The 115,343-nt window shown below is 41.8% G+C and carries 107 protein-coding genes, 3 tRNA genes and 1 pseudogene (2 of these 111 only partly in view); 49 read left to right on the top strand and 62 right to left on the bottom strand.

What is annotated here, in order from left to right; all coding sequences use genetic code 11:
- The 17 genes from K6V21_RS14955 to K6V21_RS15035 form a co-directional block, all read right to left on the bottom strand.
- Positions 1-1,924 carry the 5' portion of a hypothetical protein gene (locus tag K6V21_RS14955; protein WP_224319102.1) on the bottom strand. 209 nt of this gene lie to the left of the window's left edge, so the window shows 1,924 of its 2,133 coding nt (coding positions 1-1,924); its start codon is at positions 1,922-1,924; the stop codon falls past the left edge of the window.
- 119 nt (positions 1,925-2,043) lie between these two features.
- The gene (locus tag K6V21_RS14960) at positions 2,044-2,475 is read right to left on the bottom strand and encodes a DUF3872 domain-containing protein (protein ID WP_224319103.1); all 432 of its coding nucleotides are present in this window, start codon (positions 2,473-2,475) and stop codon (positions 2,044-2,046) included.
- Positions 2,476-2,496: 21 nt separating this feature from the next.
- Complete coding sequence (locus K6V21_RS14965) at positions 2,497-3,075, bottom strand: conjugal transfer protein TraO (protein ID WP_224319104.1); 579 nt, start codon at positions 3,073-3,075, stop codon at positions 2,497-2,499.
- Between the two features lie 2 nt (positions 3,076-3,077).
- Positions 3,078-3,986 (bottom strand): conjugative transposon protein TraN, encoded by a 909-nt coding sequence (gene traN / locus K6V21_RS14970; RefSeq protein ID WP_007216050.1) that lies wholly within the window; start codon positions 3,984-3,986, stop codon positions 3,078-3,080.
- A 40-nt stretch (positions 3,987-4,026) separates the two neighbouring features.
- Positions 4,027-5,412, bottom strand: a complete 1,386-nt coding sequence (traM, locus tag K6V21_RS14975; RefSeq protein ID WP_196039607.1) for a conjugative transposon protein TraM — start codon at positions 5,410-5,412, stop codon at positions 4,027-4,029.
- Entirely contained in the window at positions 5,387-5,692 is a 306-nt protein-coding gene (locus tag K6V21_RS14980; protein WP_122329394.1) for a TraL conjugative transposon family protein, read from the bottom strand. Before K6V21_RS14980 ends, traM begins: the two co-directional genes overlap by 26 nt.
- A gap of 3 nt (positions 5,693-5,695) precedes the next feature.
- A complete protein-coding gene (gene traK / locus K6V21_RS14985) occupies positions 5,696-6,319 on the bottom strand; it encodes a conjugative transposon protein TraK (RefSeq protein ID WP_015532621.1) in 624 nt (207 codons plus the stop codon).
- A gap of 12 nt (positions 6,320-6,331) precedes the next feature.
- The gene (gene traJ, locus K6V21_RS14990; protein ID WP_118419286.1) at positions 6,332-7,357 is read right to left on the bottom strand and encodes a conjugative transposon protein TraJ; all 1,026 of its coding nucleotides are present in this window, start codon (positions 7,355-7,357) and stop codon (positions 6,332-6,334) included.
- 20 nt (positions 7,358-7,377) lie between these two features.
- Entirely contained in the window at positions 7,378-8,007 is a 630-nt protein-coding gene (locus K6V21_RS14995; RefSeq protein WP_224319105.1) for a DUF4141 domain-containing protein, read from the bottom strand.
- 4 nt (positions 8,008-8,011) lie between these two features.
- Positions 8,012-8,368, bottom strand: a complete 357-nt coding sequence (locus K6V21_RS15000) for a DUF3876 domain-containing protein (protein ID WP_224319106.1) — start codon at positions 8,366-8,368, stop codon at positions 8,012-8,014.
- A 28-nt stretch (positions 8,369-8,396) separates the two neighbouring features.
- The gene (locus tag K6V21_RS15005; protein WP_196039604.1) at positions 8,397-10,901 is read right to left on the bottom strand and encodes a TraG family conjugative transposon ATPase; all 2,505 of its coding nucleotides are present in this window, start codon (positions 10,899-10,901) and stop codon (positions 8,397-8,399) included.
- Complete coding sequence (locus K6V21_RS15010; RefSeq protein WP_196039603.1) at positions 10,898-11,230, bottom strand: DUF4133 domain-containing protein; 333 nt, start codon at positions 11,228-11,230, stop codon at positions 10,898-10,900. Before K6V21_RS15010 ends, K6V21_RS15005 begins: the two co-directional genes overlap by 4 nt.
- An 11-nt stretch (positions 11,231-11,241) precedes the next feature.
- On the bottom strand, positions 11,242-11,538 hold the full coding sequence (locus tag K6V21_RS15015) for a DUF4134 domain-containing protein (RefSeq protein WP_011107106.1): 297 nt from the start codon (positions 11,536-11,538) through the stop codon (positions 11,242-11,244).
- Positions 11,539-11,701: 163 nt separating this feature from the next.
- Positions 11,702-12,415 (bottom strand): hypothetical protein, encoded by a 714-nt coding sequence (locus K6V21_RS15020; RefSeq protein ID WP_196039602.1) that lies wholly within the window; start codon positions 12,413-12,415, stop codon positions 11,702-11,704.
- Position 12,416: 1 nt separating this feature from the next.
- Complete coding sequence (locus K6V21_RS15025; protein ID WP_224319107.1) at positions 12,417-12,854, bottom strand: DUF3408 domain-containing protein; 438 nt, start codon at positions 12,852-12,854, stop codon at positions 12,417-12,419.
- A gap of 4 nt (positions 12,855-12,858) precedes the next feature.
- Positions 12,859-13,620 carry a ParA family protein gene (locus K6V21_RS15030; RefSeq protein ID WP_007216062.1) on the bottom strand — a complete coding sequence of 254 codons (762 nt, stop codon included), beginning with the start codon at positions 13,618-13,620 and terminating at the stop codon, positions 12,859-12,861.
- On the bottom strand, positions 13,617-13,994 hold the full coding sequence (locus K6V21_RS15035) for a hypothetical protein (RefSeq protein ID WP_224319108.1): 378 nt from the start codon (positions 13,992-13,994) through the stop codon (positions 13,617-13,619). The genes K6V21_RS15030 and K6V21_RS15035 overlap by 4 nt, the downstream gene beginning before the upstream one ends.
- 69 nt (positions 13,995-14,063) lie before the next feature.
- On the opposite strand from K6V21_RS15035, the gene K6V21_RS15040 reads away from it, so the two are divergent.
- Genes K6V21_RS15040 through mobC form a run of 4 tightly spaced genes read left to right on the top strand, consistent with a single transcriptional unit; the run spans position 14,064 to position 18,044 of the window.
- Positions 14,064-14,333: a hypothetical protein gene (locus K6V21_RS15040; protein ID WP_115484113.1), complete on the top strand. Its 270-nt coding sequence runs from the start codon at positions 14,064-14,066 to the stop codon at positions 14,331-14,333.
- A gap of 20 nt (positions 14,334-14,353) precedes the next feature.
- A complete protein-coding gene (gene mobA / locus K6V21_RS15045; protein WP_224319109.1) occupies positions 14,354-14,791 on the top strand; it encodes a conjugal transfer protein MobA in 438 nt (145 codons plus the stop codon).
- The gene (gene mobB, locus K6V21_RS15050) at positions 14,776-16,014 is read left to right on the top strand and encodes a conjugal transfer protein MobB (RefSeq protein ID WP_224319110.1); all 1,239 of its coding nucleotides are present in this window, start codon (positions 14,776-14,778) and stop codon (positions 16,012-16,014) included. The genes mobA and mobB overlap by 16 nt, the downstream gene beginning before the upstream one ends.
- 20 nt (positions 16,015-16,034) lie before the next feature.
- Positions 16,035-18,044 carry a conjugal transfer protein MobC gene (gene mobC / locus K6V21_RS15055; protein ID WP_224319111.1) on the top strand — a complete coding sequence of 670 codons (2,010 nt, stop codon included), beginning with the start codon at positions 16,035-16,037 and terminating at the stop codon, positions 18,042-18,044.
- 46 nt (positions 18,045-18,090) lie between these two features.
- Here mobC and K6V21_RS15060 read toward each other — a convergent pair whose 3' ends face one another.
- Together K6V21_RS15060 and K6V21_RS15065 are read right to left on the bottom strand one after the other, a co-directional pair.
- On the bottom strand, positions 18,091-18,921 hold the full coding sequence (locus tag K6V21_RS15060) for a hypothetical protein (protein WP_224319112.1): 831 nt from the start codon (positions 18,919-18,921) through the stop codon (positions 18,091-18,093).
- Positions 18,922-18,957: 36 nt separating this feature from the next.
- Positions 18,958-20,520 carry a hypothetical protein gene (locus K6V21_RS15065; protein WP_224319113.1) on the bottom strand — a complete coding sequence of 521 codons (1,563 nt, stop codon included), beginning with the start codon at positions 20,518-20,520 and terminating at the stop codon, positions 18,958-18,960.
- Between the two features lie 853 nt (positions 20,521-21,373).
- On the opposite strand from K6V21_RS15065, the gene K6V21_RS15070 reads away from it, so the two are divergent.
- From K6V21_RS15070 to topB, 3 genes are read left to right on the top strand one after another with little or no spacing between them, the layout of a single operon-like run.
- Positions 21,374-22,909 carry a DUF3945 domain-containing protein gene (locus tag K6V21_RS15070; protein ID WP_224319114.1) on the top strand — a complete coding sequence of 512 codons (1,536 nt, stop codon included), beginning with the start codon at positions 21,374-21,376 and terminating at the stop codon, positions 22,907-22,909.
- Positions 22,906-23,094: a hypothetical protein gene (locus K6V21_RS15075; protein WP_224319115.1), complete on the top strand. Its 189-nt coding sequence runs from the start codon at positions 22,906-22,908 to the stop codon at positions 23,092-23,094. Before K6V21_RS15070 ends, K6V21_RS15075 begins: the two co-directional genes overlap by 4 nt.
- Complete coding sequence (gene topB / locus K6V21_RS15080; protein WP_224319116.1) at positions 23,091-25,172, top strand: type IA DNA topoisomerase; 2,082 nt, start codon at positions 23,091-23,093, stop codon at positions 25,170-25,172. Before K6V21_RS15075 ends, topB begins: the two co-directional genes overlap by 4 nt.
- 105 nt (positions 25,173-25,277) lie before the next feature.
- Here topB and K6V21_RS15085 read toward each other — a convergent pair whose 3' ends face one another.
- The 6 genes from K6V21_RS15085 to K6V21_RS15110 form a co-directional block, all read right to left on the bottom strand.
- On the bottom strand, positions 25,278-25,799 hold the full coding sequence (locus K6V21_RS15085) for a dihydrofolate reductase family protein (RefSeq protein ID WP_224319117.1): 522 nt from the start codon (positions 25,797-25,799) through the stop codon (positions 25,278-25,280).
- 372 nt (positions 25,800-26,171) lie between these two features.
- On the bottom strand, positions 26,172-26,450 hold the full coding sequence (locus K6V21_RS15090) for a helix-turn-helix domain-containing protein (RefSeq protein WP_175636857.1): 279 nt from the start codon (positions 26,448-26,450) through the stop codon (positions 26,172-26,174).
- Positions 26,451-26,462: 12 nt separating this feature from the next.
- Positions 26,463-28,505 carry a bifunctional DNA primase/helicase gene (locus K6V21_RS15095; RefSeq protein ID WP_224319118.1) on the bottom strand — a complete coding sequence of 681 codons (2,043 nt, stop codon included), beginning with the start codon at positions 28,503-28,505 and terminating at the stop codon, positions 26,463-26,465.
- Positions 28,468-28,827, bottom strand: coding sequence for a helix-turn-helix domain-containing protein (locus tag K6V21_RS15100; RefSeq protein WP_224319119.1), 360 nt, complete (start codon positions 28,825-28,827; stop codon positions 28,468-28,470). The genes K6V21_RS15095 and K6V21_RS15100 overlap by 38 nt, the downstream gene beginning before the upstream one ends.
- A 211-nt stretch (positions 28,828-29,038) precedes the next feature.
- The gene (locus tag K6V21_RS15105; protein ID WP_117693092.1) at positions 29,039-29,887 is read right to left on the bottom strand and encodes an RteC domain-containing protein; all 849 of its coding nucleotides are present in this window, start codon (positions 29,885-29,887) and stop codon (positions 29,039-29,041) included.
- 425 nt (positions 29,888-30,312) lie between these two features.
- Positions 30,313-31,269, bottom strand: coding sequence for a bifunctional helix-turn-helix transcriptional regulator/GNAT family N-acetyltransferase (locus tag K6V21_RS15110; protein ID WP_117693090.1), 957 nt, complete (start codon positions 31,267-31,269; stop codon positions 30,313-30,315).
- 434 nt (positions 31,270-31,703) lie between these two features.
- On the opposite strand from K6V21_RS15110, the gene K6V21_RS15115 reads away from it, so the two are divergent.
- Positions 31,704-31,791 (top strand) — tRNA-Ser (locus K6V21_RS15115).
- Between the two features lie 21 nt (positions 31,792-31,812).
- On the opposite strand, the gene K6V21_RS15120 is transcribed toward K6V21_RS15115, so the two are convergent.
- The gene (locus K6V21_RS15120; protein ID WP_224319120.1) at positions 31,813-32,829 is read right to left on the bottom strand and encodes a LacI family DNA-binding transcriptional regulator; all 1,017 of its coding nucleotides are present in this window, start codon (positions 32,827-32,829) and stop codon (positions 31,813-31,815) included.
- Between the two features lie 181 nt (positions 32,830-33,010).
- Here K6V21_RS15120 and K6V21_RS15125 point away from each other — a divergent pair, with 181 nt between their 5' ends.
- From K6V21_RS15125 to K6V21_RS15140, 4 genes are read left to right on the top strand one after another with little or no spacing between them, the layout of a single operon-like run.
- A complete protein-coding gene (locus K6V21_RS15125; protein WP_224319121.1) occupies positions 33,011-33,943 on the top strand; it encodes an aldo/keto reductase in 933 nt (310 codons plus the stop codon).
- A gap of 17 nt (positions 33,944-33,960) precedes the next feature.
- The gene (locus K6V21_RS15130) at positions 33,961-34,884 is read left to right on the top strand and encodes an amidohydrolase family protein (RefSeq protein ID WP_224319122.1); all 924 of its coding nucleotides are present in this window, start codon (positions 33,961-33,963) and stop codon (positions 34,882-34,884) included.
- Positions 34,885-34,900: 16 nt separating this feature from the next.
- The gene (gene fucP / locus K6V21_RS15135; RefSeq protein ID WP_044272316.1) at positions 34,901-36,160 is read left to right on the top strand and encodes an L-fucose:H+ symporter permease; all 1,260 of its coding nucleotides are present in this window, start codon (positions 34,901-34,903) and stop codon (positions 36,158-36,160) included.
- Between the two features lie 23 nt (positions 36,161-36,183).
- On the top strand, positions 36,184-37,200 hold the full coding sequence (locus K6V21_RS15140; protein WP_224319123.1) for a zinc-binding alcohol dehydrogenase family protein: 1,017 nt from the start codon (positions 36,184-36,186) through the stop codon (positions 37,198-37,200).
- Positions 37,201-37,324: 124 nt separating this feature from the next.
- Here the strand turns inward: K6V21_RS15140 and K6V21_RS15145 are convergent, their stop codons facing one another.
- A complete protein-coding gene (locus tag K6V21_RS15145) occupies positions 37,325-38,023 on the bottom strand; it encodes a NigD-like protein (RefSeq protein ID WP_217713808.1) in 699 nt (232 codons plus the stop codon).
- Positions 38,024-38,200: 177 nt separating this feature from the next.
- Between K6V21_RS15145 and K6V21_RS15150 the strand changes: the two genes are divergently transcribed.
- Both K6V21_RS15150 and K6V21_RS15155 read left to right on the top strand, forming a co-directional pair.
- Complete coding sequence (locus tag K6V21_RS15150; protein ID WP_007213274.1) at positions 38,201-38,749, top strand: RNA polymerase sigma factor; 549 nt, start codon at positions 38,201-38,203, stop codon at positions 38,747-38,749.
- A 15-nt stretch (positions 38,750-38,764) separates the two neighbouring features.
- Positions 38,765-40,072 (top strand): porin family protein, encoded by a 1,308-nt coding sequence (locus K6V21_RS15155; RefSeq protein WP_224319124.1) that lies wholly within the window; start codon positions 38,765-38,767, stop codon positions 40,070-40,072.
- A gap of 106 nt (positions 40,073-40,178) precedes the next feature.
- Here the strand turns inward: K6V21_RS15155 and pflA are convergent, their stop codons facing one another.
- Entirely contained in the window at positions 40,179-40,904 is a 726-nt protein-coding gene (pflA, locus tag K6V21_RS15160) for a pyruvate formate-lyase-activating protein (RefSeq protein ID WP_224319125.1), read from the bottom strand.
- A 1-nt stretch (position 40,905) separates the two neighbouring features.
- Positions 40,906-43,134 carry a formate C-acetyltransferase gene (gene pflB / locus K6V21_RS15165; protein ID WP_224319126.1) on the bottom strand — a complete coding sequence of 743 codons (2,229 nt, stop codon included), beginning with the start codon at positions 43,132-43,134 and terminating at the stop codon, positions 40,906-40,908.
- A 418-nt stretch (positions 43,135-43,552) separates the two neighbouring features.
- Between pflB and K6V21_RS15170 the strand changes: the two genes are divergently transcribed.
- From K6V21_RS15170 to K6V21_RS15210, 9 genes are all read left to right on the top strand, one after another.
- Complete coding sequence (locus K6V21_RS15170; RefSeq protein WP_224319127.1) at positions 43,553-43,990, top strand: DUF6078 family protein; 438 nt, start codon at positions 43,553-43,555, stop codon at positions 43,988-43,990.
- 465 nt (positions 43,991-44,455) lie between these two features.
- Positions 44,456-45,004, top strand: coding sequence for a Hint domain-containing protein (locus K6V21_RS15175; RefSeq protein WP_224319128.1), 549 nt, complete (start codon positions 44,456-44,458; stop codon positions 45,002-45,004).
- A gap of 195 nt (positions 45,005-45,199) precedes the next feature.
- Positions 45,200-45,284, top strand: a tRNA-Ser gene (locus K6V21_RS15180).
- 334 nt (positions 45,285-45,618) lie between these two features.
- Positions 45,619-46,809, top strand: coding sequence for a site-specific integrase (locus tag K6V21_RS15185; RefSeq protein ID WP_224319129.1), 1,191 nt, complete (start codon positions 45,619-45,621; stop codon positions 46,807-46,809).
- A gap of 172 nt (positions 46,810-46,981) precedes the next feature.
- On the top strand, positions 46,982-47,299 hold the full coding sequence (locus K6V21_RS15190) for a group II intron maturase-specific domain-containing protein (protein ID WP_224322052.1): 318 nt from the start codon (positions 46,982-46,984) through the stop codon (positions 47,297-47,299).
- Between the two features lie 245 nt (positions 47,300-47,544).
- Positions 47,545-47,748, top strand: a complete 204-nt coding sequence (locus K6V21_RS15195; protein WP_217713819.1) for a helix-turn-helix transcriptional regulator — start codon at positions 47,545-47,547, stop codon at positions 47,746-47,748.
- A 3-nt stretch (positions 47,749-47,751) separates the two neighbouring features.
- Positions 47,752-49,143 (top strand): toll/interleukin-1 receptor domain-containing protein, encoded by a 1,392-nt coding sequence (locus K6V21_RS15200; protein ID WP_217713818.1) that lies wholly within the window; start codon positions 47,752-47,754, stop codon positions 49,141-49,143.
- Positions 49,136-50,647, top strand: a complete 1,512-nt coding sequence (locus K6V21_RS15205; RefSeq protein ID WP_217713817.1) for an argonaute/piwi family protein — start codon at positions 49,136-49,138, stop codon at positions 50,645-50,647. The genes K6V21_RS15200 and K6V21_RS15205 overlap by 8 nt, the downstream gene beginning before the upstream one ends.
- 13 nt (positions 50,648-50,660) lie before the next feature.
- Positions 50,661-50,855, top strand: a complete 195-nt coding sequence (locus K6V21_RS15210; RefSeq protein ID WP_224319130.1) for a hypothetical protein — start codon at positions 50,661-50,663, stop codon at positions 50,853-50,855.
- Positions 50,856-51,080: 225 nt separating this feature from the next.
- On the opposite strand, the gene K6V21_RS15215 is transcribed toward K6V21_RS15210, so the two are convergent.
- The 7 genes from K6V21_RS15215 to K6V21_RS15245 all read right to left on the bottom strand — a co-directional run bounded on the left by K6V21_RS15215 (position 51,081) and on the right by K6V21_RS15245 (position 61,732).
- Positions 51,081-52,340: a DUF1735 and LamG domain-containing protein gene (locus K6V21_RS15215; RefSeq protein WP_224319131.1), complete on the bottom strand. Its 1,260-nt coding sequence runs from the start codon at positions 52,338-52,340 to the stop codon at positions 51,081-51,083.
- A gap of 55 nt (positions 52,341-52,395) precedes the next feature.
- Complete coding sequence (locus tag K6V21_RS15220; RefSeq protein ID WP_224319132.1) at positions 52,396-53,967, bottom strand: BT_3987 domain-containing protein; 1,572 nt, start codon at positions 53,965-53,967, stop codon at positions 52,396-52,398.
- Positions 53,968-54,030: 63 nt separating this feature from the next.
- Positions 54,031-54,984 carry a glycoside hydrolase family 18 gene (locus K6V21_RS15225; RefSeq protein WP_224319133.1) on the bottom strand — a complete coding sequence of 318 codons (954 nt, stop codon included), beginning with the start codon at positions 54,982-54,984 and terminating at the stop codon, positions 54,031-54,033.
- A 34-nt stretch (positions 54,985-55,018) separates the two neighbouring features.
- Positions 55,019-56,614, bottom strand: coding sequence for a RagB/SusD family nutrient uptake outer membrane protein (locus tag K6V21_RS15230; protein WP_224319134.1), 1,596 nt, complete (start codon positions 56,612-56,614; stop codon positions 55,019-55,021).
- A 22-nt stretch (positions 56,615-56,636) separates the two neighbouring features.
- Positions 56,637-59,978, bottom strand: coding sequence for a TonB-dependent receptor (locus K6V21_RS15235; RefSeq protein WP_224319135.1), 3,342 nt, complete (start codon positions 59,976-59,978; stop codon positions 56,637-56,639).
- 159 nt (positions 59,979-60,137) lie between these two features.
- The gene (locus K6V21_RS15240) at positions 60,138-61,130 is read right to left on the bottom strand and encodes a FecR family protein (protein ID WP_224319136.1); all 993 of its coding nucleotides are present in this window, start codon (positions 61,128-61,130) and stop codon (positions 60,138-60,140) included.
- A gap of 59 nt (positions 61,131-61,189) precedes the next feature.
- Complete coding sequence (locus tag K6V21_RS15245; RefSeq protein ID WP_224319137.1) at positions 61,190-61,732, bottom strand: RNA polymerase sigma-70 factor; 543 nt, start codon at positions 61,730-61,732, stop codon at positions 61,190-61,192.
- A gap of 321 nt (positions 61,733-62,053) precedes the next feature.
- On the opposite strand from K6V21_RS15245, the gene K6V21_RS15250 reads away from it, so the two are divergent.
- Complete coding sequence (locus K6V21_RS15250) at positions 62,054-62,782, top strand: hypothetical protein (RefSeq protein WP_224319138.1); 729 nt, start codon at positions 62,054-62,056, stop codon at positions 62,780-62,782.
- A 115-nt stretch (positions 62,783-62,897) separates the two neighbouring features.
- The gene (locus K6V21_RS15255; RefSeq protein ID WP_224319139.1) at positions 62,898-63,950 is read left to right on the top strand and encodes a class I fructose-bisphosphate aldolase; all 1,053 of its coding nucleotides are present in this window, start codon (positions 62,898-62,900) and stop codon (positions 63,948-63,950) included.
- Between the two features lie 88 nt (positions 63,951-64,038).
- Here K6V21_RS15255 and K6V21_RS15260 read toward each other — a convergent pair whose 3' ends face one another.
- Together K6V21_RS15260 and K6V21_RS15265 are read right to left on the bottom strand one after the other, a co-directional pair.
- Entirely contained in the window at positions 64,039-65,292 is a 1,254-nt protein-coding gene (locus K6V21_RS15260; protein WP_224319140.1) for a contractile injection system tape measure protein, read from the bottom strand.
- A 387-nt stretch (positions 65,293-65,679) separates the two neighbouring features.
- Positions 65,680-66,381 carry a helix-turn-helix domain-containing protein gene (locus K6V21_RS15265; protein ID WP_224319141.1) on the bottom strand — a complete coding sequence of 234 codons (702 nt, stop codon included), beginning with the start codon at positions 66,379-66,381 and terminating at the stop codon, positions 65,680-65,682.
- A 692-nt stretch (positions 66,382-67,073) separates the two neighbouring features.
- Between K6V21_RS15265 and K6V21_RS15270 the strand changes: the two genes are divergently transcribed.
- The 8 genes from K6V21_RS15270 (at position 67,074) to K6V21_RS15305 (ending at position 78,234) form a co-directional block, all read left to right on the top strand.
- Complete coding sequence (locus tag K6V21_RS15270; RefSeq protein WP_224319142.1) at positions 67,074-69,650, top strand: TonB-dependent receptor plug domain-containing protein; 2,577 nt, start codon at positions 67,074-67,076, stop codon at positions 69,648-69,650.
- A 38-nt stretch (positions 69,651-69,688) separates the two neighbouring features.
- Positions 69,689-70,864, top strand: coding sequence for a DUF4876 domain-containing protein (locus K6V21_RS15275; RefSeq protein WP_224319143.1), 1,176 nt, complete (start codon positions 69,689-69,691; stop codon positions 70,862-70,864).
- A gap of 10 nt (positions 70,865-70,874) precedes the next feature.
- Entirely contained in the window at positions 70,875-72,413 is a 1,539-nt protein-coding gene (locus tag K6V21_RS15280) for a DUF6850 family outer membrane beta-barrel protein (protein ID WP_224319144.1), read from the top strand.
- A 46-nt stretch (positions 72,414-72,459) separates the two neighbouring features.
- Entirely contained in the window at positions 72,460-72,687 is a 228-nt protein-coding gene (locus tag K6V21_RS15285; RefSeq protein ID WP_224319145.1) for an ATP-binding protein, read from the top strand.
- 9 nt (positions 72,688-72,696) lie between these two features.
- Positions 72,697-74,583, top strand: a complete 1,887-nt coding sequence (locus K6V21_RS15290) for a helix-turn-helix domain-containing protein (RefSeq protein ID WP_224319146.1) — start codon at positions 72,697-72,699, stop codon at positions 74,581-74,583.
- A gap of 104 nt (positions 74,584-74,687) precedes the next feature.
- On the top strand, positions 74,688-75,344 hold the full coding sequence (locus tag K6V21_RS15295; protein WP_224319147.1) for a flavin reductase: 657 nt from the start codon (positions 74,688-74,690) through the stop codon (positions 75,342-75,344).
- A gap of 172 nt (positions 75,345-75,516) precedes the next feature.
- Positions 75,517-76,521, top strand: a complete 1,005-nt coding sequence (locus tag K6V21_RS15300) for a beta-ketoacyl-ACP synthase III (RefSeq protein ID WP_007213298.1) — start codon at positions 75,517-75,519, stop codon at positions 76,519-76,521.
- A gap of 210 nt (positions 76,522-76,731) precedes the next feature.
- On the top strand, positions 76,732-78,234 hold the full coding sequence (locus K6V21_RS15305) for a glutamine synthetase family protein (protein ID WP_118402180.1): 1,503 nt from the start codon (positions 76,732-76,734) through the stop codon (positions 78,232-78,234).
- Positions 78,235-78,365: 131 nt separating this feature from the next.
- On the opposite strand, the gene K6V21_RS15310 is transcribed toward K6V21_RS15305, so the two are convergent.
- Positions 78,366-79,979, bottom strand: a complete 1,614-nt coding sequence (locus K6V21_RS15310; RefSeq protein WP_224319148.1) for a serine hydrolase — start codon at positions 79,977-79,979, stop codon at positions 78,366-78,368.
- Positions 79,980-80,302: 323 nt separating this feature from the next.
- Here K6V21_RS15310 and K6V21_RS15315 point away from each other — a divergent pair, with 323 nt between their 5' ends.
- On the top strand, positions 80,303-81,805 hold the full coding sequence (locus K6V21_RS15315) for a MutS-related protein (protein WP_224319149.1): 1,503 nt from the start codon (positions 80,303-80,305) through the stop codon (positions 81,803-81,805).
- Positions 81,806-81,873: 68 nt separating this feature from the next.
- Here the strand turns inward: K6V21_RS15315 and K6V21_RS15320 are convergent, their stop codons facing one another.
- From K6V21_RS15320 to K6V21_RS15345, 6 genes are all read right to left on the bottom strand, one after another.
- Positions 81,874-82,170: a hypothetical protein gene (locus K6V21_RS15320; protein WP_007213302.1), complete on the bottom strand. Its 297-nt coding sequence runs from the start codon at positions 82,168-82,170 to the stop codon at positions 81,874-81,876.
- A 388-nt stretch (positions 82,171-82,558) separates the two neighbouring features.
- Positions 82,559-83,146 carry a toll/interleukin-1 receptor domain-containing protein gene (locus K6V21_RS15325; RefSeq protein ID WP_224319150.1) on the bottom strand — a complete coding sequence of 196 codons (588 nt, stop codon included), beginning with the start codon at positions 83,144-83,146 and terminating at the stop codon, positions 82,559-82,561.
- Positions 83,147-83,158: 12 nt separating this feature from the next.
- The gene (locus K6V21_RS15330; protein WP_224319151.1) at positions 83,159-83,602 is read right to left on the bottom strand and encodes a hypothetical protein; all 444 of its coding nucleotides are present in this window, start codon (positions 83,600-83,602) and stop codon (positions 83,159-83,161) included.
- An 8-nt stretch (positions 83,603-83,610) separates the two neighbouring features.
- Complete coding sequence (locus K6V21_RS15335) at positions 83,611-84,435, bottom strand: hypothetical protein (protein WP_224319152.1); 825 nt, start codon at positions 84,433-84,435, stop codon at positions 83,611-83,613.
- An 83-nt stretch (positions 84,436-84,518) separates the two neighbouring features.
- Positions 84,519-85,001: a DUF4468 domain-containing protein gene (locus tag K6V21_RS15340; protein ID WP_224319153.1), complete on the bottom strand. Its 483-nt coding sequence runs from the start codon at positions 84,999-85,001 to the stop codon at positions 84,519-84,521.
- Positions 85,002-85,131: 130 nt separating this feature from the next.
- On the bottom strand, positions 85,132-85,497 hold the full coding sequence (locus K6V21_RS15345) for a hypothetical protein (protein ID WP_224319154.1): 366 nt from the start codon (positions 85,495-85,497) through the stop codon (positions 85,132-85,134).
- A 442-nt stretch (positions 85,498-85,939) separates the two neighbouring features.
- Between K6V21_RS15345 and K6V21_RS15350 the strand changes: the two genes are divergently transcribed.
- Both K6V21_RS15350 and K6V21_RS15355 read left to right on the top strand, forming a co-directional pair.
- Entirely contained in the window at positions 85,940-86,953 is a 1,014-nt protein-coding gene (locus K6V21_RS15350) for a tyrosine-type recombinase/integrase (RefSeq protein WP_007665289.1), read from the top strand.
- Between the two features lie 351 nt (positions 86,954-87,304).
- Positions 87,305-87,538, top strand: coding sequence for a hypothetical protein (locus tag K6V21_RS15355; RefSeq protein ID WP_224319155.1), 234 nt, complete (start codon positions 87,305-87,307; stop codon positions 87,536-87,538).
- An 86-nt stretch (positions 87,539-87,624) separates the two neighbouring features.
- Here the strand turns inward: K6V21_RS15355 and K6V21_RS26830 are convergent.
- The 5 genes and pseudogenes from K6V21_RS26830 to K6V21_RS15375 all read right to left on the bottom strand — a co-directional run.
- Positions 87,625-87,744 (bottom strand): annotated as a pseudogene (locus K6V21_RS26830) (ATPase); the annotation flags it as partial.
- 87 nt (positions 87,745-87,831) lie between these two features.
- Positions 87,832-88,707: an arginase family protein gene (locus tag K6V21_RS15360; RefSeq protein WP_224319156.1), complete on the bottom strand. Its 876-nt coding sequence runs from the start codon at positions 88,705-88,707 to the stop codon at positions 87,832-87,834.
- Between the two features lie 26 nt (positions 88,708-88,733).
- Entirely contained in the window at positions 88,734-89,360 is a 627-nt protein-coding gene (locus K6V21_RS15365) for an NUDIX hydrolase N-terminal domain-containing protein (RefSeq protein ID WP_217716418.1), read from the bottom strand.
- Positions 89,357-90,262, bottom strand: a complete 906-nt coding sequence (gene bla, locus K6V21_RS15370; RefSeq protein WP_408912609.1) for a class A beta-lactamase, subclass A2 — start codon at positions 90,260-90,262, stop codon at positions 89,357-89,359. Before bla ends, K6V21_RS15365 begins: the two co-directional genes overlap by 4 nt.
- A gap of 44 nt (positions 90,263-90,306) precedes the next feature.
- Positions 90,307-91,062, bottom strand: coding sequence for a response regulator transcription factor (locus K6V21_RS15375; RefSeq protein ID WP_217716422.1), 756 nt, complete (start codon positions 91,060-91,062; stop codon positions 90,307-90,309).
- A gap of 114 nt (positions 91,063-91,176) precedes the next feature.
- Between K6V21_RS15375 and K6V21_RS15380 the strand changes: the two genes are divergently transcribed.
- Entirely contained in the window at positions 91,177-91,767 is a 591-nt protein-coding gene (locus tag K6V21_RS15380) for a sugar O-acetyltransferase (protein ID WP_224319157.1), read from the top strand.
- Between the two features lie 24 nt (positions 91,768-91,791).
- A complete protein-coding gene (locus K6V21_RS15385; RefSeq protein WP_224319158.1) occupies positions 91,792-92,442 on the top strand; it encodes a DUF1349 domain-containing protein in 651 nt (216 codons plus the stop codon).
- A 124-nt stretch (positions 92,443-92,566) separates the two neighbouring features.
- On the opposite strand, the gene K6V21_RS15390 is transcribed toward K6V21_RS15385, so the two are convergent.
- Positions 92,567-93,217: an NAD(P)-dependent oxidoreductase gene (locus K6V21_RS15390; RefSeq protein ID WP_224319159.1), complete on the bottom strand. Its 651-nt coding sequence runs from the start codon at positions 93,215-93,217 to the stop codon at positions 92,567-92,569.
- A gap of 230 nt (positions 93,218-93,447) precedes the next feature.
- Between K6V21_RS15390 and K6V21_RS15395 the strand changes: the two genes are divergently transcribed.
- The 7 genes from K6V21_RS15395 to K6V21_RS15425 all read left to right on the top strand — a co-directional run bounded on the left by K6V21_RS15395 (position 93,448) and on the right by K6V21_RS15425 (position 101,802).
- A complete protein-coding gene (locus tag K6V21_RS15395; protein ID WP_117987916.1) occupies positions 93,448-93,966 on the top strand; it encodes a methylated-DNA--[protein]-cysteine S-methyltransferase in 519 nt (172 codons plus the stop codon).
- A gap of 41 nt (positions 93,967-94,007) precedes the next feature.
- On the top strand, positions 94,008-94,850 hold the full coding sequence (locus tag K6V21_RS15400) for a methylated-DNA--[protein]-cysteine S-methyltransferase (protein ID WP_224319160.1): 843 nt from the start codon (positions 94,008-94,010) through the stop codon (positions 94,848-94,850).
- Positions 94,851-95,046: 196 nt separating this feature from the next.
- Positions 95,047-95,790, top strand: a complete 744-nt coding sequence (locus K6V21_RS15405) for an acyltransferase (protein WP_224322054.1) — start codon at positions 95,047-95,049, stop codon at positions 95,788-95,790.
- 127 nt (positions 95,791-95,917) lie between these two features.
- Positions 95,918-97,867, top strand: a complete 1,950-nt coding sequence (locus tag K6V21_RS15410; protein ID WP_224319161.1) for a heavy metal translocating P-type ATPase — start codon at positions 95,918-95,920, stop codon at positions 97,865-97,867.
- Between the two features lie 5 nt (positions 97,868-97,872).
- Positions 97,873-98,310 carry a Fur family transcriptional regulator gene (locus tag K6V21_RS15415; RefSeq protein ID WP_007665262.1) on the top strand — a complete coding sequence of 146 codons (438 nt, stop codon included), beginning with the start codon at positions 97,873-97,875 and terminating at the stop codon, positions 98,308-98,310.
- A 4-nt stretch (positions 98,311-98,314) separates the two neighbouring features.
- On the top strand, positions 98,315-100,051 hold the full coding sequence (locus tag K6V21_RS15420) for a helix-turn-helix domain-containing protein (protein WP_224319162.1): 1,737 nt from the start codon (positions 98,315-98,317) through the stop codon (positions 100,049-100,051).
- A gap of 140 nt (positions 100,052-100,191) precedes the next feature.
- Positions 100,192-101,802 (top strand): PAS domain-containing sensor histidine kinase, encoded by a 1,611-nt coding sequence (locus K6V21_RS15425; RefSeq protein ID WP_224319163.1) that lies wholly within the window; start codon positions 100,192-100,194, stop codon positions 101,800-101,802.
- Here K6V21_RS15425 and K6V21_RS15430 read toward each other — a convergent pair.
- On the bottom strand, positions 101,779-102,336 hold the full coding sequence (locus tag K6V21_RS15430; protein WP_224319164.1) for a pentapeptide repeat-containing protein: 558 nt from the start codon (positions 102,334-102,336) through the stop codon (positions 101,779-101,781). The two genes, K6V21_RS15425 and K6V21_RS15430, sit on opposite strands and share 24 nt — an antisense overlap.
- 44 nt (positions 102,337-102,380) lie before the next feature.
- Positions 102,381-102,797: an HU family DNA-binding protein gene (locus K6V21_RS15435; RefSeq protein WP_007665250.1), complete on the bottom strand. Its 417-nt coding sequence runs from the start codon at positions 102,795-102,797 to the stop codon at positions 102,381-102,383.
- Between the two features lie 377 nt (positions 102,798-103,174).
- On the opposite strand from K6V21_RS15435, the gene K6V21_RS15440 reads away from it, so the two are divergent.
- Entirely contained in the window at positions 103,175-104,101 is a 927-nt protein-coding gene (locus K6V21_RS15440) for an Rpn family recombination-promoting nuclease/putative transposase (RefSeq protein WP_217713230.1), read from the top strand.
- A gap of 34 nt (positions 104,102-104,135) precedes the next feature.
- Here K6V21_RS15440 and K6V21_RS15445 read toward each other — a convergent pair whose 3' ends face one another.
- Entirely contained in the window at positions 104,136-105,773 is a 1,638-nt protein-coding gene (locus tag K6V21_RS15445) for a B12-binding domain-containing radical SAM protein (RefSeq protein ID WP_224319165.1), read from the bottom strand.
- A gap of 88 nt (positions 105,774-105,861) precedes the next feature.
- On the opposite strand from K6V21_RS15445, the gene K6V21_RS15450 reads away from it, so the two are divergent.
- Entirely contained in the window at positions 105,862-106,005 is a 144-nt protein-coding gene (locus K6V21_RS15450) for a hypothetical protein (RefSeq protein WP_224319166.1), read from the top strand.
- Between the two features lie 2 nt (positions 106,006-106,007).
- A complete protein-coding gene (locus tag K6V21_RS15455; protein WP_118295257.1) occupies positions 106,008-106,430 on the top strand; it encodes a type II toxin-antitoxin system VapC family toxin in 423 nt (140 codons plus the stop codon).
- Positions 106,431-106,515: 85 nt separating this feature from the next.
- Here K6V21_RS15455 and K6V21_RS15460 read toward each other — a convergent pair whose 3' ends face one another.
- The gene (locus K6V21_RS15460; RefSeq protein ID WP_224319167.1) at positions 106,516-106,815 is read right to left on the bottom strand and encodes a hypothetical protein; all 300 of its coding nucleotides are present in this window, start codon (positions 106,813-106,815) and stop codon (positions 106,516-106,518) included.
- A gap of 310 nt (positions 106,816-107,125) precedes the next feature.
- On the opposite strand from K6V21_RS15460, the gene K6V21_RS15465 reads away from it, so the two are divergent.
- The gene (locus tag K6V21_RS15465; RefSeq protein WP_224319168.1) at positions 107,126-107,317 is read left to right on the top strand and encodes a maltose acetyltransferase domain-containing protein; all 192 of its coding nucleotides are present in this window, start codon (positions 107,126-107,128) and stop codon (positions 107,315-107,317) included.
- On the opposite strand, the gene K6V21_RS15470 is transcribed toward K6V21_RS15465, so the two are convergent.
- From K6V21_RS15470 to K6V21_RS15500, 7 genes are all read right to left on the bottom strand, one after another.
- On the bottom strand, positions 107,307-109,226 hold the full coding sequence (locus K6V21_RS15470; RefSeq protein WP_224319169.1) for a PAS domain-containing hybrid sensor histidine kinase/response regulator: 1,920 nt from the start codon (positions 109,224-109,226) through the stop codon (positions 107,307-107,309). The two genes, K6V21_RS15465 and K6V21_RS15470, sit on opposite strands and share 11 nt — an antisense overlap.
- 185 nt (positions 109,227-109,411) lie before the next feature.
- Positions 109,412-109,485 (bottom strand) — tRNA-His (locus K6V21_RS15475).
- Positions 109,486-109,576: 91 nt separating this feature from the next.
- Entirely contained in the window at positions 109,577-110,713 is a 1,137-nt protein-coding gene (locus K6V21_RS15480; RefSeq protein WP_224319170.1) for a CapA family protein, read from the bottom strand.
- 93 nt (positions 110,714-110,806) lie between these two features.
- Positions 110,807-111,688, bottom strand: a complete 882-nt coding sequence (gene folD, locus K6V21_RS15485) for a bifunctional methylenetetrahydrofolate dehydrogenase/methenyltetrahydrofolate cyclohydrolase FolD (protein ID WP_224319171.1) — start codon at positions 111,686-111,688, stop codon at positions 110,807-110,809.
- 154 nt (positions 111,689-111,842) lie between these two features.
- Positions 111,843-113,162 (bottom strand): signal recognition particle protein, encoded by a 1,320-nt coding sequence (ffh, locus tag K6V21_RS15490; RefSeq protein WP_217713236.1) that lies wholly within the window; start codon positions 113,160-113,162, stop codon positions 111,843-111,845.
- Between the two features lie 95 nt (positions 113,163-113,257).
- Positions 113,258-115,222, bottom strand: a complete 1,965-nt coding sequence (locus tag K6V21_RS15495; protein WP_224319172.1) for a histidine kinase dimerization/phospho-acceptor domain-containing protein — start codon at positions 115,220-115,222, stop codon at positions 113,258-113,260.
- On the bottom strand, positions 115,219-115,343 hold the final stretch of the coding sequence (locus K6V21_RS15500; RefSeq protein ID WP_217713386.1) for a sensor histidine kinase. The gene runs 1,687 nt beyond the window's last position; only the last 125 of its 1,812 coding nucleotides appear in the window; its start codon lies beyond the right edge, outside the window; the stop codon is at positions 115,219-115,221. The genes K6V21_RS15495 and K6V21_RS15500 overlap by 4 nt, the downstream gene beginning before the upstream one ends.

Here is a 115,343-nt window from a genome sequence, read left to right on the forward strand (position 1 = left end):
TTTCAGATACATATGTTCCAAAGCTAATTGTGCTTTTCGTATTACAATAAGAAATAACAAGTAAAATAATACATAAGATAAATCCCATAAAGAAAATGCATTCTAAAAGTAGTATTAAATAAAATTTTATTAGACAAATAGATTTGTCCTTTTCTATTTCCATTTGTGATATTTTTTGAGAAATAAAATCTATTTCCTCGCTAATTTTATTGATTCTTTTTTGTTTCTCTAATTCTACTTGAAGACCTTGAATTGTTTTTTCATCTTCAGCTGACTTCATATTAGATACATTTACTGTTTTACTTGCTTCTTTGACAGCTTCTTCAAGTTTTGTTAACTTTTCCGATAGCTCAATATTTTTCTGCTGCTTACTTAATTCCTCGTCAACTGCTATTTTAATCAAAGCTTGAATATGATTTTTATTTACTTCTTCCTTGTTATCTATATCCTCTTGCTCGTTTTTAATTACATAGTTAACTTCATGAATAGCTTTTGTAGACCTTTTTATAAGAGCGGTATATACCGCTTGATAGTTATCTTGCGAATAAGTTTCATCTGACTCTTTGTAGTATTTAGAAACAAGCCTAAGTTTTCTGCGTATATCAGTATTATTAAGTGCAAAACATCTTGACATTACTTCGGTAAGTCCACTTTTTTTAATCAGAGAGCTGTGAGAATTATGTATCCATAAGTCAATAACTATTTTTGCAGGATGTAATAATAGCGGTAATGTGTCTTGTTTACTAAAATATGATATTAAATCCGAATTTAGCGAAACAAAATAAGCATTTATTTTTTCAATAGAGACGATGTCTTTTCTTTTCTTTGAGATGAAATCTCTTAGATATACATCATGTATATCTCTAATGCCATTGTTATAATTCTTTTTCCTGAATTTTTCTAATTCTTTAACACTACGTTTGTTTTTATATTCTACTTCAATTTTATCTAATTCATTTTCTGATACTGGAAATAGAACTATCCCTTTATCGGAAATGAGTTTGTTTAAGTTATTTCTTATCTGAAGAATTTTTGATGGGCTTAAATTACGTCTATGATACGCATCTTCAATAGCTGTGTTAGGACGAGGACCTTGCTCTTTTTCAACGGAGCTTAGAATGTAATTTATTTCTCGTATTGTAAGAGCGTGTATTTTGGGAGTATTACCTGAATTTATTATAATTTCTAATAGCTCTTGGGCATATTTAACATTATCAATATTATCAAGATCTAAGGCTGCTAACACTAATGAAGAATCTAAGAAGTATTCAACACAATCACTTGATTTTATGTTAATATCAGCTTTATTTCTTTTAAGAAATCCAGCAATAATAGAACCCCAAAAAATATCATTAGCAATGTTATATAACTCTATATTACTTTCTTTTAACCAAAATAGGAAACGGGTGAGATTCACATATCCCTCGTTTATAAGCGTTTTTTCATCTACACCATCAATATGTGTAAGTATTTCCTCTGTATGGTCGGAATAGAAATCAATAAAAGATTTTTCATATGATAAACCTTCTGCATCAAGATATTGCTTATATAGAATATCTAATTTATCAAATTTGGAGGATATTTCTTGGGATTTATTGTCTATTGATAAAGTAATTGAAATGTCCCATGCTTTCTTAATTTTAAATTGCTTCCCATTTTCATATACAGAAAGTGATATACCATTATCTTGTAACCCAATAGCCTTTATTGATTGTTTTAAGATAACGCAAGGAATGGTAATTCCAAAATCAGCATCGATTAAACTTTGAAGTTCTTCTAAATCGTAATATTTTTCTATGTCGGTTTGCGTATAGTATTGATTTACAATTTCATATTTGATTATAGGGAAATATACATCATTGTACAAATCAGCCCCTTTCGTATCATAAAGGGCAGTTATTAAAGCGTAATTAGTCTTATTCATATATTTTAAACTTCAAAATATGTATTAATCGACAAAATTAATTAAAAAGAAGCATCGGAAAGAATTTTCTCCGCTGCTTCTTAACATATTCAATAAAAACGTTTTTTTTATTTCACTTCCTAATTATTATCATTGTTGAACGAAAATGAAAGCTGTTGCAACTGCCCGAAGCTATCCTGAAAATACACATCTACCGTCTGTTGGTCGGTCGATGCGGAAGTATAGTAAAGCCGGAATGTTTCACCCGGAAGCGGGTATAGGTCATTTGGTAGTAAAACCGTCCCATCGGACATTTTCAGCGTTCCCGCCCCGTCCGGTTGGAAATAGCGGATGAAATATTTTGTTTCCTCATACCGTCCGTCCCGGTGAAGCTGGCAGCGTATTTCTGCCGTTTCACCTACCTTTAATTTCTTCGGAACAGGCATCGTTTCGATACTGAACGGGTAAGACTGCTGTATATCCACGTTGTCACTACACGCACCCACTAATAACAAGGCGGCCACCATGTAGCAGCCTGTTAGCATCTTATAAATTACATTTCTCATATACATTATATATAATAGGTTAGTTTATCACATTATTATCTTTAGACCGATACCGAACTGTGTATGGAACTTTCCGACTGAAGAACCGAACAGGCATCTTTCCCTTGCGTTAATCAGGAACACCACCCGGTCGGTAATGTAACTTTCCAGTTCCAGCGTCAGCGCACTACCATAGACAAAACCGTCCTTATCGGTCAGGGTCGAGCCATCGGGCAGCAATTTATCGCCCCAGTTACTTGTTTCATACCCGGCAAGGGCAGACAAGCCCAGCGAAAGGAAAAAGGTTTTCTTTCTGTCTGAAAGGAAATTCAGATAGTAACCGCCCTCGCCTGTAAACTGGCTCACGGGTATCTGTAAATCCTTATAGGGATAATGCTTTTCGAGGTATTCCCCGCCGATAACCCATCTGTTCCCGTTTTTGGTATAGGTACTCATGGCAGCCCCGAAGTAATAAGCGAAATCGCTTTTACTGTTCCAGTGAACACCGTCCGCCATGCCGCCCGTAACCTGCAAGCCTTTCATTCCCGGCAGACATCTTTGTGCGTGTGCCTGGTTGAAAGTCAGGCACAGCACAAAAAGGGATATAATACAACATATCCTTTTCATGTTCATTTGATTTTAAGTTCGTTAATCACTTTGGCAGCCACTATATCCGAATTTTCCACCCGGATAGTTTGGTGTCTGCCCCCGTTCTTTTCCACCAGTTCGATGACTAATATCTTATCGTCAGGGATAGTGAACTGCGGAACGGTGTACACGGTGCGGACGGTACTTTTGCCGCCGATAACCAGTATCTCGTTATAGCTCCGCACCGGGTCAATCACCGTTTCCTGAATAGCCGTTCTTTTGGCTACTTTCTTATCCACAATCTTGAAACGGATAAAGTCGGTATCAAACGGTACGTTTGAACTGTTCTTTGTTTGTGTGTGGAAGTAGAACAGCCCGTTATGCGAATAAATGCCCTTTACCAAGAACTGCACCCCGAACCGTTTGCATCCCAAATGCTTTATTTCCCGGTCATTGTTTTTGTAGATGGACTGCATAATCAGCTTTACCAAAAGCGGGCTTTCGTTACCCAGTTCACGGAAATAGATATTCATCCGGGTATGGCTGAAATCCGTTGTGTCCTCATTCTCCAAGAAGTCTTTCATTTCGATGTTCAGCATTTCCGGTTCATGTGCGTATTTTGCATTGAAACTGTAAAAGCTACCATCCTCACAGATAACGGAAAAATTGGTTTCACCGGGAAAGCCCTCTGTTGTAGCCTTGACCCTGACAACATTTTCCGCCCCGTCCGCTTTTCCGGCAATAATGTAGTTACTGCCTAAGTCCACGTACTTAACGGCAGACGGGAAAATAAGGTGTACTGTTTTTGCAAACGTCACCTGTACGCCGTAAGGTGTCACCATTTGGCGGTAAGGGAGCTTCTTTGTAATGCCCTGATACAAATCGTTACTTTGTGCTTTCATTGAAACCACGCCCAAGAGTAGGGCGAACATGATAATTAACTTTTTCATTTTGGATTGAAATTTTTATGGTTGATAATTGATAAATAGATTATTGCTGTTTGGCGTAAAGCATCACCTGATAGTTCGCTTTCAGGTGTACTTTTACCGTTCTGAATTTCTTAGCGAGGTATTGTGAACCGCCCTGCATCAAGCCCCTTGTAATATCCATTGCGACCTGCTGCCCGGCACTTTGCGCAAAGGAAATGCTCGTTCCCAGTCCCGCACCGATATTCGCCATCGCTTCCTTTGCCGCTTCCTGTTCCAGTGACGAGGGAACGGAAAGCCCCTTTTGCCCGTCACTGTCGTAAACGGCAAGTTCCACCGGAATGATATTACCCGCATATTCGAGCGAGGACACCAGTATGTCGAGCCGTTCCCCCTGTACTTTGGCACTTCCTGAAACAAGGCTGTTTTTCGGGACAATCACGTTCCCCGCCTGTAACGGTTCTAACAGCCGGAGCTTGACGGTCTGCCCGTCCATAAGTGTTTGGTCGTTATGTACACACGCCCGGATAGTGTTCTTTCCCATCGAATAACCACTGCCGACCGCCGTATTAAATCCGTAATTGCGTGGCTTGCCGTATTCGGCGATAAATTCGGCGTTGCTTATAGGTTGCTGCAATCCTGAAACCGTCCTGTCCGATACCGATTTTACAGGTGTGGCATTTCCTTTGCCCTGAACAGGTGCGGACGGTGCGACCTGTGCAATCTGTCCCGGTTGCAGTGGTATGCTTTGCCCGTTCTGTCCGTTCATGTATTTTGCCGCCAGTTCGTAGGATTTTTCCATAAGAGCCACCTGTTCATCCATGCTGCCCGCACCGTTTTCTTTCGCATCGAGCCGGGCAGTGAGTTCTTCCACCTGACGTTTCAGTTCCTCTTTTTCCTTGTCCTCTTTCGGCGTTTCGTAGAAACTGCCTAACTGACGGTTCATGTCCCGGTAAGCCGCCGCCGAAGACTGGATAGAGGAACGGCTATTGTTCGGCGCACCCGCCCCGAAGTCTATTACATTGGTTTTCGGTTTTTCTGCCGGAGCATCATCTATCAGGGTCAAATCTTCCCCGTTCCCGTTTTCCTCTCCCAGCGAAAAGGCAAAATCCTGTAAGGAGCGCATCTTGTCCGCCTGTTTGTTCTCCATTTGCTCCTGTTCGTAGGCTGTCTTTTTATCGCTGATTATCCCGTCCCCTTTGGGTTGCGGAATATCGGCGTTAAATCCGCCCACGTTTTCCACCTTTGCTTCGTCCTTATCGGACGGTGCGAAAATCAGGTACATAGACCCCAAGAAAACCAGTCCCATAAGCGGGTAAATCAGCATCTTCTTTCGCTGCTGTATCTGCTGCGGGGTCAGTTCTTTTTTTTCCTTTACCTGTTTTTCAGGTTCTTTCTTCCTGTCCGTTTCCGGTGCGGGAACTTCATTTTTCACTTCTTTTTCTTCCATTGTCTGACTGATTAAAAATGTTCGTACTGTCTTTACTTTGTAACTGCAACTGCCTGATGTGCTCTATCCGTATGGTTTCGCCATCCTCTTTTCCTATCCGGTAAATGGATGATACCGTGAAGTAGATGGATAGCCCGCCGAAGAACAGGAGCATAAGCAGGATTACCGCCAGCCTTATTTCCGGTGTCATTCGCCCGCACAGGTGGCGGAGTTTTTCATCCGCCCAGTCCTGCACATGGGTAATCGCCTGATTCACCGGAGAGAGAATTTTCCGTATCATGGCTTACCGCTTTATGGTGTTCAAGTCCTTGTTTTCCGTTATCTCGAAACTTTCCATCATAAAGCCGTGCGGGTTATTATCACTTCTTACGGCGTTCAATAACCGGCAACGGGTAACAAGGCTTCTTTCCGTCACGCTGCTTTCACGGATAATCATTTGCCGGGCATAGGTAGCCACCGCATACGGGTACACATCGAAATTGCATGAAACGCTGTCTATCTGTATGGTTTGGCTGATATTGCCCGAAATGATACGGTTGTAATATCCTTTTTCCGAGAGGTCACGGTAATAATTAAATGCGCTCTTGTCGGCGAGGAACAGCGACCGTTTGATATTGCTTTCGATAGCGTTCTTATCCGGTGAGAGCGTGAAAAACAGTTCGTGAAAACGCTTCACGTGTTCCCTTGCTTCAACCGGACGGTTTTGTGTCAAGTCTTGTGATAACGCAAGCATCAACGATTTGCCACCGTCCAGCACATAAATCTTCTGCCGTTGCGCTTCGGCAAACGTATAGGAGTTCCAAACGGCATAACCCGTTATCAGGGTACACATAACGACAAACACGATACCGAAAAGCCGTATCTGTTTGAAACTGGTTTCAATGTTCTTTAAACTTTTAAATTCCATCTTGATTTTTATTTATTGGTTACTTTTGATTAGTTTACCACCGACCCTGCCGCCAGCGTTCCCGGTTGCTGCACCTGCTACCGCACCGACACCGCTACCTGTTTTGTTAGCCGCACTGTTTATATTCCGGCTCATGTTGCCCATTCCGCCCGCCTGAATAATCCAGTTCGATACGGTGGGAATTGTGAAGTAACCGATGATACCGATTATCATAAAAATTATGTACACTGAATTGCTGCTATCGGGTACGAAATTGGGGTCTGATAGCTCCTGAATATCCTTTTGGAGCATAAGTACCTGTATTCGGGCAAGTATGGAACTGAACAGGTCTGAAACGGGCAGCCACAGGTAAACGGAAATATACCTTGTTATCCATTGGGTCAGTGTCGCCTGAAAGCCATCATATACACTGATGGCAAAGGCTATCGGACCCAGTATGGCAAGGACAATCAAGAAAAAGGTTCGGATAGTGTCTATCACAAGGGCTGCCGATTGAAAGAGCAGTTCCAAAAGTTCCCTGAACCAATCCCGGACGGATTGCTTAATATTGTGGGCTGCCCTATCCATGTACATACCACCCATTGTGGCAATATCTTTGGCAGACCATCCCAATTCGTCAATCTGTTTATCAAATGCTTCATCCGAAACAAGGTAAGCCGTTTCCGGATTGCGCACCATCGCTTCATATTCCAGTTTGTCCTTTTGTTCCCGGTAGGCGTTCATATCGAAAGTTTGCGTTTCGAGCATATTGTTACACCCCTTGACTACTGGCGACATAACGCTGTTAATCGTACCCAGTACAAAAGTGGGAAAGAACATAATACAGAAACCAATCACAAAAGGACGGAGCAAAGGGTAAACGTCTATCGGTTCGGCACTGGCGAGCGACTGCCATACTTTGGCAGCCACATAGAACAAAGCCCCCAGTCCCGCTATTCCTTTGGCTACCCCCGCCATGTTCCCGCATAAAGGCATCATGTCCGTGTACAGACTTCGTAAAATCTGATGCAGGTTATCAAATTCGATTGCTAATAACATACTTATCTGTTTTTTAGAAGTTACCAGTAACGTTCATCCGCCGAACCATACAAAGCCATTACCCGGTCGGTGTCCTTTTTCTTTTTCGCCCGCAGGTAGGAAACAGAAATATTCTTACGGGTGTAGTAACTCACCAAATCCCGGTAGTTCTTGATGGAGTTATACGTCCGGTCGATAACGTCCATCCGTTCTTTATCGGACATGGAAAGCCCGTTGATGTTCACCACGCTTTTCATTTCTTCCAGCACATCGGAACTTTCCTGCAACAGTTGGGTATATCCGTAGGCAATCGCCGAAAGCTCGTCCGGCGTATAGTTTTCATCCGAAAGCATCTTCTGAAAACTGTTCACATAGATGTCGGAAATCTCACCGATAAGCAGGATAGACTTCTGTACTTTCCGGGCATCTTTGACAAGGTTATGCACTGATTTTAAGGCATCGTAGTACTCCTTGCCTTGATTGTACAGCTTTACTGTTTCCTGAAAATTCTTTATCATTGTTTGGGCTGTGGAGGACGTTTGAACGATATTCTTTGACGCATTGATAATCCCTTGCGCCAAGTTGCCGGGGTCACTCACCACCCATTGTGCGTTTAACTTTCCGGCAAAAAGGCTGCATATTACAAGCAGCATTATAATCTTTGTTCTCATACGCTTACTTCTTTATTGGTTGTTTACTCCGTTTGTATTCTCCACCGGGTGAAAGCAGAATCCGGTCGTTCTCTTTGTCATAGGTCAGCAGGACGGAAAGCCCCGTTTCGATGAACAGGTTTCCGTCCTGTTCTGAAATCTGATAGGTTTCCGTTTGGATAGTCCCCCGGTAGGTCATTTTGCGGGTCGTTACCCTATAATGCCCGTTTTTTTCAAAGAGAGAGAACGCAGGACGGTTTTTCACGCTTTCCCAGTCACCACGCATCGCCCTAAGACGGTCGGTGTTCGTTTCCTTACAGGAAGAAAGCCCCAGTAACAAAGTGCATAACAGCACCGGAAACAGGAATTTTAAATGTTTCATACTGATTGATTTTTAAATTGTTAGTTGATTATTTTTCGGGATTGCGCTTGCTTTCGGCAAGCCGTTTGATAGCCAGTTCGAGATTACCGCCCAACTTTTCGGACAAGGCGAATAGTTCCATCTTTTCCGTTTCTTCGGTGGTGTATGTAAAATATTCGTCCAAACTCACTTCGGTAGCATATACGGCTGATTGTGTACCGCCTAAGCCTATCCAAACTTCCTTGTATTTCCGGTTCGGATGATTGGCAAGGTTGATGGAAAGCACCTGTGAACGTTCCTTATCGGTCAGTCCCAAAAGGTTCTGTATGCTATCGAATTTATTAAGGTATTTCCTTTGGTCGAGCAGTATCTTACAATCCGAATTGTTTATAATGCTCTCTTTTACAATGGGAGAAGATATAATATCTTCGACCTCTTGGGTAACTACAATCGCTTCGCCGAAATACTTTCTAACGGTTTTGTATAAATATTTTATGTAGTCCGCCATGTTCGCCGATGCAATCGCTTTCCATGCTTCTTCTATCAATATTAATTTCCTGATACCCTTTAATTTACGCATCTTGTTAATGAAAACTTCCATAATGATAATGGTTGTAATCGGAAATAAAATTTTGTGGTCTTTGATATTATCCAACTCAAAGACAATGAAGCGTTTATGCAGCAAATCAAGTTCCTTGTCGGAGTTCAGCAGGTAGTCGTATTCGCCCCCTTTATAGTAAGGTTCTAATACATTCAGGAAATTGTCTATATCGAAATCCTTTTCCCGGACGTTCTTTTCTTGCAGGTGCACCCGGTAATCGGTTTTCACATACTCGTAGAACGTATTGAAGCAGGGAGTAACTGAACTGTCCTTAGTAATCAGTTCGATATAGGAACTTACAGCGTTCGACAAAGCCACTTCTTCCGCCCGTGTGGGTGCTTCATCATCCCTTTTCCACAGGGTCAGGATAAGCGTTTTGATACTTTCCTTTTTCTCGATGTCAAATATCCCATCTTCAACATAGAAAGGATTAAACGCTATCGGGTTTTCAGTGGTATAGGTAAAATATATCCCATCTTCCCCGTGCGTTTTCCGGTTTATCATTTCACACAGCCCCAAATAACTGTTTCCGGTATCAACCAACAGGACGTGCGCATTTTGTTCGTAATACTGGCGCACCATGTGGTTGGTAAAAAATGACTTGCCGCTACCACTCGGCCCAAGTATGAACTTGTTGCGATTGGTAATGATACCTTTTTTCATGGGCAGGTCTGATATGTCGATGTGCAACGGCTTTCCCGTGACCCTATCCACCATCTTGATGCCAAAGGGAGAAAGCGAACTTTTGTAGTTCGTTTCTTCGGTGAACAGGCAAAGAGCCTGTTCAATAAAGGTGTAGAAACTTTCTTCCGCCGGGAAGTCCGCCTGATTACCGGGTATGCCCGCCCAAAACAGGGTCGGCGTGTCGGTGGTGTTGTGGCGTGGCTTGCACTCCATAAGTGCGAGCTGTGCCCCCACATCATTTTTAATGTGCTTCAATTCGTCCCGGTCGTCACTCCAAGCCATGATATTACAATGGCATCGCACGGAGATAAGCCCCTGTGAATGTGCTTCGTTCAAATATTCCTCTATCCAAGACTTGTTAATCTGATTGGCACGACTGTATTTGGAAAGGGAGTGCATATTGCGAGCCATCTTTTCAAACTGTTTCAGGTTCTCCGTATGGTCGTCAATGAAGATGTACTGGTTATATATATGGTTACAGGAGAGCAGCACGCCCACCGGAGAAGCAAAAGATAACCTGCAATCGCTCCGGTCGGTGGATAGCTTTTCATAGCGGGTGTCAGTCCCTACTTTTCCCGGCATATCTTCCGCATCCGAAAGGGTATGCAAACAAAGAATATCATCGCCAATCTTCATTTCGTCAGCACCCAGCGAAATATCTTTCAGTGTGGTGGTATCGGTCTGTGAGAGTGAAAAGTATTTTTCCACGATACCCGCCGTTTCCTTTGTTCCGGTGATTTCGTCCGAGTTCAGGCGGGTAAGGGTAATGAAACCGCTATCGTTCATAATGCTTTCAAACTGCCCCACCGCTTCGAGGAACTTTGTAACGGTTTCCCTGTCCTTTATCTCTTTGGGGACAAGGAAGCCCCGGCAAAGGGTGGAGAAATTACTCTGCATCCGGCTACGTTCCTTTGTCGTTTTCGTCAGAAACAAATAGCAGGTATGGTTTAAGAACGGTCTTTCATTAAAATGCCGTTCAAAGGAACGGGAAAGGAAACTCAAATCATCCTTTTGGATGTCAGGCGCATAGTTCTCTTTGATGAACCAGTCCTGTTTATGTACGATGCTGTAATCGGGCAGCACCTTGACTGCTTTGTTCCAAGCGGAATGTATCGCTTCGTATTCAGCAGCCGTGACGGTGAACAGTTCGGGCAGTTCCACCCTGAACGCCACTGTTATATCGGCATCTTTGGAAACGATGCAGCCGTTTTCCACCGTGAACAGTGGAAACTTGTTTTCCAGCGTGGTAGCTTTTAATATATTTCTCATTTCGATGCTTGTTTCTGATTTTTAGTGAATAATCGGGATATGGCTTTTCGGTTGATGATATGGAAAGGGTGGCTTTTGCGTGCGGACAATTTCATTAACCCGTGTGTCCCGTACTTTTCGTTTAACCGGAATGTGAGCCATACAAGCAGCGTTGCCGAAGTAACGCCGAAGATGATGCACACCCACTGGTTAATGCCTACCATGTACATGATGATGAAAAGCACGAACAGGGCTAACAGTCCGCCCGCAAAAATGAAAAGATATTGACTTCTCAACCCCCGAAACTCAACTGGCTTGCCTATTCCCCTGTTAATCGGATAGTCTGCCATAGTCCATTTATTTAGAGGAAGAATGAACGTAGGATGGTGGCAGCGACTATCAGGAAGATACAAGCACCGAACCACGAAGCCGCCGTTTTGCTCGTATCGGGGTCACCCGAAGAAAATTTGCCATATACTTTCACGCCACCAATCAAGCCTACCACCGCACCGATGGCGTAAATTAATTTTGTCGCCGGGTCAAAATAGGATGTTACCATGTTGGTAGCTTCTGTAATACCCGCCATGCCGTTACCTTGTGCAAACGTAGCGGATGCAGCCAATAGAGCGACTGCTGAAAAGAGAACTTTCTTTTTCATTATAAATACATTGATTTTTTAATTGCCGGACGGGTGGATAGTCCGCCCGGCGGAGTGATTAATAATTGATTTTTGTGGTTGCGGGGAGTGTTCCCCATGTTCGGAAAGGTCTGTCTTAACCGTAATCTCTTTGTTTCATCATCTTATTATTTAAAGTTTACCATTAAAGAAAATCGTTCATGTCAAAGTCTGCCATTTCATTACTTCCGGCAGCCGGGACGGTGGCGGGCATGGGTATCTCATGCTTTTGTAAAAGTTCCGCCACCCGTGACCTGCCCCCGTTAATCTGCTCCACCAGCGAATGAAACAGGTTTGTTTCCGTCCGGCAGATGGTTTGAACCGCTTGCCGTTCTTCCGTTTCGGACGCTTGTTTTATCTGAATGACCTGTACCATTTGCGCCAGCTCACCCAGCGTGATACCCTGTGCCATTTCCGGTTCACCGTTACCCATGTAGCAGGCGATTTCTTCCGCTTCGATTTCATCCGCCGAAACGTCCGTTTCTTCCGTATTTTCCGTTTCAAATTCCATTTCAAATTCGGTTTCAATCGCTTGTAGGGTATCGGTATTTTCATCTTCCACCTGTTTGTTATCAGGCGTTTCTTCCACCGCTTCATCGCTTTGCGGGGCAAATATAGAAGCATTATCCACCCCTTTTGAAAGGTGTCCTAAGATGTCCCCGTTTGTCCTCATTTGTCCCACCCGGTAACGGCTTGCACCTACAAGACAATCACCGTTTCCGGCTTTCACGGTCGGTTTGCTTTTGGGCTGCTCCGGCTGCTTTTTCCCACCCGTGAACCATGTTCCCAAGCTATCCCTGTATCGCCATAAGAGAACGGCGTAATACAGGAGTGTTCCGATAATAAACCATTTCAACATATCAGAACGGCTTTTCAAATTTGCTTTCGTACAGTTCGTTTATCTCGTCCTGAAACTGCTCGAAATGCCGAAGCAGGATATTTTCTACATAGCTGCTCACGGTTGCCTTGCGTCCGCCAATAACAGTTACTATTTTCATTAGCTTTTCGTGGGTGGTACGGCTGACATATAACGGTTGGCGGTCGGTCAAGTCCACCCGCATGAAATAGGTTTCCCGGTAATCGCCCGGAGTGTTCTTTTTCCGGCGGGCAGGTTCTTTCACCGCCTTTTCTTCCTTAGGTTCTGCCTTGATTTCTTCCTTATTCACTGTTTCCGGCTTATCCGGTGTTTCCACCGCCACCGATGGCATTTCCTGTTTTTTCACGGGCAAGCCCTGTGAAATAATCTCTTTCATAAAATCCTCGTCTATTTGCGGTTTCCCGCCGCTTTGCTTTGCCATATCGTTACAGTTTTATAAGGTATGCGATTTCGGTTATCAGTTCTTCCATGTTGCTGCCCTTTACCAGCCGTTTGTCCGCCGGGAACAGCGTAGAACGGAACACGGTTTTACGCTGTGCGTCCAGTTCCTTTTTAAACCTTTTGGTGTCCGGGATAAATACTTTCATAAGGGGTAATTCCAGTTCCCCGATGGTCTGTTCATACAGGGTGTACAGGTCTGTTTTTTCCCGCCCATCTACCATGTTCCAAAACAGGTGCAGCCCTTTCAGTCGGCACGCTTCATTCCTTACCAGCAGTTTGTCGATAGCCACCGCAAAGGAAAGGCTGCTTTCCAATACCACCCGGTCGGCGGCTATGGGAGTGAAAATGTAGTCCACCCCTGAAAGCGAATTGATAACGCCCTCACTGTTCACCGTTCCGGGCAGGTCGAAAAAGACCACATCATAATCCGACCCGGCAGACGCAAGAAATTCATCCGCCGTTTTTATCGCTTCGTCCGGCGAACTGCATAAGACCGGGTACGCTTTCTTTCCCAGCGTCTTGAACTGGTGAAAGGCAAGCTGTTTGTAATAATCGTCACCGTTTACTTGTTCGGCATCCCGTTTGCGCATGGCACTGATACTGTGCTGCGGGTAATCGCAATCCACGACCGCCACGTTATACCCTTTGAGATAATACAGATAACTTGCCACCAAAACGGTGAACGTTGTTTTGCCGACCCCGCCCTTTTGGGTGGAGAAAGCTACATACAAGGTTTCTTTCTTCATTGTAATAATTCTTTTTTGTGATACATCTTTATTTCATTCCATCCGTAGAGATTGACGGATGGTTTTCTTTCGTTCCATGTTGAAAGCACGAAAGAGAGCATGACTTCTTTTTCACTTTCCTTGTTTCTTGCTATCTTTCTGCAAAGACAGCCTGTTCGCTTTCTTGCTTCTTTGTTTTCATTCATTCCACAAAGACAGCTTGTTTTCTTTGCAGACAGTTTGCTTTCCCGATTGAAAGCCTGTTTCCTTTCAATCATTCCATCCGGTTTGCTTTCTTGCTTTCTTGAAAGATTGTAATCTTGAAATCTTGTTTTCAAGTTTTCAAAACCGCTTTCTTTCCGTCTGCTTTCCGTTACATATATCCATCTATCCATATTGCTTTCTTTCTTAAATCCGGGACAAATAAACGTAGAAAAGCAACCCCTTTTGAAAGGTGTCCTCAAATGTCCCCGTTTGTCCTCATTTGTCCTATAACCCGCTATTTCACAGCATTTTTAATACCCGTTACTTTGCAACCGAAAGGTATCGGTCAGGCTAACCAAGCCCCCGCCACCGGGAGCGTTCCAATATCCGCTAACCCCAATCCGTCCGTAGGCGGATTTTTATTTGCACTGGCAAATAGCAAGGTGTGTTCTAAGCAGCTTGAAATTCTTTCAGCAGCTTTGAACGCCTTGCCCGGACGAAGCCGGGATAGGGTCACTCCGAAGTCGTAACCCTTTAAAAAAAATGTAGCATGAAACAGAAAAATGAAAATGCGCCCCATCCGGGTGGCGCAGGACGAAAGCCCAAAGCAGACCCGGCAGTGTTCCGGTACTCTATCAGCTTCAATGCGATAGACCACGCCCGCTTTTTGGCATTGTTCGACCAGTCCGGTATGCGCACGAAAGCGCATTTTATCACCGCCCGTATCTTCGGAGAACCGTTCAAAGTGATTAAAATAGACAAGGCGGCGGTAGAATATTATACCCGGCTGACCGCTTTATATTCCCAGTACAGGGGTATCGCCGTGAATTATAATCAGGTGGTAAAGGCTCTCAATACCAATTTCTCAGAGAAGAAAGCTCTCGCTTTTCTCTATAAACTGGAAAAGGCAACGATAGAACTTGCCGACTTGAACCGCCAAATTATTGAACTGACCCGTGAATTTGAAACAAGATGGTTGCAAAGATAAGCGTAGGCAGTTCCCTGTTCGGTGCGCTATCCTACAACCAAAACAAGGTGGATGAAGAGCAGGGAAAGGTACTTTTAAGCAACCGTATGTTTGAAAGCGAGGACGGAAATTTCAGCATCCGGCGATGTATGGAATGTTTCGATATGCACCTGCCCGCAGACCTGAAAACGGAAAAGCCGATTATCCATATCTCCCTGAACCCGCACCCGGACGATGTACTTTCTGATAGCCAGTTGGCGGATATTGCCAAAGAGTATATGGATAAGTTGGGGTACGGCAACCAGCCGTATATGGTTTACAAGCACGAAGATATTGCAAGGCATCATATACATATCGTTTCCATCCGGGTAGATGATACAGGCAAAAAGATAAATGACAAGTTCGAGCATATCCGTAGCAAACAAATCACCCGTGAACTGGAACAGAAGTACGGTCTGCATCCGGCAGAGAAGAAACAGGCAGCCGACCGCCCCGAACTTAAAAAGGTGGACTACCGGGCAGGGGACGTAAAGCACCAGTTATCCAATACGGTGAAAGCCCTTGCCAGCAGTTACCGTTTCCAGAGTTTCACGGAATACAAAGCGTTGCTATCTATATATAATGTACAGGCGGAAGAAGTGAAAGGGGAAGTGAACGGAAAACCCTATAACGGCATTGTCTATTCGGCGACCAATGACAAGGGAGAAAAGCAGGGAAATCCGTTCAAATCTTCCTCTTTGGGAAAGTCGGTAGGTTACGAAGTCATCCAAAGACACATCAAGAAATCGGCAAAAGACATTCAGGACAAGAACCTGAAAGAGCGTACCCGCCGGACGGTTGGGGCAGTAATGAAATCCGCCCGTAGCCGGGAACAGCTTATTACGGAATTGAAAGCGAAAGGCATAGATGTTCTTTTCCGGCAGAACGATACAGGCAGGATATACGGTGTAACATTCATCGACCACGAAAACCGTACCGTCCTAAACGGTTCACGGTTGGGCAAGGACTTTTCCGCCAATGTGTTCAATGACCTGTTTTCCGGCTCCCGTACTTTGACGGGAAACAGTAAACAGGAAACGCAGGAGCAAAAACCGGAATATAACCTGACCGGACACCTTGAAAATACAGGAAAAACCATTGCGGGACTGTTCAGCCTGTTATCCGGTGGGGACGATACGCCACCCGACAACAGCCAAGTTCCACCACCCAAGAAGAAAAAGAAGAAGAAACAAAGACGTATTTAATAACTATAAAAATTTCAATTATGCAGAATGAAGATGATTTAAGAGGACTTGCAAAAGTCATGGACTTTATGCGGGCAATCAGTATTTTATTTGTAGTGATAAACATCTATTGGTTTTGTTATCAGTCGTTTATGGAATGGGGTGTCAATATCGGGGTAGTCGATAAAATCCTGCTGAACTTCCAGCGTACCGCCGGGCTGTTCTCCAATATCCTATATACCAAACTTTTTTCAGTGGTATTCCTTGCACTTTCCTGTTTGGGAACAAAGGGAGTGAAAGAGGAAAAAATCACATGGAACAAGATTTATGTTTTCCTGACAATCGGTTTTATCCTGTTCTTCCTGAACTGGTGGTTATTGGTTTTACCGTTGCCACTGGCGGCAAACACGGCATTGTATATCTTTACCATGACAGCCGGGTATCTTTCGTTATTGGCAGCCGGAGTATGGATTTCCCGCCTGTTGAAAAATAGCCTGATGGATGATGTGTTTAATTTGGAAAATGAAAGTTTCGCACAGGAAACACGCCTGATAGAAAACGAATATTCCGTAAATCTTCGTTCTCGTTTCTACTATAAAAAGAAGTGGAACGATGGATGGATAAACGTTGTAGCAATTTTTCGTGCGTGCATCGTTGTTGGAAATCCGGGCAGTGGGAAGTCTTTTTGTGTCGTAAACCAATTTATCAAACAGCAAATAGAAAAGGGCTTCGCAATGTATCTGTATGACTATAAATTTCCCGACCTTTCGGAGATAGCCTACAATCATTTGCTTAACCATTCGGACGGGTACAAGGTGAAGCCCAAATTTTACATAATCAATTTTGATGACCCACGTAAGAGCCACCGATGTAACCCGATAAATCCGGCATTTATGACGGACATATCAGACGCATACGAAGCCAGTTATACAATCATGTTAAATTTGAACCGCAGTTGGATAACCAAACAGGGGGATTTCTTTGTAGAAAGTCCTATTATCTTACTGGCTTCTATCATTTGGTTTTTGAAAATCTATCAGGGTGGGAAGTATTGTACATTCCCGCACGCCATTGAATTTCTGAACAAGAAATATGCCGACACGTTTACAATTTTAACCAGTTATCCCGAACTGGAAAACTACCTTTCACCGTTCATGGACGCATGGGAATCCAATGCGCAAGACCAGCTTCAAGGGCAGCTTGCAAGTGCTAAAATCCCACTTTCAAGAATGATTTCACCTGCCCTGTATTGGGTAATGACAGGGGATGATTTTTCACTGGATATAAACAATCCGGAAGAACCTAAAATTTTGGTGGTAGGCAATAATCCCGACCGCCAAAATATCTATTCCTGTGCTTTGGGTTTGTATAATTCCCGTATCGTAAAGCTGATAAACAAGAAGCACCAGCTAAAATGTTCTGTAATCATTGATGAATTACCGACCATCTATTTTCGGGGACTGGATAACCTGATAGCAACGGCACGAAGCAACAAGGTAGCGGTCTGTTTGGGCTTTCAGGATTTCAGCCAGTTACGCCGGGACTATGGGGACAAGGAAAGCAAAGTTATCGAAAATACGGTGGGTAATATTTTTTCCGGTCAGGTGGTTTCTGAAACGGCAAAAACGCTTTCAGACCGTTTCGGAAAGGTACTACAAAAACGGCAAAGTATGACTATCAATAGGAATGATAAATCAACCTCAATCAGTACGCAAATGGATAGTTTGATACCACCCAGTAAAATATCCAACTTGACGCAGGGTATGTTCGTGGGTGCGGTCAGTGACAACTTCGATGAACGCATCGAGCAGAAGATTTTTCATTGTGAAATTGTGGTGGATAACGAGCAAGTGAAGCGGGAAACAGCCAATTACAAGAAGCTACCCAAAATCATAGATTTTAGGGACGAGGACGGGAACGACCGGATGCAGGAAGAAATACAGGCAAATTACAACCGGGTCAAGCAGGAAGTTCAGCAGATTGTCACGGACGAAATGGAACGGATAAAGAATGACCCTGACTTGCAGCATCTTATCAAGGTAGAAGAATAAATAACAATAAGTAGGGAGGGATGAATAGATGCTATTTCATCCCTTTTTAAAAAGGTAAACCATTCAAATCCAATTTTTCTGCAATATAATCAACCAGTTTATTGGACAAATCTAATAATTCATTAATCTCACTTTCGGTAATCTCAACAATTTCTCCATCTAATGTTTTCCCATTTCTATGAACAATATTATTTCGCATACCAGTGAGATGTTTTTTTAAATCTTCAAATGCAGGGAAACTTATATTGAAAGCTGAATTGTAATAAACAGATACTTTCTCTAAATTATGATAGTTCAATTTCATTAAAGCTGATTTTACCATTTTATGTTTCTCACTATTGTTTTTTTCAGCTATATCAGGTTCTTTATATCGAGGATGATTAATTATAATATTATCAACATATTCACTGTTTGATTTTGTTAAATTAATAATTGTTTCATATAAAAACAGTTCTAAGGAAGATACAATACTACTATAAATCTGTTTTCTAAATATTTTATCTAATTCTTCAACTCCTAATCTTATTTTATTTAATCTATCAATATTGATTATACTTTGTTGATATTCTTCATGCGAATTTCTATAAGGAGCTGATATGTAAGTATAGTCGTCATAGTCTTGATTGTCTAACTCCCATGAATCAATCCATACTTGATTTCTATCATTAATTCCATTGATTTTTTTTAAAATGTCTTGAGGAGAATCTTTTTTAAAAGATATAATATAGCTATATAAAGTGTCATCATATCCTGTATATTCCTCAATAACAGGTTTTAATGTATCTAATTCATCCGTAGTTATTCCCAAGATACTTGCTAAACGACTGTTGTATTTTTCTTCCAACATATCAAAATAGTATTCTTTCATTATTCCCATATATACTTTTCTGTCAAAATTAAATAAATATAAATATTAGCACGGACACTTGTCGTTTTTTGCTATTATATCTCCAATTGGAGATATAAGCTCTTCTGAGAATTTATCAAAAAAATAAGAATCTAAATGAAAATTTTTCTTATAGTCATCAAGTATATTGCTTTTTTCCATTTTGAAGAAATTGGAAATACCTTCCTTTGCCATTATTTGATAATCAATCTCAAAAGTATCTATTGAAATGATTTTGTATTTGTTTTTTTGAATAATGGAAATATCAATATCTTTCTTTTTTAGATATGCTTCTGCAATCCGAGTTAAGCAATCATTTATGCTTGGGCATCCAGCATACCATTCTTCAAATGTTACCATTATAGGGAAAAAATTTATATTCTCATTATACGGAAGGTTTGTTATTTTATTGCATCTATAATCATTATAAACTTTATATATTTTACCAATTTCTATTCCTAATATGATAATGTCCTTTGTTAAAGTGTCAGGAATTAACTTTATATAATTTTCATCGTTAATTAAATTGTTATCTATAACACAATCTATACTTGTCATATCAAAGCTCCATTGCTTTCTCGATTTAGCCATCAATCGTTTAGCCTTACATTCTATGAAAAGAATATTTTCTGAATCTGAAACAATCCAATCAGATGTTTTGTTATTATCTTTTCCGTATGGAATTTCGGGAGATATGAAATAAGAAGAAGGACTATAATGTTTTATAACTTCTCCTGTGTATTTTTCAAAACTTTTTCCAAAAGGTCCAGAAACATTATTTTGCGGAATGTTTGCAATGTAATATATACCTGAATTTAATTGATTTAATAAATATCTTGGTGATATACAATAGATATTATTGTTATATTCAAAAAGAGGATAGATTATATGTGGAGAATCATTATAGTTAAAAAGTTCTTCGTCTGTATATTTTGTACTTAATTTTGCCATATCCTTGTGTTCCGATAATGTTTTGCAAAATATAGATATAGTTTTTTGAATATTTTCGGCATTAAATGGAGTGCCTTGATAATTCTTTGGAAAAGAGATTAAATGATTAAGGCTAAATGCGAACTGTTGAGTAAATTTTGAATATAGCCAAAAAGCACAAATAACAAAATCTTTATATTTCATATTGATTTTATTCTCAATGACTTCACGAAGCTTTTCATCTTTAAATATCCAATAGTAACGATATGTTTCATATACGATATTCGTTGAGTTTTGTAATTTTGTTTGATTAAAACAGAATGAATGTAACCATGTCCATATATCAGTATCTATCGCATCTTTATTTATTTTTTCTTCTAATTTTGTAAGTTCTACAACTATTCTTAATCTATCTTTAAAATTGCCAAGATAGTATTTACCTTTATTAAAAGTGCAGTATTTTAGAGAGTTAGCGATTAGAAAGTCACATATATTAGGCATAAGAATAACATTATTACTATTCTCTATGTGAGGAAGTCTATAATATCCTATTCCTTTTTCAAGTGCAAGTAAATATTGACGAATAACAAACAGATTATCAATAATATTGTAATCTGTCAACTTGTTTAATATAGGTTTAATTCTTGAAAAATAATCCATTTCACAAAGTGCTTATATAATTAAACAATTTCAAAATATCCTCTTTTCCAGCAATAATTGTGACTAAAGAACTAATAAAACCAGCTAATGCAATAATTCCAGAAATAATATTCCAAAAATTACTATTTATAATACTCCTAACTCGTGACGATGATATGATACCAAACCAATTAAAAAGAAATGGTATGATATTAATTATACTTTTTACTCCTTCTCGAAACCATATAATTGGATTTTTAATTTGCTTTTTTATACAATTTATTCTCTCATTTTGATAACCTATATATCTTAATAAACATTCATCTGTTGAATATATGTCAAACTCCTCAATATCATGATTTCTAAACTTTGGTATTGTATTTAAAATAACTTCTAATTGCGGATATAGTATTGAGCAAATGCAGGTTTATAATCCATCTTTCCAAATCCACTAATTATATTCTGAATATGTTGAGAATTCATAATAAGCCAGTTATATAAGTCAAGAGAGGTTGATTGGTTATTATTACTATTGAATTGATTACAAAATTCTATGAACTTATCTCTATATTCAATTACACTGTTATTATCTTTGATGTATTTGTTAAGACTACATTTTATAGTATTCCAACCCATCAATAATAAAATAATCAATATTATTACGGTTATTATCATATCTACTTTAATTGATGATTATACAAAACGATATTCGCTTTCAAAGATAATAATTTATTGGCAATTATTGATATGCTTGGACAAATAAGGACAAACGAGGACTAATGAAGCCACCTATTCCCAAATCCTTAAATATACTCTATTTCATCCTTACTTTTACTTCCGAAATTTTTATTTACTCACTAAAATTCAAAACATTATGGATGTAAACACAGCCAACCAGTCCACCACTGACGAACAGATGATGGATATTCTTCTTGTACTGGATAAGGAGAAAAAGACAATCAGCGCAGTAAAAGGTGTGGATGAAAACGGGGAACTCCAAACCGTACCGCCGGAGAACAACAGCGAACTTTTGAAATTCGACCGTCACGGTGATTTCTTTTCCAACTTCTTTTCCAACATGATGAACCAGTTGAAGAACCCTACCCGTTTTAACTTCTTCAAAATCCCTAAGATTGAACTTCCCAAAATCGAGCCGATAATCAGGGATAATTTTAATCATCCGACACCTGAAAACGAAGCGGGCATAGAGCGTTATCGGGTGACACCTGAAACCGTGAAGCAGGAAGCGAAGAAAGAACAGCAGGAAACCCAAACCCAACAACCACAGCAGCCAGCTAAAGAAACGGGAGCAACGGCGCAAGCACCGCAGCAACCCGACAAAAGCAAGTATGTGATTGACCCGGATAAAGTGGACTGGGAAGCCTTGAAGAATTTTGGTCTATCCAAAGAACAGCTTGAAAAGGCAAAGGCTTTAGAACCCATGTTAAGGGGGTACAAGTCGCCCGGAGCGTTCACCATTGCAGGTAACTACAATTCAGCCATTATGAAACTGGACGCACGTTTATCTTTCCGGCACGACAAGGACGGGAATGTAGTTTTGGCTATACACGGCATCCGACAAAAGCCGGAACTTGAACGCCCGTTCTTCGGACATGAATTTTCCAAAGAGGATAAAGCCAATCTTCTTGAAACGGGAAACATGGGACGGATAGTAAACCTGAAAAACTATATCACAGGAGAAATGATACCCTCTTTCGTCAGCGTGGATAAGGTAACAAACGAATTGGTTTCCATGCGTGCAAGCAGCGTCCAAATACCGGATGAAATAAAGGGTGTCAAACTGAACAAGGAACAGCAGCAAGCCTTACGGGAAGGAAAAGGGGTATTCCTTGAAAACATGATTTCCAACCGTAAAAATCCCTTTTCCGCAACCGTTCAGGTCAATGCCGATAAGAAAAGTCTGGAATTTATCTATCCCAATGCCAAACAGTCACAGGAGCAAGGGCAGAAACAGACGCAGCAGAACAGCCTTGTCACCAGTGACGGTGTAACCATTCCCAAAAGCATTTCAGGAATAGAGCTATCCCGCCAGCAACAGCAGGATTTAGTCAATGACAAGACCATCTTTGTTGCCGGGCTGAAAGACAAGCGGGGGGTCGAATACGATGCTTATATTCAGGTGAACCATGATAAGAAGAAGTTAGGCTTTTACAGTGACAATCCCAGCTTTGACCGTTCCGCCGTAAAAGAGATTACTCCGGCAAGCAAGAACCGCACACAGGTAGCGGTCAATTCGGAAGGCAAGACCAACGAAGCCACCAAAAAAGTGAAAGAACCCTTGAAAAAGGGTCAGGACAAGCCCACTGAAAAACAAAAGACCAAGCAGGATAAAAAGGAGAAGCAGGAGCAGACGGACAAACCCAAACAGAGCAGGGGACGCAAAAGATGATAGCGGTGTTAATCCTTATCCCGGTTGTCGGTTTTGCCCTGTTTTTCTTCGCCTGTTACAAAACAGACTGGGAAGCCATAGACGAGCAGAACCGACAATATTATATAGATGGCTACCACATCTATTATGACCGGAAAATCCTAAGACAAAAAGAAGTGGAACAATTAAAATCAAAATTAGAATGATTGCAGTAATCGGAGAAAAACCAAGTGTGGCAAGGGACATTGCCCGTATTTTAGGAGCGAGTGAAAAACAGGATGGCTACCTTTCAGGTAACGGGTATCTCGTTACCTGGGCGTTCGGCCATCTTGTAGGTTTGGCAATGCCGGAAGCATACGGCATACAGAGTTTCCGCCGGGAAAGTCTGCCTATTATCCCGGATAGTTTTCAACTTACACCCCGACAAGTGAAAGCGGAAAAAGGGTACAAGGCAGACCCCGGCGCATTGAAACAACTAAAGGTAATCAAAGAAGTATTCGACCAGTCGGATAAGATAATTGTCGCTACCGATGCAGGGAGAGAGGGAGAACTCATATTTAGATATATTTACAATTACATTGGATGCAACAAGCCCTTTGTCCGTTTATGGATAAGCAGCCTTACCGACAAGTCAATCCGTGAGGGACTGCAAAACCTGAAAGCCGGCAGCCTGTATGATAACTTATTCCTTTCGGCACAGGCACGCAGTGAAGCGGATTATTTAATTGGCATAAATGGTACACAGGCTTTAAGTGTGGCAGCCGGACAAGGCATTTTTTCTTTGGGACGGGTACAGTCGCCTACGTTGGCAATGATATGTACCCGCTTTTTGGAGAACAAGAACTTTGTCCCGCAAAAGTATTGGCAACTGAAATTACAGGCAGCAAAGGAAAATGTAACTTTTGCGGCACTATCCGCAGACAAATACGATGTACAGCAGCCCGCCATCGACACGCTGCAAAGGATAAAGGAAGCGGAAACGGTACAGGTGAAAACCGTAGAACGTAAGGAAGTAAACCAAGAACCGCCGTTGCTCTATGATTTAACTTCACTTCAAAAAGAAGCGAATACCAAACTGAATTTTTCCGCAGACAAAACCCTATCCATCGCCCAAAAGTTATACGAAGGTAAACTAATCAGCTACCCCCGAACCGGAAGCCGTTATATCTCACAGGACGTATTCGAGGAAATCCCGGAACGTCTTGTTAATTTGGAACAGTACGCCCGCTTTGCCGGATATGCTGCCGGGATGAAAGGCAAAGCCTTAAATTTCCGTTCCGTGAACGATGGCAAGATAACAGACCATCACGCCCTGATAGTAACGGAAAACCTGCCCGGTAAACTGGAAACAGACGAACAGGCAGTTTACGAACTGATAGCCGGACGAATGTTGGAAGCCTTTTCTGAAAAATGCGTCAAAGACGTTACCAGTGTAACGCTGGAATGTGCAGGGTCGCTTTTCACGGTCAAAGGGTCTGTAATCAAGTCCGCCGGATGGCGTGCCGTATTCGGCGAGAAAGAGGACGGAGAAGATAACGCCGCTTTGCCCGCCCTGCAGGACGGAGATAGTTTACCGCTTTCCGGCATTGAACTACTGGAGAAACAGACCAAGCCCAAGCCGTTACACACGGAAAGCAGTTTGCTTTCTTCAATGGAAACGGCAGGTAAGGAACTGGAAAACGCCGACCTGAAAGCCAGCATGAAAGATACGGGTATAGGTACGCCCGCAACACGGGCAGCCATCATCGAGACACTGTTTTCCCGCCAGTATATCGTCCGGGAGAAAAAGAACCTTGTCCCAACCGAAAAGGGTCTTGCCGTTTATAATATCATCCGGGATAAGAAGATAGCAGACGTTGAAATGACGGGAATGTGGGAAAATACCCTTGCCAAAATAGAAAGCGGGGAAATGAACCCCGATACGTTCCGTAAAGGCATCGAAGTGTATGCACGGCAAATCACGGCTGAACTTTTGGATGTTCAACTTTCTTTCGCTTCGGGCAGTGGTTGTATCTGCCCGAAATGTAAGACCGGGCGCATCCTTTTCTATCCGAAAGTCGCCAAATGTTCCAATGTGGATTGTTCCGTTACCATCTTCCGCAACAAGAGCGACAAACAGCTAACGGACAAACAGATTACCGAACTGGTGACTGCCGGGAAAACCGGGCTAATCAAAGGCTTTAAAAGCAAGAACGGCAAAGTCTTTGACGCTTCACTTGCCTTTGACGGGCAGTTTAATGTTACTTTCGTGTTCCCTGAAAAGAAAGGCAAACCGAAGAAATAAGACGGAAATAGTTATATTTGCCACAGAAAGTTTCATTATAGATAGATTTATAATTGAAATTTTTGTGGTTGAAGCACCCGGAGGGACACCGGGTGCTTTTTTAAATCATTCTCCTTTATACTGGTAGGTCAGGCGAACGACCTGATTGTCTGTAACCCGGTGTCCGGTCAGTTCCCACTTCGACCCGAAAGTCTTTCCTATAAACTTGATACCGTCCCCAAGCATGACCGGAACGATATACAGCGTTATTTCATCCAGCAGGGACGCTTCAATCAGCGAGGTTATAAACTTACCGCCGCCAATGACCTGAATATCCGTTTCCGAACTTGATTTAAGTTCATTGATTGCCCGTAAAGGCATATCGGTAAGAAAGGTTACATTCTCCTTTTCGGTCACATTGGTGTCGTAGTGGGACACTACAAAAGTCTTTTTACTTTTGTACGGCCATCCGCCCCAATGTTCAAAAATACAGGTATAGGTATTCACTCCGGCAAGCAGTACACCCGATTGTTCATAGGCTGCTGCAATTTCTTTACTCACGTTTTCAGGCATCCAGTCCAATTCATTATCCTTTGTGGCTATGAAGCCATCGAGAGATACGGCAATACAAGTCTTTAAATGTTTCATAATTGATTATTTAACAGTTTCTACTAATAAACTGTTCGGCAGCGCATCCAAAGAAAAAGCGTGAACTCACACTATTCCAACGTAGAGGCACTGGTACGCCTAAGAGAAGAAACAGGCAAGCTCACGCTATACAGAAGTATAGCATGAACATTGCGCATAAATCTCTTCTCTTTGAAAATTACCAGTTTTCTACGTTGAGACGTTCTGCGAACGCTATGTTATATATAAAAGCAATAGGCTAACCTATGCTGCTATTGTCTTATGAAACTGTTGCAAATATACGGAAAGTCCCGGATATACCCGAATAGTAAAAAGAAAATCCTGCCTTATCTCACGACAAAACAGGATTGAAAGCCATTGGAAAAGAAAAAATTAATCAGTTTTCTCACGGATTAACTTGTGTACGTCCGTAGCACGGTAATAACATCTACCGTCCAGCATAAGGAAAGGGAGTATTCCCTTTTTCCGGTAACGGGTCAGTGTTCGGGGTGCTACTTTCAGAAGCAGGCACAAGTCCTGATTATCCAGTAGTTCTTCCCCATCCAAACAATTACGTCCGTTTATCACCCGGTCTATCTTCTTGTCCTGCATATCGAACCTATCCATGATACGTTCCATCCATGCTATGAAATCTTCTCTGTCTATATACATAAGGCTACCTGATTAAATTAAACCAATCATAAAATAACTTTGGTTAGACGGGTCTTTAATGATAATATCCCGTTCACGCATAAAGCGGATATAGCTTTTTGCGGTACGTTCTTTCACGTCCAAAATCTGCTGTATCTGTTCGCACAGGTCTATGTAGGTTATATGTTCCTGTCTGCCGAACACGTCACGAGCAACCCCGACCAATTCCTTTTCCTTGCGCTTCTCTTTTTCCTCACGGGTCTTTTCACCCCTGTAAAGGTGCATCCCGGCTGCCTTGTCCCACGAAAAGAGCATCAAGGGAACATCCAACGGGCTACCGTCCCTTACTTTCAGGGCTTTCACTACTGATTGTGTGGGTTCTTCGTCTTTTTCGATGGAAAGGATAGTTGCCGCCTTTCGTTGTAATTCCGAGCCTAAATGCCCCCGCAGCTTCAAACCATTGGGTACGAAATGCAGCACGCAGAGAATACAAGTATTATAAATTCCTGCCAGTCGGTATAGTTCATCTATAACCGCTACGCTTTCCACTTCATCATTAGCACTTTTTACAAGGTCGGCAATACCATCTATCACGACTAATTGTATGCCCCCGTATTGGTAATAAAACTTATCCATACTTTGAACAATAGCGTGCAGTCGCTCTTTGCGGGACATACCTGTTAGACAAAATGCTTTCAGTTCTTCCGGTTTGTTCGGTTGTTTCGCACGTGCCAGCAGGTTACTTACATTCTTGAACAGTTGTACTTCGGACTGTTCCGTATCATAGAGTAATACCGCTTTATGTTTACTGTTGGCGGCTATCTGTATGCCGAGCGTATCTACTTCCTTATCCGGTTGGCAGATAAAGCCCGCCAACATGGCGGCTATATAATTACTTTTTCCCGTTCCCTCGCCACCAGTAATGCCGAACAGGTTGCCTTGTGTTCCCAGTGGAACGTCCCCGGCAGAGATTATCACCTGTGCTTTTGCCGGGGGATTGTTGAAGTCTATTTCGCACGATTTAAGCATAATCAATGTATCACTATATAGGTTATCTAAAAACTCGATAAACAATTTCAGGAAATCTTCACGGGTATTCCCTGCCTTGAAATAATCGGAAATATCCTTTTCCTCTTTTGTACCGGAAAGCGGTAGAAGCAACCGTTTTACTCCAAATTCTTCCAACTGCTTTTCCTGTTTGCGTGCGCTTTCCTTGCCCGTTTTATCGGTATCATACAATAGGATGATATGTTTAAAACGGAACGTCAGTTTATAAATCAGGGTAGGTGGGATAGTCACCGTTTCACTGTTGAAGCAGATAGCATGAAAACCATGTGCCGCCAATGACATGACATCTTTTTCACCGCCCGTAATAAACAGTGTATCACCCTTTGCGGGCAGTTGTTCCAATCCGAAACAATAGTTTTCCCCGAAGTTACCACCATATAGGAAACGAGTTTTCGAGAACGGACGATATAGCTTTATATACCGTTTACTTTTATACCCGTACATAGGTTCTGTTACGGATGAAGTATAAGTGAACGGTGTTCCATCCGCCGTTACACTCTGAAAGTCCCGTAGGGAACACACCTTATAGAGTTCCAACACTTCCGGTGTGATACCATACTGTTGCCAGTACATCAATTCGGCAAGCGGAAATTTCTGTTCCCTGAACTGGTAAGGTTTGCTTTCCTTTTCAGGTGTTTCTTCCGGTATATCATCTACTATACGGCAAGAAGTACGGGTAACTGGTATCGGATTGCCTGTTGCCAGTCCCAATCCCAAATCCCGGTCTATGGTTTCCAGTATTTCTATAAAATCCATCGAATTATTGCAGTCCAACCCTTTAAGTTGCCCCACGAAAAAGAAACAATCACCGCTATAATTGTCATTGCCAAAATCTTTCATCTTATATATACCACTTCGGCGGTCGAAATAGATATTACAGGACGCTTTATTATCTTCATAAAGCGGGTTCAAGAAATTTCGACCTATCCGCCAATTACCGGGTACATAGTGCTTGAATACAGATAGCCCGTTACTTGTCCTTTCTAATATTTTTTCTTTCCTTAACATATAGCTGGTGGTTGTTTATCAGGTCGTTAATATTCTCCTTATTGCTTTTTATCAGGCGTTCTTCCAGCATCCGTTTTACTTCGCTGATTTTGTAGAAGTAACGTCCTCGAATATTAGAGTAGGCAATAGTTCCAGCCACTCGCAGACGTTGGAGTGTCTTTTCACTGATTTTCAAAAATGTGCAGACCTCGTAACTATCCACCCAAATTTCATCCTCGTTAGTACTTTCCGCTTCTGTGTGATTGAATATATAATCGGCGATAGCGGTAATTTTGTTGTCTAATTCCTTATAGGCTTTTGACTCGAATGTTATTATCTCCATTTTGCTAACTAATTGATTTGCTGCAAAGGTCGGGTGTTCCAAAAGATAAAACTTACAAGATACAACCAAGTTGGTTGATTTATTTTTTTGTGGAAATTGGTATTGAAATAGGGTGAAATAAGAGGAAAAGATGGTAAAAATCCCCTTTAGGATAGGACATAAAAAAACTACCAAGTTGGTAGTAACTTGGTAGTTTTTTAGAGGAAGTTTATTATAGTTTGTCGTCTTCGTCCATTTTGCGCAACAGCTTATTTATAAGGTTAGTAAGGAATGATGTTTTATCTTTTTTTCTCTCTCTGATTGCAAGATAAGTTCGGTAATAGTCCCCTAAGTCTATTTTGAACGATGCTTCTATATAAGTCATAATCTCTTTAATATCAGCGTTGCCATCATTCAAAACTCCGGCAGCATATATGGCATAGCCCAATTCGATAGCAGCAATTTTAGTCCCAGTCCATCGAAAAGGGTTATCCGGTAGTGAAGCCCGGCTAATACTTATTATTTCTTGTTTTTCGACATCTTGTAATCGTTGCTGCAGATAAATTTCCAGCATATCATAAGCCAACATTTTAGCAACCCTATGGTCACAACATGTAGAAAACAGTGGGTCTTTATCGAACATACAACAGTTATGGCATAGTTTATAATTTTCATGTCCTCTAAGGAAATAATATCTATCTAAGTGAGTCGCTTTAGAACGATAATACTGGTAGAAGTCAAGATTGGCATTGCAAAACTCTGTTATTGTTGTTTGTTTCTTTTTATAATACTCTTTAAGAACCTCTTTGCTACCATTGGGTTTTCTTAATTCAAGTGTGTATATATCATTGAAATATATCAGTTTACTTAGAATAAACGGCTTAACGTTTTTAAAGAATGATATTTCTTCATTCTCATCTTGAAAAGTGTATTGATGTATAAACTCTCTTAATTCTTCAAATAATGGTTTAATAAAATCAATCATATATATAGCTTTATCAGGAGATATATCACTATCTATACAGGATGTTTCTATTTCTGTATTGATTTTAGATATTATTTTATCTAAAAAATGTTTCATATTTTAGTGTAAATAAATTTACTTTACGTGATTGATTTATTGACTAATTTTATTTATCCATATTAATTTATATATGTGATAACCCTGAATGATTACAGCAATTGTACATCCTATCAGAAAGGGCATTGAATTTAATAGAAATCCATATATTATATATATCAAGTTACCACATAAGGCTAATAACCGCAAATGAATAATATTTTTCATTGTCATTGACAACAAATTAAATATCAATCCAAAATATCCAATAATATTTATCATATATATTCTTATTACACTAATGCTTATGCCAATTTATCCACCTTTTTTATATATGATGTTTTGTATAGTATTATGTTGATACTTTGGAGTAATAACCCTCAATTAAATATCTATTATCACATTTATAGGTGCATGAATTGTAAAAGTTAAGTTTACATTACTATTTATAAATTATCAATGCTTAATTGAAGCATCATTATTTTTTCAGTTCTATTAAGAACATTCATGGATAAAGGAGCTTTTTCATCTACAAATCCCATTTTATAATATAGTTTATGTGCTCCAACTAATTTGTTAGTCGTTTGTAGCCATAACTTAGAAACTTTATTTTCTTTACATCTTGCAATACATCTTTCAATTAATTTAGTTGCTACTCCTAATCTGCGAGCTTCTTCTGCTACAATTAGCTTTGCAAATTCAAATTGATTTTCATCTAATCTTTTTAATGCTACACATCCTACTATATTATTATGATATTCCGCAAAAAAAACAAAGCCACCATTTAATAAATATGCCTCACCCGGATTATTTATAGTAAATAAATCTTCCTGCTCTAATTTTCCGTTTAGCATATCTGATAACCAATTACCAACTAATGTGGTAAACGAATTTTTTAGTGATGGTCTATAATCTAATATATTAATAAGCGAATTATTTTCTTTTATATCATAAATATGGCAACTATCCATTTTGTTATCTATGCGGGCTAAAATATTTAAAATATCAGGATGTCCTTCTTCTAATATACTTTGAAGAGCGATTGAGAACTTCTTCCACAGTTCTCGTAACTTTGGAAGTTCTGAAATTCCCTTTTCTGATAAATGAATTATTTTAGACCTTTTGTCTTTAATATTTTGCTCTATTTGAACTAAATTCTCATTTTCCATTTCTCTTATTATGTTTTTAACTGTTATGTGAGAAAAGCCAATAATATTAGCTAAATCTAATACAGTCAATGGCTTTTCGGATACGGATAATGCGTAATATACTGAAAACCAACTTGCTTTAAACTGTACATTTTCATCACTGTATAGTTTGTTTCCATCTATGTACAACTTGTCGCTTATTCTTCTAAATCTTGTTGCACCTGCTAAATAGCCTAATTTTATAAATTCGTCCATTTTTTAAAGTTTTATGAAAGTACTTTTATATTTTGATGCAAATATATGAAAGTACTTTTGTATATGCAAATGTTTATTCAATAAAACTTGCATATATAAAAAAGTTTAGTGAAGATTTAGGTGTAAGGTGCAAGTATATATCTATATATAGCTTGCACCTTACACCTAAGCTGAAATATTTATATTCAGACATTTGCGCAATTCGGAAAAGAGTTGTATCTTTGAACCCGTGAGATAGGCAGACAAACAGCGGACAAAGCCAGACAAAAGCGTCAGTGAAAATCGTTACTGTTTCGTTACCTATTTGAAATATTGGAAGCTAAACAAGCTGAAATATAGGTGGTTAGATGGCTGGGTTCAGAACCCTGTCTCTCCGCTAAAAGCAGCTAAATAATGGCTGCTTTTTTATTGAAAATACTTACCGGAATATACAAGGAGAGATGCTCGAGTGGTTGAAGAGGCACGCCTGGAAAGCGTGTATACCCCTAAAGGGTATCCGGGGTTCGAATCCCCGTCTCTCCGCAGGTTGATAACCCGTTTTTATTATTTCTTTCTACTACTTTCCCTGATTTGCAGATTTGTCGGAATGATTACTTGCCTGACTGTTCTATTCCCTTTGATTTGGTCTATTAATAAACGACAAGCCGTTTCTCCCATTTTATAGGTCTGATGTGATACTGCCGATAGTTTTGGTTCTACATAGTTGGCATGTTGTTCGTCTGTATAACCGATGATAGCTATATCTTCCGGAATGCGAAGGTCGTGACTTTTAATAACTTCTATGGCGGCAAAGGCTAATGTGTCATTCATGGCAAGAATGGCATCGGGAGGTTGAGGAAGGGATAACAAGGCTTCCGTTGCTATTTTGCCCTCTTCATAATCTATTTTCCGACAGATTACCAGTTCTTTTTCAATGGGAATATGATTGTCACGAAGAGCTTCCAGGTAACCGTGTTTTCTTTTTGTCACAATATCCAAATGGTTAGCTCCTCCTATGAAAGCCACTCGTTTACTACCTGTATCCAATAAATGTTGGGTAGCCATTTGTGCCGATTGCACTCCATCTGCTACTACCGAAGAAAACTGGTCGGTCAGGCAAACACGGTCGAAGAGGATGAGTGGCATATTAATGTCCTTCAGGGCGGCAAGATGAGCATAATCTGTAGTTTCTTGGGACAGACAGGCAATGATACCCTCCACCCGCATATTGACTAAATTCTCAATGTTCCTTTTCTCATATTCGTAGGATTCATGTGAAGTGGTGATGATAACAAAGTATCCGTTGTCCACTGCCATATTCTCTATCCCGTTCAGGATGGATGCGAAGAAATGGGTAACGATATCCGGTACGACGACTCCAATGATACGCGGGGTGTTTTTTCGCAGACTCATGGCAAAAGGGTTGGGGCGGTAATTCATTTCTTTTGCCAGCTTCTTGGCTTTAGCGCAAAGCTCACTGCTAATTTCAGGACTGTCTTTTAGTGCCCTGGATACAGTGGGGATGGATACGCCTAATGCTTGGGCGAGATCTTTTAATGAAGTATGTTTCCGATATTCCATGTTTTAAGTCTGCTATATTAGATTCGTTTACAAAGAAAACACATTCCCCGATAAAAGACAGTATAGAAGGATGTTTTTTTTACGTAAACCATTACGTATTGTTTTCGCTTCTTATATGCTGTCCTGAATTTATTCTTGTCCTATTTTTGTCGCATCTAAAAACTTTTAAATTTAATTAGTTATGCAATACCATGAAATCGGAAAGACAGGGATGAAAGTATCATCTCTCAGTTTTGGAGCTTCTTCTTTAGGAGGGGTTTTCCATGATGTTAAAGAGAAAGAAGGAATTGAGGCTGTGTTTACTGCTGTCGAATCGGGCATGAATTTTATAGATGTCTCCCCTTATTATGGGCATTATAAAGCAGAGACTGTTTTAGGAAAAGCTTTGAAAGATATTCCACGTGACCGGTATTATCTTTCTACCAAAGTGGGACGTTATGGAAAAGATGGTGTCAATACTTGGGATTACTCTGCAAAGCGTGCGGTAGAAAGTGTATATGAGAGTATGGAACGTCTGAATATCGACTTTATCGATTTGATTAATGTGCACGATATTGAGTTTGCTGATCTGAACCAGATTGTTAATGAGACATTACCGGCATTGGTAGAACTGCGTGAAAAAGGAGTTGTCGGCCATGTCGGAATCACTGATTTGCAACTCGAAAACCTGAAATGGGTAATTGACCACTCTCCGAGCGGTACGGTAGAATCTATACTCAATTTCTGCCATTATTGCCTGTGCGATGACAAGCTAGCGGATTTTCTTGATTATTTTGAATCGAAGGGAATAGGCGTGATAAATGCCTCTCCGCTATCCATGGGATTGTTGAGCGAACGAGGCGTTCCTGCATGGCATCCGGCTCCGGAACCTTTGGTGGATGCTTGTCGCAAAGCAATGGAACATTGTAAAGCGAGAAATTATCCCATTGAGAAATTAGCTATGCAGTTCTCTGTTAGTAATCCTCGGATTGCGACTACATTGTTTAGTACGGCCAATCCGCTGAATGTGAAAAAGAATGTCTCTTTTATTGAAGAGCCGATTGACTGGACGCTGGTGCATGAAGTACAGAAAATTATTGGGGAACAGCAACGAGTAAGTTGGGCTAACTCTTAAAAAAAACAGCTGTCTATATGGACTATACAATAATTGATGCCCATGCCCATTTATGGTTGCGGCAAGATACGGTGGTGGATGATCTGCCCATTCGTACGCTGGATAATGGACGTTCGTTGTTTATGGGAGAAATCCGCCAAATGGTTCCTCCCTTTATGATGGACGGGGTGAATAGTGCAGAAGTTTTCCTGTCGAACATGGACTATGCGCAAGTGGCTGCTGCCGTTATTACACAGGAATTTATTGATGGTATTCAGAATGAATATCTGGCAGAAGTTATTTCCCGTTATCCCGATCGCTTCTTTGTTTGCGGAATGTGTGAGTTTCGTAAGCCCGGGTTTCTGGCACAGGCAAAAGAACTAATAGCAAGAGGTTTCAAAGCTATTAAAATTCCGGCTCAACGCCTGTTGCTTAAAGAAGGACGGGTGATGCTGAATAGTGAAGAGATGATGCGGATGTTCCGCTATATGGAAGAACGGGATGTGATGCTTTCCATAGACTTGGCGGACGGAGCAACGCAAGTTCCCGAGATGCAGGAGGTTATTCAGGAATGTCCCCGGTTGAGAATTGCTATCGGGCATTTCGGAATGGTGACACGTCCGGATTGGGAAGAGCAGATACGGCTGGCTCTTCATCCCAATGTGATGATTGAATCCGGAGGAATAACCTGGCTTTTCAATGATGAGTTCTATCCTTTTAAGGGAGCAGTAAAAGCTATACGGGAAGCTGCCGAACTGGTCGGGATGGAGAAACTGATGTGGGGATCGGATTATCCGCGTACTATTACCGCAATCACTTACAAAATGTCGTATGATTTTATAGTGAAATCACCCGATTTGCAGGAAGATGAAAAAAGGCTGTTCCTTGGAGAAAATGCCCGGAAATTCTATGGATTTACTGATCTTCCCGTATTGCCATATATCAAAAACATGTCTGAATAAGAAGATAATAATACGTATGAAAAAAAATACTTATACGATACCTTTGGCGCTGGTCTTCTGCCTTTTTTTCCTTTGGGCAATTAGCAGCAATCTGCTCCCGACAATGATACGGCAGTTGATGAAAACCTGTGAACTGAACACCTTTGAGGCGTCATTTACCGAAACTGCCTATTGGCTTGCTTACTTCATTTTCCCGATTCCGATAGCTATGTTCATGAAGCGTTATAGCTACAAAGCAGGCATTATTTTCGGTTTATTGTTGGCGGCATTGGGTGGTTTGCTCTTTTTTCCGGCTGCCATGTTGAAAGCCTATTGGGCCTATCTCTGCATATTCTTTATCATAGCTACCGGTATGTGTTTCCTGGAGACTGCTGCCAATCCGTATGTTACCGTTTTGGGTGCGCCCGAAACAGCACCGCGACGGTTGAATCTGGCACAATCTTTCAACGGACTCGGCGCCTTTATTTCCGCTATGTTTCTGAGTAAACTGATTCTGAGTGGCACGCATTATACACGTGATACTTTACCCGTAGATTATCCGGGTGGCTGGCAGGCTTATATACAAGTAGAGACGGATGCTATGAAGTTCCCTTATCTGATGCTGGCTTTGCTGTTGGTGATCATAGCTGTGGTATTTGTATTTTCAAAATTGCCGCAGATAGGAGATGAAAGTAAGACTCCTTCTTCCGGTTCAAAGAAAGAAAAGCTGATTGATTTTGGTGTGCTGAAACATTCACACTTGCGTTGGGGAGTAATTGCGCAGTTCTTTTATAATGGCGGGCAGACAGCGATCAATAGTTTATTCCTTGTCTATTGCTGCTCTTATGCAGGGCTTCCGGAAGAAACCGCAACAACTTTCTTCGGACTTTATATGCTTGCTTTCCTTGTAGGGCGCTGGATTGGTACAGGACTGATGGTGAAATTCCGTCCGCAGGATATGTTGTTGGTTTATTCCTTAATGAATATTCTTTTATGCGGAGTGGTAATGATTTGGGGAGGTATGGTAGGATTATATGCTATGCTGGCTATCTCTTTCTTCATGTCTATTATGTATCCTACCCAGTTCTCTCTGGCTCTGAAGGGATTGGGCGACCAGACAAAAAGTGGTTCGGCTTTTCTCGTGATGGCTATTGTCGGTAATGCCTGTCTCCCTCAGTTGACGGCTTATTTCATGCACGCCAATGAGCACATTTATTATGCAGCTTACTGTGTACCGATGATTTGCTTTATATTCTGTGCCTACTATGGCTGGAAAGGTTATAAGGTTATTGATTAAACAATTAATTTCAAATATATAAAATGAAAGCAGTTCAAATAGTCAATCCCTCTGAAATGAAGGTGGTTGAACTTGAAAAACCGGTGGTTGGTGCCGGTGAGGTGTTAGTGAGAATTAAATATGTAGGTTTCTGTGGTTCCGATTTGAACACCTTCCTGGGGCGTAATCCGATGGTGAAGTTGCCTGTAGTGCCGGGGCACGAAGTAGGCGCGGTCATTGAAGAAATAGGTCCGGATGTTCCGGCAGGATTCGAAAAAGGAATGAATGTGACTCTGAATCCATATACTAATTGTGGTAAATGTGCTTCGTGCCGCAATGGTCGTGTCAATGCCTGCGAACATAATGAAACATTGGGAGTGCAGCGGAATGGCGTGATGTGTGAGTATGCTGTATTGCCTTGGACTAAAATTATTCCGGCAGGTAATATCTCTCCGCGTGATTGTGCCTTGATTGAGCCGATGAGTGTGGGATTTCATGCCGTTTCGCGCGGTCAGGTGATTGACAATGAATATGTGATGGTCATCGGTTGCGGTATGATTGGTATAGGTGCTATTGTTCGTGCCGCTCTCAGAGGTGCCATTGTTATTGCTGTGGACCTGGATGATGAGAAGTTGGAGCTGGCTCGGAGAATGGGAGCGTCTCATACGGTTAATTCTAAAATGGAAGATGTGCATAGCCGGATTCAAGAGATTACGGAAGGCTTTGGAGCTGATGTTGTGATTGAGGCTGTCGGTAGTCCTGTGACTTATGTAATGGCTGTGGATGAAGTTGCTTTTTCAGGGCGTGTCGTTTGCATTGGCTATGCGAAGAGTGAAGTCGCTTTCCAAACGAAGTATTTTGTCCAGAAAGAATTGGATATACGTGGTTCCAGAAATGCATTGCCGGCCGACTTTCGTGCGGTAATCAACTATATGAAGGCAGGAACTTGCCCGGTAGAAGAATTAATAACGAAGGTAGCAGTACCTGAAGATGCATTGGAAGCTATGACGGAGTGGGCGGCTAATCCTGGAAAAGTATTCCGTATCCTTGTACAGTTATAAGAGATTTCAAGGTCTTTTAAATAAGGCTTTTTTGAAGTAAAAGAGGGTGCATTCACTGTAGGAATGCACCCTCTCCGTCTTCAATCGGTCAGTTTAGGTTGGTCTCTTATTGTTTAATCCTATTTTACTCTTTTTTCAGATCTATCCTATAGGTTTGTTTTCCGTCATAAATCGTATTGACGATTATTTTTAATCCTTTCTTTCCTGCCAATTGCTCGGTTATTTCATCCAGTCTGAATGATACGATTCCCCAACCCGGCGTACGTTGTTCATCGTTATAAGCATTGTGCCGGAACTCCAAAGTGAAATATTCGTCTTCCGGATCAGGTGTTTCGGCCGTTTCATTAATAACCAGGTTCAGCATGTGCTTCTTATCTGGATTATTGCTGTGGAAGAACTGGTGCTCTATGTTCAGATAATTCCCCGTAATCCATAATGAGGTAGCATTGATACGGTCATTACCGATGCTGTCAGCTGTTTCCTCGGTAAGTGGAATAATATCTTTTGTCAGTATGTTCTCAAGTTGGATAAGCTTCACATTATAGTCATAGCCCGGGATATCTTCTTCCAATGGAAGGAAATGAATAAATACACGTTGGTTGTTTTTCACTGTGTAGTTATGGATGTAAGTAGTATCACTGGGATACATCTTATCACCGTCATCCAGATTAAAAAAGTATTCCTTTTCTCCTATAACTTCTATAGTACCGATTGTGAAACGGGTACCACGATTTTCGTCATCATCATTCAGACAAGACTGTAACATCGGTATTATTAAAAGTGCAAATGTAAATACTACCGAATAAAATCTCAGCTTCTTCATCAGTTGTTGTTTTTTGGTGTTAATCTTAATTTTCTCCATGTATCCAAAAAATGCAATATGAGGGTGAATACTGCATAAAGGACTGTTAAAGAAACAAAAGAGTTAATTTCTTGCTCGCTACGTGCAGTATTTCTATCTTTGCCGCATTTATAAGGTAAACACGTGTCAAAGGAAAGAATGGAAGAACAGGAACTGGCAGGACGGTGCAGGCAAGGCGACAACCTTGCCAGGAAGGAGCTGTACGAGCGCTATGCAGGGCGGATGCTCAGCGTGTGTCTTCGTTATGCGGGTGACCGTGATACAGCAGAAGACCTCATGCACGATGGTTTCCTGAAGCTCTTCGATTCTTTTGATAAATTCACTTGGCGAGGTGATGGATCCTTGCGGGCGTGGATGGAGCGTGTTATGGTGAATACGGCGCTGCAATACTTGCGCAAGAATGATGTAATAAACCAGTCGGAGGGGCTGGACAACGTACCCGAAACGTACGAGGAACCCGATGCTTCGACAGTGGAAACTATTCCTCAGAAGGTGCTGATGCAGTTTATCAGTGAATTACCTGCCGGTTATCGCACCGTATTCAACTTATATATATTTGAAGAAAAGTCTCATAAGGAAATCGCCCAGATGCTGGGTATTAATGAGAAGTCATCGGCTTCGCAGCTGACACGCGCCAAAGCCACTTTGGCTACAAAAGTGCGGGAGTGGATGAAGAACAATGCTTAATGAAGGAAAGGACGTATGATGAAAGATGATGAATTGTGGTTGAAAAAGATAAAGGAGCGGCTGGATGATTATTCCGAACCGTTGCCTGATACCGGCTGGGAACGGTTGGAGAAGGTATTGCCTGTCTCCGCACCCATGTCTGTAGGGAAGAAGAAACAGATCATGTTCCGTCGTTGGGCGATGACGGCTGCGGCAGTTGTGCTGGTGGCTGTCTCGTCTGTCAGCTTGTGGTTGCTGCAAAGTCCGGTAGTGGACGAGGTGCGTCGTGCAGCTGAACCGGCTCTGGCAACGATACCTGATGTATTGCCGGAACAGACAAAGCCGGATACTCAAGGAGAACAGCCGGAACCTGTTATCCGGCGAGTCATTGAACAAGGGGATTCTCGTCATCAAGCTCTTGTAGCGCAGCATTTGGAGACGGAAAGCAATGTTCAGGAAGTAAACGTGAACCGACAAGAAGAAATAGTGAATTCAGATTTGAATTCAAATGTGACAGAAGCGACGGAAAAAACGGAACAGGCAAAGGAAACGGAAACTTCATCTTCGATTCCTGAAAAGAAGGAACGCGAAGTGTATCGTCCTTCCAGTAGAGATAAACTCCATTTGCCTACTGAAAAGAAATCATCTGCCGGAAATAAAGGTTGGGCGGTTGGCATGTCTGTAGGAAATACGGGAGCACTTGCGTCGCTGGATAATACAAATGGCGGTATGCACTCAGGTCCGAATTCAACTCCGATGTTTAGTGATAAACTGGATTTACCGAATGTTTCCAGTGGTATTCTGGATATTCCTGAAGGACAAGAACTGGTATTTGAAGGTGGAGTACCTTATCTGCGGAAAAATACCCGTCAGGTTAAAAATATCAAGCATAAGCAACCTCTTAGTTTCGGCTTATCGGTACGGAAAGCATTGCCGAAAAACTTTTCTGTGGAAACCGGTGTGACTTATACGATGCTGTCGTCTGAAATAACATATGAAAATAGTTCGGAAAAGACAGATCAAAAACTGCACTATATCGGTATTCCGGTGCGTGCGAACTGGAGTTTCGTTAATGACAAACGTTTCACGGTATATGTATCTGCTGGTGGTGCAATAGAGAAGTGCGTCTATGGTAAGGTAGGAAGCGAAAAGGAAACGGTGAAACCCGTGCAATTATCTGTAATGGGTGCGGTAGGTGCTCAATATAATATTAGTAATAGAGTGGGAATATATGTAGAGCCCGGTGTTTCCTATTTCTTTGACGATGGCTCTCCGATAGAGACTATACGAAAGGAAAACCCGACGAACTTTACGTTGCAGGCAGGTATCCGTCTGACTTACTAATCAGTATGAATAAAGAGTGATAGAGTGGTAGGGTGATAAAGTAGCTGCGCTGTATATCACAGAGCGTTATCTCACTACCACTTTATCACCCTACCACTCCTTTATTTTAGTTTACTATAACCGTTTCGAAGTATTCCTTGAATAACTTTTCCGCACGTTCCAGCAGTTCGGGAGTGTTTTCTTTTACTTCTTTCAATTGGTAATCCCATCCCATAGCTTCGTACTTATGCACGCCCAGGCGATGATAGGGAAGTATTTCTACCCGCTGTATACTTTTATATTGGCCGAGATGTTCGCCCAAACTGCGGATATCTTCCTCAAAATCACTATATCCCGGCACTAATACATAGCGTAGCCAGAAAGGGCGGTTCTGTTCCTCCAACCAGGCGGCCGTATGCAAAGTTTTTGCATTGCTGCATCCGGTCAGCTTCTTATGGCGTTCGGGATTGAATTCTTTGAGATCCAGTAGCACTAAATCCGTCAGGCTCAATAATTCTTCTACTTTTTCATTCCAGATGCCGCCATTGGTATCCAGGCAGATGTGAATGCCGTTTGCTTTCAAATCTTTGAACAGAGGTATAAGCGCTTCGGCCTGTAATGTAGGTTCACCGCCTGAGAATGTGATGCCACCCTTTTTTCCGAAAAATACTTTCTGGCTGATAGCCATTTGCAGAATTTCTTCCGGTGGAGTAGGTGTACCCCCTTTTGCGTCTATTGTATCCGGGTTGGCACAATACAGACAACGGAACGGACAGCCTTGCAGGAAAACGACGAGCCGGAGACCCGGCCCGTCGAATGTTCCCATACTTTCGTAGGAGTGTACGTTTATCATATTACATCCTTTCGTGGAAACTACGGCTGATGACCTCTAACTGGTGTTCTCGGCTCAACTTCACAAAATTCACAGCATAGCCGGAAACACGAATCGTCAGTTGCGGATACTTTTCCGGATGCTCCATGGCATCTTCCAGCATTTCACGGTTCAGTACGTTTACGTTCAGGTGGTGTGCACCTTTAGTAAAGTAACCGTCCATCATTGTTACCAGGTTTTCAACACGGTCTTCCGGTGTCGGGCCGAGAGATTTCGGAACGATTGAGAACGTATTACTGATACCGTCCTGTGAGTCACGATAACGCAACTTAGCTACGGAACTCAACGATGCGATGGCACCGTTCTTATCGCGTCCGTGCATCGGGTTGGCACCCGGGGCGAAAGCTACACCTTTGGCACGTCCGTCAGGGGTGGCACCTGTTTTCTTACCGTACATTACATTGGAAGTAATTGTCAGCAATGAAAGGGTAGGACGGGCATTCTTGTAAACAGGTAACTTTTTCAGCTCTTCGCTGAAATAGTATACCAAGTCCACACCGAGGTGGTCCACACGGTCATCATTATTACCAAAGCAAGGGAATGTTCCTTCAATATCGAAACCTTCCGTTAAGCCGATGTCGTTACGACGTGCTGTAACCTTTGCATTCTTGATGGCTGACAGTGAGTCGATGGCAATGGAAAGACCGGCTACACCATAAGCCAGATTAATGCGTGGATTTGTATCGATAAATGCCATCTGAGCCTTTTCGTAATAATACTTATCGTGCATGAAGTGGATGATGTTCATTGCTTCATTATAAACACGGGCAATTTCGGTCAGCACTTTCTTGTAGTTCGACATTACTTCCTCAAACTTCAATGTTTCACCGGTCAATACGGGAATACCCTTTACCATGACAGTGCCGGTGTTTTCACAACGTCCGCCGTTGATAGCAAGCAACAAGGCTTTTGCCAGGTTGGCACGTGCACCGAAGAACTGTATCTGCTTGCCGATGGCCTGATAGGATACACAACATGCGATACCATAGTCGTCACAGTTACGTACTTCGCGCATCAGATTATCATTTTCGTATTGAATAGAGCTGGTATCTACAGATACTTTGGCACAAAATTCTTTGAAACCTTCGGGCAACTCAGGTCCCCACAATATCGTCAGGTTCGGTTCGGGAGAAGGACCGAGGTTATACAATGTTTGCAGGAAGCGGAAGGAAGTCTTTGTTACCTTTACGCGTCCGTCGTTGAAACGTCCGCCAATGGCTTCCGTTACCCAGGTCGGGTCTCCGGCAAAGATATCGTTGTATGACTGCATACGCAGATGGCGCACCATGCGGAGTTTGATAACGAACTGGTCGATCAGCTCCTGGGCAAATGTTTCATTGATTTTACCGTGTGCCAGATCATATTCAATAAAGATGTCGAGGAACGAAGAGACGTTACCCAAAGACATGGCTGCACCGTCTTGTTCTTTTACAGCGGCCAAATAAGCCATGTACACCCATTGTACGGCTTCCTGTGCCGAAGTAGCCGGACGACTGAGGTCGAGTCCGTAATATTCGCCCATTATCTTAATATCTTTCAAAGCCTTGATCTGCTCTGCCACTTCTTCACGCAAGCGAATACGGGCATCGGTCATCGGACCGGTCAGATTGTGCAAATCTTCCATTTTGGCTTCGATGAGGCGGTCGATACCATAAAGTGCCAGACGGCGGTAGTCGCCGATGATACGCCCGCGGGCATAGTTATCGGGAAGTCCGGTGAGGAAACCCAATGAGCGGAATGAGCGAATCTCTTCAGTATATACATCGAATACGCCGTCATTGTGTGTCTTGCGATAATGGGTAAAGATATCTTTTACCTTATCATCTATTTCTACGCCGTTTTCGCGGCAAGCTTTCATTACTACGTTGATGCCACCGAACGGCTTGATAGCACGTTTCAACAACTCATCTGTCTGCAAGCCAACGATAAGTTCATTCTCCTTATCTATATAACCTGCCTGATGTGAAGTAATGGTAGATACGGTATGAGGATCGAGAGAACGAACGCCGTTGTTGGCTCTTTCTTCTTCGAGTGCTTTCAGACAAAGTTCCCAGATTTTTTTCGTGCGCTCGGTAGGTCCTTGCAGGAAGGATGCGTCTCCAGTGTAAGGCGCGATGTTTTTACTAACGAAATCACTGACATTGATTTCTTTGCTCCAAAGCCCGTCAATAAAGGTTTTGTTCAATTCCATAATATTCATTTTGTTAGTGGGTAAATGTAATGTTATCCTTTTGGGGCTGCAAAATTACGGAAATATTTCCGTAATAGTATGGATATATATGCCTTTTTTATGTTGAACAGCATAAAATAACTATTGTTAGGTATGCCACTTTCATCACTCACTGGAAAGTTTGTTTTTATGTCGGTTGTCGTCACTTTTATATTATCTTGTTGATAGATAGGGTGTTATTAGTGTAGACAAAATGTTTTACCGTCACTCGTGTGGTGTATCTGCTTGATTATTAGCTATGTTTTTAGTGCTGACAAAAGTGACGGCAAATCACTTGCCGTCACTACCACCTTTTGTTCCTCTTAAATCTTTTCAATCTTTTCCTCTTTTTCCTGATTTATTCTGTTTACCTTTGCCGTCAATTATTAATAAACACGATATGGAAACATTCGATTACTCGCAAGTGCCTTATGGTTTTGGCTTATGTGCATCTGCAGATTGCCCCAAGACTTCTACTTGTCTGCGTCACATAGCTTTGGAGCATGCTCCCGTAAAATATCCGTTCCTGCCCACCCTGACTCCTCAAAAACTGCAAGCCATGAAGGGAAAATGCGAATATTATCGTTCGAACAAGCCGGTGCGTTATGCTAAAGGATTCACACAATTATTGAATTCCCTGACAGTGAGTGTCTCTGGTACATTCAGATGGCGGCTCATTTCACACCTCGGACGCAAGAACTACTATCTTGCCCGTAAAGGTGACTGGGTGATAAAGCCTGCCGACCAGCAGTATATCATTCGTCTGGCCAAAGAGTGCGGACTCCAGTTGGATGACTACTTTGATGATTATGTGGATAGGTATAATTGGGGAGACTAAAGAGTTCATTTCTGGCCTCATATAAGTGCTTTATCATATTGATATATAATGTGTTGAAGTTTTCTGCGCTTGGGAACGACCGTTTCCCCTAATGGAAACTGCGGTTTCCCCTAATGGGAACGACAGTTTCCTTTAATGGGAACGCTCGTTTCTCTTCATGGGAACGCTCATTTCTCTTCATGGGAACGTTCATTTCTCTTCGTAGGAATGTTCATCTCCTGACTTATAACACTCATTTAATCGTAGTGATGATTTAGACAATAAAAGCAATTGAAATTTGCAAAACAATGCTTTTTTCTTACTTTTGTAAAAGTCTTATTCTTGTTTGCAGACAGATATTAGAGATTGGGAGGTGCGCAACAATGACATGGAATATATGAAGCGTTTCCACCGAATTGGGAGAATGTGCCATTTGAATTGTTGAATAATAAGACTTTGTTAAACTTAAAAAAAAAAGTAAGAAAAATGAACTCGGAAAAAAGAAAGGAACAGATTAATTTGGACAGTAGGTGTTTTGCTCAGGAAACCCTTATCCGTATGGCGGACGGGCAGGAGAAACAAATTAATGCGATTCGTGTCGGAGAAAAGGTATTTTCCGTATCGGGTAAGGCTGTCCGGGTAATGGATATCATTGTTGGAATAGAAGAAAAAGTAGTTGTGCTGGTCACTCAAAGCGGCAAACGGATACGTCTGACATCTGACCATCCGGTTCTAACGGAACAACGTGGCATACAGCGTGTCAATGCACTGCTCGCTACCGACAAAGTGCAAACTGCAGACAGGGATTTTGAGGAAATAGACAACCTCTACACGGAAGTGTACAATGACAGAGTGTATAACCTGTGCCTGGAAGAAGAAAGTTTCCTCTTTGGTAACGGCATTGCGGTGGGAGATTTTGATTCTCTGCAAAATATTTGGCGTTCTGCCCCTGCTCCCCCGGTTTCAGAAGAGGGGCAACACGTGTCTGATCTTATAGAGGAATTTAGAAAATTACAAGAGAGAGGAAATATATGAACTGTTTCCGATTCACTTTGCAGTGATTTTGTTTACTTGCAATGGTGCGGGATTCATTGCATCGGCTAATCTTCTTGTATATACACTAAATTTAGGCATAGAAGATGTTTTTTGTGCGGAAATGTTTGTGATATAAAAAAAGAATCGTAAATTTGCACCGCTTTAAGAGAAAAGCACTTCTTGAAAGAGGAGTTTGGAGAGGTGGCAGAGTGGTCGATTGCGGCGGTCTTGAAAACCGTTGTACTGCGAGGTACCCGGGGTTCGAATCCCTGTCTCTCCGCAGAAATTATAACCCCTTGTAAATCAATGATTTACAAGGGTTTTTTAGTTCTTTAAATCTCCCGAACCTATTTGTTAATGTGTTGTATTGTGTTGATAATTAGTATTTTATGATATTTTTTCTTTGTTACTTGTTCTAATTTGGCATTAAAAATAGATGTTGAGGGTGGCTAAATCGTGTCCCAAAATTGAACTGAGAAATATCCACGATTTAATATCTATCTTTCACATAATGAGTTAATTGTCCTCTCGTTTCTCAAAAAGATACTTTTTTGCTTTATTGTATAATTGTTTTTGCTCTCCTTTGGTAATTGTTTAATTTAAAGCCTATCATTATGAGACAAACATTTTCCTTATTATTCTTTTTGAAGAAAAGACAGAATCACATGGAGGGCCTACATCCGATTATGGTTCGTATCACTATCAATGGTGAAAGTACAGAGGTTAGTACTGGTCAGAAATCATTAATAGCTAATTGGAATATCCGATTACATCAGTGTGTAGGGAGTAGTGCAAAACAAACAAACTTATTTTTGAAAAGTATCAGGTTCAGGTTAAATCAAATTTATTATCAACAGACTTTATATGGCCAAATGACTACTTCTAAAAAGGTTAGAGATGCTTTTACTGGAGCAGATAAAAAATTACATTATTTACTTTCATTATTTGAATTGCATAATGAGAGTATAAAGAAGCAGGTTGGTATAAGCAAATCCGCTACGACTTATCGGAAGTATGAGACTACACGTAAGCATCTACAAGGCTATCTTCGAACTAAATGCTTGGAGGATATAATTCTGGAAAATATTAATCATGCATTTATTTGTGGATTTGAAGTCTACTTACGTGTTACAGCGCATTGTGCACACAATACAACTGCTAAGTTTTTACAGTTTTTCAAGCGAATAATTATCCTTGCTCTAAATAATGGGTATATAATAAAGAATCCATTCTCAGAGTATCAGATCAAACTACAAAAGGTGGATAGAGGATATTTGACTAAAGAAGAGCTTCAAAAAATCATAGTGAAGAATTTTGATATTAAACGGTTGGAGTTAATCAGGGATCTTTTTGTTTTTTCATCGTTTACAGGTTTATCTTATATAGATATAAAGAATTTATCCAAAGATCATTTGTATATTGCTCACGACGGAAATTTATGGTTGCGTATGAACCGTAATAAAAGTGGTGAAACAACAAATGTGCGTCTGTTTAATCTTCCTAAAAGTTTAATTTCAAAATATGATAATCCTGATTCGACTTATTTGTTTCCGGTTCCGAGTAACCAAAAAGTAAATGCTTATTTAAAAGAGATTGCTGATGTATGTGGTATTCATAAAAATCTAACCTTTCATGTTGCTCGGCATACGATGGCAACGACTGTTTGCTTGGCAAACGGTGTGCCTATTGAGAGCCTATCTAAGGTTTTAGGACACACTAATATAAAAACTACTCAACTGTATGCCAAGATTACAGATGAAAAATTGAGTAATGATTTGGCTATACTCATATCAAAGATAGATTAGACTTTTACATCTTAAGCTTCATGTATTGAAAATAGATGGAGCTTAAGAAAACTTAATTTGGTATTGATTTTATTTGTAAAGAAACTGTTTTAGTACAAACTCTACGACCAAAAGGTGGGCCGTTCGCCCTCATGAAGAATCAGTGACAAAGTTCAAGCGCTAGCTTAAGCGACTGTGCAAGCGGAACTGGAGTATTTCCATGTCTGACCGCATCTCCCGACTGAATCTCGTGATACGTGAATGGATAAACTACTTCTGCCTGTCTGACATGAAAAGTAAGATGGAGAAGATAGATGAACATTTGCGCAGGATGCTACGAGTGGTAATATGGAAGCTGTGGAAGAAACCGAAGAAACGTACGTGGGGGGGTCGTAAGCTTGGTGTTAGCGATGATTTAGCTCAACGCGCTTCCGTTTGTGGTAATCGGTACCAGTGGATGGTAACTAAAACATGTATTGCTCGGGCTATATCCAAGAAATCGCTATCTTAAAAGGGGGTAGTGAACTGTTTGGACTACTACACATTACGACATGCTTTGAAAATAAATTAAACCGCCGTATGTATGCCGAACGGTACGTATGGTGGTGTGAGAGGTGGAAAATGAAAGTAGGAAGAAAACTGCTCTCGTTTTCTTCCTACTCGATTTGCTTAAAATGTTGATAACTAAAAATATGATTGAGCTAAGAAATTCAATATAAATCACTATATTTGCAAAATACATCAAAAAAATGACTAATGAAACAGATAAATAGGTTAAAAGTCGTACTTGTGGAGCAGAATAAAACCGGAAAGTGGTTGGCTGAAACTTTAGAAAAGAATGAAGCTACTGTTTCCCGTTGGTGTACCAATGAATCACAACCTTCGCTTGAAACATTGGTGAAAATCGCCAATGCCTTGAAAGTGGATGTGAAAGACTTACTTGTTTCAACAAAGGAATAAAATATGGCGAGAGATACTATATTTATCAGTCATGCAACCCCGCAAGACAACGAGTTTTCCATATGGATAGCATCAAGATTAGAAATGCTTGGTTATAATACATGGATAGACAAGGAAGGATTATTAGGCGGCGAACGTTTTTGGCCTACAATACAGAAAGCCATTGAAAGCTCTATAAAAGTCTTATTCGTCTATTCAAAGAATATCGTGACACATGACGGTATTCTAAAGCCCGGAATTGAAAACGAGATAGAGTATGCTAAAAGCATTGCTTCTCAACATGGATTGCAGGATTTTATTATCCCTCTGCATATAGATGAGTCCCCTTATAATTTGGTAATTGGACTGCCAAACATTAATCACATCTCATTCAACGATAATTGGGCTGACGGCCTAAAACAATTATTAAAAAAAATTGAAAAGGATGCTGTTCCTAAAAAGTCGATGAATATAGAATCTACCTTTTCAGAGTGGTATGAGAATGAATACATATCAAATTGCTCAATCATCTCAAAAACGGAATTGTTTTATACTTCATGGTGGCAAGTCAAAGACATTCCCCAGCAATTTTACATGTATCTGTTTACAAATGCTGCGCAAGCCAAAGCAATTCGAGATTTAAATAAAGATATTCCAATCAGCCTTCAGTCAAACATACTGTCATCATTTGACAAGAAACTAAATTTTACGGTATTAAGGGATGGTGAGCAAATTGAAGTGTTACCCGAAAATACATATACATTTTCTTTAAGTGATGTTCTTGAAGGATTTGAATCAGATAAGTTCCCGCAGCACAGAGAAGTCGAAAATCATTTCAAAAGATTATTGTATTGTTGCATTGCATCAAATTTGTTTTGGCGGAAATGGCTAAAAAAATATGAAATGTCAAATAAAAGAATAGCGTATTTCTTGCCAAAATATGATTGGGTGAAGAAGATAGACTTTACCTATCCGTTTGGGAACAGGAAGAAGTCAAAGTCTATTTTAGGAAAATATGAAAATATTGGTTCTTGGCACTATGGTATTTCCATCCAAACAATATTGTTTCCAATTGTTGGATTTTCTATAAAATCTCATATTCTATTTACTTCCGATGGATTTAAAATTATTGATGACGATAAAAAACAACATTCATATAGAAGAAAGAAAGGGAAAAGATTTTTTAACGAAGAATGGAGAGATTTACAATTAGCCTTTATTCAGCGATTGAAAGATGAAGATGGAAAAATCAAGATTAAGGTTTCTGTGAGTGATGAATATGACTTGGAAATGAAAGAATGGCCTGAAATGTTTTGGAGTGAAGTGGGTTATAATGATCCCAATGCTAAGATGGATATTGATAAAGTGGAAGCATATATTGAAGAGATAACTGAAGAAGGAGAATCCGATGATTGAACCAGTACTTAAATACATAGATGAACCGCTCTTGACATTTGGAAATGCTCAAAAAGCGATTGACCCTAGAGATGGATTAATGCTATTTGGTCCTTTTGATCAAATGAAAATCCGAGGGATTAAGAACATTGGTGTTATTGGAACCAAGGGGCTTAGGGATAAGATGGTTGATTATTTGAAGAAAATTCATTCGCCAGTCATTAATTCCGACCCCAGCATAGCACGCCCCAATTTCCCTGGATTGGAAACTATTTTTGGGATATCAGTCAATTTTGATAATATCATTCAAATTGATATTAAAGAAGATGAAATCAATAAATACCTGAATTATACTGATTCTCATCAACGGGTTCATAATTGGGTAAATTTGTATGTAACACAATTAATCGAATACACGGAAAAAGAAGAAATGCCTGTTGATGTTTGGTTTGTTGTTATTCCTGAAATCATCTATCAGTTTGGACGACCCAATTCTAAAATTCCGAAATCAGAGGAAAATGTCAATGTTGGATTAAAGAAACAAGACCGTAATTCGGCTCAAATGGACTTATTCTTTCAGGAAGAAAAGGATTTGCTACGGGAAGCGTACGAATTTGAAGTAAATTTTCATAATCAATTAAAAGCAAAAATATTATCATCAAAGATTGTTACTCAAATAATCCGAGAAAGTAAAATCGCATACGAAGATATTTATCCCCAAAAACGAATTGATGAAGAGCGAAAATTCGACACAGCTAAAGCATGGAATATTGCGAATACATTATATTACAAATTAGGTGGACTTCCTTGGAAGCTGGGAGATGTTCGTAATGGCGTTTGTTACCTTGGTTTAGTTTATAAAAAAATAGAATCTGACTCTAATAACAAGAACGCTTGTTGTGCTGCTCAAATGTTTTTAGATTCTGGTGATGGAATGGTTTTCAAAGGGAATGTTGGCCCTTGGTGGAACCCTAAAAGTGGAGAGTTTCATTTGTCGGAACAAGATGCTTATGAAATTATATCTCAATCATTAGAATCATATTATAGTAAATTTGGAAATTACCCGAAAGAAATATTCATTCATGCAAAAACATATTTTGATGATGTTGAGTGGAAAGGATTTGAAGAAGCGGTACAGGGAAAATCACAAATTATAGGGGTTAGGATTAGAGCAAATGGTACATTTAAGCTTTACAGAGGTTTCTCATATTGTGTACCACGGGGAACGATGTTGCAATATGATGATTCGAAGGCTTTATTGTGGACAAAAGGGTTTATTCCAAGATTTAAGACACAAATGGGATTGGAAACGCCTAATCCGGTTGACATTGCAATAACAAGGGGAAGTGCAAATATTGATACTGTATGTAAAGATATATTAAGTTTAACGAAGCTGAATTACAATGCGTGTATCTATGGAGATGGAGTGCCAGTTACTTTAAAATTTGCAGATTCCATTGGTGAGATTCTTACCGCAGGAAAAGATATCAAAACAGGGGTTTTGCCTTTCAAACATTACATCTAAAAGCATAATATTTATGAATTTATCAGAACATATAAAAAGAATATTTGATAATAATACACGTTATGCTTTGCCGGAGCAAGCTATCAACCAAGCTGAATCCTTGAAGTCATTATCCCGTGACTTATATACAGATTCTAAGCGGTTTATATATGAGTTATTACAAAACGCAGATGACTCGGTTTTTCCCAATAAAAAAAATAATTATTAATGCGAATCAGGAGTTGAATTATGTTCATATCGGTGCAATAATGAACCAAATTCAACTACTGATTCGCATTATTAATACAATTCAAGCAAGGATGGCACGGATTACACATTTCTTTTTAAACTTATCCGTGATGTCCCGTGTAATCCGTGTTTGAAAGGTATATTGGGGCATATTCAACTTTATACTGTTAAAGGTTAAAAGTGAGAGCTTTACAGAACATCTGTTTCATTTTTTATTCTTCTGCGGTACTTCGATGCCGTCCGGCCATACAGCGTTTGCGTAAGCTACTGCATCGTTTCCATTACCCGTAAAATCTTTCGCGGTATTGTGCCCTTTACCATCGTTGAATTTCCAGTATGCGCACAGCCCTGGCGTTTGGGGATCAACGTCGTACATATTCTTGTAGATTTCCTCTTGCGTACGTACCACATTCCAAATGCGTACTTCGCAGATTTCACCGTTGAGCATGCGCACAAGAGTGACAGGATCAATGCCATAGGAGTGACCTATTTCGAAATGGTAGCCCTTACCTGCGACCTGTTTGCCCAGATTGATGGGTTCACCATTGCCGTAGTCTTCGATATTGCTTTGCAGCTTACCGTCCACATAGATGGCTGCGGTTTTAGCCTCTGTGTCGTAGGCTACAGCTACGTGATACCACTCACCAGGTTGTAACGACTTGCCCTCGTCAGCCTTAGGAAACTTGATTTCGTTGGCGGAAAATTGCAGTTGCTGCCGTGGGAAGCCGGAATCACCCAAGCGGAAGAGACAATATTGCTCGATGCCCATGATGGTGGAGATGTCTTCGGTCATGATGAACTTGTTGATGCGAATGATAGCTTCGAAAGTAAGTTGCGTCATATTATTTACTACATTGGCCGTGGGGCTTCCGGCATCAAAGCCGGGTACGCTGAAGAAGTTGTCCGTCAAGCTGACGGCTACAGTGATGGCACTGGAACGGCGTACGACGTAGCAAATGGTTTTAGAACCGTTCAGTGTGCCTATTCCGCCCGATGCTTGTTCGATGGTGACGGGTAACAAATATCCGGCATCGATGGTGAGGTCGGTGAGACCGGAAAAGCTGATAGTGTCTGTTTTTGAGTTTACTTCCCCTTTGGGAATGACGACATTCTGTTTTGCGAACTTGTAATATTTGGTATCCAGTACGGGGTAGTCAGTGCCCAAACGGGCGTTATATAAACTTATCAGAGAGGGATCTACCTTGAAGGTAACATCCACATCCCGTTCTATAGGATATGCCAGTTCGGCAGATAGCACAAGTTGTCCGGTTTCTTTGGTATTATTGAAGGTGAAATTGGCTACATCTTTCACCTTTGCCGCATCTATATACACGGCATTGTCGAAAGGAGAGTCCTTGCTGTAATCTTTGTTGTCGCATGCCGTTACTGATAGCAGGAGGGCTGCGACCATACTTATGAAAGAGGCGGATGGAAGAATGCCCCAATGAATATTTTCTGTTTTCATGTGATTTTCATTTAAATGGTTAAACAATATAGACTACTTGGTCTTTAATCCGCATTTACCAATCTTTGTGATATCCATTATCAGCAGGTTGTTCTACTTTTGGGTCTAAAGGAAATGCATTATACGAAAGTGAATTTATGAAAGAAGAAGTATAGTCTCCCAACGTAAAACGTTGCGAATTTTCTCTCTCTTGATATTCATTTCCAATAAGGTCAGTACCGAAAACCAGGAGATCACTTTTTTTCTTTCCTTCTTCTGCCCATTTTTTGAGATTTGCCATCGAATTATCCTTGAAACTGAAAGAGTAATTTTTGTCATTGCGAACTACGGTTACACTTCCATAACGGTTCTCGTCCAATCCGGCTATAAGTCTGCGTGCATATTTGCTATATTGCTGAGGGCTGCCATCCGCATTGGGATTGATGATTTGCAATTCTTCATTAAGTGAGAAGTAGCCATGCCATGCATAATCGATGTATTTGCCTACCTCTATGTTTCCACACTTGGCTGCGTCATAGAAATATTCCGTGGCATCGCCTTTATCCACCAGCGTCAGCAGCTTGTCGGGCATGGCTTCATGTAGCGCCTTGATTAGCCGGGGATATGAAGTGGTGTTCATTTCCGGCATTCCAGCTTTGCCGTATTTGCTATCGTCGTCCCAAAGATTTACGCCATCCAAGTAATAGCTGTTCACTATATCTTTCACTTGGCGGACAAAGTCTGCTATCTGTGCATCGTTCATATTACAGAAGCCTATGCCCTTGCCACCATTCTCAATGCAAAGACATACTTTGCGATTATAATCCTGAAGGAGGCGGATATATTTGTTTCTATGTTCCAATACATAGGCCAGATCCTTTCCCGGTTCGAGTAAAGCACGCCTACTGGAAGCATCGTATCCTATCAACGCTCTTTTCAGGTTGACTATATTCCCGATATTATAATTTTTTTGTTCTTGATAATTCTGAAAACCCCATGCGCTGGCAATCAGAGGATTATATGCTTCCGTATTTACGTAGAGTACTGATATCACACCGGGTACAAAGTCCTTGGGAATTTCTATCAACTGACCGGACTGCTCAAATGTAGTCTTTTTCTTCTGGAAACTTACTTTGTAATAAATGACTTGTTTAGTGGTTTGATCTTCTACTTCGGCAGGTTTTTGCGCCAAAGCGATTGCCAGCAGATAGTTTTTTTCCGATTCCAGCCCTTCGGAAGAAAGAGCAATGCCAATACTACCGGATACTGTCTTTCCGGCAGGCACGGTGAGCACGCCGTCTTCTCCGATTATTACATTAGTGGTGGGAAATGGAAACATTGTAACATCACTTTTTTTGTTATATTCCGACACAAGCGTCGGATCGGGAACGACTTTTACCGTAACAGCCGCTGTCGCGGGCTTTGTTAGTGCATAGCTTATTATGTCGGTAGTCGCCTTGTCACCTTCATACATATCGATGGTTATCTCGTTGGAGAAAGTTTTTATACTATACAACTGACCTCCTACGCTGTTCATCGATGTTTCGTCCGGTAGTATACCTACGGCTTGTGTAATGCTGTCTTCCACGCACCCCGCCATTGCTACCAGCAACATTGAAAAAGCGAAATATTTTAATGAGTTATTCATAAAAAATAAAATTTAGAGTATTTACGTAGATAATAAAATGATTTGTAGTTACCGTTAGTAGCTTCACTTCGACGGATTCATCAACTGTATGGCCGCCCGGCATGTCCGGTAATTCATATTAGCTTGATAATATCCATCACCCAAAGCGTATATAGCCAGTCCACCCAAAGGTCCGAGGGACACTACCCGGTCGGTCATGTCCGACACTGCGTCTTGCTTCATATTTTCCTCGTCTATCAAAGTGGAACCTGTTTTGGCTGCCAGTAACAGTTTTTCTTTGGGCAACAGCGTACCATAAGTTTCCAGTACGTTCTTTACTTGTATTTTCAAGTTCACGGCGCTCTCTATACCGGCAGTATTCAATACTACGTAGTTTAGTTTATCCAGGTCGCCAGCATCCACAAAGGCAGGATCGCCCTCAAATACGAGTGTTTTACCGGCGGTCGATAGTTTGGAGACAATAAGTTGTGCGGCTTCTTTGCGCGCAGCCTGTTCGGCGGCACTTCCGCCATAACTTGGCAATCCGTTGAAAGCGAATCCGTCCAGCTTCAACTCAGTGGCGGCAGCCACAGCCTTATCCAGCCATGTACCCAATGCGGATACATCGGTGAGATCGGCCATCTTTGCGACATAATCCACGAGATAGAGTACTCGTATGCTTTTTTCTTGCAATATGAGGATATCCTCACGGTCATAAGCGGTTATGTTTTCCGGATTGGCTAAAGTGACAATGTCCAGTGAATCGGGTAGTGAGCGAAGATAATTCCCTTCGTTCACGGGCTGTTCGGCTCCATTGTCAAAGTTACCGTAGGCTATATAGTGCGGGTGTTCTTGCTTGTAAATGCGTAGTACCTCCATATAACGTGCCCAAAGTTCGGAATTCTGTTCCTTGACGTGTTGAGGGTTGATATCCACAGGCGTCGGTTCGTTCCAGTCGCTACATGATGCAGTCATTACGATGACTAACAGCAAGAGTAGTCCGGTATACAGTTTTTTGATTGAAATTTTCATTTTCATATCTTTTTAGTATATATAATTTTAGTTCTAACTGTTATTGGAATGGCTTTTTGTCCCACCACAAGCGCGTACCTCCGTTGTCCGGTCCTCCCAGCAAACCTATTGCCAGATTAATGTTATCCGCATTCTCGGTGTATTCGGTAGGCGGATACCACAAACGGCGTATCATGTGGTTGGTGTCGATAATACCACCACTTTTGTTCTCTACCACCGGTATCAGTCTTGGATATCCTGTGCGACGGAATTCACTCCAGGATTCGACTCCTAACGGGAAATTAGCAATCCATTTTTGGGTAATGATACGTTCGAGATTGCGCTCAAAGTGTTCAGCGCCATCCTCCCAGGCAATGGTAATGGTGCTGCGGGGGCCTGCAGTGTCATCGTACATATAGTACAATGCATCTGTGTAGATTAGCGGCATGTCAGTGGTATTTGCAGCATAAGTGTTAGCTTCTGTTACTCCCCACTGTTCAAAAGAAAGGGCGATGGCCTGGTTATACAGGTCTTTGGCCTCACCTCCCATATTCCAGCCGCGCAGGGCACCTTCGGCACGCAGAAAGGTGATTTCGGCGGCATTCATCCACATAATGGGATCAGTCTTAGTAGTCATGTAATTGCTCGATGCCGTGATTATGTAATCCTTGTTGGTTGCGTCGATACCGATACGAATGCCTACCCAGCCCTTAACAAGATTCCAATATTCATCGTACACATCTACCGTAGTAAACATTTTCTCACGTCGCGGGTCTTTATAGCCGTTCATGTATGAGATGATGTCGGCTCCTATACGGGAATCGTTCCAGTCGTTGAATATCATGGCGGGACGGTTTTCTTCCACTTTCAGGAAGGCATTGTCTGTATTTGCTGTAAGAACCCCCGATGTGACGGCTTCTTCGGCTATCCGTCGAATTTCAGCCTGCATCTCCGGTACGTAGGTCATGCGCATGGCCATGCGCAGCTTCAGCGAGTTGGTGAATTTTAACCATTTGGAGAGGTCTCCCTGATATACGTCGTCGTATTTGCGATAGGCTTCGGCACTCAGGCTGAGGTTATCTTTGAGAGTGGCGACTACTTCGTCCAGTTCCTTGAGCATCTGTTTATATACATCTTCCTGTGAATCGTAAGGTACGGTGAGGGAAGCGTCCCCCGTCTTGGAGATGACTTTGGAGTAAGGGATAGGACCGTACATATCCGTCACTCGATGCATGATGATGATACGTAACAGTTTGCCCAATGCGAGTGCTACGGGGTCTTCCGTTTCTTGGAGTAAGTCGCGATAAAACGGGTAGGTACGCGTCATGATGTCTGAGAAAGGCGCTTCCTGCCAGTCAATAGGCGGGTTGTAGGTTTCGAATTTGGCTGTCCATTCCGTCGTGGTGCTGAAGTAACCGGCAAATGCGCCTGCGGCGAGTGGCTCTATAAATTGATAGAGATGTTCTTCTGTGGGGATTACTAACCCTTGCAAGCCTTTGAGACTTGCACCGACGTTGTAGCCTTCGCGCCCCAATTCTTCCTTGTCCACTTGGTAGTCCTTCCGGTTGATTTTGTCGAAATTGTCCGTACAGGCAGCTCCGGTGACAAGTAGCAGTGCAAGTGAGAACAACTTTAAGATAGACGTTGTATGTTTCATAATATCTTTTGTTTTTTATCCGTTAAAAGTTGATTTTCACATTCAAGCCGACGTTGCGTGTACTCGGCAGCATAAAAAAGTCGATTCCCTGGTAGTAGTTGCCTGTTGTGGCAACGGCTTCGGGATCGAAAGGAGCTTTGTTGTAAATCATCCAAAGGTTACGTCCCACAACGGATACTTGGATATCACATACATTGTGCAGCCATTTGCGCGGAAGTGTGTAGCCTATGCTTGCTTCCTGCAGGCGTATGTTGGTGGCGCTGTAGGTGTAATATTGTGGCAATCCCAACTGGGAACCGATGGCAGTGTAATAGGTCTGCGGGGCGATCATATTACGTCCGTTTATCAGCACTCCGCCATTGTCGCGGGCAAGGGCTGAAACTTCAGATACACCATACTGGTCCATTGCCGCTTCCGTAGCCGAATAAACAATGCCACCTATGCGTGCTGTAAACAATGCACTGACGCTGAAACCGTTCCAGGAGAACTGGTTGCTCCATGCCAGATTGCATTTAGGAAAGACGCTCCCGAGCTTGATGTCGGGCAGGTTGCTTTCTGTCGTTATGGTTCCGGAGGGGGAGATCTCGACCATTCCGTTGTTATCACGTTTCAAATCGGCCTGTGTATAAAGGTCGCCCAACGTACCACCCGGCTTCAGAATAAAACGCGCTTTGCCGAGTCCGCCTACATCCAGGCGGTCTTTATTGATGATTTCACCAGTTTCGGGATGTACGTAGTTCTTCACCAGTTCGATGATTTTATTCTTGTTGTGACTCAGTGTGAAGTTGGTTTGCCAACGAAGGTCTTTTTTCCATGTGTGCCCGTAACCGAGGGAGAGTTCGATTCCTTTATTACGTACGTAACCTGTTTGCAAATATATAGTGGTGTAACCGGAGGATACGGAGATTTTCGGGTCGAAGGTCTGGTTGAACGTATTGGCGAGATACCACGATAAGCCCAGGCTGAAATCCTTGAACAAACGCATGTCGAGCCCGACCTCCCATGAATTGGTACGTTCGGGTTTGAGGTCCCCGATGGGATAATGCGTCTTTGGCTTCCATGTTTGGGTGGTTTCATCGTATTCATAGGTAGGCGATGTCAGGTTGCGTGGATAAGGCATACCAACAGAACTAAACGAGCCGCGTACTTTCAGGAAGTCAACCCACTCAGGTAGTTTCATCATTTCGGAGATGAGTGCAGAAATTCCCACTGATGGGTAGAAGAATGATGAGGTTGAGGAATTGGCCAGTTGTGAAGCCCAGTCGTTGCGTCCGGTGAGTGTAAGATAAAGCATACTTTTCCAGCCGAGTTCGGCACTGGCAAAAACAGACTGTGTCTGCTCTTCCCATTCGTCTTGGCGCGCTTTCTTTTGTGTGTTGTCGAGGTCAAACACATTAAAAACATTCGGAATACCGTTGGCGCGTATCGGACCGCGGTAGCTCAGCTCATCGTATTTATTATCCACAATACTTGCTCCGACATTGACTACAAGGGAATAGTTGCCGAAACGCTTATTGATATTTGCCAGCACGTCGGCATATATCTGTGTTTCGTCCGGTTTGGATATGGCATAGAATCCTTGTGTACTACCTTCGGTTAGTGTAGGGTTGGAGCTGGCGTAGAGTTTTTCCTCGTATTTAGTATTGGAATTATCCACTCGTACGCGCCCGGATACGTTGAACCAGTCGGTTACGTCGTAGCTTAGAGAAGCGGAGAGCATGTAACGTTTCTTGTAATTGGTGCGTAAGTTGCGGTATGCAATCCAGTATGGATTCTGCATACGAAGGTCACCCTCGCCCTGTGGCCAGTACATGGTTTTGATTTTACGTGCGGGGTCCCAACGCTCGAATGCTTTTATCAGGCTGAAATCGTCACCGCGCGGAAACAGATAAACTGGAACTATCGGGTTGGAATAAGCTCCCTGATTGGTCATGTTGCGATCGTTTTGGATGATATAGTTTGCTCCTACGTCAAGTTTCAGCTTATCGTTTAGGAAATTTGTTGTATTTCGGAAAGTGAAGTTGAAACGATTGTACCTGTTATTGGGAATAATTCCGTCGGAGTTTACCGCTGCTACCGAGAAGAATGTCTGGTTTTTATCCGTTCCCGTAGATAGCGTGACGGAATTGGTGTAAGTGATACCGGTGTCGAAAAAATCACGTGGCTCATATCCTTTACGGGATGCATCGTTCAGCAACGGTCCCCAGCTTAGCGTGGTAGAGCCGTCCGTTTTTCCCATGTTTCCCGTTCCGTAGCGGTTCTGGAAACGGGGTAACACAAATGGTTTGACAAATTCGGTATTACTGGATAGGGTAGCTTGCATTTTGCCCACTTTTCCGCGTTTGGTAGTGATAACGATGGCTCCGTTGGCGGCATTACTGCCATAAAGAGCCGCGGCGGCTGCACCAGTCAGTACGGAAAGGCTTTCAATATCATCAGGGTTAAGGTCGGCAATGCTTTCCGTTGCTCCTTGTGAGCCGTTTTCGGTAGAACCACCACTGCCGAAGTTGTACATCGGGATACCATCGATTACATAAAGCGCATTACTGCTTTGTTCGATAGATTTTGTACCGCGCATTACCACCTTGCTAGCTCCACCCACACCGGAGGAACTGCTGTTGATGACAACACCTGCCACCTTACCATTCAGGCTATTGACAAAGTTGGCATCTTTGATATTGGTTAACTGGTCTGCTTTTACCTGCTGTACGTTGTAGCTGAGGGCTTTTTGCTCACGTTTGATACCCAGAGCGGTGACAACCACTTCGTTCAGGATTTCCACATTGGGGGATAATTGTATGTTGTACATACTTTTGTCGGTAACTTTTATTGTCTGTGAGACATATCCTATGTAGGAAAAGTTCAGTGTACTACCTATGGGGGCTTCGGTAGTGAAATTGCCATTTAAATCAGTGATGACTCCCAAATCCGAGCCTTCTATTCGGATATTTACTCCGATAAGAGGCTGATTGTTTTCATCAACAACTTTTCCACTTATCTTTTTGACTGTTGTGGTTACAGGTACTTGCTGAGGAATGATTTTAATATAATTCTCTGTCAGTTGATAGGTATAACCTGTTTCTTGGAGAATTGTTGAAAGGGCGTTTTCAAGCCCGACATTTTTTAAACTGAGATTCAGTGCCGGCTTGTCTTTCAGTTGCGAATCATTGTAGCCTATAGATAATCGGGATTGTTTCTCCACTTCCTTCAAGGCATCAATAATCGTGATATTCTTTTTCTGAATGGTTATTTGTATACCATTCTGGGCAAAAGATAATGTTTGGTACAAAAATAAGCATAGAAATAGTACAAAACATCTTTTTGTTGCCCGTTTATATCCAATGAATTTGTAACTTTGCAACATGAATTTAAGTATTAGTTTGTTAACTCGGTTGAACTATAAGAAAATAATAGAGTTTGCACTCCGGTACTTTAATTTCTATTTCATATCCGGGAGCGTGAGGGGGCTCTGCTCCCGGGTACTTTTTTACATGTTATTGATTATTTGAGGTTTATAATTATTTTATTTCTGCATAATGTAACATTTGTCTTTCTCTATTTTAAAATCCAGATAACCGGCTACATCGACAATTACATCCATTACTTCGGTCAATGAAGCATTGTCCCTGAACCTGAAGCTGAAACGGTCATTTTTTAAATCATGAAGACTGTAGATGAACTTGTAATTGTATTTTCGTTCCAATACACGGATGATATCCGATACCGTGGTTTGACGGAATACCAGCTCTCCCCGTTGCCAAGCTGTGACATCATCTATATCGGGGTAGTTCAGATAGGATTTTCTACTTTTTTTATCAAAGGAAAATTGCTGGTTGGGACTGAGTATGACCTGTTGGCTCATATTATCATATTGCACAAGAATACGGCCTGAAAGCAAGGTGGTACTAATATCTTTGTCCGCGTAGGCTGTTACATTGAACTCGGTGCCTAAGGCGGTTATTTGAAAATCCCCCGATTTGACAACAAATGGATGGTGCTTGTCGGGCTTGACTTTGAAGTTTGCTTCTCCTATCAAATATACACTTCTGGTTTGACCTGTGAATTGTCTGGGATAAAGTAAGGTGCTTTGGGAATTTATTTGAACCTGACTTCCGTCCGGTAAGAGTATGTTTTTCATTTCTGCCGTCGGGATGAATTGTTGTACCAAGTCGGTTTCAGTATTTTCTACTTGATAGAGCAAGTAACCTAAGGAAAGAGATATTATTAACAACACTGTCGCTGCAGATTGCCACAGCCCGAAATGTAGCTTTCTGCCGGATTCTTTGTGTGGTAGGATAGGAGCGATGCCATTATTTATTTTCCATTTGCTGAGTGACTTTTCCAAGTTCTCGACTTCCCCCATATTTTGAGCTTCAGCGAAAAGTTCTTTCAATGCCTTGATTTTTTCATTCTCATGGTCACTGTTTGTCAGCCATCTGTAAAAATGCTGTTCGGTATTAGCTGAATAGCTGTATCTGGTGAATAGAGTCAGTATTTTCTGAAAGTAATTTTTCATAATTTCGTGTTATTTATAGAGGACTTCTATATATACCACAACTGAACTGTCCTGGCTACTTAAAGAAAATGCAGAAAAAATAAAATAAAGATGATTTTTTTTAATTCTTGTAGTGTTAGATAGATCTGGTGTTCTACTGTACGTACGGAAATATTGAGCGTTGAAGCTATTTCCTGATTGTTCATTCCGTTCAAACGGCTCATCTCGAAAATCATTTTACGCCGCGTGGGAAGTCGGTTCAAAGCTAAATCAAGAATCAGTTGTAATTCATCGTGATAGATGGGATTCAACGGATCTTCTGAAACACATAGTTCTTTGATTAAGTTTTCCTGTATCTGTTCCTCTTGATAGTGTTGCTCCAACTTTTTATGTTTGATGAAGTTAAGTGTCACGTTGCGGGCTGTTGTGAAAATGTATCCATTGCTTTCTTCTTGGTTACTCCATATTTCGGGCTTACTCCACAACCGAGTGAAAACATCTTGTGCCAAGTCTTCGGCGTCTTGCTCTGATTTCAGAAGGAAGAAGATGAAATGTTTCACTGACGAATAGTGAGTTTTGAATATTGTTTCAAAATGTAGCGCCAAATTATGGTCTTGAATCATAGTATCTTTATTGTTAAAGTGTATTCTCCTTGTCGCTTTCCACTTTACAGGGGGGATTTTTTATACAAAAGAAACCATTTATTTAATTAGTTGTATCTCTTTTACCTAGTTATCTTTATAAAATGGCTAATATTTTTCTAATCGTCCGGTTATACTTAGTTAAAAAGAATGTCGATTCATAGAGAAAAAATGGTAATTCATCTATTTTAGTTTCTTTTGTTTTTTCAAAATTATATATTTGCAATAAGCAAACAGGCAATGTCATTATCGAAAGCAGGGATATAAAAAATTATTTGGAATAGCTTTTTATAGAAACTGATTATGAAGAAAATTAATCTTATAGCAGGATTAGCATCCGTGTTTATGTGTCTTCTTTTCATGGGGCTCCGGGATATAGGTCGTTATCCGGAGAAAATATGGCTTCATCGTTGCAATTCTTTGGAAAAATTGTACGAGAAACAGGAGCGATATCCGAATGTAGAGGTTGATCTCGTCTTTCGGAAAGACCGTGTATTTGATGTAACGCATGATGTAGATACAAGTTTTAATCTGAGTTTGGGTTCCTATTTTTCTTATATGAAAGATCATGAAGGAAAAATGTGGCTGGATATAAAGAACCTGACCGCTGGAAATAAACATGTAGCACTAGAAAGAATGAATGAGATGACGGAATATTTCCGGATTGCAAAAGACCGTTTGATTATAGAGGGCAAAGATTGGAAAGCTTTGGAAGCTTTCACTCAAGACGGTTATTATACTTCGTATTATGTAACTTATGATGAACCGGATGATTTGAGTGAAGAAGAAGTGGATGATTGCATCGAAGAATTACAGGAAATTGCTGATAAAGAGGTGGTTAGCGCTATCTCATTTCCGGGATATTGGTATACTGAAATAAAAGAAGGTTTGAACCGTTCCATAGATTTACTGACCTGGAAACACAGGAGTAGCCAGTTGCAGTTCTTGTTGTCTTCTGTCGGACGTGAGATGTTGGCTGATCCACAACTGAAAGTGGTATTGGTAAAAGAAAAAGGGCGGTTTCATAGATGATCATTCGGATGCTGACTTGCTCTGAGAGAAGCAATCGTTTTTCTGCTTCGCGATAAAACAATCGACAAGGAAAACTGTTTATTTAGTATGATTCTAAATTAAAAACGAATATATTATGAGTAAAACAGTTGATTTGTTGGGACAGCAGGCAGAATATTACCTGAACCATACGTGTAAAACAATAGATAAGAAATTAATTCATGTTCCTGGACCTGATGTGATTGATAAAATCTGGGTGGACTCTGACAGAAATGTACGTACCCTTAATAGCTTGCAGGCTTTGTACGGACATGGACGCCTTGCGAATACCGGGTATGTGTCCATTCTGCCGGTCGACCAGGATATAGAACATACAGCCGGAGCATCATTCGCTCCGAATCCGATCTATTTTGATCCTGAAAATATAGTGAAACTGGCAATCGAAGGAGGCTGTAATGCAGTTGCATCCACATTTGGCATATTAGGGGCTGTTGCCCGTAAATATGCCCATAAAATACCTTTCGTAGTAAAACTGAACCATAACGAATTGCTGACTTATCCAAATTCTTACGATCAGGTGATGTTCGGAACCGTAAAAGAAGCATGGAATATGGGTGCGGTAGCTGTTGGCGCTACTATCTATTTCGGTTCGGAGCAAAGTCGCCGTCAGATTATTGAGATATCACAAGCTTTTGAATATGCTCATGAGTTAGGTATGGCAACCATTCTCTGGTGTTATCTCAGAAACAATGATTTTAAGAAGGACGGCACAGATTATCATGCGGCAGCCGACCTTACCGGACAGGCCAACCACATAGGAGTGACCATCAAGGCTGATATTGTAAAGCAAAAACTTCCTTCCAATAATGGCGGATTCACAGCTATTCACTTTGGTAAAACGGATGAAAGAATGTATTCTGAACTCGCAACTTCACATCCTATCGATCTTTGTCGCTACCAGGTTGCTAATGGCTATATGGGGCGTGTCGGTTTGATAAATTCCGGTGGTGAATCTCACGGAGAATCGGATTTGCGTGATGCTGTTGTTACAGCGGTTATCAATAAACGTGCCGGTGGAATGGGATTGATTAGCGGACGGAAAGCATTCCAAAAGCCAATGGAAGAGGGGATTCAATTGTTGAATACCATTCAGGATGTTTATTTGGATTCTTCAATAACAATTGCATAAAATGTTTAATCAGTATAGAAGGCTTTTATCTTCTATACTGATTATTAAATGTAAAAGTGAATTCTTGAACTGTTATCAGAGTCGGATTTTATCTCCAGTTAACCCTGAGCATATTGTCCATCCACGGTAACCGCATGAGTTTGTATGACCAGGGAATGCTATCCAATAATATATCGTATGCACGTTCCTCTACAGTTAGAGTCCATTCCCTTTCAGTTTTTTCTATAGATCCGTTTCTACTTAAAAATGCTTCTTGGAAGGCTCTCATTGAAGTGCTCCTCATTTTTGACCAGCTCATTTTTGCTATTTCTAATAAAGAATCTATTGTGTTAAGTTCATCTTGATTCAGTTCCAGTCTTCTGGGAAGTGGTTCGTCGGAGAAATAATTTACTAATAAACGATTGAGGAACAGTTCTTTTTCATTATACTCCCTGTCTTCATTTGTTATAAGGCGTTGTAAAATGAATATAGCTCGTACTTTTGATTCGTTACTATTGAAACTTCTGTAGTCTTGGCTTAACATACCAAGCCTCATGAAAAGCTTTGGAAAAAATGGGCTGAGAATGACTAATCCTGCATTGGGTATAGGTATATGTTTCAAATCTCCATATTGTTCTGTACCGAAATGAGGGGTAGGGGCTGGTGCCGGATTTGGAGTAGGAGCCGGCGTCGGATCTGGAGTATGGGTTGGTTCCGGAGCAGCAGAATCATATACACGTACTCCGGGAGCTATTACATTCTTATCTACTTTTACACTGCCACAAGTTCCTTCATCGCCCGGGCCAATATCCCAATTTCCTTTGTCACATTTAGCTATGATTTTTCCTCCTGCGATTGTTATGTTTCCACATTTACTTTTTCGACCTGCATATTGACCGGCACCGCCTATTCCTGCAGATCCCGCACGCCAGGAGGTTTCGTGCTGATAACCCGCATAGGCTTCTATGATTCCACTTACGATAATAATGTCACCACATTCGGTAGCATATCCACATCCTATACCGGCGGCACCTTCTCCACCGTATGCAACTAATTTTCCATCGCCTTTAATGATCAGGACGGAGTTCTTTCTTGATTGAATTGCAGCCATTTCACGACCACTGTGTAGTATGTTGTTTCCTTCAAGAACTACCGTGATATGACAGTTTTCCGCAATATGAAATGCAACGCCCATGTTTCCCGGATCACATAAGTTGGCATTTTGTAGAACAATTGTCGCATTTATTCCTGCAGACACTGTGATACCATGTCTCGAATTGGTACCTGTGATAATGTACACTCCATCTTGAGAGACACGGAAAGTATCCGATTCCCTACTCATGTCTATTTTTTCATTTTTCATAAGAATAAAAATTAATATTAATATTGTATTTGTTGATTATCATATATTGATTTTCAGCCTGCTTTTAATTGTTTCTGCCTTGAGTGACCGTTAGTGCTTCATAACGATTATCCGGCAGTTTATATTATTTGTAATTTGAAGAGAAACTGCAAATGAACACAGGCAAAAATAGCTGGAAGCCGGGAAATCTAAGTACTAAAATCAGTAAACTAAAATAATAATTATAAGTGCTTGAAATACAGTGGAACAGCTTGAGATTAGTCTTCCTGTTTTTACGATTTCAGCCTTTTTTTGATGATATGAAGTGTGTGCTAAACAGGATTCAGCCCATGTGTTTTGCGGTAAAAGCTTCAATAGTGATTAGAAAGCAAACAGAGGACCATTTTTTTATTGAACGGCTGCATCCAACTTTTCAGTGAGACATCTTCTTCTCCATTCCGAGGGAGAGCAACCATATCGGGTTTTAAAAGCTTTGTGAAATGCAGAAGGACTGTTGAAACCTGTATTATAACAGATGTCTCCTATTTCTGCATTCGAGTCTCTTAGAAGCATTTCTGCTTGTTCAATGCGAAGTGACGTAAGGTATTGAAGAAAACTACATCCATATTCTTGATTGAAATATCTATTTAAATAGGTGGAATTGACTGCCACTCTTTGAGCAAACTGCTCCAATTTTATTTTTTGATCATAAATGAATTCCGGTGTTTGTAACAGTTGGTTTATTTCATTGATTTTTTGAGGAGTCAAGTATACTTTGGAGTTCTTCTTGCCATTTATGAGCACCTCTTTTTCTACGACATCTTTTTCTGATTTGCTTTCTTGTTGTTGATTTAGGTTATTCACTGGGAGCGGGGACAATGTTTCCTGGTAAACACGTAACTTGAGCTTTTGCTTTATGACTTGGTGTAAGAGGGAATTATAAAAGATATATCCACCTAATACGGCAATATAAAGGTTGTATAAAATATTACAGGTATATGAAGAAGTGAGCATATTCAATAAGAACATGAAGAAGAATCCTGATATTAGGATGCTTTTTCTTTGAATATCGGGAGCTGATTTTAGGGATATACAGTCTGTTTCATTCATATTTCGCAAAAGTAACACGTAAATGAAAGTCTGTGTGATTCCTGTTATTATACACGTTAAACGGAAAAGTGTCCACCAAGCCGGGGACGATGATAGAATTTCAGCCCAACTGTAAGTTAAGCGATCTGTCACCGGACTTAAAACTGACATCAGTATGTAACAACACGACAATAGTATCGAAGGTAACAAATGTTTCCACCATTGTGACTTTTGGGGAAATATTCCGGTAATACGGAAGCGGATAAAGAAATAGAGTAAAGGCGGGAGGAAAGTCAGTCCCCAACAGTATAGGGTAGGTAGGAGGGATGTTCTCTGAAGCAGAAAGAAATTTTCGTACCATGTGCTATATGACGTTAGTCCCCAGTATATTAGTAGGATTGGTGCTAATAATATGGCCAAATCCTTTTTATGCTTGTTTCTCCAAATTAGAGAGATAGAAGCAAGACCTAGTACAACCCAAGTCAGCAGAAAAGCACAAAAAAGTAATGTCTTTAATATGAAAAATGGCATGATATTGTTGTTCTGTTGCTTGCAAATGTACACACAAAAGTCCGAAAAGAGTGATTTTATTCTGTATTTTTTTTAAGTTTGGTAATGAAATGTTGGTGGAAAATTGTTTCCTTTGCCCCCTAATCTGAGGGTTACTATATAACGCTCGTTAGGTATGTAAATTACCATCTTGGGTTGTACAAATGAATAATTGTTACAGGGGCTATACATTAATTGCTTTTTTGGTTTGTTCGCTGGCGGTATATGGACAGACTGAAATACAGGCTATAGATACTCTTCGCAACATCCGGTTACAGGAGGTGATTGTAACTGCTACTCAATCAGATGCTCCGGGAACCCGTTCTGTCATTGGGCAGGATGCTATTCGTCATATACAGGCTACTGACCTTTCTGTCTTATCTCAATTACTACCCGGTGTTCTTGTACGCAATCCGGATCTGAATGCTCCGGCTGCCTTTACCATCCGCAGTGCAACTTATGAAAATGCGACTAATGCTTTAGGGACAGCCATAGTGGTGGATGGACTCCGCATGAATAATAATGCCAATATGCAGCAAATGGGACTTGAAGGTAGGGGAAGCCTCTTTAATAGCACGGTGTTATCCGGTTTCGACGTGCGTTCTTTGTCTCCATCTTCTGTGGAGTTGGTCGAGGTGATACGTGGTGTTCCTTCGGCACGTTATGGAGATGTGACCAGTGGTGTTGTTCTGGTTAAGTCGAAAGCCGGGATACAACCTCTTACTATCGGTATTCGTCTGACAGCTACGGAGAAACTTGCTTCTGTGGGGAAGGGCATTGCGGTCAGTAATAATGGGGGAACTCTCTATTTAGGAGCTGATTATGCACTTTCAAATCAATCGCCTCAAGTCTTTGAAGAATCTTTTCAAAGATTTGGAATCCAAGCGGCTTATGCGAAGGATTTCCGGTCGGCTACTTTGCGTCTTAATATGCGTGGTTATTGGATGAAGGACAATGATAAAAGAGGGCAGAGTACGGTGGATGGTGAATTTCGGAAATACCTGGATCAAAACATATCCTTTTCTGCTAACGGACAGTGGAAATTGAATCGTTCCTGGATTTCCAATCTTGAATATCAGCTGGGATTTACGTATGGAAGCCAGAAGAATGAATTCAGTACATATTATTCGGGAACGCAGCAAGTTACTACCTATACCGCACAGGCAGGTGAACATGCCGGAGTGTTCCTGCCTCCCCATTATTTCTCTCAGTTATCCGTTGAAGGCAAGCCATTGAGCGGGGATGTATCGTTGACTGCCAATCATAGAAAAACGATGGGTGAGAACATCAGTAACCATTTTCAACTGGGACTTCATGCTGAAGTGGAAGGGAATCGTGGAAAAGGAATCAGTTTCGATCCTCTTCGTCCTCCTTTGGAAATGCTCAGAGTGCGCACAAGGTCTTATCGGGATATACCTTTATTATATAAGTATTCTGCTTTTGCTGAAAATCACTTTATTCTCCGTTATGGGAAGATGCGGACCGAAGTGCAGGCGGGAGTACGTTTTACTCAGTTGCCGACTAAGCGTCTACAACGTAACTCTTCTGTTGATCCGCGTATCAATCTTTCCCAGATATTTATTGATAGGACGGATGATGCTTTTCTAAGTTGTTTCAGTGTACGTCTGGGGTGGGGATTGATGCATAAGATGCCTGTACTTGCTTATTTGTATCCCGATAAATCGTATACGGATATGAATTGCTTTACGTACAATGATGCTGAGAATAATCAGCGTCTGACCGTCATGCATACATTTGTAACTGACCGTAATTTTAACTCCAATTTGCGTTTGCCTGTTAATCAGAAGTTTGAAATAGGGGTGAATTTCCGGATAGGAGGTGTTACTGCGGATGTGGTATGGTTTAAGGAACATCTCAAAAATGGCTATTGTACATCCCAACTTGCCGAACCTTTTTCCTATCGCCGCTATTCCCCTTTGATCAGTAAAGGAGAACAACCGGAATTGACGGATGAGGGTGTCATGAATGATGGTGAACTTCTTCCATATACTTTGAATACTACGTTTGCTACCTATTTATCACCCCAGAATGGTATAGAACAGGAGAAACAAGGTGTTGAGTATACCATTGGTCCGATTCATTCAAAGACGCTGCGTTCTTCATTTTACATAAGTGGCGGATATCTGGATGTATGCGAAAAGAATACGGCACTTTCTGCCTTGCATCCCCAGATAGAAGTGAATGGAAAAGCTTACCCTTATGTAGGTATTTATGAAACAGGGTCTTCTGTTGCGAATACTCAAATCTGGCAACAATTGAATAGCCGGTTTCAGTGTGTTACTCAAATTCCCAGAATCGGTTTGATCACAAGCCTAACGCTTCAGGCGGTGTGGATGGATAAACAACAGCGGGGAATGGAGAGCCGGTTTAATAATCCTGTGTACACGGATAGTAATAATCAGAAGTGCCTGAATCCGGTTTATTATATAGACGGAGAGGGAAACCGACATCCTTTCACGCCGGACATGGCGACGGATGAACGTTTTGCTGATTTAGTGATCAGGGCGAATACAACTACCGCTTTTCTGAAGGACTCGTATAAACCTTATTTCTTATTGAATCTTCGGGTTACTAAAGAGATAGGACGTCATGTTTCGGTTGCTTTTTGTGCTAATAACCTGCTGCAATCCAATCCGAAACGATATCGGCAGAGCATACAGAAATATGCAGTTGTGAATCCGGATTTATATTATGGTGCGGAAATTAGTATCCGTTTTTAAAGTTAGTATTTGTATTGAACTTAAGATATTGAAAGAGAATGAAATATTATGTATTGTTTTTCTTCGTGTTATTCTTCTGTGCTTGTACCGGGGATGAGAATCGTTCTTCATGTTCAGTGAGTGTCCAACTACTTTCTCCTACGGATGAAGTGACCTTGCCTTTCGAAGAGATGGAGGTGGTATTGACAAATAAGGATCAAGGTACGGTTTATACCTCTTCATGTTCTTCTGATGGAGTAGCTTTGTTTAATGTGGAATATGGATATTATACAGTTGCCGTACATTATCAATCTGCTTCCGGAATTATTTTCAGTGGAAGATTGGAATCTTTGTCGTTATTGCCCGAACAGGGTGAAGAAGTGATGAAAGTTCAGTTGCAACTGGCGCGCTCTAAAATAAATGCATTGGTCATTAAAGAGATTTATTATGTGGGCTGTAAAGGAGAGTTGGGAGCCGATTATCAGGCTGACCAGTATATTACACTCTATAATAACTCTGATGAGACTGTATATCTGGATGGATTGTGTTTGGCTTTGGTGGATCCGATGCCGGGTATTGTGTCTCCCTGGGTGAAATATACGGATATGAAACGGATTCCGGTTGCTGATATGACCTGGCAATTTCCGGGTAGCGGTAAGGAGTATCCTTTATTGCCCGGAGCGGAAACTACCATTGCAACGAATGCTGTAGATCATACCGGAGGCGAATATCAACATGCCAATTCGGTTGACTTATCTAAAGTTGACTGGGGATTCTGGCATGTAAGCCTGAGCAAACAGAACATAGCACCCGGTGTGAAACCATTAAATCTGCTTTTAAACCTTAACCCGACTGCATGGATGTATTCATTTCCGGTGGTTGGACCCACATTCATGATATTTGGATTTGAAGGCGTTAGTGCAAAGGAATATGTAAATAATCCATTGAACAGGGAAAACAGGCCCCAAGCTTCTAATAAGACTAAATTTTATTTGATGATTCCGAAAGAGTGGGTGATTGATTGTGTGGAGTGTGTGGAAAATGAAGCCAAGCTTGCCAATAAGCGTGTGCCTGATGAACTGAACCATGAACCTGTGTATATTCCGGAAGGAGATTATTCAGGGAAATCGTTGATACGTAAAAGTGCAGCATCAACTAACGGGCACTTCATTTATCAGGATACGAATAATGCGGCAGAGGACTTTGTCGTATCCGAACCGTCTTTGAAAAAATAAGCAAGCAACTATGCGGAGTACATTATTTATTTTATGGCTTCTGTCGGCGATTCCCGTATATGCACAGTCTGATTCATTGCATATCTATTCTATGCAAGAGGTTTATCAGCAGAATAATTGGCTGACAGGAGCTAATCCGGTAGGAATGTCATTCAATCGTTTCCGCTCGTTCTCTGTGGCGGAAGTGGGGTATAGGTTTGAAGATGGAAACTTTGGTAATGTCAGTTTGCCGGCTTCATCCAATAAGTATACGGTGTTTGGTGAATCCTACCAGACTATAGGTAATGTCTCTTTATATGGAAAAATAGGATATGTGAATAACCGGAAGCAAGAGGTGAACTGGAATGGGATGACCGGTGACTGCTGGCGTGGAATAAATCTTTGTGACTCAGTGAGTGGCGATCAACGTTCGGAACAATACCAACTGTCCGGTGCATTTTCATTACCCGTTTCTTCGCGTTGGCTGATTGGTTCGAGGTTTGATTATTTAGTTGACCTGAATGCCAAGGATACAGATCCCCGGAATGAAAACCAGTGGATGGAGTGGAAAATAACTCCCGGAGTTGGTTATGAGTGTGGAAGTCATCGTTTGGGTGCTTCCATATTCTATGGCAATCGTAAAGAAACGGTGGATTATCAGAATATAGGTACTCATACGACATATCCTTTCTTAGTTTCTTATCCGTTAGGGTACTTTAAAACTTTGCCTAAAGGGGAAAACATAAAATGGTATTATTCTGCACAGGAATTCGGAGGATTCTTACAAGAAGAGGGAGTTTATGGACGCTTCCGGCTATTTCAACAGATAGGAGGGAGCCTTGTTAGACAAAATACAGTAAGTGACCGTATACAAAACAAGAAAGAAGGTGAAACAGATGGCTGGAAACTGGATTATAAAGGTGTAGGTTCATTAGTTTCTTCGTTGAATCGACACGAATGGAGTTGTAAAGTTTTGTTTGACAAGTCGGATAGTTATGATCTTTTGCAGCAGCAGGAAGAGAACATGGGTACATGGCATTCTTCGGGGAAGGTTCTCCGTTCTACTGCCCGTATTAATGAATATGGGTTGACTTATGGTTACTATCGACTTTATAATGAGTGGAATAGTCGTTATTCTATCGTTTCGGGAATTGACTTTAAGCAGACAAAAAGTCAATTGTTTTTTTATCCGGCTGAATATACGCAAACTGTACGCCGTTTTACTGCATATTCTACATTTACTCGGAATTTCTTATTGTCTAATGCCCGAATTGATTTAGCTATTGGGGCAGAGTATGGTAAAGGAGGTGGAACTATGATAGCTGAAAAACAGCTGCAATCAGGACAGAATACGCCCGCAATCAAATTATGGCAGAATATGAATCGGTTAGAACAGGAGTACAATTACTTAACAGAGCCCAGATGGGCATTACATTTATCTCTAACTTATACTCATACAGCTTCTTTTACTTGGTTTGCCCGATTGACGGCGGGATATGAAAATGCTTCTAAAAATCTTTTTAATTCAAATAAGGAAAATATTTCTGTACAAATAGGATTGTTTTTCTAAATAGATTCCGTAGTTTTGAAGCGACTAACTCAAAAACAACAAAGTTATGGAAAAGAAAGAAAATTTGGATGGCCGGAATTTAGGTCTGGGACCTGTCGGTAGATGGATTATTTACATTGACAAATGTACGGGATGTGGTGAATGTGTGGATGCTTGCAGTTTGGGACTTCTTTATATTGAAGATGAGAAAGTACAAATGAAAGAAGAAAGGTATTGTAGTGAATGTGAAGATTGTGCCAGCGCTTGTGCATTTAGGGCAATAACCTTTAAATAGTTATATCCAGTGAAAAATCTCTATCTATTTCTTTTTCTGTTTTTATGCGGTGCTTGTTCGAATCTTGATAAAAAAGGAGTTTTAGATGAAGAATTGTCAAAAACACCGATATTGTCGGCTTGTTTTGATTCTCTGTTATCTGAAGTTAGAAATATGCCTTCTAGGGATAGGATAGCATATATGATTAAAATATCGCATAGGAATGAAAAGGCAATAGATGGAGTAAAAAAGCAGGAGCAGCTTTTGATGGAGGTTTTACCATTAAGTTCTAGTCAAAAAAGGAAGGAAATCTTATTTCAATTAGTGAAGGTTTGTAGTCGATTAGATAGATTTGGAATTTCTGATGCTAACTTGAAGGGGTTTAAATGGATAGAAATGTTAGAAGCCAATCATTCACTTTCACAGAAGGAAGAATGGCAAGTGAATGAAATGAAAGCGTTATTGCTTAACGAACGGGGGAATCAAGATGAATTTCTTCCTATTTGGTATAAATTATTAAAACAGTATCGTGAGGCTGATAGACCGGAAGATGTGGGCAAGTGCCTTCTAACTATAGCGAATCATTTTATAATGTTGGAAGATTATGAAAATGCATTACCACTATACAAGGAGGCATACCAGTTGGCATTAGAACATAAATCCATAGAATTACAACAAGTCTCTGGTATTATGTTGATAAAATATTTATGTGGAGCAGGGTATTATTCGGAATCATTGGAATATTATAACAAAATAAAACCGGAAATAGCGTTTAATCCTTCAATGCAGAATGAAGTTGTAAAAAGTTATATGGAGCTTAATAAGCCTGATAGTGCACGTATTTACTTAGCTGCAAGGTTGTTATCAGAAAGAGGTGATAAGATTGTTCTAAACTGTATGATGGCTGAAACCTATATTCCAGAAGGACAGGAAGATTCCGCTTTTGTGTTTTTGGATAGGGCTATGAAATCTTATAAAGAGAAAGCGAAGAACTATCAAAAACAAGGTAAAGAAGCCATCTTGCCTAATTGTTTTTTATCTCCTTGTTATTTGTTTGCTGATTTATTGTGGAAAAAAGGTAAGATTCAACAAGCAAGTCAATATTATATGATTGTTGAACCTTTAATGAAAGAGAGGGTTAAAACGCCCGTTCGGATGGAGCTCCAAATAAAAGCCCTTACCAATTTCAGTTCTTTCTGCCGTGAAACTAAGCAATATGAAAAAGCTTTTGATTTATTAGCTCGACGAGATTCTGTTTTGCAAACGTATTTGGAATTTAAGGCAAAGAACGATAAAAAGAATTATGCAGAGCGTTTAAAGATTCAGGAATTGAAACACGAATTAAATGAGAGTGAAGATGCAAATAGAGTAAATACACATGTGGCTGCAATCTGTATTTTTCTATTAGTAATTTCTGTAGCAGCTACATTCAAGTCCATATCTATGTACCGCAAGTCAAGGAAACAAGGTGCTGTAAACTATAGACTTCAAGGAATGATTAAGAAATGCGATGAAGGAGATGTATCTGAATCACATTCTGCATCTATGGATCAATATGAACTTTTATTTTGGCAAGCCTTACATAAAGTTCGTGATGAACAATACTTCCTTAAAAGTGATCTTACGATAGAGACGTTGGCTGATGTACTGAATACGAATCGTTCTTATTTATCGGTTAGCATCAATAGATTCTGTGATAAAGGCTTTAGTGTTTGGCTGAATAATTTCCGTATTCAGCATGCCGAGCAACTGATGAGAGCAAATCCTTCAATTGTCCTTAAAGATTTGCCGGGACAATGTGGTTATGCAACTACTGGTACTTTTGTTCGGAACTTTAAGCGGTGCCATAACATGAGTCCAAGTGAATTTATGAATAAACTTCTTATTGAACAAACGCTTCCTAAAGTAGAGAAGTAAAGACTTTACTCTCATCTCTCTTTTTTGATAAATATCGGAGTTTTCAGTAAATTGATTATCTTTGAGCGCAATAAATGATTAATAACTAAATTATCCTATATCAAATGAAAACATCGATTTTATTACCAGTAATCAGTCTTTTCTTATTCCTTGCATCTTGCACGAATCCCAGTGATAAGAAAGTAAATGATCAAACTTCCGAATCCTCCGGAAGTGGTGTAACCTCTACTGATTGGCAATCTCGTTACGATAAACTTGAAGCCTCCGATTTGCCCGACAATGTGATTCAACTGATCGGTAAAGAGTGGATGCTTGTGACGGCAGGCGATGAAAGCTCCTATAATACAATGACTGCCAGTTGGGGTGGTGTGGGATACATTTGGGAGCGTCCTGCTACTTTTATTTTTATACGCGATACCCGCTATACTTATCAATTCCTCCAACAGCATGAGAGTTTCACCCTCAGCTTCTTTAATGAAAAATATCGCAATGCCCTGCGTATATGCGGTACGATGTCAGGAAGGAATACGGATAAGGTGAAAGAAGCCGGGCTTACTCCTATGGAAACTCCTTCAGGATTAATGAGCTTTGAAGAAGCACGAATGATTATTGAGTGCAAGAAGATGTTTGTTCAGGAGTTGGACTATGCCAACCTGACCGAACCTTATAAATCAAAAATCATGGAAGAAGCTTATAAAAACGAATCTTCCAAACATCAAATGTTTATCTCAGAAATCGTCAATATTTGGATTAAGAAATAATATTCAACGAAATTTTGGTCAATTATTCCTTTTCATTGGTAAAAGACCAAAGTGTTTTTGGCCAATTCTTGGAATTCATAGTCTTTTCTGTATATTTGCGCCCGCATTTTCTTAAGTATCACTTATATATAATTGTCCCTATAATCAGAATTAACTAAACGAGGCAGAGCTTATGGAGAAAATAAACGCAGTAATTACAGGAGTCGGAGGATATGTACCCGATTATATCCTAACCAATGATGAGATTTCCAAAATGGTCGATACCACCGATGAATGGATTATGGGGCGTATAGGCATAAAGGAAAGGCGTATTTTGCATGAAGAGGGACTGGGAACTTCGTATATGGCCCGCAAGGCTGCCAAACAGTTAATGCAACGTACGAATTCTCAACCGGATGAAATTGATCTGGTGATTGTAGCTACTACCACTCCTGACTATCGTTTACCTTCTACAGCCTCCATCTTGTGTGAGCGATTGGGATTGAAACGTGCTTTTGCTTTCGATGTGCAGGCGGTTTGCAGCGGTTTCCTGTATGCACTGGAGACGGGAGCAAACTTTATTCGCTCGGGAAACTACAAGAAGATTATCGTGGTAGGAGCTGAGAAAATGTCTTCAATCATAGACTATACCGATCGTGCCACTTGTCCCATTTTCGGTGATGGGGCGGCAGCCTTCATGCTGGAACCTACTACGGAAGATTTAGGTGTAATGGATTCAGTGCTGAGAACAGATGGTAAGGGACTACCTTTCCTACATATTAAAGCGGGTGGCTCTGTATGTACTCCTTCGTATTATACGCTGGATAATCACATGCATTACATTTATCAGGAAGGGCGTACGGTTTTCAAATATGCCGTGGCCAATATGGCTAATGCTTGTGAAGCTGTCATTGAAAGAAACCATTTAAGTAAAGACGATATTGACTGGGTAATTCCCCACCAGGCCAACCAACGCATTATCACTGCTGTAACGCAACGTCTGGAGATTCCAACCGAGAAAGTGATGGTTAATATAGAACGTTATGGCAATACGAGTGCCGCCACACTTCCGCTTTGTATCTGGGATTTTGAAGATAAGCTAAAGAAAGGCGATAACCTCATCTTTACAGCATTTGGGGCAGGGTTTGCCTGGGGTGCTATTTATGTAAAGTGGGGATATGACGGAAAAAAGGAATAGTAGCCCGGGTTACTATTCCCTATAACTTTTCTTATTATAACCACCCAGATATACAAATAGTTTATCCCATCACTTTTTGCCAAACCTTCATTTTATTTCTTTTTTTGAGTATCATATATATTGAAGTTATTATAAAATATTATCTTTGTGGGGAATCATTGCATGACAACACATTGTTAACCATACAATAACTTAAAAAACAACCAACGTATGAATCATGAACTATCGATGAGCGCCAACCAACTGGTGGCTGCTCTTCAAAAGCCGGCTTCCGAATTTACAAAAGCAGACATTATTTCTTATATCAAGGAGAACGATATTCGCATGGTGAACTTCATGTATCCCGCTGCAGACGGGCGACTGAAAACATTGAATTTTGTCATTAACGACGCTGCTTACCTTGATGCCATACTGACTTGTGGTGAACGTGTAGACGGATCAAGCCTTTTCCCATTTATCGAAGCGGGCAGTAGCGACTTGTATGTAGTGCCGCGTTTTTGCACAGCCTTTATCGATCCTTTTGCTGAAACTACAACACTTTCCATGCTTTGCTCTTACTTCAATAAAGATGGCGAACTTCTGGAAAGCTCACCGGAATATACGTTGCGTAAAGCTTGCAAAGCCTTTACTGATGTAACCGGAATGGAATTCCAGGCTATGGGCGAATTGGAATATTATGTAATATCAGAAGATAGTGGACTGTTTCCTGCCACTGACCAACGTGGCTATCATGAATCTGCTCCTTATGCCAAGTTCAATGACTTCCGTACCGACTGTATGCTGCATATTGCAAAGGCGGGCGGACAGATCAAATACGGGCATTCCGAGGTAGGTAACTTCACGCTTGACGGTAAAATCTATGAGCAGAATGAAATTGAATTCCTGCCGGTACGTGCCGACCTGGCTGCCGATCAGTTGATGATTGCGAAATGGGTTATCCGTAATCTGGCCTATCAATACGGGTATGACATTACGTTTGCTCCGAAAATAACAGCCGGAAAGGCCGGTTCAGGATTGCATATCCATATGCGTATTATGAAAGACGGTCAAAACCAGATGTTGAAAGACGGTGTACTTTCTGAAACTGCCCGTAAGGCTATTGCGGGAATGATGGAGCTTGCACCTTCCATTACAGCTTTCGGTAATACGAATCCTACTTCTTATTTCCGTTTGGTGCCGCATCAGGAAGCTCCGACAAATATTTGTTGGGGTGACCGTAACCGTTCCGTATTGGTACGTGTTCCGCTTGGATGGTCGGCAAAAACAGATATGTGTATGCTGGCTAATCCGTTGGAAGCTCCCAGCCACTATGATACAACACAGAAACAAACTGTGGAAATGCGTTCTCCGGACGGTTCTGCCGATTTGTACCAACTGATAGCCGGATTGGCCGTAGCATGTCGTCATGGTTTTGAAATTGAAAATGCTTTGGAGATTGCAGAAAAGACCTATGTGAATGTGAATATTCATAAGAAGGAAAATGAGGATAAGCTGAAACAATTGGCTCAACTCCCTGATAGCTGTGCCGCTTCTGCCGATTGCCTGGAAAAACAGCGTGCTATTTTCGAACAGTATCATGTATTTAGTCCTGCAATGGTCGATGGAATTATCAGTAAATTGCGTTCCTATGAAGATCGTACCTTGCGTAGTGAGGTACGTGACAATCAGGAGGAAATGCTAAAACTGGTTAATAAGTATTTCCATTGCGGATAAAGCATAATTTGTAGATAAAGAGTTAGGGTAGTGCCTTTAGTATTACCCATAATGAAGTAGAGCGGGGATGTATCTAAAAAGATAGTCCCCGCTCCGTTTTTTATATAGAGTTTTTGTGTTTCTGTTTTTACTTAATATACACTTGCCGATTGAATAACTATCTTTTCTAACAGCTCCTGCATTTTCCCTATAACCGGTTTTTTATCAAGACCGTATTCTGCACCCATCACTCTCATTTGCGGGAAAGTAGCCCATACACTACCGTTCTTGTCTTCCCAGACAGATATCTTCAGTGGTAATTCAATGGAGATGCTGGGATTTTCCTGCATTAATAGGGTTCCTACCTTGGGTGAACCGAAAACGATAACCTGGTTCGGACGAAGTTCAAGACCTACCTCTTCAGCATTTTTGCCATGGTCGAATTTGGCGAATACAGGTATCCCCATAGCCTTCAGAGTCTGTTCGATGCGGGCCATTGTTTCTGCTACGCTGAACTGGCTTTCGTAGGTATAGAGCAGGTTATCATTGGCACCTGTTCCCATCTTGTTGCTATCGAAGGCAGCAGCAATTTTGCGTCCCAGGTTTGTCAGGTCAACTCCTTCTTTGTTGGCAAGCAGAGTTACGCATACCAACTCTGATGCATCCGTAAAGCGGCTCAGGAAAGCTGAATGTCCCGATACGCTTCCTTTTATATCCATCAGACCTTTGTGGTTGTAAAACTGCCAGCCGGCTATTGCAGGAACCATCTTCCCATTTGCCAGTTTTGTAGGCTTATAAATCATGTCCCGGTTTCTCGGTTTAGCTATCAGTACACCTCCGGCAAGGCCGATGTCCCAATGGCTGATATTTTCGGCCGATGCCCATATATCAGAAAAACCTTTCATTGAGGAGGAGCTGATAGCAGGGGCGACAACTAATTTACCATCCTTTTCTATATATCCTGTAACCGTCTCTGACGGGTTGATGTAGTCTTTATCTTTCTTGAAAATCTGGTGTACATTGGCAGTCGTTGTAACATCTTCTTGTTTCACTCTGGCTAAATCTTCTCCGAAATAGGTCTGTTGCAGACCGAGGTAATCTATCTGATACTTCTTCACGAAGTTGTGATACGACATCTTGCTTACTTTCTCAATAATAGAAGTCAGCAACAGAAAGTTTGTAGCACTCTGCTTTACATCTGTACCCGGTTCAAAAGCCAGTGGAATAGCTTCTATCGTTTTTATCAGTTGTTCGGGTTGGTAATCGGCGGATACGCTAAAACCCTTTTGCGAACGGTAGTCGGCAATGCCCGAACTATGTTGCATCAGCTGGAGGATACTGATCTTTTTCCAGTTCTCCGGAATATCCTTGAGGTACTTTCCAATAGCATCGTTCAGGTCCAGTTTGTCTTTCTCATATAGCTGCATGATGGCTACTGCCGTGAAGCCTTGCGAAATAGGACCGATGGGCCAGAGTGTTTTTGCTGCTGCTAGATTTCCTTTTTCGAAATCTGTTACTCCATAGCCCACTACACGCGGGATGTAAGGTGCCTGTACAATGGCGAGGGTCATACCCGGTATGCCCTGTTCTTCCATAAACTCGTAAATCATTTGATCGATAGCTTTTCCCTGATAGGCTACATGCACATTGCCTCTGCCTTCCTGCGGCAGTTGATTTTCATACTTCTTCATAATTGTTCCTCCGTCTTGTGCTAAAATCGTTCCCGAAATCAGCAGACCAGCTAATGTTATTAATTTCTGTTTCATATTATTTTCCGTTAGAGTTTTATTCTTGTTTTCTGATGTTGCAAAGGTAGGCGGTTCCGTTGGGGTGGGGGATAACGATATCACACGTATAGTTTGCAATTATTCCCGATTTCAGTGAATCGCTGCTTTTTCATGAAAGAATAGTGGTTCGGGTAAAACAATATCCCTAAAAGGGTTTGCTTTTCCAGTTGATTTTAATAGATTTGTTGTTTATTCAATAAATTGATTATAAAACAGGGCTTTATGACATCAAATCTTCTGCCTTGATACGGAAGAGGTTGAATAAATACACAAAACAATTACTGAACCATAAAGAATACACCATGTCCGAAATTGCGAACTATTTCCTTTATAGAAATGCCGAAGGCGAAACCGGATTATCCGCTAACAGCATTGACGACCTGAATCTGGATGACCTGTTTGCCGAAATAGATTATTGTCATTCCAGCATAGGCAGACAGTACTTGTATTATCTTCTGCTATCGGATAAAACCTCCGGTATGGAAAAGCAGGAAGCACTTCTGTCTTCATTGGCAACTCATGCGGAATTGCGTACTCTTTTAAGCAATGCACTGAAGGAACTGGATAAACCGGATGCTTATTCCATCGTATCCATTCTGGAAAATGATAATACAGGGATTGGTGCCAAGGAGATGGTTCTTATTAATATCTGCCGGTTTCTGCCTTTGCTGTTTCTGGCTCTGATGCTGCTCACTCATTCGGGAGTGTTTCTTACTTTATTTGTTTTTTCATTTGTGGCGAATGCAGTGTTGCACTATCGTAATAAGGCGAAAATCCAGAGATACTTTTTCTCCATACCTCAACTTCTGAAGATGATAAGACAGGCGGGAAAGCTGGCGCAGAACAAGGAGTTTGTCTCTGTAGATCCTTCTATCACGAATGACCTGAAGGCTGTAGAGGGGCTGAAGAAGTATATCTCTTATTTCCGTTTCAACCTCAGTCTGGATAACGACATGGCTATTATGTTTTATATGGTAGCGGAATTAATCCGGGTATTCTTTCTCCACGAAGCGTATGCGGTAGGCAGAACTTTTCATCTGTTGAAGGAGAAGGCGACGGTTATCCACAATGTTTACCGCTTCATAGGCTTTCTGGATTCCATTTTGTCTGTTGCCATCTTGAGGGAGGAGCTACCTTATTATTGTCTGCCGGGAGATAACAGGGCAGGGGAGCGATTGCGTACACAGGCTGTGTATCATCCTCTGATAGAAAACTGTATTCCGAACGATATGGTACTACATGAGAAATCGGCATTGATAACCGGTTCGAATATGGCAGGTAAGACCTGTTTCATGCGTACGATAGGAGTGAATTTGTTGGCAGCGAAAACACTTCATACTTGTTTTGCAGAAGTCTTTGAGATAAATACCAGAATTTCTCTTCTATCTTCCATCCACCAGGGAGATAACTTGATGGAGAATAAGAGTTACTTTATGCAGGAAGTGACGACTATCAAGGATTTCGTAGATGAAAGCGGTTATGGGAATTATCTCTTCTTGCTCGATGAATTGTTCAGAGGGACCAATACCAAGGAGCGGATAGCGATTTCGAAAGCTGTGCTTTCCTGGCTGGTGAAAAGTGACAATCTGGTATTTGTATCTACGCACGATCTGGAACTGGCCGATATGCTGGAAGATGAATACGAATTATACTATTTCAGCGAGTCGGTGAAAGATGGTATCCTGTCTTTCGATTACAAGTTGAAACGCGGAGTTGCGACCGAGCATAATGCAATTAAGATATTGGAGATCTGCGATTATCCGGCCTCGTTGGTGAGTGAGGCCCATTCAATCACAAGTATATAATGAAAAACAGAGAGAGTGTAGGTATGATACCCCTCCTCCCTCTGTTTTTGCGATAATGAACAGATTGATTACTTCTTAGCTTCATCAGCCATAGAGTGAACTTTGCCTTTGATATCATTGGCCTTTTCAGCAATAACAGATGTTTCATTGGCTACTCTGTCAGCGACTTTTTCTCCGGCATACAATGCCTTTTCTTTAGCAGATTCAATCAGGCATTCGGTATGTCCTTCAATTCTGTGCAGGGCGTCGAATACTTCTGCTTTCATTTTTTTTGCTCTTGCACTGCGGGCAAAGCCATAAGCCAGTGCTCCAAAGATTGAACCTATTCCAAGGCCAATCAAAAAGTGAGAATCTTTACATGTCATAATTAAACAGGTTTAATGGTTAAAAACTAAATTAATGTTCTATTTTGGTCAGAGAACAGAGTGCACAAGGCATTAGTTCAACGGGTAGGGAAAGAATTACTACTATTTCACAATTTATGAGAATCAGGAGTTGAATTAACTCTTTCTGATGGGTTATGAATCAGTTACAAGCTACAGGCTACAAGCTACAAGTAGCTGCGCTATGTTCCGAAAGGCACTTGTAGCTTGTAGCCTGTAGCTCGTAACTTCATTCCTTGCTTTTTCGATGCAAAATGTGCTTAATTGTGTATAATTAGCTAGTATACAGCACAATTATAGTCGTTAATTTTTGTTTGAGTAACAACGCAATAACAAAATAGGAGAAAAAAGATGTTTTTTACACATAGCCTTATCTTCTTAACCAATCTTTTAAAGGTTCAATTGTATGTCCCTCATCCATTGGAGTTCTAACATAAAAACCTTTTGGTATTATCTCTTTTGTATTGTTGTATCTTGTTGTTCCATCAAAATACTCTATTGAGGAATAGATTCTTAAATATTCATTTCCCTTATAATCTTTCCCATAATCTTTCATGGGTAAAATAGCTATGTGATTTTTATACTTATGGACATCGCCTATACCAACTTCCCAATTACACCAATATGATTCAATGGCATTATTGGTTGCTAAAAGAATGAATTTATCGCAAAACTCTATCACATCTTTTATACGCTTTGCCGTCTCAGCACATGTATGGTCTGGCATTTTGCTGTCCATACTATCAATATATGGGATTACACCATATTCTTTTAACATTCCGATAACGCCATCCAACTCTCCCAAATCTAAATCATCATGTTTGTGTGAGATAAAAACGGTTATTCCTGAATAAGGTCGAGTTGCACTAAAATATCGAGTTCTGTGAATAGATTCATTTAAGGTTGCTTTACTCTGACTGTCTTTGAAGTTATTAAAATCTCCTCTATAAAAAAACATAAGCCAGTAATTTTAACAAAGCCAAAGGGCTGTTATAAATGCGATGATTAGTCCATAAAAAGGGAATATAGATAAAGATTTTACACTTTCTGTAATTTTGCAGAATTGTTGTTTTTTTGTCGGCATATTCCCAACGCTGAAAATTTCAGAGTAATAATCTTCATCACTATTAACTTTTGAAAGAAAAGAATCTTGTTTGTCTCGGAAAATCTTTTCTAATGCTAAATAATAACTATCTAAAAACAGAAATAGAATCACAGGGACATAACAAATCCACATACTGCTACTCCCAATTTTATCATCCGCTATTAAAACCAACATAGCAGCAATAATAGTAATAGCCCATGTTTTACAACTTGCACTATTATTGGCCATTCTACCAATAATTCCCTGATACATCTGTATTTGCGCTTGAACAGATGATTTGTCTTTTGCTTGTAAATCTGGTGTACACATATTTAATCTTAAACTTGTTTAGAGGTTATTGCATATAAAATATCTAAAGCATGTACATAATTACTATCGTATGGAGTATCATATGGCCAAAATTTTCCCCATTTGATTAACGCACCTCTGGGTATTTTAGTCAAATGCTCTATGTCTAAAGTATAGTCAATGGGAATAGTTCTTTCTGCTTTTTCTAATAGGATACTGCCTCCATCAGAAAATAATTCTATTCCTCCATGTACTCTGTAATCACTACGTTCTTTCTTTTGAATATATTTGGTTGCAGCAATCTCATAATATATCCAGGGGGAATATGTTTTTGAAATAGAATCACTTGGCAGTATTGAATTTGGAGTATTTAGGAAGAATAAGCATTCAACCTTATCAATCATCATAGACAATGCCGTTGATAGCATCATGTGTACATGAGACGTTGAATAATTGCGATTTTCGTAACTATATGAGTTTGGTTTATTGTTTTTATCCGGTCTGCAATATTCATTATCTATTTCCTTTAATAAATCATTGGCATATCCCCAAATGCATGAATCGACAAATGTTTCTAAACCAAATCTTTCATAAAGCCATTGAGATAAACAAATAGCGACATTCTCATCAGCATGAGAATGGGAGATAAAAATATCCGCAGAAACTTGAGGGAACCAATCTTCTTGCATTTTGGAACCATCTAAATTACCATTCTTAGATGTGAAAGATTTTATTTTTGTTTCAACAACTGTTTTTTTTGCTTCATATCTTTTCTTTCCATTAGCAAGAAGTTTATCGAAATAATCTTCTGTCCAAAAATTGTCTTGTATGGATAATTCAAAACCTTTATACATAACTCTTTGCTTTTTTGCAAAGATAGTTATTCTTAATATAATCCTAAAATTAACGAACAATTTATTCGTTGAATATTTGAGCATCAATCATCACTGAGCATTGATTTTACAGATAGGTAATTCCGCTCGCTATATTCTTTCATCCGGTTATATACCTTAATTCTCCAATTTATTGTTTGTGCCGTTTTTACATCTGGCTCCTCATCGGTTGTTATTATGCCAAAACTTTTACTGCCATGTGAGCGATGCTCAAAATTATTCATCTTTATTGAGAGTTGGTTATTGCCAATATCCGTTATGGTCAGAGAATAATATATTAAGCCGTCAACGGTTTTGTTGGCTCCCCATGAAAACGGAATATCAAAGTCAAAGGCTGCTTTAAGCACAATCAAGCCGTTCTCTTTGTCTTTGTACTGAATAACCTTACTGGCATCATTGTAGTTTTGTGCTATCTTTATCATAGCACTTTGATAGGTTCCCGGAATAGTATCCTGATAGGATAACTGTTGCGAAAATAAGTTTGCGCTAACAAGCAATAGGGCAAACATGAAGATAACTTTTTTCATATTCAATTTGATTATTTATTTAACCTCGATAATAACTAAGTGATTAGATATCTGTCCGTTTAAAACGTATTCCTCCATTTTTCCAATAACAATTTCCCATATTTTTTTTAGTTGGGGTTTTGTTATCGCCTCAAATCCTGCATATTGAAAATATAATATCTGCAATAAGATAATATTTATGCTCTTTATTTTTTGTGTCCTTATTAAGTGTTTCTAAACTTTTGATTAGGTCTTTTGATGGAGTGATTGTGCTAAAATCACTATCATAATCATAAAGAGTAAAATTTAATCGGCTGCAAATAGAACTATACCAATTTCCGTCATGCCCTCCATCTGCGGAAATATATCCACAGCCGCCCTCATAGTAGAAAGTTTGAGTATAACTCTGATTTGTTTTATACTCTATGAGATGAGTTCCGTTAAATTGGTCTGATTCGTCTTTACTACATCCAAAAAATATGGATAGGACTAAAAGTAAGAATAAAATCTTTTTCATTACTGGTCTGTTATGGGTAAAACGATGATTCAGTATGATAAACATTCTGTAAATCGGTGGTAAATATTTACAAAGTAAGACGTTTTTGAGATCAGTCGTATACATAGGGTATCTCAGTATGATACTTAGGGTACCTCAATATGATACTTAGGGTATCTCAGTCATATACTAAGATACCATCATTATAATATGTCTGATAATAAGCTGTTTACAAAATGTTTCTTTAGCGTTGATAAATTGTGACAAATGTCCTGTTTAAAATGATGAACTATTTCCTTTTATATCGTTATAAATCAAATTTAATACCAGATTCGTATAATTTATAAATATTCTCTTGTCGGATTCCTTTAGCTTTATCTTTGGCGCTCATAAACATTACTACTGCACGTACGTTCTGTGGTACAAGCAGTTTTTTGAATCATGTAATTAAAATCAATGCTTTATGAATGTAGAAAGAAAAAATGCGAAAGATGACTTACGGCTCTACATGCCGGAAGTTATCGGGATGCTGAAGCGGGAAGGAAAGTTCCCGGCAATGCATGTTTATGCTTGTACGCTGCGTTCCTATGAGAAGTTTTGTGCAGAGGAAAGGTATCCGAAAAACACCACTGCTTCCCTGTCCATGCAGGAGATTTTCACCCCTGAGAGGCTGAAAGAGTATGAGGACTGGCTGGCTGGACAACAGTCCAGTCCGAACACGATCTCCACTTACATGCGTACGTTGCAGGCGGTGTACAATCGCTGGATGTCACCGGGTATAGAGGGGTACAATCCGGTGCTGTTCAAGGATGTTTATACGAAAGTGGAGTCGCGTACAAAGCGGGCGCTGACGGCAGAGCAGATGGAGCAACTCAGGAATACGGACTTTAGTGTGCTGACACTGCGTCAACAGCAAGTGCTCACCTACTTCCTGCTGATGTTCATGTTGCGCGGTATGCCGTTCATTGACCTGGCACACTTACGGAAGTCGGATTTGAGAAATAGGCGCATCACTTACCGTCGGCACAAGACGGGGAAACTGATGGTGGTGGATGTGCCGCCCGATGCGATGAGGCTGTTGCAGAAATACAGGGACAAGACGGATTCGGAGTATCTGTTCCCGTTGCTACATGGAGGCCTGTTCATGGAGGAACATCACCACCGTTATCAAGAAACATTACGGCATTTCAACCGGGAGTTGGCGCGCTTGATGAAGCAGTTATTGCCCGGTGTTTCCGTAAGTTCGTACACCGCACGCCATACATGGGCTACACTTGCTTATCATAGTGGTGTACCTGTGGGACTGATAAGCCAGTCGTTGGGGCACTCGTCCATTCGGGTGACGATGACTTATCTGAAACCGTTTGATGCGGAGGTGATAGACAGAATAAACAGGCAAGTGATTTCCTTGGTGAAGAAAAGTAAAAAGAAGAAAGATGGCAGATTTAATATGCTGTATGGCACTTCGTTGAGGTGAAATTACTTGCATAGTAACGGCAAATAGCAGCTACAAAGTTGCGTCTTTTTTGACAGAAAAGCAAACAAACCCTAACAAAATATGAATAAATCTTATATCGGACAGCAAAAACAATATTAAAATTAGTCCCTGATACATACAGCTTTCGATTTTTTACCCCAGCAGGCAAAAGGAATCGTGTTTCCGCTTTATCCTTTGAAAGTGGAATGCTTCTTTACGTACCTTATTATCAGGAAAACTTCTTTTTACCATAAAATGATGCCGTCTGAAAACGCCTTTCCGGTCTGCATCAAATGGTAGCTTGCCGTTACTATGCAAGTAATTCCAACAAACGCATTAATTATACTGTTTATGAAGAATATAGAACTTCCCATCAAAAGAGGAGACCGTGTGTGGGTGAAGGTTTATAATGAACGAGATGGCTCATTCACTTCGCGTATGGCGGAGGTTATATCTATATTGCAAATGTATGTTTCCGGGGCAGACGTACCGTATGTAGCATTGCGTTATCTGGACGACCGCAGCTATGGATGTATTCCTTATGAACAAGTCACCGAAGTATGCGACGAGTCTTTTTCTGAATAATGACACTGTAGTTTTGTTGATACTAATAGCCCTGCTTTCTTCATCCGCCAGTATCGTCTGACAAAGAAGAAAAGCAGGGCTTTCTTTTATAGCCAACCCGAAAACTTTCTGATATACCAGTTCTTTACCAATTGAGTCAGCACGCAATAGGAGAGCAGAATACCCACCAGCCACGGAAAGTAACTCAATGGAAGCGTTTGTGAACCTTAGGGCAAGTGTGTCTTTCAGGATTTCCCGTTTGGCATATCCATAACCGTCATAAGCAGCAGCGGTAACCCGGAGTTTCTCTTTTCTTACTCTTTTAATAAAGGCAACTGGTTCAGCATATTCCTGATTTTAATAGCGATACGTGGCATTGGTTCGGCTATGGTCAACCCTACCAAGTCATATTCGGAAGCAATGTCGTTAATCACGCGGACTACTTCCTCGGTCTTCATACCGTCCGGTTCTACGCCGACGCCTGCTATCATGTCGGCAGGATCTATCACGTCCAGGTCAAAGTGGATGACAACCTTGGAAGCTCCGGTACTTTTCAGCCATTCCATAATGGCGGAACTGTTGTCCGCTGTTTCTTTCGGTGCCAGACCTTTTATGCCCAGCTCCTTTTGTCGTTCCTGCATGCCTTTGTCCCATGAACGCAGTCCTACGATTAATGCTTTGGAAGCGTCAAACTTACCGGGCAGTAAGTTCATAATCTCTTCGTCACCCATTCCCAAGCAAGCGGTGAGAGCCATGGCATGATACCCTTTGTAATCATCATAAGGCAGGTTGATGTCCGGATGCGCATCTATCCAGACTATGGCTACATCGTTCGGGTATCGGGCAGCCAGATAAGTAAACGGAACAACACTGACCGAACATTCTCCGCCCAGGGTGATGATCCGGTCCGGTTTGCTTTCGTTAAGTATATCGAGCGCAGCCTTGCTTTGTTTGACAATCACGTTACGGGAGCTGATACCTTTTTCCGTTGCTCTGTCGTTTATATCGAGAGATACCGGAACTTCCACGGTTTTCTGATTGCTGTCCGGAGCCAGCAGGTTCAGTAACTGGGCACCTAAATAATAACCTCTGGAAGAGTCTTCTGCCGGAATATCCGGCATCCAGTGATCTACAATTCCGCCTTGCCATTGCGGATAAATCAGGCGGAGAGGAGTGGTTTCTTTCTTCATATCTTTACTTTTTACGGGTTGTCGTTTTAGTCGAATGGCACCTTCCAGTTTTCATCCTGATAGGCGGCGAAACACATGGCTATCTGTTCTTTATTGTTCTTTTCTTCGGCCAATGCAGGTATTTCGTCCAAAGAGAAATACCTGCTTTCGGTAGTCTCTATATTACTCTGAAAACTTCCGCCTGTTACTTCGCAAAGAACAAAGGCTTTGCAGACATTGTATGCATAAGGAGGCACGTTGTGCAGGTTTCTATCCTGCAAAGCAATCAGGCGTACGGCCTTTACATCCAGTCCGGCTTCTTCTTTAACTTCTTTCTCCGTATTGGTTTTGATGCTTTGGTTGACGTCTACCCAGCCACCGGGCATAGACCATACACCGGCTTTTTCCTTTACCAGGAGTATTTTCTCGTCTTTAAAGATGGCGGCACGGGTATCCAGTTTAGGTGTTTGGAAACCGGTTTCATTGCAGAATAATTCTTTTACTTTCTCTATCGGCAGATCGCTTTGATGGCTCATGATCTCTGCCGATATTTCCCGGATACGTTCAAAACGCTCGATGTCGAAGGGATCGCGGGAGTAAGTCAGTCCTGCCTGAGCTATGAATTGTAATTCCTTGGCCCATTCGAGCCAGCGGGGATCAGTGTTTTTGTTCATTGGATATCTGAGTTTAAAGTATCATATACAATTTTGGATATACTGGCGATGATAGCTGCATTATCTGCATCGGTTTCCTGCGACTCCATGACGAAGACAGCTATATAATATTTCTGTCCGTTGGGCAGGATAACAAAGCCTGCATCATTATCAGCAATCTTTATCCCTTCCGGAGTCCGGTCGGAAGAGCCTGTCTTATGGCCTACGATTACGTCGGCAGGTAACTGGCCTTTCAGCTTATCTTTGCCGGTAGAAGTTTCCTGCATGATTGCTTGAAGGAAGTCTTTGTATTGAGTTCCAAATAGGGGTTGCTTGTCGGCTATATTCAATAATCTGACTACTTCTTCCGGAGTACTCCAGTTCAGATAGGCATCTCCGGAGGTATGCATGAGGGTTTCTGTTGCCGCAAGATTACAATCCTTTATTCCTAACGATTTCACATACTCATTTACTTGATCTATACCGCCGACATATTCTATAAGGATATCACATGTATTGTTATCGCTTTTCGAAATGGTGTATTTTAGCAACTCTCCGAGAGAGATTGTAATATCCTGGTCGGGAAATTTATCTCTTAACGGACTGTATGTGTTGGGCGTCAGTTGAGAAGACTTCACTTCAATAAGACTATCTAAAGCAATATGTCCTTTATCCATCTTATCCAGAACAGCCAGTCCCACATGAAACTTGAAGACGCTTAACAGGGGGAAATGGATTTGATTATTATAAACGGCTACAGTCTCATCATTGGCAAGTACGGCAACGCCTACCGTAGCTTTCTTATCTTTCAGAAGGGAATCTATTTGTTGTTCTATCTTCTGCTTCGGGGTGCGGTTGGTGGTATTGCATGCACTGAATAAGATTGCCAATACCATACAGTTTAAAAAGAATTTTGCTTTCATAAATGTACTTTAGTGGGTTAATAATAATTCCGGTTTTACTTCTTTTATGATAACAGGTGCAATTCTTTAGCAATCCGGCAAGCTTCAATAGAATTGTTTACCTGGAGTTTCTCCAGGATATTTTGCCGGTGCCGGTTTACGGTGTTTATACTAATGGATAATGTCTGGGCAATGTCCTTACTCATTTTTCCCTTATTTATCAATTGCAGGATTTCTTTTTCCCGGTCTGACAATAGGTCGTTGCAATTCTGCTTTTCCAGTTCGAGGGTTTGCCCGTCTGCCGAGTTAAGAATGGTGCAACTTAACGATGTATCCATTGAAAAGTTGTAAAGGCATAAGGATAACCATACACTTCCGTTTGAGTGGCTCGCTATATAAAACATCCTGTGTAAGATGTGTACATACTTGCCCGAATGATCGCGCATGCGCATATTGTGTATAAGGTAGCAGTCCGGGCGTTTCTTTTCCGGGATACTTTTCAGGAAGTGGAAGAAGCGGAGTTCCTGCAAATGCTTTTCCTGTAAGTCGTCCGGATGGATGTGACTGAATATTTCTTCTTCCCATATCGACTGAATGGTCTTGGCGGTATTTCGTTCTGCCAATCCCAGTTTCTCGGCTACTCCGCCGTAATAAATATAACTAATATTGGCTTTCATATCGCTCAATACAGCTATGGCATTTTCAGTCTGTGCATATATGGCAGCTATATGTTTGCACTCATTCAGGCGTTCCGTCTGTTTCTGTTCCTCAGTGAACGCTTGTTTCAGTAGCTCTTTCTTCAGTTTATTTACGATGTCCATACGGTGTGGAGATGGAAAAAATGGTTATTAATCAGTATTGCCGACTTATCTGTAAGCCTTTACCTTTGCAAAGGTAATGAAAACTAATGGTTATTTATTTAAGTGCAATAAATTATGGAGAGTGAAAAAGCAAAAGCGAAAGCAGGAAAATTGTACGATGCCAATAATGATATAGAGCTTGTGTCGGAGAGGGAAGCTTGCAAAGAAGTATGTTATGAACTGAATAGCTTGCGTCCTTCACAAAAGAAGGAACGGGAGAACATTATCCGCCGATTGTTCGGTAAGACCGGAAAATCTTTCCTGATAGAACAACCGTTTTATTGTGATTACGGATATAATATCGAAATAGGGGAGAACTTCTATTCGAATGTGAATTGCGTCATTCTGGATGGAGCGAAAGTTACATTTGGCAATAATGTTTTTGTGGCTCCGAATTGTGGTTTCTATACTGCCGGACATGCTTTGGATGCGGAACAGAGAATCCAGGGGCTTGAATATGCCTATCCTATCACTATCGGAAATAATGTGTGGATTGGCGCCCAGGTCTGTGTGTTGCCGGGAGTGACGATTGGTGATAATACGATTATTGGTGCCGGGAGTGTGGTTACAAAAAGTATTCCTGCCAATGTGCTGGCTGTCGGTAATCCTTGCCGGGTGCTACGTACGATTACCGAAGCGGACAGGGCCAAATATATGTCAGAATAATAAATCATTAAAATAACACGAGAAATGAAAAAGTTACTTTTTAGTCTGTTAATGATGATTGGGGTACAAGCCTCCTTTGCACAGACGTTGGAAAAAATGCAGTGGTTCAACGAACCTGAACAGTGGGAAATAAAGGATAAAAGCCTTTCGATGTTTGTCACTCCGCAGAGTGATTACTGGCGTATTTCTCATTATGGTTTTACTGTGGATGATGCCCCCTTCTATTATGCAACGTATGGTGGTGAATTTGAAGCTAAAGTGAAAGTGACGGGCGATTATAAGGCGCGCTTTGACCAGGCGGGACTGATGTTGCGCATCGATCATGAGAACTACATCAAAGCAGGTATTGAGTTTGTAGACGGAAAATTTAATTTGAGTACAGTGGTGACTCACAAGACCAGTGATTGGAGCGTAATCACTTTGGATAAGCCTGTACCTTATATTTGGATTAAAGCTGTCCGCAGGCTGGATGCTGTTGAAATCTTCTATTCGTTTGATGACAAGACTTATACGATGATGCGGAATGCATGGTTGCAGGATAATATTCCTGTGAAGGTTGGATTCATGGCTGCCTGTCCTGACGGAGGTGGGTTTAATGTTAAGTTTGAGAACTTCAAAGTGAAACACTTGCCTGATATGCGCAGGTTGGAATGGCTGAAAAAGAATGCAGAATAAATAGGGTTAGTTCAATTAAGTTTGGTAAAAAGACAAATGCCGGCAAAAAGAAGAGTGATTCTTTATTTGCCGGCATTTATTCTGTTTTGAAATTTAAAGAAATTCTTTTCTGAAATAGCTTTGTTTAGTATCCTATCGTAAACCGTTCCTTGTGGTGCTTCTCCTGTTCCAGCTCGTCCACCATCGCTACGGCAAAGTCTTCGACAGATATGTTGCTGTCTCCGTTGGCATCCACCACCAGGTCGTCTTTTCCGATGCGGAACTTTGCGGTGCGCTGGCCGGGCGTCATGTTGGCGGCGGGGGAGAGGAATATCCAGTCGATGTCTTTTTCCTTGCGGAGCGTGTTCAGGTAGAATTCGCCTAAGGACTTAATGCCGGGCAGAAGCTGTGCGGGCACATCATCGGCATCCATCACCATCTTGCCGGGGGCATAGAACAGGGTTCCGGCACCTCCTACAATGAGCAGACGCTTCACGCCGGCTTGTTTCGCGCTTTCCACTATCAGGGGATAGTTCTTCAGGGTGTCTTCGTATATATGGGGATTCTTCCAGCCGGGGTTGTAGGCGCTGATTACGGCGTCTTTTCCTTTGCCGGCCTCTTTCAGGGCATCCGTGTCGGTGACGTCGGCTTCGACGATTGTCAGGTTCGGGCTGCTGACGGTCATTTTCTTGGCATCGCGCACGATGGCGGTTACTTTATGGCCTCTGTTCAGCAATTCGTTCAGGATGGCGGTTCCTACGAAACCACTTGCTCCTATCAATACTACATTCTTCATGTTGTTCGTTTTTTTAGGGTTTATATGATAACAACCGTCTTTCCGTGAAAGAAGTTTTACGAACGACATTCTTTTAGGGAATGTTTAATCTTCTAAGTACTGATACTTGTCGAAAAAGGAAAAATAGGAGTGTGGAAGTGATTTTCGCATATTTCGGGTCGGTTATCAGCCGTAAAGTCCGTATGTTTGCATGCTGAACAAGAATAAATCGAAAAACGTGTATGACGGTGATGGACAGGATTCTGATACAACATTATCAATCTCCATGTGGAGAGTTGATACTTGGCTCTTTCGGAGATAAGCTCTGTATGTGCGACTGGGTGGACGAGAAGCGCAGAGGCATCATTGACAAGCGGATGCAGGATGGACTGCATGCCGGTTATGAAACAGGTAGTTCGGAAGTGACGGCGCAAGCCGTTACCCAACTGGATGAATACTTTGCGGGTAAACGGACTACGTTCAGTGTGCCGCTACTCTTTGTAGGGACGGAGTTTCAGAAGTCTGTGTGGCATGAGCTGTTGAATATTCCCTATGGGACGACGGTATCGTATGGAGAACTGTCCCGGAAACTGGGTAATCCCAAGGCTGTCCGTGCCGTGGCGGCATCGAATGGGGCGAATCCTATTTCCATATTTGTGCCTTGCCACCGTGTCATCGGCAGTAATCGGAAGCTGACGGGATATGGCGGGGGGCTTCCTGCCAAACAGTTCTTGCTGGAACTGGAGATATCGGCGGTGTCTTTGCTGTGATTCTTTTATTAATAAGGCTTTGCCATAATCCCTTTTGCTAAATGAAACAACAACAGGAATTGAATTACGAACGCATTGCTGCTGCCATTCGCTTTATCAAAGAGAACAGGCAGGAACAGCCCCGGCTGGAGACGATAGCCGGGCATGTGAATATGAGCCCGGCTCATTTCCAACGGATGTTTCAGGAGTGGGCGGGGATAAGTCCGAAGAGTTTCCTGCAATATCTGAATGTGGAATATGCCAAGCGCATTCTGAAACAGACGCATGCTTCACTTTTCGATACTGCCTGTGAGGTTGGTTTGTCGGGGACGGGACGTCTGCATGATTTGTTTGTCAACATCGAGGGGATGACACCGGGGGAATATAAAAACGGTGGTCAGGCGCTTCGTATCAATTATTCTTTTGCCGAAACTCCGTTCGGCCAGGTGATGGTTGCTTCTACTGATAAGGGAATCTGCCATCTCGCTTTTGTGGATGAAGGGGAGGAGGAGGCGCTCGGTTCTTTGAAACAGCTTTTTCCAAATGCTGCCTATACGCAGTGCCCCGACCGGAAACAGGAGGATGCTCTCTCTGTCTTTAATCGGGACTGGAGTAAACCGGAGGAAATAAAACTGCACTTAAAAGGCACTTCCTTCCAGTTGAAAGTATGGGAGACGTTATTGAAAATTCCGGCGGGTGGTTTGACTACTTATGCCGACTTGGCAATGAAATCGGGACACGAAGGAGCTTGCAGAGCCGTAGGGACGGCTATCGGGAGGAATCCGGTTGCATTTCTGATTCCTTGTCATCGGGTGATAAAAGCTACAGGGGACATCGGAAATTACCATTGGGGGGAGGTGCGGAAGGAGGCGATTATCGGTTGGGAGGCGGCGAAAGATAAATAAGGCCAATTTATTAAGTATCGTATCACAATTGAATGATAATTCAGCGCGTAGCGCAAATTATCATTTATAAAAACTTATCACCCGCGCCTGGGTGAAGAAACAGGATTTAAAGTAGTTTTCTCTTTTGCCGATGTGTTCCACATGGTTTCTTTTCGTACCTTTGAAGGCGTAAAGTCAAATTGTAAAAATGGAACAGATACAATCTATTAATGGTCAAAACAACGAGTTTATTATCATTCTTCCGCAGGGAAGAATTGATTGTCTCGCTTCAGGAAACGGAAAACTCAGTGAGATTGTCAGCCGGGCAAATATCTCTATCATTGGAAATAACAACCGTGTCATTATGTACTTCGAATCTGAAGAAAGCGCAGAGGAGATACTGCTTGGCGGAGGATTTCTCCTTGTTGTGAAGGGAGATAACAATGTTGTAACTATTGGAAATCTCATTCTCAGATACTCCTCTGTTTTAGGTATGACGGGATTGAAACTCGTTGTCGGACAACTGCCGGGACTGGGAGCCGGAGTGTCGAGGACAGCGAACAATTGTCGGGTGAACATTGGCAATAGGGTTGTTATCAACGGTGTGTTGCTCTATCTGCAAGAGGATAATTCGTCCATCAGCATAGGCGATGATAGTCAGCTAAGTTGGGGTGTCGACGTGTGGTGTACCGATGCGCATACGATAACAGATTTGGAGGGGAATCCGATGAACTTTGCTCAAAGCATAGAAATAGGCAAACATGTATGGATTGGAAAAGATGTAAAAATAGGCAAGAACGTGAAGATAGCGGACAATAGCATTGTAGGTTGGGGAAGTATCGTTACCCGGAAATTCGACGAGCCCAATGTCATTATTGCAGGTACCCCCGCCAAGATTGTAAGGCGAGGCATAAACTGGGACCGTAAATGCATTAATAAATATATGAACGGGCAAAGATAGTATTTGATTGATTTCATCTATACCCGGATGAAGAAACACGGCCTATGAATTCCTGTATCACCTTTGCAACCCGGTTGCACCCTCCATCCCTTACCTTTGCACCGGACAAAATAATAAGATTAAGATTATGGAAACAAAATGTCAGTGTGGTTGTGCACATACACATACTTCTCCGCAGAGCAAAGAGAAAGAGCAATCTATGATTCGTAAGATAGGAGCTCCGGTGCTATCAGGTATATTCCTTATCACGGGTATCATCTTCCAGCATCAGCAATGGGTAGGATTCAGCCATCCGGTGGTTGAATTCTGCTGGTTCCTGCTGGGCTTCCTGCCCGTGGGACTTCCTGTGATGCGCGAAGCATGGGAGGGCATCTTGCGGAAAGACTGGTTCAATGAATTCTCCCTGATGGCCTTAGCTTCCCTCGGAGCATTCTATATCGGAGAATATCCGGAAGCGCTTGCCGTGATGCTACTCTATACCCTGGGAGAGATGTTGCAGGATAAAGCCGTGAACCAGGCTACCCGCAATATCCGCGGCCTGCTCGATGTGCGCCCCGAACGGGTGGATGTATATCGTGAAAACACGCTCCGCACAGTCTCTCCCCGCGACGTCAATGTGGGAGAAACCATTGAAGTAAAACCCGGAGAACGTGTCCCTCTGGACGGAACTCTGCAGAACCCGCAGGCCGTTTTCGATACTTCGGCGCTGACCGGGGAGAGCATGCCCCGCAATGTATCCGCAGGCGGTGATGTCCTTGCCGGTATGATTGTCAGCGGACAGGCAGTGCGCATACTGGTGACGAAACCTTACGACCACAGCACACTGGCACGCATCCTCAACCTTGTGCAGGACGCAGCAGAGCGCAAAGCGCCTGCCGAACGGTTTATCCGGCGGTTTGCCCGCATCTATACACCGATAGTCGTGCTTCTGGCTGTCCTGATAGTAGCCCTTCCCGCACTTGTTGCGGCGGTGCACCCGGGCTTCGACTATGTGTTCAACGATTGGCTCTATCGTGGGCTGGTGTTCCTCGTAATATCCTGCCCGTGCGCACTGATTATCAGCATCCCGTTGGGCTATTTCGGAGGAATAGGGGCGGCTTCCCGTATGGGTATCCTGTTTAAGGGCAGCAATTATCTGGATGCCATCACCCGCGTGAATGCCATCGTCTTCGACAAAACAGGTACGCTGACCACTGGTAGTTTCCGCGTGGCGTCCATACAGGCGGCCGGTCTGCCGGAAGATGAATTGCTACGACTGGTGCTGTCCGTAGAAAAGAAGAGCACCCATCCTGTGGCACAAGCCGTTGCCCGCTTCGCAGCCGAACGGGGTGTGGAACCTCTGGAAGTAACTACATTGAATGAACTGGCAGGTTATGGTCTGGAGGCCGAAGTAGGGAGCCGCAAAGTCCTTGTCGGCAACATCCGCCTGTTGAAGGACCGCAAGATATCCGTACCCGGAGAACTGACGGACTGTGTAGCCACTGTCGTAGTCTGTGCCGTCGATGGGCGGTATGCCGGTTGCCTGCTGCTTTCGGACACTCTGAAGGAGGATGCCACGGATGCTATAAAAAAATTAAAGGCTTTAAAAATAGATAATATTCAAATGTTATCTGGTGATAAACAGGAGATTGTTGATATCTTTGCCGCAGAATTGGGCATTGACAAGGCTTACGGTGACCTGCTTCCCGAAGATAAAGCCGTCCATATGGAACAGCTCAATTCTGCCCCGGACGTGTCCGTAGCCTTTGTGGGCGATGGTATGAATGACGCTCCCGTACTGGCTCTCAGTGATGTGGGGATTGCGATGGGAGGGCTGGGTTCGGATGCCGCCATCGAAAGTGCGGATGTAGTTATCCAGACCGACCAACCGTCGCGGGTGGCGACAGCCATTTCCATCGGACGGGCCACAAGACGGATTGTGATGCAAAATATTGTCGGTGCCATCACCGTGAAAATATTGGTTCTGATTGCGGGCGCCTTTGGCTTTGCCACGCTATGGGCGGCGGTGTTTGCCGATGTCGGAGTGGCTTTGCTGGTTGTTCTCAATTCGGTCCGCATATTAGGTAAGAAGTTCTGAGTAGTATGAAAGACGTATATCTACATAAATTGTCCCTTCGGGATATCAAACCTACAGCGATGAGGCTGTTGATTCTCCGCACCATGATGGAGATGAGGCGGGCTGTGTCTATGGCAGATTTGGAAGAGAAACTCGATACGGTTGATAAATCCACTATTTTCCGGACACTGACCCTGTTCCTTTCCCACCACCTGATACATGGTGTGGACGATGGAAGCGGTTCATTGAAGTATGCCGTTTGCGAAGACTGCTGCATGTGTACGGTAGAAGACCAGCACATGCACTTCTATTGCGAACATTGCCACAAGACCTATTGCATCCGGAGTGTGCACGCCCCGTCAGTCACGCTTCCGGAGGGATTCATGCAGACGGGAATTAATTATGTAATCAAAGGGATTTGCGCCGACTGCGCAGTCCATAAGAGAATAGACACAGACGATTGAGCGTATGAGACATTTCTATATATGTCTCCTCTTGTTAGGCTTTCTGCCGGTATCTGCCTTGGCAAGCGGAGATAAAGGAACAAAGGATATATATACGGAACAGTATATCACGGACATCTATATGGATGAGCCGAAACGCGCGTTGCAACTGCTGGACGAAGCTGAAACAAAGCAAGCGTTGCCCATATACAAGGTTGATGATTTGCGTAGCATGGTCTACTCATACCTGTATCAGGACAAATCGGCATTCTACTATGCCCGCCGGGCCTATGTACATGATTCTATCTCCGGGAACCACCCTGACCACTTGTTGAAGATGACCATAACCCTGGCCGACATCTCCCACATCCTGAGCGAATATAAAGAAAGCAACCGTTACGCGGTTGAAGGTCTGGAATTGGCACGCAGGCTCGACGACCGGCAGTCGGAATGTAAGTTACTCTTCTGTATGGGCGAGAACAAATGGATGCTGTCATTGAAAGAGGAAGGGTATGAGCTTTTCGATAAGGCAATCGCCCTGCTGGATGGCAGGAAAGATAAACTGAGTAAGTCGATGCTTTCCTATTTCTATGGGGTGAAGATGGGATACCTGATTAACGACAACCGGCTGGAAGACGCCTTGCAGGTAGGTTTGCAGCGTGAGAAGCTGTTGGATGGAATGAAAGGCAATCCGGAAGTGCGTGAGGCTTTCCTCGACCAGCAATACGGATATGTCTATTCCAAATTGTCCCGCATCTGCCATTTGCTGGGAGATGTGGAGCGTGGGAAGGAGTATCATAAAAAATACCAGTCCACCCATGCCTATAACACTCCTGCCGGCAAGCGCGATGCCACCCCGTACCTGCTCGTAACCAAGCAGTACCAGGCCGTACTCGACCATTGCCGCGACTTCAAGGAGCTGATGCGCCGGCAAGATACCTTGAATATCCAGTACGTCGGCGTTCTGCAACGGGAGATAGACGCCTATCTTGCCCTGAAAGACTATGAGAAAGTCGCCGCGCTGCGTGCTTCCATCCTGTCCATAACGGACAGCATCTACCGGCGTGATAAAACCAATGTCGCGCTGGAACTGGACAACCTTTACGAAGTGAACGAGAAGGAAGCCCGCATTGCGGAACAGGCTTTCCAGCTTACCATACGTACCATTACGTTAGTCTTCATCCTCTGTATTTCGTTGTTATCACTGTTCTTCCTGTGGCGTATGTGGGTGCAGAACCGCAAAATCAAGCGTAAGAACCAGGTGCTGGTGGAGCGCATCAACGAGCAGATGTCCATGCAGACGGAGATGAACCGCTTGCAGGCTGATGCCGAGAGAGTGTCGGAAGACCAGCCTTTTCCGGAGACCGGGCAGACAGAACCGGAAGCATCCGACGGCAACGAAGAGGAAGCCCAGATGAACAAGATGATTTTCGGCAAGCTGGATTATATTATCAAACGGGACGAACTGTATCTGTCCGCCGACATATCGAGAGAAGAACTTGCCCGGATGGTCAAGATGAACAATACCCGTTTTGCCCGGATGATAAAAGAGAATACGGACACCAATCTGAACGGGTATCTCAATAATCTCCGCTTGAATTATGCCATGCATTTATTGAAGGAACATCCTGAATATACATTGCGTGCCATTGCCGAAGCGTCAGGCATCAACAGTATGCCTACTTTCCACCAATTGTTCAAGGCAAGGACGGGAATGACTCCTTCCGAGTTTAAGAATGCAGAGAAAGAATTGAGAAAGTAATATCTTGTATATCAGTGTGGTATTACTTTTTTTAATACATTTGGGGACAATTCTTTATATGTATGACAAACTGTATATCGGTTGTTTTTGCGATATTTTATTCCTTTGTAAAATAATAACGGCAAAAATCTGTATATACAATGTTTATATTGTGTCTAACCATTCAAATTGCTTTTGTTGTTTCAATTGTAGCGGCAGTCTATTATTTCCGATTGTATAAACTTCATGGCATATCAGTAAAAGAGTGGGAAGAAATGAAGGAAGACAATTTCCTGATGCGGGAGTTGCTGAATAATCTTCCTATTCCGACTACGGTGAAGGACATTAAGGATAACTGTAACTATCTCTTTTGGAACAAGAAATCTGAAGATTTATATAGTGTCTCTCAGGACGACCTGATCGGGAAGAACGCAAGTGTTCTGCCTCCCGAAATTTGTTCTGCCTTTCAACAGACAGACCGGGAAACGATACGTTCCGGCCAATCGAACACCTTTCAGCATCTGATATTGGCTGATGGGTGCGAGCATGTATTGAATATGTATAAGCAGTTGTTGTACTACAAGGGCGAGCCCCGCTGGCTGATTAGTGCGGCGGTGGACGTCACGGAAGCGGCAGAGAAGCGGTGTCAGTTGGAACAACTGGATCTTCAGCATCGCTTGCTGTTGAAAGCTACCGGTATGAAGCTGTGGACATGGGATTTGCGGCGTAAAGAGATTACCTGGAAAAGAGGCGGTGAAGGTGGAACGGACAGAATAGTAGATGCCGACGAGCATCTGCAGTTTATCCTGCCGGAATACAGGGAGAACATCCACCGGGCATTGGACAGACTGAAACGAAAGGAAACGGACTTCTTTGACGAGGAATTCCTGTTTCGGGATGAAGACGGCACTCTTTCGTGGAGGGAAATCTACGGAGCCATATATCAGTATGATGAAGATGGCGAACCGGTTGTCCTGGTGGGGGGAACTCTGATGATTGACAAGAGAAAAACACTGGAGCAGGACTTGCGGGAAGCAAAAGAGAAAGCGGAAGAAGCCAACAGGCTGAAGTCTGCCTTTATTGCCAATATGAGCCACGAGATACGTACTCCGTTGAATTCTATCGTCGGTTTCTCAAGCGTACTGACTATGACGGACGACATGGAAGAGAAAAAGGAATATAACCGGTTAATACAGCATAACAACGCACTCTTATTGAAGGTGGTGGATGATGTTCTGGAACTTTCGAAGTTGGAGGCGGGTGACTTTGAACTGTATCCTGCATGGTTCTGTCTGTCGGACCTCATTGTGGAAAGTGCCGCCGAGTGCAGGATGAAGGCTGGCGGAAAGCTGGATGTCCGGGTGGATAAACCGGAACAGGATTATATGGTGGAACTTGACGTGCAGTATGTCAAACGGATATTGAGCAACTTCCTGTCGAACGCTCTGAAAAACACCCAAAGCGGCCATATTGATATAGCGTACAGCATGGCAGACGGGGGTGTCAAGATTAGTGTGAAAGATACAGGCTGCGGTATTCCGCAGGATAAACTTCCGGTGGTTTTCGACCGTTTCGAGAAAGTGGACTCTTTTGTGCAAGGGGTCGGGTTAGGGTTGCCCATTTGCAAGTCTATAGCAGAGAGTATGGGCGGAACCATTGGGGTGGCTTCGGAAGTGGGTGTCGGTACTACGTTTTGGGTTACATTGCCTTGTGCTACGGCACCCACTCCTCAATTACACAATGAAATGTTAATCAACAACCTCTATTCCTAATCCCGTCAGCAGTCCTTCCAGTCCGTAGCGGGAGAACCGGGCTTTCTTCAGGCGGTTGGCGGCAGGGTTCAGGGCGTAGTTGCGGGCGGTGCTGAAATCGGCTTTTTCCAGGTTGGTGTGGTGGAAGGAGGCGTAGCAGAGGTCGCACTCGGTGAACTTGGCTTCGGGGAGTTGCGTCTCCATGAAGTCGGCATTTTGCAGGTCGCAGCGGGTGAAGCGGGTGCCTTTCAGCTTCATTTCGGTGAAAAGGGCATAGGAGAGGAGGCAGTTGCGGAACTCCACGGACAGGCCGAAGCGATTGCTGAGGGTGAAGTTGATACCTGTCATCTTACAGTCGGTGAAGAGGACATCCAGCCAGGAGGTGTTACTGGCTTTCACCAGTGACAGGTTGCATTCTTTGAAGGTGCATCTCTCAAAGATAACTCTGCCGATGCTCTGGCCGGAGAAGTTGCATTTGTCGAAGGTACATTCGTAGTAGTTGGGTTCCAGTTCGTCGATGGTGAAATCGACTTTTTCGATGATTTCGTTTTCCATATGGTGGGGTTGGGGGATTGTCTTGTTTGATTTCTGTAAAGGGATTATTTCTTGCCATTGCCCGCTATTTCATCTAAGTCTATCCATTCCAGATGTGGGTCGATGAGGGTTCGTTGGATTACCTGGCCATTTTGCTGACGGCTATATTCGGGGATAAAGCATACCTTTACATCAGTGATTTGCTGCGAACTTACTTCTTCGGGCGTGTCTACGCCCTGGCTCGATGACTGACAGGAGAGGTAGAATGTTCCTACGCCTTTCAGCCGTACCGACCGGCCTGCACTCATCAGGTTTGCCAAAACTTCACCCAGATTCACGAGCACCGCATACGTGTCTCCCGGACTTACCGTTGACATAAGCGACAGTCGTTTTGCCACATCATCCGTTGTAGCAGGATGACCTTTGGTCACTGCTCTCGGATACCATTTTCCATTCAATTTTTGTTTCTTGTAAAAAGGCATATTAAGTTCTCCTTCCTTTATGATTCAACTAGCCTGAGGCCCTGACTAAACAGGGCATATCTATATCTTTGGCATACAATCATTGCCAATGATTCCTATAATCATTGCCAATGATTCCTATAATCAATGCCAATGATTGCCACAATCAATGCCAATGATTCCTACAATCATTGCCAATGATTGTATGCCGAGTCGCAAAGATAGCATAACTAATCCGTAACCTGTGCATGGCAAAGGCATAATCTCAAATGAACATGAAAAAAATATCATATTCGTCCTTCTCCTGTTTTTTTGATGGTTTATTGTATAAATCTATCTCTTATTCAAGCTATTTGTTTATCTTTGCAGGGGTAGATTAAGAAACAGAAAACAACGACATGGGAAGATTTATCAATCCGTTTACCGATTACGGCTTTAAGAAAATATTCGGTCAGGAGATATCAAAGGACTTACTGATAGATTTCTTAAATGACTTATTGAAGGGCGAGCGGGTGATTACTGACCTGACCTTTCTGAACAACGAACAACTGCCGGAGTGGGAGGATGCCCGTGCGCTGATTTATGATATTCATTGCACCACAGACACGGGAGAGAAGATCATTGTTGAGATGCAGAATAAGTCTCAGGCCTATTTCAGGGAACGCGCCTTGTTTTACCTGTCGCATGCTGTTACCCGTCAGGGGCAGAGAGGTGACTGGATGTTCGACATCAAGGCTGTATATGGTGTGTTCTTCATGAACTTTTTGCTCAAGGATAATGTTAAGTTACGCACCGACATCATTCTTGCCGACCGTGAAACAGGCCAGTTATTCAGCGACAAGATGCGCCCCATTTTTATCGCTCTGCCGGTGTTTGATAAAGAAGAAGAGAAATGTGAAAATGATTTTGAACGTTGGATTTATGTGCTGAAGAATATGGAGACACTAAAACGAATGCCTTTTAAGGCCCGCAAGGCAGTCTTCGAGAAGCTTGAAGAAATTGCCGATGTATCTTCTCTAAACGAAGAGGAGAATGAACTTTATTGGCGAAGCGTAAACGCGTATCGCACGCATTTGTCAGTATTGGAAGCGTCAAGACTGGAAGGACGTGAAGAAGGACGAGAAGAGGGACGTGAAGAAGGACGAGAAGAAGGACGTGAAGAGGGACGTGCTGAAGGGCGTGAGGAAGGGCGTGCAGAGGGACGTGAGGAAGGTAGTATCGAAAAATGTTTTTCTATAGCTCGTAATTTAAAGCAACTTGGCACTTCTGTCGATTTAATATCAAAGGCTACCGGTTTGACTCCCGAAGAGATTGCGGGCTTATGATCTTTGTGAAACCGATAGCAGTAGTCTTGTATATTTAATTTCTTGCCTTGAACACCGGCTCTATTTTCTGTATCTCTGACTCAAAGCCGAACCAATATCCCCGGTTTTCTTCCTCACCGACCGGCAGGAAACAAAGCCGGAGGTTCTCCCTGTATTCTCCATACAGCACTTCCCAATGTCCGGGAGGAACTTGCCGCTTGGTCTTTACCCGTTCTGCCGGGAGCTTCTTCAGCGACATGCCCGCTTCTATCCAGGCGATGCTTGCTTCCGACTGATATTCAGGATAATGCCGCTTGCAGAACTCATACAGGATGAGGCCCCGTTTTTCCAGACTCATCGGCTGGTCTATCAATCCTATCCGTATCAGATGTTCCAGAAAATCGTGCAGGAACGTTTCGTTATCCAAAATCAGTCTTCGGGTTATACCTTGCCAGGCAGGAGCATTATAAAATCCATCCAGCAGGCGCGAAAGTTGTCGCGCGGTTTGCAGTTCGTCCACATTGATTTCGCGGGTTTGCAGCACCTCGTAGGGTGGGAACGGGGAATATTGTATGCCCAGTTCTTCCGCCCTGCGGCGCATTTCCGTGCCGGGAAGCAGTTTCAGGGACTCCAGTTGTATTTCTCCGGCGCCATATTCCGCCAATACGCGGATGTCCTCGAATATCTCCGAAAGGTGATAGAGCGGGAGTCCGGCAATCAGGTCGGCATGCGTTTCCATGTTGGGGAGGGTACACAGGAATTTCAGTCCTTCCAGCGCATCCGACAGTCGGCCCATCCGTCGGCTTTGCACAAGCACCGGCTCGCGCAGGCTTTGTATGCCGGCTTCCAGATGCAGCAACCCTTCGGGCAGACGCTTTAACTCCTCTTTCAGCTCTTCGGAAAGTAGGGCAGGGTGCATTTCCAGGTGGAAACGTATATCGGGGGCGAATTCAAGGAACAGTTCCAACAGCTCCTTTGCCCGGCGGGTATTATAATTGAAAGTACGGTCGAGCACACGCACGTTCTTTATTCCGTGTCGGTGGATGATTTGCAGCCGTTCGCGGATTGCCTCGATGGACAGGGTGCGCACGGGCTTTTCTCCACCACTGACGCAGAAGGCGCAGGTGTTGAAGCAACCCCGTGTGGTTTCCAGTTGAACGAAAGGTTTGCTCCAGTTGAAGAAACGGCTTTTCTCGGGTGGAACGAGGTGATGGAAGTCCAGCACGCGGGCGATGCCGTTGTTGATGTAATTTCCGTGGGAGTCGAGGTAGCAGAGTCCAGGGATATTCTTCCATTCCGCCGGATTGTTGCGGTGGGTTATCCATTGCGGAAATACCTCTTCGCCTTCTCCCCTGAACACGCAACTGACAAACGGGTTGCTGCGCAGGAAGAATTCGTTGTCTCCCAGGAATTCCGGTCCGCCCAATACGATGCAGCATTGGGGCAGCAGGGCTTTTACTCTTGAAATGATGTGCAACAGTTGCTCGTGGTTGAACAACCAGACGGTGGCGGCAAGCAGGTCGGGACGGCGGCGGTAGACTTCGCCCGCTACCATGCCCACATTCTCGTTGATGGTGGCGGATACGATGTCCCATTCGATGGCGTCGTCGTCGGCTATCTGTGCATGCAGTGCGGGGAGTGCCAGTGAGGAGTGGGCGTATGAACTGTTCAGGTCGAGCCAGAGGATTTTCATGCTGGTTTGTTTAATTTCGTGCAAAATTACGCAAAATCCGAGGATTTATATGTAAGTTTGCATAGAGTTTTAGTAATATCAAGAAAGTATGGAAGAAGAAAAAAAGCAACCGGAAGAAAAGGCCAAAGCTAAAGTGCAGAAGCTGAAGAAGAAAAAGGTGAGCAAAACTTGGGAAGCCGCACAAAGGCTCAAAGGAAGCCTTATTGTAAACGACCCTAAATTTTTGCTGTAATAATGAGGTATCTTATTGATACAAATATCTTTGTGTATTTAGCTACCGATACGGATTATTTAAGTGAAGATGTGGCGTCCATCATACAAGATTTAGATACTGTATTATATATTAGTGCAGAATCTGTTCGTGAACTTATAGTGGCTTATCGTAATAAGGGCTTATGCTCTAAACGTTGGAAGTCAATAGAAGCAATGGTTGTTGCCATAGAAGCGGAATATTATGTTAAGATATTGCCTTTGAAGAAAGAACATATGCTGACTTATGCGCGACTGGAGATCAATGAAATGCAAGGACACAAAGATCCTTCCGACCATGTCATTATTGCTCATGCCATAACCGAGCATCTGCCACTCATATCGAGTGATACTCGCTTTGATTTTTATCGTAAACAAGGGCTTGACCTGATATTCAATAAAAAGTAGAGATATCTTTTATATCTAAGCACACCCCGTTACATGATGTAAGAATGTAGCGGGGTGTGTTGTTATAGAGATTATTTGCTCATGCTTATAGTTCTGTAGAGTTGTCAATCACTTTTATCCTGACACATTCGCTGGGAACCAGTGTCAGCAATTTATCCAGGAACTCACGGCTGCATTCCAGCAAAGTCTCCTGCGTCATTTCTTCTTTTGAAGCGGCAAAGAAGCGGAACAGATTATCAGAGTCGGGAAGTTTCACCACTGTATAAACTATATCCGTTGACTTTTCATTGTATTGCTGTGCCAGGTCGTCGGCTCTTGCCCAGAATTGAACTGCTTTGTCACCACCAATTTCTACGACTGCGATTAGTTTTTTGTTTGTTTCCATAATCATTTATTTTAGTTATACATGCTGTCATGCTATCCTTAGGAATATATTGATTTATACTCTGTATTAATATCCGTATATCAAGTGCCAGCAAACAGAAAATGAACGTAGGATTATCTACTTTCAACTTTTTTAAACTAAGAGACAGTTTGTTGTACATCTGATAACTCCGAATATTTAAATAACAATTGAGTATTTTTGATAGTTTCGGGTATTTACTTTTTTTACAGAAACATGGGTATGCAAGTGCCTGAATTTATACTAACTTTGCAGTGCTTTTAACGAGTTAATAATAAAATCACTTTTTAAGATGAGAACACTTCAAGAAGAATTAAAGTGTATGCGCGAAGGACTTCATTACGATGCTCATACTCCTGAAATGTATGCTTATCGGGCCGAAGTAAAAAAGAAACTGCATCAGTTGAATGTGACTGAATATCATACCTCTAAAATGCTGGAGGTTACCCGTTCACTTTTCCCGAATTCCGGGGTTATCGTTTAAAATACTTGAAAAGCAAATCCGTCAGTTCTCGCTTTTTGACGGGTTTGGTCATGAAATGATTGCATCCTGCGGCTAATGCATTCTCTCTGTCGGAGTCGAAAGCATTGGCGGTAAGGGCGATAATAGGTGTAGTCTGGTTGAATTCCCGGATGAGGGAAGTTGCTTCCAGTCCATTCATTACTGGCATTCTCATATCCATAAAGACTATGTCAAAGGTCTGGGCTTTGATTTTCTCGATGGCTTCTACTCCGGTAATGGCACGGGTTAGTTGATTGTCTTTAAGAAGTTTTTTGATTAGCAGGTAATTGCTGTCATTATCTTCCGCTATCAGAATATTCAGATCTTTAATCTTTACTGAAGAATCTGCGGAAGAGCGTTCTGTATTGTTGTTGTATAGATCTTCGTCTGCGATCTCTGAACTTTCGATATATTCGACATCGGTATATCCGGTATACCAGAATTCAGAACCTACGTTGGCTTTGGACTTAAAGCCCACTTCTCCGCCTGTAGCATCTGCAATGGCTTTGCAGATAGAAAGTCCTAAGCCGGTTCCCTGGGCGAAAGTATCTAATTTCTCGAAGCGGCTGAAGATTCGGTGCTTTTTCTCTTCCGGTATTCCGATGCCGCTGTCCTTTACATAGATTCTTACCTGTCCGGGCATACATTCGTATCCCATCACAATTTCACCTTGTGGTGTATACTTAATGGCATTCGTTGCAAAATTTGTGAATATCTGCATAAAGCGATATTTGTCGAAATTTGCTATACATTTGGTATATGGATTGATGAGTTTGAGGGTAACTTTGGGATTTTTAATCCGTTGCTGGAAGGACCGGTACAATTCATCGCAAAGCTGGCACAAATTCAGTTTCTGACGATTGATATCAATGGAGCCAACTTCAATTTTTGATAGATCGAGAATGTCTCCGATTAATTTCAGGAGTATCTCACTGTTGGTTTCAATCAGTTGTTTATATTCAAATTTTTCTTCCGTATCATCCGTTTCGGTCAGTAGTTCGGAAAATCCGACGATTGCATTGAGTGGAGTACGGATTTCGTGACTCATGTTAGCGAGGAATGTGGACTTCAACTTGTCCGCTTCTTCTGCTTTATTTTTGGCTGTAATCAGATTTTGCTGGTATATAATGTCTTCGGTAATATCCCGTTGAATAAATGTGATGACTACTATATTGCCTGCTTCGTCTTCTACTGCACTGTAGGTAAAGCTGGAGTAACTATAATCTGTTGCATTGTTTTCCAGAACTCTTAATATAATCCTGTTTTCCGGGAGTTTCTGTTTATGAGCAACAGCTTCCAGTAATGCCATGAATTTATTTCTGTCATCGGGATGGATGCTCTCATATATGGATTTCAATGATCTTTTCTCAATATTCTCGATATGAACATCGAATTTGTAAAACAGACCTTCTTTTATATTGTAGTTCCATGAGGATAGCTTCCCGGCATTCAAGGCTAGTGATAATTCCTTTTGTGTTGCTTTTATCTTCTTGTAACTTTCAATGATTTCCCGCTCTTGTGCTTTCTTTACGGTGATATCTTCGCAGGCTAATAAGTAGCCTTGACGATTTCCTTCGGGATCGCGCATGATCGTTACTTTGGTAACAAAGTATTTTCTGATTCCTTTGATGGGTGTTTCGTAGAAGTTTTCACAAAGATCGAAATCATAATCAGTTTCAAACGAGACATTCAGCCCCTGTTTAAGGAGAACTTTATCTTCTGCTGTGATGTTAGGGTCATCGAAGATATTAATATTATAAATATCCTTCATGGTTACACCGAACATTTTTAGTGTAGTACCGTTGGCGTATTTCAGATATCCATCTTTGTCATATACGCCGAGCCCTAAAGGTATGTATTCAGGAATGAGCGACAGAAGTTCATTTTCCATGTTTATTATTGCATCTCTGATGTTTTTGCAAATGTGGTGCAAATGTATGCAAATTCCCGGAACTTTATGATTATAGTGGTTAATATTTGTTGGGGACTGGTCGGAATAGTAAACTTTAACATAGAGGATAGGAAAGTGTTATAAACAAAAAATCCTGTAAGTCATAAACTTACAGGATTTCTTTGGGTGACTGATGGGACTCGAACCCACGACATTCAGAACCACAATCTGACGCTCTAACCAACTGAACTACAGTCACCATGTTTGCGTCATTTCTCAAACGCGGTGCAAAGATAGGTATTATCTTTGATACTGCAAATATTTGGCGAAATATTTTATTGAAATATGCATTATTTTTTATTCTCCTTAATTCCTACATTGTGCTGTTGGAGGAGCTTTCGGGAGTTTTTGACGAAGATATTCAGATGGTTACGTGCAGCTTCCGGGAGCTTTGAAATAGATGCGGAATCTGTAGGATAAAGCACATAATTTTTTTCTTTGGTGAGATTGGGACGTGCTGTCCATACCGAATTATATTCGCAACGTTGTACTCGGATTTGTGGGGAGGTAGATATTGTGGTGTCCTTTTCTAATTCTAATGTGAAAATAAGTCCTCCGTCAGTATTTACTTTACTCATGTTGGAGATGAAATTCCCTAAAGAATATACTACAGCGTGTTGTGCTCCGGTAATGCTATCGGTGCGTAGTTCCATAGGTTGTATAACATGAGGATGGCTACCGATGATATGGGTAACGCCCTGTTTCAATAGCCAATCAGCCAACTGTTGTTGTTCGCGACTGGGTAGCGATTGGTATTCGTTTCCCCAATGCATACAGGCAATGATAACATCAGGTTGCCATGTTTGTGCCGTATCGATATCCTGTAACATGATTTTCTTATCAATATAGTTCACTATGTTGGGAGAGGATGGCTTAACTCCATTGGTACCATAGGTATAGTTAAGAAGGGCAATTCGAAAACCGTTTTTGTGAATGAGTAATGGGTATCGTTGACGGCGCTCTTCTTCATTTCTATAAGTTCCGGTGTAGGGGATACGTAAGGAATCTAACATTAGGATTGTACGTTCCAAACCTTTTTTACCGCGGTCAAGACAATGATTGTTAGCAGTTAACAGAACGTTGAAACCGGTCTCTTTAATGGCATATAAATATTCATCAGGTGCGCAGAAAGCCGGATAACCACTATAAGGTTTTCCACCGATAGGTACTTCTAAATTGCCGATAGCGATATCCGCCCCACTGATTTGCTCTTTTACGAGAGAGAAGCAGGGAGAGTAGTCATAAGTCCCTTTATCTGTACGTGCAGCGTCAAGCTGGGCTTTGTGTTGCATCAGGTCGCCTACAAATAATAGAGTGATTTTTGCAGGGGGGATTGTATCAGTGGATTCCGGTACTACTTGTTCCTGTGCTGTGCTACAACACGATATAAAGAAGAAAAGTAATGCAAGGGGGAGTGTCTGTCTCATGACTTTGAGTGGATTAGGGTTCCACTGGATAAAATAAATACCGAAAGGAGTCGAGCTGTTCCAAGAGTCTCCTTCCGGTATTCGGTATTTTTATTATTGATATATTGCTTTCTTACCGGCCAGCAATGTATTCTTCATCAAAGAAACGATAGTCATCGGTCCTACACCACCCGGTACAGGAGTGATAAATGAGCATTTCGGAGCAACCTCGTCAAACTTAACATCTCCAGTCAGTTTGAAGCCTGATTTTTTTGTAGCATCCGGTACACGTGTAGTACCTACATCAATAACCACGGCACCTTCTTTTACCATTTCAGCTTTTACAAAGTTGGGTTGTCCCAATGCAGCGATGATGATATCGGCTTCCTGGCACTCTTTTACAAGATCTTTACTGCGGCTATGGCATACGGTTACAGTGGCATCTCCCGGATAGGCTTTCTGCATCATCAGTGCAGCCATGGGTTTACCGACGATATTACTACGTCCCAATACTACGCATTTCTTACCCGAAGTTTCTATTTGATAGCGTTTCAGTAGTTCAAGAATACCGTTAGGAGTTGCCGATACATAACAAGGCAATCCTATGGACATGCGACCTACATTGATGGGATGAAACCCGTCTACATCTTTACGATAATCGATAGTTTCAATCACTTTTTGCTCAGAGATATGCTTGGGTAATGGGAGCTGTACGATGAATCCGTCAACATCTGCATCTTCATTTAATTCACGTACTTTAGCAAGGAGCTCTTCTTCCGTAACGTCCGCTTCATAACGGATGAGGCTGGATTTGAATCCACAAACTTCGCATGCTTTCACTTTGGCAGCAACATACGTTTCGCTGCCACCATCGTGGCCTACAAGAATTGCAGCAAGGTGAGGGCATTTTCCACCTTTTGCTACAATTTCTGCTACTTCTGCAGCAATCTCCTGTTTTACTTGTTCAGAGATTGCTTTTCCATCAATTAATGTCATATAAATATTTTTGTTTTGATTATAATTTATCTTGCATTAGGGGTCTAAAAGAGTATCGCAAATATAGAGCAAATAACCGAATATAACAACAATCCCGCTGACTTCATTTAAAATATGAAATTAGCGGGATTGGTATGCTTGCAGTTTATCTTTATTATTTCATCTTCGGCATCATTTTGCCCATCTTACTACCCGTTACCATCTTCATCATCTTGCGGGTTTGATCAAATTGTTTCAACAGGCGGTTTACTTCTTGAATATTCGTACCACTACCTTTGGCGATACGTTGACGACGCGAACCGTTCAGAAGAGCCGGATTACTGCGTTCTGCCGGAGTCATCGAATAGATGATAGCCTCAATACTTTTAAATGCATTATCATCAATATCAATGTCCTTAATAGCTTTACCTACACCCGGTATCATAGAAGCCAGGTCTTTCAGGTTGCCCATCTTTTTGATCTGTGCAATCTGACTCAAGAAATCGTTGAAATCGAATTGATTCTTGGCAATCTTCTTTTGCAGGCGTTTTGCTTCTTCTTCATCATATTGTTCCTGAGCACGTTCTACCAATGAAACGATGTCACCCATACCAAGGATACGGTCTGACATACGTGAGGGATGGAACTGATCAATAGCATCCAGTTTTTCACCTGTACCCACAAACTTGATCGGCTTGTTCACTACCGAACGAATGGAAAGAGCGGCACCGCCGCGGGTGTCACCATCTAATTTAGTTAGTACAACACCGTTGAAGTCAAGTCGTTCGTTAAACTCTTTTGCTGTGTTTACAGCGTCCTGACCGGTCATGGAGTCTACTACGAACAGGATTTCGTTTGGATTGATTGCTTTTTTAATAGCGGCAATCTCGTTCATCATTTCTTCGTCTACTGCCAGACGTCCGGCTGTATCGACAATGACTACATCGTATCCTTTGGCTTTAGCCTCTTGAATGGCGTTTTCGGCAATTTTCACCGGATTCTTGCTGTCAAGTTCAGAGTATATTGGAACTCCAATTTGTTCAGCTAATACGCGCAACTGTTCAATAGCGGCAGGGCGGTATACGTCACAAGCCACCAATAATGGCTTCTTGTTCTTTTTCGTTTTCAGCATTCGTGCCAACTTACCTGAGAAAGTTGTCTTACCGGAACCTTGCAGACCGGACATCAAAATAACTGCCGGCTTTCCTTCCAAATCAATCTCTGCTGTTTCGCCACCCATCAATTGAGTCAGTTCATCGTGCACGATTTTTACCATCAACTGACTGGGCTTTACAGCTGTCAGCACGTTTTGTCCTAATGCTTTTTCCTTAACGGTATCAGTGAAAGTTTTGGCTACTTTGTAGTTTACGTCAGCGTCCAACAGTGCTTTGCGCACATCTTTCAGGGTTTCCGCAACATTGATTTCGGTGATCTTTCCTTCACCTTTCAGAATTTTAAACGACCTTTCCAGTCTTTCGCTTAAATTATCGAACATGATGATATAATTCTATTTATAAATTACAAATTACTCTTATTGAGGCGCAAAAGTACAAAAAATCCACGTATCTACCTTCATTTAAGGCAATAATATTATTCAACCGAGGTAGCGGGATAAGTGAAAAGAATAGTTGGACCTTCTTTGCTATCGGGGATTACCTGATATGTACCGCCAAAGTGTTTTATAAACAGACGGTTGACATCATTACGCAAAGCTGAGTCCTGATTGGCATATTTGAGGTCTGCGAGGGGGCAGTTGGTGATTTTAAAACGTAATATTTCTCCGTTCTTGTTCAGAGTGAAGTTGAGATCGCGTTCTTCTTTGAAAGAAGCGAATGGACAAGTCAGAATACTGACAATGAATTGCATGAACCGGTTTGTGTCTGTATGAATGATATATTCGTCAATGTTACTGATGAAATGAGTGTGCAAGGTCGGATTCTGCATATGTGCCATTCCTACAGCATCGTTGCAGAGCTGTACGATGTCATAATTACTCATTTGGAATTTCATCATACCGGCTTCCAGGCGCGACAAATCAAGGACATTGTTGACTAAACGCATTAGCTGATCCGTGTTTTGCTGAATAATTTCCGCATATTCTTTGCGGGTTTGATCGTCTATTTCCGTTTCGTTTGCTATGATTTGTGAGAACCCCAATACCCCGTTTAGGGGAACACGGATGGCGTGACTCATATTAGAGAGGAAACGATTCTTCATTTCATTGGCTTCTTCTGTCTGTCGTGTGGCTTTATGAGTTTCTTTTTCTGATATCTTTAGTGCTTTTCGTATCAGATTGATGCGGAACATATAGCCGATACATAAGATCAAGATGATTCCGAGACTCAAAAGAATACTGGTTTGTACACGATTTCTTAGTTTTCCACGCTCCCATACCAATTGGTTCAGATGATGTATTTCTTTGATTTCCTCCAGTTGTTTAGCTGATATGGCAGCAGTCAGTGAATCCTGAATATGATTGGAACTTTCGTACAGTGGCAGGGCTTCTGCATATTTACCCATTTCTTGCAGAATGTCAGCTTTCCGCGATAATTGTTTGGCATACTCCATTTGGGCAGATTCAAATTGTTTCATCTTTATCAGAGCAGAATCTATATAGAGAAGTGCAGCCTGATAATCTTTTGTATGCCGGTAATACTCCGCACTTGCATCATAATACAGGGCCATATAGGGAATATAACTCTGTGGAGTTATGAAGTCTTGAGCTTCTTCTATATGATATTTAGCCGAGTCTATCTTTCCTATCCCTGTATAATAGTAAGTTTGAAATATTTCTGAGAATAGATAAAGATTGAAATATGATTCATACATATCCGGATCTAAACTAAGCATTTCTTGCAATAGCTGTTTGTTTTCTTTCAGATACGTCTTCAGGCTTGAATAGTCTTTCTGGTCTTTACTGAATACAATTAGTTGATTCAGAACATTAAACTGTGTACTGCTGGTTGTTTGTTCCGAAACATATTTGTGAGCTTTTCGAAGCGCTTCTCCTTCTTCTTTTGTACGGTTGGTTTCATGGTATGCACTTGCCAGACATGAATAAGCAGCTATACGGCCGTCTGTGTTATTCAGTTCTTCTGCTTTCTCAAGCATTTTTAATGATTCATTGATGGCATATTCATATTTCTCCTTATATGTATAAGTATAAATAAGTAATTTTTGTGCATTGAAGTACAACCTGAAAAACTCCATGCGTTCAGCAATGGGTTTCACGTAGTTCACCAGTTTACTGACACTATCGACTTCATTCTTGTTATAGTAGTACAGTATTTTGAAATATGTACTGCTACATATATATTTAGGATTCTTTTGGCGCTGTGCTTCGTTGAACATTTCTTCAGCATATTCTATATAATGCGGAGAGTTTTGTTCGGTAAGCACGAGTTTCTCAAGTAATTTTAATCTTGTGGTGTCATGCGGAAGTGCACGCAGTTCGATTAACAGACTGTCTGCCACAGATGATTTTTCTGTTATATTTTCTGCAAATGCGAGGAAACTTTGCAGGAAAAGAGCGAGTATTAACAAGGTTTGTTTCATTGCGCTGCCTCCTTTCTGTTGGTAGAGTGAATCGGGTGAGTAAATAAGAAGCGGGAACCATCCTTATATTCAGGATCTATCCATATTCTTCCGCCGAAACGTTCTACAATCAATTGACAGA

The sequence above is a fragment of the Bacteroides cellulosilyticus genome (assembly GCF_020091405.1).
Lineage (GTDB): Bacteria > Bacteroidota > Bacteroidia > Bacteroidales > Bacteroidaceae > Bacteroides.

What these genes read in the sequence shown, in the direction of transcription:
- K6V21_RS15085 (WP_224319117.1), bottom strand. Translation starts at nt 25,799, where the DNA reads ATGAAACATTTAAAGACTTGTATTGCCGTATCTCTCGATGGCTTCATA.
- K6V21_RS15185 (WP_224319129.1), top strand. Translation starts at nt 45,619, where the DNA reads ATGAGACAAACATTTTCCTTATTATTCTTTTTGAAGAAAAGACAGAAT.
- K6V21_RS15395 (WP_117987916.1), top strand. Translation starts at nt 93,448, where the DNA reads ATGGACAGGATTCTGATACAACATTATCAATCTCCATGTGGAGAGTTG.
- ffh (WP_217713236.1), bottom strand. Translation starts at nt 113,162, where the DNA reads ATGTTCGATAATTTAAGCGAAAGACTGGAAAGGTCGTTTAAAATTCTG.
- K6V21_RS15400 (WP_224319160.1), top strand. Translation starts at nt 94,008, where the DNA reads ATGAAACAACAACAGGAATTGAATTACGAACGCATTGCTGCTGCCATT.
- K6V21_RS15175 (WP_224319128.1), top strand. Translation starts at nt 44,456, where the DNA reads ATGAACTCGGAAAAAAGAAAGGAACAGATTAATTTGGACAGTAGGTGT.
- K6V21_RS15020 (WP_196039602.1), bottom strand. Translation starts at nt 12,415, where the DNA reads ATGTTGAAATGGTTTATTATCGGAACACTCCTGTATTACGCCGTTCTC.
- folD (WP_224319171.1), bottom strand. Translation starts at nt 111,688, where the DNA reads ATGACATTAATTGATGGAAAAGCAATCTCTGAACAAGTAAAACAGGAG.
- K6V21_RS15120 (WP_224319120.1), bottom strand. Translation starts at nt 32,829, where the DNA reads ATGGAATATCGGAAACATACTTCATTAAAAGATCTCGCCCAAGCATTA.
- K6V21_RS15250 (WP_224319138.1), top strand. Translation starts at nt 62,054, where the DNA reads ATGAAGAAAATTAATCTTATAGCAGGATTAGCATCCGTGTTTATGTGT.
- traN (WP_007216050.1), bottom strand. Translation starts at nt 3,986, where the DNA reads ATGAAAAAGTTAATTATCATGTTCGCCCTACTCTTGGGCGTGGTTTCA.
- K6V21_RS15265 (WP_224319141.1), bottom strand. Translation starts at nt 66,381, where the DNA reads ATGAATGAAACAGACTGTATATCCCTAAAATCAGCTCCCGATATTCAA.
- K6V21_RS15000 (WP_224319106.1), bottom strand. Translation starts at nt 8,368, where the DNA reads ATGAAACATTTAAAATTCCTGTTTCCGGTGCTGTTATGCACTTTGTTA.
- K6V21_RS15070 (WP_224319114.1), top strand. Translation starts at nt 21,374, where the DNA reads ATGGATGTAAACACAGCCAACCAGTCCACCACTGACGAACAGATGATG.
- mobA (WP_224319109.1), top strand. Translation starts at nt 14,354, where the DNA reads ATGAAACAGAAAAATGAAAATGCGCCCCATCCGGGTGGCGCAGGACGA.
- pflB (WP_224319126.1), bottom strand. Translation starts at nt 43,134, where the DNA reads ATGGAATTGAACAAAACCTTTATTGACGGGCTTTGGAGCAAAGAAATC.
- K6V21_RS15130 (WP_224319122.1), top strand. Translation starts at nt 33,961, where the DNA reads ATGGACTATACAATAATTGATGCCCATGCCCATTTATGGTTGCGGCAA.
- K6V21_RS15315 (WP_224319149.1), top strand. Translation starts at nt 80,303, where the DNA reads ATGTCCGAAATTGCGAACTATTTCCTTTATAGAAATGCCGAAGGCGAA.
- mobC (WP_224319111.1), top strand. Translation starts at nt 16,035, where the DNA reads ATGCAGAATGAAGATGATTTAAGAGGACTTGCAAAAGTCATGGACTTT.
- K6V21_RS15335 (WP_224319152.1), bottom strand. Translation starts at nt 84,435, where the DNA reads ATGTATAAAGGTTTTGAATTATCCATACAAGACAATTTTTGGACAGAA.
- K6V21_RS15385 (WP_224319158.1), top strand. Translation starts at nt 91,792, where the DNA reads ATGAAAAAGTTACTTTTTAGTCTGTTAATGATGATTGGGGTACAAGCC.
- K6V21_RS15460 (WP_224319167.1), bottom strand. Translation starts at nt 106,815, where the DNA reads ATGGAAACAAACAAAAAACTAATCGCAGTCGTAGAAATTGGTGGTGAC.
- K6V21_RS15200 (WP_217713818.1), top strand. Translation starts at nt 47,752, where the DNA reads ATGGCGAGAGATACTATATTTATCAGTCATGCAACCCCGCAAGACAAC.
- K6V21_RS15420 (WP_224319162.1), top strand. Translation starts at nt 98,315, where the DNA reads ATGAGACATTTCTATATATGTCTCCTCTTGTTAGGCTTTCTGCCGGTA.
- K6V21_RS15360 (WP_224319156.1), bottom strand. Translation starts at nt 88,707, where the DNA reads ATGAAGAAAGAAACCACTCCTCTCCGCCTGATTTATCCGCAATGGCAA.
- K6V21_RS15035 (WP_224319108.1), bottom strand. Translation starts at nt 13,994, where the DNA reads ATGGATAGATGGATATATGTAACGGAAAGCAGACGGAAAGAAAGCGGT.
- K6V21_RS15280 (WP_224319144.1), top strand. Translation starts at nt 70,875, where the DNA reads ATGCGGAGTACATTATTTATTTTATGGCTTCTGTCGGCGATTCCCGTA.
- K6V21_RS15095 (WP_224319118.1), bottom strand. Translation starts at nt 28,505, where the DNA reads ATGTTAAGGAAAGAAAAAATATTAGAAAGGACAAGTAACGGGCTATCT.
- fucP (WP_044272316.1), top strand. Translation starts at nt 34,901, where the DNA reads ATGAAAAAAAATACTTATACGATACCTTTGGCGCTGGTCTTCTGCCTT.
- K6V21_RS15455 (WP_118295257.1), top strand. Translation starts at nt 106,008, where the DNA reads ATGAGGTATCTTATTGATACAAATATCTTTGTGTATTTAGCTACCGAT.
- K6V21_RS15150 (WP_007213274.1), top strand. Translation starts at nt 38,201, where the DNA reads ATGGAAGAACAGGAACTGGCAGGACGGTGCAGGCAAGGCGACAACCTT.
- K6V21_RS15440 (WP_217713230.1), top strand. Translation starts at nt 103,175, where the DNA reads ATGGGAAGATTTATCAATCCGTTTACCGATTACGGCTTTAAGAAAATA.
- K6V21_RS15235 (WP_224319135.1), bottom strand. Translation starts at nt 59,978, where the DNA reads ATGTTGCAAAGTTACAAATTCATTGGATATAAACGGGCAACAAAAAGA.
- K6V21_RS14995 (WP_224319105.1), bottom strand. Translation starts at nt 8,007, where the DNA reads ATGAGAACAAAGATTATAATGCTGCTTGTAATATGCAGCCTTTTTGCC.
- K6V21_RS15450 (WP_224319166.1), top strand. Translation starts at nt 105,862, where the DNA reads ATGGAAGAAGAAAAAAAGCAACCGGAAGAAAAGGCCAAAGCTAAAGTG.
- K6V21_RS15260 (WP_224319140.1), bottom strand. Translation starts at nt 65,292, where the DNA reads ATGAAAAATGAAAAAATAGACATGAGTAGGGAATCGGATACTTTCCGT.
- K6V21_RS15220 (WP_224319132.1), bottom strand. Translation starts at nt 53,967, where the DNA reads ATGAATAACTCATTAAAATATTTCGCTTTTTCAATGTTGCTGGTAGCA.
- K6V21_RS15025 (WP_224319107.1), bottom strand. Translation starts at nt 12,854, where the DNA reads ATGGCAAAGCAAAGCGGCGGGAAACCGCAAATAGACGAGGATTTTATG.
- K6V21_RS15355 (WP_224319155.1), top strand. Translation starts at nt 87,305, where the DNA reads ATGAAGAATATAGAACTTCCCATCAAAAGAGGAGACCGTGTGTGGGTG.
- K6V21_RS15005 (WP_196039604.1), bottom strand. Translation starts at nt 10,901, where the DNA reads ATGAGAAATATATTAAAAGCTACCACGCTGGAAAACAAGTTTCCACTG.
- K6V21_RS15310 (WP_224319148.1), bottom strand. Translation starts at nt 79,979, where the DNA reads ATGAAACAGAAATTAATAACATTAGCTGGTCTGCTGATTTCGGGAACG.
- K6V21_RS15350 (WP_007665289.1), top strand. Translation starts at nt 85,940, where the DNA reads ATGAATGTAGAAAGAAAAAATGCGAAAGATGACTTACGGCTCTACATG.
- K6V21_RS14980 (WP_122329394.1), bottom strand. Translation starts at nt 5,692, where the DNA reads ATGATACGGAAAATTCTCTCTCCGGTGAATCAGGCGATTACCCATGTG.
- K6V21_RS15300 (WP_007213298.1), top strand. Translation starts at nt 75,517, where the DNA reads ATGGAGAAAATAAACGCAGTAATTACAGGAGTCGGAGGATATGTACCC.
- K6V21_RS15110 (WP_117693090.1), bottom strand. Translation starts at nt 31,269, where the DNA reads ATGGACGAATTTATAAAATTAGGCTATTTAGCAGGTGCAACAAGATTT.
- K6V21_RS15380 (WP_224319157.1), top strand. Translation starts at nt 91,177, where the DNA reads ATGGAGAGTGAAAAAGCAAAAGCGAAAGCAGGAAAATTGTACGATGCC.
- K6V21_RS15010 (WP_196039603.1), bottom strand. Translation starts at nt 11,230, where the DNA reads ATGGCAGACTATCCGATTAACAGGGGAATAGGCAAGCCAGTTGAGTTT.
- K6V21_RS15320 (WP_007213302.1), bottom strand. Translation starts at nt 82,170, where the DNA reads ATGACATGTAAAGATTCTCACTTTTTGATTGGCCTTGGAATAGGTTCA.
- K6V21_RS15145 (WP_217713808.1), bottom strand. Translation starts at nt 38,023, where the DNA reads ATGAAGAAGCTGAGATTTTATTCGGTAGTATTTACATTTGCACTTTTA.
- K6V21_RS15470 (WP_224319169.1), bottom strand. Translation starts at nt 109,226, where the DNA reads ATGGAAAATGAACTTCTGTCGCTCATTCCTGAATACATACCTTTAGGG.
- K6V21_RS15345 (WP_224319154.1), bottom strand. Translation starts at nt 85,497, where the DNA reads ATGAAAAAGATTTTATTCTTACTTTTAGTCCTATCCATATTTTTTGGA.
- K6V21_RS15230 (WP_224319134.1), bottom strand. Translation starts at nt 56,614, where the DNA reads ATGAAACATACAACGTCTATCTTAAAGTTGTTCTCACTTGCACTGCTA.
- K6V21_RS15100 (WP_224319119.1), bottom strand. Translation starts at nt 28,827, where the DNA reads ATGGAGATAATAACATTCGAGTCAAAAGCCTATAAGGAATTAGACAAC.
- K6V21_RS15285 (WP_224319145.1), top strand. Translation starts at nt 72,460, where the DNA reads ATGGAAAAGAAAGAAAATTTGGATGGCCGGAATTTAGGTCTGGGACCT.
- mobB (WP_224319110.1), top strand. Translation starts at nt 14,776, where the DNA reads ATGGTTGCAAAGATAAGCGTAGGCAGTTCCCTGTTCGGTGCGCTATCC.
- topB (WP_224319116.1), top strand. Translation starts at nt 23,091, where the DNA reads ATGATTGCAGTAATCGGAGAAAAACCAAGTGTGGCAAGGGACATTGCC.
- K6V21_RS15340 (WP_224319153.1), bottom strand. Translation starts at nt 85,001, where the DNA reads ATGAAAAAAGTTATCTTCATGTTTGCCCTATTGCTTGTTAGCGCAAAC.
- K6V21_RS15060 (WP_224319112.1), bottom strand. Translation starts at nt 18,921, where the DNA reads ATGGGAATAATGAAAGAATACTATTTTGATATGTTGGAAGAAAAATAC.
- K6V21_RS15415 (WP_007665262.1), top strand. Translation starts at nt 97,873, where the DNA reads ATGAAAGACGTATATCTACATAAATTGTCCCTTCGGGATATCAAACCT.
- K6V21_RS15445 (WP_224319165.1), bottom strand. Translation starts at nt 105,773, where the DNA reads ATGAAAATCCTCTGGCTCGACCTGAACAGTTCATACGCCCACTCCTCA.
- K6V21_RS15245 (WP_224319137.1), bottom strand. Translation starts at nt 61,732, where the DNA reads ATGATTCAAGACCATAATTTGGCGCTACATTTTGAAACAATATTCAAA.
- K6V21_RS15065 (WP_224319113.1), bottom strand. Translation starts at nt 20,520, where the DNA reads ATGGATTATTTTTCAAGAATTAAACCTATATTAAACAAGTTGACAGAT.
- K6V21_RS15375 (WP_217716422.1), bottom strand. Translation starts at nt 91,062, where the DNA reads ATGGACATCGTAAATAAACTGAAGAAAGAGCTACTGAAACAAGCGTTC.
- K6V21_RS15365 (WP_217716418.1), bottom strand. Translation starts at nt 89,360, where the DNA reads ATGAACAAAAACACTGATCCCCGCTGGCTCGAATGGGCCAAGGAATTA.
- K6V21_RS15330 (WP_224319151.1), bottom strand. Translation starts at nt 83,602, where the DNA reads ATGTGTACACCAGATTTACAAGCAAAAGACAAATCATCTGTTCAAGCG.
- K6V21_RS15140 (WP_224319123.1), top strand. Translation starts at nt 36,184, where the DNA reads ATGAAAGCAGTTCAAATAGTCAATCCCTCTGAAATGAAGGTGGTTGAA.
- K6V21_RS15390 (WP_224319159.1), bottom strand. Translation starts at nt 93,217, where the DNA reads ATGAAGAATGTAGTATTGATAGGAGCAAGTGGTTTCGTAGGAACCGCC.
- K6V21_RS15425 (WP_224319163.1), top strand. Translation starts at nt 100,192, where the DNA reads ATGTTTATATTGTGTCTAACCATTCAAATTGCTTTTGTTGTTTCAATT.
- K6V21_RS15090 (WP_175636857.1), bottom strand. Translation starts at nt 26,450, where the DNA reads ATGTATATAGACAGAGAAGATTTCATAGCATGGATGGAACGTATCATG.
- K6V21_RS15430 (WP_224319164.1), bottom strand. Translation starts at nt 102,336, where the DNA reads ATGGAAAACGAAATCATCGAAAAAGTCGATTTCACCATCGACGAACTG.
- K6V21_RS15305 (WP_118402180.1), top strand. Translation starts at nt 76,732, where the DNA reads ATGAATCATGAACTATCGATGAGCGCCAACCAACTGGTGGCTGCTCTT.
- K6V21_RS15195 (WP_217713819.1), top strand. Translation starts at nt 47,545, where the DNA reads ATGAAACAGATAAATAGGTTAAAAGTCGTACTTGTGGAGCAGAATAAA.
- K6V21_RS15015 (WP_011107106.1), bottom strand. Translation starts at nt 11,538, where the DNA reads ATGAAAAAGAAAGTTCTCTTTTCAGCAGTCGCTCTATTGGCTGCATCC.
- K6V21_RS15215 (WP_224319131.1), bottom strand. Translation starts at nt 52,340, where the DNA reads ATGAAAACAGAAAATATTCATTGGGGCATTCTTCCATCCGCCTCTTTC.
- K6V21_RS15030 (WP_007216062.1), bottom strand. Translation starts at nt 13,620, where the DNA reads ATGAAGAAAGAAACCTTGTATGTAGCTTTCTCCACCCAAAAGGGCGGG.
- K6V21_RS15435 (WP_007665250.1), bottom strand. Translation starts at nt 102,797, where the DNA reads ATGCCTTTTTACAAGAAACAAAAATTGAATGGAAAATGGTATCCGAGA.
- K6V21_RS15275 (WP_224319143.1), top strand. Translation starts at nt 69,689, where the DNA reads ATGAAATATTATGTATTGTTTTTCTTCGTGTTATTCTTCTGTGCTTGT.
- K6V21_RS15125 (WP_224319121.1), top strand. Translation starts at nt 33,011, where the DNA reads ATGCAATACCATGAAATCGGAAAGACAGGGATGAAAGTATCATCTCTC.
- K6V21_RS15170 (WP_224319127.1), top strand. Translation starts at nt 43,553, where the DNA reads ATGGAAACATTCGATTACTCGCAAGTGCCTTATGGTTTTGGCTTATGT.
- K6V21_RS15205 (WP_217713817.1), top strand. Translation starts at nt 49,136, where the DNA reads ATGATTGAACCAGTACTTAAATACATAGATGAACCGCTCTTGACATTT.
- K6V21_RS15040 (WP_115484113.1), top strand. Translation starts at nt 14,064, where the DNA reads ATGTCCCCGTTTGTCCTCATTTGTCCTATAACCCGCTATTTCACAGCA.
- K6V21_RS14960 (WP_224319103.1), bottom strand. Translation starts at nt 2,475, where the DNA reads ATGTATATGAGAAATGTAATTTATAAGATGCTAACAGGCTGCTACATG.
- K6V21_RS14965 (WP_224319104.1), bottom strand. Translation starts at nt 3,075, where the DNA reads ATGAAAAGGATATGTTGTATTATATCCCTTTTTGTGCTGTGCCTGACT.
- K6V21_RS15225 (WP_224319133.1), bottom strand. Translation starts at nt 54,984, where the DNA reads ATGAAAATGAAAATTTCAATCAAAAAACTGTATACCGGACTACTCTTG.
- K6V21_RS15480 (WP_224319170.1), bottom strand. Translation starts at nt 110,713, where the DNA reads ATGAGACAGACACTCCCCCTTGCATTACTTTTCTTCTTTATATCGTGT.
- bla (WP_408912609.1), bottom strand. Translation starts at nt 90,262, where the DNA reads ATGAAAGCAAAATTCTTTTTAAACTGTATGGTATTGGCAATCTTATTC.
- K6V21_RS15240 (WP_224319136.1), bottom strand. Translation starts at nt 61,130, where the DNA reads ATGAAAAATTACTTTCAGAAAATACTGACTCTATTCACCAGATACAGC.
- K6V21_RS15255 (WP_224319139.1), top strand. Translation starts at nt 62,898, where the DNA reads ATGAGTAAAACAGTTGATTTGTTGGGACAGCAGGCAGAATATTACCTG.
- traK (WP_015532621.1), bottom strand. Translation starts at nt 6,319, where the DNA reads ATGGAATTTAAAAGTTTAAAGAACATTGAAACCAGTTTCAAACAGATA.
- pflA (WP_224319125.1), bottom strand. Translation starts at nt 40,904, where the DNA reads ATGATAAACGTACACTCCTACGAAAGTATGGGAACATTCGACGGGCCG.
- K6V21_RS15270 (WP_224319142.1), top strand. Translation starts at nt 67,074, where the DNA reads ATGAATAATTGTTACAGGGGCTATACATTAATTGCTTTTTTGGTTTGT.
- K6V21_RS15075 (WP_224319115.1), top strand. Translation starts at nt 22,906, where the DNA reads ATGATAGCGGTGTTAATCCTTATCCCGGTTGTCGGTTTTGCCCTGTTT.
- K6V21_RS15495 (WP_224319172.1), bottom strand. Translation starts at nt 115,222, where the DNA reads ATGAAACAAACCTTGTTAATACTCGCTCTTTTCCTGCAAAGTTTCCTC.
- K6V21_RS15295 (WP_224319147.1), top strand. Translation starts at nt 74,688, where the DNA reads ATGAAAACATCGATTTTATTACCAGTAATCAGTCTTTTCTTATTCCTT.
- traM (WP_196039607.1), bottom strand. Translation starts at nt 5,412, where the DNA reads ATGGAAGAAAAAGAAGTGAAAAATGAAGTTCCCGCACCGGAAACGGAC.
- K6V21_RS15155 (WP_224319124.1), top strand. Translation starts at nt 38,765, where the DNA reads ATGATGAAAGATGATGAATTGTGGTTGAAAAAGATAAAGGAGCGGCTG.
- K6V21_RS15210 (WP_224319130.1), top strand. Translation starts at nt 50,661, where the DNA reads ATGAATTTATCAGAACATATAAAAAGAATATTTGATAATAATACACGT.
- K6V21_RS15325 (WP_224319150.1), bottom strand. Translation starts at nt 83,146, where the DNA reads ATGTTTTTTTATAGAGGAGATTTTAATAACTTCAAAGACAGTCAGAGT.
- K6V21_RS15410 (WP_224319161.1), top strand. Translation starts at nt 95,918, where the DNA reads ATGGAAACAAAATGTCAGTGTGGTTGTGCACATACACATACTTCTCCG.
- traJ (WP_118419286.1), bottom strand. Translation starts at nt 7,357, where the DNA reads ATGTTATTAGCAATCGAATTTGATAACCTGCATCAGATTTTACGAAGT.
- K6V21_RS15465 (WP_224319168.1), top strand. Translation starts at nt 107,126, where the DNA reads ATGAGAACACTTCAAGAAGAATTAAAGTGTATGCGCGAAGGACTTCAT.
- K6V21_RS15105 (WP_117693092.1), bottom strand. Translation starts at nt 29,887, where the DNA reads ATGAAACATTTTTTAGATAAAATAATATCTAAAATCAATACAGAAATA.